The sequence below is a fragment of the Kushneria sinocarnis genome, from assembly GCF_003633775.1.
GTDB lineage: Bacteria > Pseudomonadota > Gammaproteobacteria > Pseudomonadales > Halomonadaceae > Kushneria > Kushneria sinocarnis.
The window spans coordinates 1-114256 of the sequence record NZ_RBIN01000006.1 but is presented as its reverse complement, the minus strand read 5'-3'; the positions used below and the strand labels follow the sequence as shown (position 1 = coordinate 114256).

102 protein-coding genes and 4 tRNA genes (1 of these 106 cut by a window edge) are annotated in these 114256 nt (G+C 63.7%); 51 read left to right on the top strand and 55 right to left on the bottom strand.

The window, feature by feature from the left end; translation table 11 throughout:
* Both C7446_RS10865 and pilB read right to left on the bottom strand, forming a co-directional pair.
* Positions 1–1223, bottom strand: the 5' portion of a protein-coding gene (locus C7446_RS10865; protein WP_121173137.1) for a type II secretion system F family protein. It extends 22 nt beyond the left edge of the window; the window shows 1223 of its 1245 coding nt (coding positions 1–1223); the start codon lies at positions 1221–1223; its stop codon lies beyond the left edge, outside the window.
* A gap of 14 nt (positions 1224–1237) precedes the next feature.
* Entirely contained in the window at positions 1238–2965 is a 1728-nt protein-coding gene (gene pilB, locus C7446_RS10860) for a type IV-A pilus assembly ATPase PilB (protein WP_245977818.1), read from the bottom strand.
* Positions 2966–3167: 202 nt separating this feature from the next.
* On the opposite strand from pilB, the gene C7446_RS10855 reads away from it, so the two are divergent.
* Positions 3168–3626, top strand: a complete 459-nt coding sequence (locus tag C7446_RS10855) for a pilin (RefSeq protein WP_121173135.1) — start codon at positions 3168–3170, stop codon at positions 3624–3626.
* Positions 3627–3664: 38 nt separating this feature from the next.
* Here the strand turns inward: C7446_RS10855 and C7446_RS10850 are convergent, their stop codons facing one another.
* A complete protein-coding gene (locus C7446_RS10850) occupies positions 3665–3934 on the bottom strand; it encodes a hypothetical protein (protein WP_121173134.1) in 270 nt (89 codons plus the stop codon).
* Positions 3935–4204: 270 nt separating this feature from the next.
* On the opposite strand from C7446_RS10850, the gene C7446_RS10845 reads away from it, so the two are divergent.
* Both C7446_RS10845 and C7446_RS10840 read left to right on the top strand, forming a co-directional pair.
* Complete coding sequence (locus C7446_RS10845) at positions 4205–5602, top strand: uracil-xanthine permease family protein (RefSeq protein ID WP_121173133.1); 1398 nt, start codon at positions 4205–4207, stop codon at positions 5600–5602.
* Positions 5603–5754: 152 nt separating this feature from the next.
* The gene (locus C7446_RS10840; RefSeq protein WP_121173132.1) at positions 5755–7230 is read left to right on the top strand and encodes a TrkH family potassium uptake protein; all 1476 of its coding nucleotides are present in this window, start codon (positions 5755–5757) and stop codon (positions 7228–7230) included.
* Between the two features lie 77 nt (positions 7231–7307).
* Here C7446_RS10840 and C7446_RS10835 read toward each other — a convergent pair whose 3' ends face one another.
* Together C7446_RS10835 and C7446_RS10830 are read right to left on the bottom strand one after the other, a co-directional pair.
* Positions 7308–8483: a 1-acyl-sn-glycerol-3-phosphate acyltransferase gene (locus C7446_RS10835; RefSeq protein ID WP_121173314.1), complete on the bottom strand. Its 1176-nt coding sequence runs from the start codon at positions 8481–8483 to the stop codon at positions 7308–7310.
* Positions 8480–9409, bottom strand: coding sequence for a recombination-associated protein RdgC (locus C7446_RS10830; RefSeq protein ID WP_121173131.1), 930 nt, complete (start codon positions 9407–9409; stop codon positions 8480–8482). Before C7446_RS10830 ends, C7446_RS10835 begins: the two co-directional genes overlap by 4 nt.
* Positions 9410–9718: 309 nt before the next feature.
* Here C7446_RS10830 and gyrA point away from each other — a divergent pair, with 309 nt between their 5' ends.
* From gyrA to rpsA, 6 genes are all read left to right on the top strand, one after another.
* Positions 9719–12415, top strand: a complete 2697-nt coding sequence (gene gyrA, locus C7446_RS10825; RefSeq protein ID WP_121173130.1) for a DNA gyrase subunit A — start codon at positions 9719–9721, stop codon at positions 12413–12415.
* A gap of 93 nt (positions 12416–12508) precedes the next feature.
* On the top strand, positions 12509–13588 hold the full coding sequence (serC, locus tag C7446_RS10820; RefSeq protein ID WP_121173129.1) for a 3-phosphoserine/phosphohydroxythreonine transaminase: 1080 nt from the start codon (positions 12509–12511) through the stop codon (positions 13586–13588).
* 16 nt (positions 13589–13604) lie between these two features.
* Complete coding sequence (gene pheA, locus C7446_RS10815) at positions 13605–14717, top strand: prephenate dehydratase (protein WP_121173128.1); 1113 nt, start codon at positions 13605–13607, stop codon at positions 14715–14717.
* 11 nt (positions 14718–14728) lie between these two features.
* The gene (locus C7446_RS10810; RefSeq protein WP_121173127.1) at positions 14729–16954 is read left to right on the top strand and encodes a bifunctional prephenate dehydrogenase/3-phosphoshikimate 1-carboxyvinyltransferase; all 2226 of its coding nucleotides are present in this window, start codon (positions 14729–14731) and stop codon (positions 16952–16954) included.
* A complete protein-coding gene (cmk, locus tag C7446_RS10805; RefSeq protein WP_121173126.1) occupies positions 16951–17631 on the top strand; it encodes a (d)CMP kinase in 681 nt (226 codons plus the stop codon). The genes C7446_RS10810 and cmk overlap by 4 nt, the downstream gene beginning before the upstream one ends.
* 184 nt (positions 17632–17815) lie before the next feature.
* The gene (rpsA, locus tag C7446_RS10800; RefSeq protein ID WP_121173125.1) at positions 17816–19492 is read left to right on the top strand and encodes a 30S ribosomal protein S1; all 1677 of its coding nucleotides are present in this window, start codon (positions 17816–17818) and stop codon (positions 19490–19492) included.
* A 61-nt stretch (positions 19493–19553) separates the two neighbouring features.
* Here the strand turns inward: rpsA and C7446_RS10795 are convergent, their stop codons facing one another.
* From C7446_RS10795 to C7446_RS10775, 5 genes are all read right to left on the bottom strand, one after another.
* Complete coding sequence (locus tag C7446_RS10795; protein ID WP_121173124.1) at positions 19554–20333, bottom strand: RNA methyltransferase; 780 nt, start codon at positions 20331–20333, stop codon at positions 19554–19556.
* Between the two features lie 156 nt (positions 20334–20489).
* Entirely contained in the window at positions 20490–22133 is a 1644-nt protein-coding gene (gene groL, locus C7446_RS10790; RefSeq protein WP_121173123.1) for a chaperonin GroEL, read from the bottom strand.
* Positions 22134–22207: 74 nt separating this feature from the next.
* Positions 22208–22501, bottom strand: coding sequence for a co-chaperone GroES (locus C7446_RS10785; protein ID WP_070977742.1), 294 nt, complete (start codon positions 22499–22501; stop codon positions 22208–22210).
* Between the two features lie 159 nt (positions 22502–22660).
* Positions 22661–23176: an FxsA family protein gene (locus tag C7446_RS10780; protein WP_170150063.1), complete on the bottom strand. Its 516-nt coding sequence runs from the start codon at positions 23174–23176 to the stop codon at positions 22661–22663.
* A gap of 137 nt (positions 23177–23313) precedes the next feature.
* Positions 23314–23697, bottom strand: a complete 384-nt coding sequence (locus C7446_RS10775; protein WP_245977816.1) for a ComEA family DNA-binding protein — start codon at positions 23695–23697, stop codon at positions 23314–23316.
* A gap of 63 nt (positions 23698–23760) precedes the next feature.
* Here C7446_RS10775 and pyrF point away from each other — a divergent pair, with 63 nt between their 5' ends.
* Positions 23761–24480 (top strand): orotidine-5'-phosphate decarboxylase, encoded by a 720-nt coding sequence (gene pyrF, locus C7446_RS10770; protein WP_121173120.1) that lies wholly within the window; start codon positions 23761–23763, stop codon positions 24478–24480.
* A gap of 18 nt (positions 24481–24498) precedes the next feature.
* Here the strand turns inward: pyrF and lapB are convergent, their stop codons facing one another.
* From lapB to ihfB, 3 genes are all read right to left on the bottom strand, one after another.
* Complete coding sequence (gene lapB / locus C7446_RS10765) at positions 24499–25686, bottom strand: lipopolysaccharide assembly protein LapB (RefSeq protein ID WP_121173119.1); 1188 nt, start codon at positions 25684–25686, stop codon at positions 24499–24501.
* Positions 25687–25992: a lipopolysaccharide assembly protein LapA domain-containing protein gene (locus C7446_RS10760; protein ID WP_121173118.1), complete on the bottom strand. Its 306-nt coding sequence runs from the start codon at positions 25990–25992 to the stop codon at positions 25687–25689.
* A 67-nt stretch (positions 25993–26059) separates the two neighbouring features.
* Entirely contained in the window at positions 26060–26356 is a 297-nt protein-coding gene (gene ihfB, locus C7446_RS10755) for an integration host factor subunit beta (RefSeq protein WP_121173117.1), read from the bottom strand.
* A gap of 151 nt (positions 26357–26507) precedes the next feature.
* On the opposite strand from ihfB, the gene C7446_RS10750 reads away from it, so the two are divergent.
* A complete protein-coding gene (locus C7446_RS10750; protein WP_121173116.1) occupies positions 26508–26783 on the top strand; it encodes an FAD assembly factor SdhE in 276 nt (91 codons plus the stop codon).
* Between the two features lie 2 nt (positions 26784–26785).
* Positions 26786–27277: a hypothetical protein gene (locus tag C7446_RS10745; protein ID WP_147408753.1), complete on the top strand. Its 492-nt coding sequence runs from the start codon at positions 26786–26788 to the stop codon at positions 27275–27277.
* A 1-nt stretch (position 27278) separates the two neighbouring features.
* Here the strand turns inward: C7446_RS10745 and C7446_RS10740 are convergent, their stop codons facing one another.
* From C7446_RS10740 to C7446_RS10710, 7 genes are all read right to left on the bottom strand, one after another.
* Complete coding sequence (locus C7446_RS10740; RefSeq protein WP_121173114.1) at positions 27279–28448, bottom strand: FUSC family protein; 1170 nt, start codon at positions 28446–28448, stop codon at positions 27279–27281.
* 101 nt (positions 28449–28549) lie between these two features.
* Positions 28550–29542 carry a dipeptide ABC transporter ATP-binding protein gene (locus C7446_RS10735; RefSeq protein WP_121173113.1) on the bottom strand — a complete coding sequence of 331 codons (993 nt, stop codon included), beginning with the start codon at positions 29540–29542 and terminating at the stop codon, positions 28550–28552.
* Positions 29539–30630: an ABC transporter ATP-binding protein gene (locus C7446_RS10730; protein ID WP_121173112.1), complete on the bottom strand. Its 1092-nt coding sequence runs from the start codon at positions 30628–30630 to the stop codon at positions 29539–29541. The genes C7446_RS10735 and C7446_RS10730 overlap by 4 nt, the downstream gene beginning before the upstream one ends.
* A gap of 5 nt (positions 30631–30635) precedes the next feature.
* Positions 30636–31556 carry an ABC transporter permease subunit gene (locus C7446_RS10725; protein WP_121173111.1) on the bottom strand — a complete coding sequence of 307 codons (921 nt, stop codon included), beginning with the start codon at positions 31554–31556 and terminating at the stop codon, positions 30636–30638.
* Between the two features lie 10 nt (positions 31557–31566).
* Positions 31567–32580, bottom strand: a complete 1014-nt coding sequence (locus tag C7446_RS10720) for an ABC transporter permease subunit (protein ID WP_121173110.1) — start codon at positions 32578–32580, stop codon at positions 31567–31569.
* A 60-nt stretch (positions 32581–32640) separates the two neighbouring features.
* Complete coding sequence (locus tag C7446_RS10715; protein WP_211327938.1) at positions 32641–33588, bottom strand: S66 peptidase family protein; 948 nt, start codon at positions 33586–33588, stop codon at positions 32641–32643.
* 69 nt (positions 33589–33657) lie between these two features.
* A complete protein-coding gene (locus C7446_RS10710; RefSeq protein WP_121173108.1) occupies positions 33658–35253 on the bottom strand; it encodes an ABC transporter substrate-binding protein in 1596 nt (531 codons plus the stop codon).
* 378 nt (positions 35254–35631) lie between these two features.
* On the opposite strand from C7446_RS10710, the gene C7446_RS10705 reads away from it, so the two are divergent.
* Positions 35632–35901, top strand: coding sequence for a hypothetical protein (locus C7446_RS10705; protein ID WP_121173107.1), 270 nt, complete (start codon positions 35632–35634; stop codon positions 35899–35901).
* Positions 35902–35912: 11 nt separating this feature from the next.
* Here C7446_RS10705 and C7446_RS10700 read toward each other — a convergent pair whose 3' ends face one another.
* Both C7446_RS10700 and C7446_RS10695 read right to left on the bottom strand, forming a co-directional pair.
* Positions 35913–39206: an AAA family ATPase gene (locus C7446_RS10700; protein WP_121173106.1), complete on the bottom strand. Its 3294-nt coding sequence runs from the start codon at positions 39204–39206 to the stop codon at positions 35913–35915.
* A complete protein-coding gene (locus C7446_RS10695; RefSeq protein WP_121173105.1) occupies positions 39203–40471 on the bottom strand; it encodes an exonuclease SbcCD subunit D in 1269 nt (422 codons plus the stop codon). Before C7446_RS10695 ends, C7446_RS10700 begins: the two co-directional genes overlap by 4 nt.
* Positions 40472–40754: 283 nt before the next feature.
* Here C7446_RS10695 and C7446_RS10690 point away from each other — a divergent pair, with 283 nt between their 5' ends.
* The 6 genes from C7446_RS10690 (at position 40755) to C7446_RS10670 (ending at position 45264) form a co-directional block, all read left to right on the top strand.
* On the top strand, positions 40755–42416 hold the full coding sequence (locus tag C7446_RS10690; RefSeq protein ID WP_121173104.1) for an OpgD/OpgG family glucan biosynthesis protein: 1662 nt from the start codon (positions 40755–40757) through the stop codon (positions 42414–42416).
* An 83-nt stretch (positions 42417–42499) separates the two neighbouring features.
* Positions 42500–42631, top strand: coding sequence for a hypothetical protein (locus tag C7446_RS16785; RefSeq protein WP_281272350.1), 132 nt, complete (start codon positions 42500–42502; stop codon positions 42629–42631).
* Between the two features lie 216 nt (positions 42632–42847).
* On the top strand, positions 42848–43438 hold the full coding sequence (locus C7446_RS10685; RefSeq protein WP_121173103.1) for a histidine phosphatase family protein: 591 nt from the start codon (positions 42848–42850) through the stop codon (positions 43436–43438).
* A gap of 130 nt (positions 43439–43568) precedes the next feature.
* On the top strand, positions 43569–44069 hold the full coding sequence (gene tpx / locus C7446_RS10680) for a thiol peroxidase (RefSeq protein ID WP_121173102.1): 501 nt from the start codon (positions 43569–43571) through the stop codon (positions 44067–44069).
* A gap of 83 nt (positions 44070–44152) precedes the next feature.
* Positions 44153–44584, top strand: a complete 432-nt coding sequence (locus C7446_RS10675; protein WP_121173101.1) for an OsmC family protein — start codon at positions 44153–44155, stop codon at positions 44582–44584.
* Positions 44585–44688: 104 nt separating this feature from the next.
* Positions 44689–45264, top strand: coding sequence for a DUF1415 domain-containing protein (locus C7446_RS10670; protein ID WP_121173100.1), 576 nt, complete (start codon positions 44689–44691; stop codon positions 45262–45264).
* A gap of 28 nt (positions 45265–45292) precedes the next feature.
* Here the strand turns inward: C7446_RS10670 and C7446_RS10665 are convergent, their stop codons facing one another.
* The 3 genes from C7446_RS10665 to C7446_RS10655 form a co-directional block, all read right to left on the bottom strand.
* Complete coding sequence (locus tag C7446_RS10665; RefSeq protein ID WP_121173099.1) at positions 45293–45505, bottom strand: hypothetical protein; 213 nt, start codon at positions 45503–45505, stop codon at positions 45293–45295.
* A 111-nt stretch (positions 45506–45616) separates the two neighbouring features.
* A complete protein-coding gene (gene argE / locus C7446_RS10660) occupies positions 45617–46771 on the bottom strand; it encodes an acetylornithine deacetylase (RefSeq protein ID WP_121173098.1) in 1155 nt (384 codons plus the stop codon).
* 50 nt (positions 46772–46821) lie between these two features.
* The gene (locus C7446_RS10655) at positions 46822–48231 is read right to left on the bottom strand and encodes a YfcC family protein (protein ID WP_121173097.1); all 1410 of its coding nucleotides are present in this window, start codon (positions 48229–48231) and stop codon (positions 46822–46824) included.
* Positions 48232–48558: 327 nt separating this feature from the next.
* On the opposite strand from C7446_RS10655, the gene C7446_RS10650 reads away from it, so the two are divergent.
* From C7446_RS10650 to C7446_RS10620, 7 genes are all read left to right on the top strand, one after another.
* Positions 48559–49887 carry an MFS transporter gene (locus tag C7446_RS10650; protein ID WP_121173096.1) on the top strand — a complete coding sequence of 443 codons (1329 nt, stop codon included), beginning with the start codon at positions 48559–48561 and terminating at the stop codon, positions 49885–49887.
* Between the two features lie 125 nt (positions 49888–50012).
* A complete protein-coding gene (locus C7446_RS10645; RefSeq protein WP_170150062.1) occupies positions 50013–50819 on the top strand; it encodes an SDR family NAD(P)-dependent oxidoreductase in 807 nt (268 codons plus the stop codon).
* A gap of 153 nt (positions 50820–50972) precedes the next feature.
* Complete coding sequence (gene recC, locus C7446_RS10640) at positions 50973–54443, top strand: exodeoxyribonuclease V subunit gamma (protein ID WP_121173094.1); 3471 nt, start codon at positions 50973–50975, stop codon at positions 54441–54443.
* 65 nt (positions 54444–54508) lie between these two features.
* Positions 54509–55702, top strand: coding sequence for an MFS transporter (locus tag C7446_RS10635; RefSeq protein WP_121173093.1), 1194 nt, complete (start codon positions 54509–54511; stop codon positions 55700–55702).
* A gap of 137 nt (positions 55703–55839) precedes the next feature.
* Entirely contained in the window at positions 55840–56865 is a 1026-nt protein-coding gene (locus C7446_RS10630) for an XdhC family protein (RefSeq protein WP_121173092.1), read from the top strand.
* The gene (locus C7446_RS10625; RefSeq protein WP_121173091.1) at positions 56855–57466 is read left to right on the top strand and encodes a nucleotidyltransferase family protein; all 612 of its coding nucleotides are present in this window, start codon (positions 56855–56857) and stop codon (positions 57464–57466) included. Before C7446_RS10630 ends, C7446_RS10625 begins: the two co-directional genes overlap by 11 nt.
* A gap of 38 nt (positions 57467–57504) precedes the next feature.
* The gene (locus C7446_RS10620; RefSeq protein WP_121173090.1) at positions 57505–58005 is read left to right on the top strand and encodes a LabA-like NYN domain-containing protein; all 501 of its coding nucleotides are present in this window, start codon (positions 57505–57507) and stop codon (positions 58003–58005) included.
* Between the two features lie 10 nt (positions 58006–58015).
* Here the strand turns inward: C7446_RS10620 and C7446_RS10615 are convergent, their stop codons facing one another.
* A complete protein-coding gene (locus C7446_RS10615) occupies positions 58016–58543 on the bottom strand; it encodes a hypothetical protein (protein WP_121173089.1) in 528 nt (175 codons plus the stop codon).
* A 176-nt stretch (positions 58544–58719) separates the two neighbouring features.
* On the opposite strand from C7446_RS10615, the gene C7446_RS10610 reads away from it, so the two are divergent.
* The 4 genes from C7446_RS10610 (at position 58720) to C7446_RS10595 (ending at position 63021) form a co-directional block, all read left to right on the top strand.
* Positions 58720–59949: a winged helix-turn-helix domain-containing protein gene (locus C7446_RS10610; protein ID WP_121173088.1), complete on the top strand. Its 1230-nt coding sequence runs from the start codon at positions 58720–58722 to the stop codon at positions 59947–59949.
* A gap of 72 nt (positions 59950–60021) precedes the next feature.
* Positions 60022–61263, top strand: a complete 1242-nt coding sequence (locus tag C7446_RS10605) for an MFS transporter (RefSeq protein ID WP_121173087.1) — start codon at positions 60022–60024, stop codon at positions 61261–61263.
* 210 nt (positions 61264–61473) lie between these two features.
* Positions 61474–61800, top strand: coding sequence for a hypothetical protein (locus tag C7446_RS10600; RefSeq protein ID WP_170150061.1), 327 nt, complete (start codon positions 61474–61476; stop codon positions 61798–61800).
* Positions 61801–61899: 99 nt separating this feature from the next.
* Positions 61900–63021 (top strand): cobalamin-independent methionine synthase II family protein, encoded by a 1122-nt coding sequence (locus C7446_RS10595; protein ID WP_121173085.1) that lies wholly within the window; start codon positions 61900–61902, stop codon positions 63019–63021.
* Positions 63022–63173: 152 nt separating this feature from the next.
* On the opposite strand, the gene C7446_RS10590 is transcribed toward C7446_RS10595, so the two are convergent.
* Positions 63174–64754 carry an FMN-binding glutamate synthase family protein gene (locus C7446_RS10590; protein ID WP_121173084.1) on the bottom strand — a complete coding sequence of 527 codons (1581 nt, stop codon included), beginning with the start codon at positions 64752–64754 and terminating at the stop codon, positions 63174–63176.
* Between the two features lie 179 nt (positions 64755–64933).
* Between C7446_RS10590 and C7446_RS10585 the strand changes: the two genes are divergently transcribed.
* Together C7446_RS10585 and C7446_RS10580 are read left to right on the top strand one after the other, a co-directional pair.
* Positions 64934–65539 (top strand): DUF4202 domain-containing protein, encoded by a 606-nt coding sequence (locus C7446_RS10585; protein ID WP_121173083.1) that lies wholly within the window; start codon positions 64934–64936, stop codon positions 65537–65539.
* A gap of 353 nt (positions 65540–65892) precedes the next feature.
* Complete coding sequence (locus C7446_RS10580; RefSeq protein WP_170150060.1) at positions 65893–66939, top strand: acyltransferase family protein; 1047 nt, start codon at positions 65893–65895, stop codon at positions 66937–66939.
* Positions 66940–67059: 120 nt separating this feature from the next.
* Here the strand turns inward: C7446_RS10580 and C7446_RS10575 are convergent, their stop codons facing one another.
* Positions 67060–68127: a C45 family autoproteolytic acyltransferase/hydrolase gene (locus tag C7446_RS10575; protein WP_121173081.1), complete on the bottom strand. Its 1068-nt coding sequence runs from the start codon at positions 68125–68127 to the stop codon at positions 67060–67062.
* Positions 68128–68257: 130 nt separating this feature from the next.
* Here C7446_RS10575 and recB point away from each other — a divergent pair, with 130 nt between their 5' ends.
* Together recB and recD are read left to right on the top strand one after the other, a co-directional pair.
* Positions 68258–72028, top strand: a complete 3771-nt coding sequence (gene recB / locus C7446_RS10570) for an exodeoxyribonuclease V subunit beta (RefSeq protein ID WP_121173080.1) — start codon at positions 68258–68260, stop codon at positions 72026–72028.
* Entirely contained in the window at positions 72025–74091 is a 2067-nt protein-coding gene (recD, locus tag C7446_RS10565) for an exodeoxyribonuclease V subunit alpha (protein ID WP_121173079.1), read from the top strand. Before recB ends, recD begins: the two co-directional genes overlap by 4 nt.
* A 25-nt stretch (positions 74092–74116) precedes the next feature.
* Here the strand turns inward: recD and C7446_RS16320 are convergent, their stop codons facing one another.
* A complete protein-coding gene (locus C7446_RS16320) occupies positions 74117–74356 on the bottom strand; it encodes a hypothetical protein (protein ID WP_147408751.1) in 240 nt (79 codons plus the stop codon).
* Positions 74357–74414: 58 nt separating this feature from the next.
* Here C7446_RS16320 and C7446_RS10560 point away from each other — a divergent pair, with 58 nt between their 5' ends.
* The gene (locus C7446_RS10560) at positions 74415–75227 is read left to right on the top strand and encodes a creatininase family protein (RefSeq protein ID WP_121173078.1); all 813 of its coding nucleotides are present in this window, start codon (positions 74415–74417) and stop codon (positions 75225–75227) included.
* A 37-nt stretch (positions 75228–75264) separates the two neighbouring features.
* Here C7446_RS10560 and ribA read toward each other — a convergent pair whose 3' ends face one another.
* Positions 75265–76416, bottom strand: a complete 1152-nt coding sequence (gene ribA, locus C7446_RS10555) for a GTP cyclohydrolase II RibA (protein ID WP_121173077.1) — start codon at positions 76414–76416, stop codon at positions 75265–75267.
* A gap of 319 nt (positions 76417–76735) precedes the next feature.
* Between ribA and C7446_RS10550 the strand changes: the two genes are divergently transcribed.
* On the top strand, positions 76736–77584 hold the full coding sequence (locus C7446_RS10550; protein ID WP_211327937.1) for a RibD family protein: 849 nt from the start codon (positions 76736–76738) through the stop codon (positions 77582–77584).
* Position 77585: 1 nt separating this feature from the next.
* On the opposite strand, the gene C7446_RS10545 is transcribed toward C7446_RS10550, so the two are convergent.
* Genes C7446_RS10545 through C7446_RS10525 form a run of 5 tightly spaced genes read right to left on the bottom strand, consistent with a single transcriptional unit; the run spans position 77586 to position 82088 of the window.
* Positions 77586–78629 carry a lysylphosphatidylglycerol synthase transmembrane domain-containing protein gene (locus C7446_RS10545; RefSeq protein ID WP_121173076.1) on the bottom strand — a complete coding sequence of 348 codons (1044 nt, stop codon included), beginning with the start codon at positions 78627–78629 and terminating at the stop codon, positions 77586–77588.
* A complete protein-coding gene (locus C7446_RS10540) occupies positions 78626–79570 on the bottom strand; it encodes a class I SAM-dependent methyltransferase (protein WP_170150059.1) in 945 nt (314 codons plus the stop codon). Before C7446_RS10540 ends, C7446_RS10545 begins: the two co-directional genes overlap by 4 nt.
* A 26-nt stretch (positions 79571–79596) precedes the next feature.
* Positions 79597–80682 carry a glycosyltransferase family 4 protein gene (locus tag C7446_RS10535; protein ID WP_245977814.1) on the bottom strand — a complete coding sequence of 362 codons (1086 nt, stop codon included), beginning with the start codon at positions 80680–80682 and terminating at the stop codon, positions 79597–79599.
* Complete coding sequence (locus C7446_RS10530; RefSeq protein ID WP_121173074.1) at positions 80679–81077, bottom strand: 6-pyruvoyl trahydropterin synthase family protein; 399 nt, start codon at positions 81075–81077, stop codon at positions 80679–80681. The genes C7446_RS10535 and C7446_RS10530 overlap by 4 nt, the downstream gene beginning before the upstream one ends.
* Before the next feature lie 36 nt (positions 81078–81113).
* Complete coding sequence (locus C7446_RS10525; protein WP_121173311.1) at positions 81114–82088, bottom strand: zinc-dependent alcohol dehydrogenase; 975 nt, start codon at positions 82086–82088, stop codon at positions 81114–81116.
* 261 nt (positions 82089–82349) lie between these two features.
* Between C7446_RS10525 and C7446_RS10520 the strand changes: the two genes are divergently transcribed.
* Entirely contained in the window at positions 82350–83093 is a 744-nt protein-coding gene (locus C7446_RS10520) for a CDP-alcohol phosphatidyltransferase family protein (RefSeq protein WP_170150058.1), read from the top strand.
* A 36-nt stretch (positions 83094–83129) separates the two neighbouring features.
* Here the strand turns inward: C7446_RS10520 and C7446_RS10515 are convergent, their stop codons facing one another.
* The 8 genes from C7446_RS10515 to uvrC form a co-directional block, all read right to left on the bottom strand.
* Positions 83130–84125: an aldo/keto reductase gene (locus C7446_RS10515; RefSeq protein WP_121173072.1), complete on the bottom strand. Its 996-nt coding sequence runs from the start codon at positions 84123–84125 to the stop codon at positions 83130–83132.
* A gap of 175 nt (positions 84126–84300) precedes the next feature.
* Entirely contained in the window at positions 84301–85314 is a 1014-nt protein-coding gene (gene dusA, locus C7446_RS10510) for a tRNA dihydrouridine(20/20a) synthase DusA (RefSeq protein WP_121173071.1), read from the bottom strand.
* Positions 85315–85437: 123 nt separating this feature from the next.
* Entirely contained in the window at positions 85438–85857 is a 420-nt protein-coding gene (locus C7446_RS10505) for a hypothetical protein (protein ID WP_121173070.1), read from the bottom strand.
* 162 nt (positions 85858–86019) lie between these two features.
* A tRNA-Leu gene (locus C7446_RS10500) sits at positions 86020–86106 on the bottom strand.
* A 62-nt stretch (positions 86107–86168) separates the two neighbouring features.
* A tRNA-Cys gene (locus C7446_RS10495) sits at positions 86169–86242 on the bottom strand.
* An 8-nt stretch (positions 86243–86250) separates the two neighbouring features.
* Positions 86251–86325: transfer RNA gene (locus tag C7446_RS10490), tRNA-Gly, on the bottom strand.
* Positions 86326–86411: 86 nt separating this feature from the next.
* Positions 86412–86960: a CDP-diacylglycerol--glycerol-3-phosphate 3-phosphatidyltransferase gene (gene pgsA, locus C7446_RS10485; RefSeq protein ID WP_121173069.1), complete on the bottom strand. Its 549-nt coding sequence runs from the start codon at positions 86958–86960 to the stop codon at positions 86412–86414.
* A gap of 60 nt (positions 86961–87020) precedes the next feature.
* Positions 87021–88838, bottom strand: coding sequence for an excinuclease ABC subunit UvrC (uvrC, locus tag C7446_RS10480; RefSeq protein ID WP_245977811.1), 1818 nt, complete (start codon positions 88836–88838; stop codon positions 87021–87023).
* Positions 88839–88985: 147 nt separating this feature from the next.
* On the opposite strand from uvrC, the gene C7446_RS10475 reads away from it, so the two are divergent.
* A tRNA-Ala gene (locus C7446_RS10475) sits at positions 88986–89061 on the top strand.
* A 177-nt stretch (positions 89062–89238) separates the two neighbouring features.
* Positions 89239–89562, top strand: a complete 324-nt coding sequence (locus C7446_RS10470; protein WP_121173067.1) for a hypothetical protein — start codon at positions 89239–89241, stop codon at positions 89560–89562.
* 85 nt (positions 89563–89647) lie between these two features.
* Here C7446_RS10470 and argF read toward each other — a convergent pair whose 3' ends face one another.
* Positions 89648–90568 (bottom strand): ornithine carbamoyltransferase, encoded by a 921-nt coding sequence (argF, locus tag C7446_RS10465; RefSeq protein ID WP_121173066.1) that lies wholly within the window; start codon positions 90566–90568, stop codon positions 89648–89650.
* 329 nt (positions 90569–90897) lie between these two features.
* Here argF and grxD point away from each other — a divergent pair, with 329 nt between their 5' ends.
* Positions 90898–91248 carry a Grx4 family monothiol glutaredoxin gene (grxD, locus tag C7446_RS10460; protein ID WP_121173065.1) on the top strand — a complete coding sequence of 117 codons (351 nt, stop codon included), beginning with the start codon at positions 90898–90900 and terminating at the stop codon, positions 91246–91248.
* A gap of 92 nt (positions 91249–91340) precedes the next feature.
* On the opposite strand, the gene rnt is transcribed toward grxD, so the two are convergent.
* Complete coding sequence (gene rnt, locus C7446_RS10455) at positions 91341–92000, bottom strand: ribonuclease T (protein ID WP_121173064.1); 660 nt, start codon at positions 91998–92000, stop codon at positions 91341–91343.
* 283 nt (positions 92001–92283) lie between these two features.
* Here rnt and C7446_RS10450 point away from each other — a divergent pair, with 283 nt between their 5' ends.
* From C7446_RS10450 to C7446_RS10440, 3 genes are all read left to right on the top strand, one after another.
* A complete protein-coding gene (locus C7446_RS10450; protein ID WP_121173063.1) occupies positions 92284–93504 on the top strand; it encodes an argininosuccinate synthase in 1221 nt (406 codons plus the stop codon).
* 81 nt (positions 93505–93585) lie between these two features.
* Complete coding sequence (locus C7446_RS10445; RefSeq protein ID WP_121173062.1) at positions 93586–93894, top strand: HlyU family transcriptional regulator; 309 nt, start codon at positions 93586–93588, stop codon at positions 93892–93894.
* Positions 93895–93992: 98 nt separating this feature from the next.
* Positions 93993–95042, top strand: coding sequence for a tRNA-queuosine alpha-mannosyltransferase domain-containing protein (locus tag C7446_RS10440; protein WP_121173061.1), 1050 nt, complete (start codon positions 93993–93995; stop codon positions 95040–95042).
* 15 nt (positions 95043–95057) lie between these two features.
* On the opposite strand, the gene C7446_RS10435 is transcribed toward C7446_RS10440, so the two are convergent.
* From C7446_RS10435 to metG, 5 genes are all read right to left on the bottom strand, one after another.
* Positions 95058–96458, bottom strand: a complete 1401-nt coding sequence (locus tag C7446_RS10435; RefSeq protein ID WP_170150057.1) for an N-acetylmuramoyl-L-alanine amidase — start codon at positions 96456–96458, stop codon at positions 95058–95060.
* 164 nt (positions 96459–96622) lie between these two features.
* Positions 96623–97267: an endonuclease III gene (nth, locus tag C7446_RS10430; RefSeq protein ID WP_121173059.1), complete on the bottom strand. Its 645-nt coding sequence runs from the start codon at positions 97265–97267 to the stop codon at positions 96623–96625.
* A 32-nt stretch (positions 97268–97299) separates the two neighbouring features.
* Positions 97300–98364 (bottom strand): RnfABCDGE type electron transport complex subunit B, encoded by a 1065-nt coding sequence (locus C7446_RS10425; RefSeq protein ID WP_121173310.1) that lies wholly within the window; start codon positions 98362–98364, stop codon positions 97300–97302.
* Positions 98365–98483: 119 nt separating this feature from the next.
* Positions 98484–100067, bottom strand: coding sequence for a diguanylate cyclase domain-containing protein (locus C7446_RS10420; protein WP_121173058.1), 1584 nt, complete (start codon positions 100065–100067; stop codon positions 98484–98486).
* A 151-nt stretch (positions 100068–100218) separates the two neighbouring features.
* Complete coding sequence (metG, locus tag C7446_RS10415) at positions 100219–102297, bottom strand: methionine--tRNA ligase (RefSeq protein WP_121173057.1); 2079 nt, start codon at positions 102295–102297, stop codon at positions 100219–100221.
* Between the two features lie 235 nt (positions 102298–102532).
* Here metG and C7446_RS10410 point away from each other — a divergent pair, with 235 nt between their 5' ends.
* The 4 genes from C7446_RS10410 to dcd all read left to right on the top strand — a co-directional run bounded on the left by C7446_RS10410 (position 102533) and on the right by dcd (position 105076).
* Positions 102533–102994 carry a tellurite resistance TerB family protein gene (locus C7446_RS10410; RefSeq protein WP_121173056.1) on the top strand — a complete coding sequence of 154 codons (462 nt, stop codon included), beginning with the start codon at positions 102533–102535 and terminating at the stop codon, positions 102992–102994.
* 68 nt (positions 102995–103062) lie between these two features.
* Positions 103063–103479, top strand: a complete 417-nt coding sequence (gene arfB / locus C7446_RS10405; protein ID WP_121173055.1) for an alternative ribosome rescue aminoacyl-tRNA hydrolase ArfB — start codon at positions 103063–103065, stop codon at positions 103477–103479.
* Between the two features lie 73 nt (positions 103480–103552).
* Positions 103553–104371, top strand: coding sequence for an iron-sulfur cluster carrier protein ApbC (gene apbC, locus C7446_RS10400; protein WP_121173054.1), 819 nt, complete (start codon positions 103553–103555; stop codon positions 104369–104371).
* Between the two features lie 138 nt (positions 104372–104509).
* Positions 104510–105076 (top strand): dCTP deaminase, encoded by a 567-nt coding sequence (dcd, locus tag C7446_RS10395; protein ID WP_070977626.1) that lies wholly within the window; start codon positions 104510–104512, stop codon positions 105074–105076.
* Positions 105077–105153: 77 nt separating this feature from the next.
* Here the strand turns inward: dcd and C7446_RS10390 are convergent, their stop codons facing one another.
* From C7446_RS10390 to purM, 3 genes are all read right to left on the bottom strand, one after another.
* Positions 105154–106233 carry an aldo/keto reductase gene (locus C7446_RS10390; protein ID WP_121173053.1) on the bottom strand — a complete coding sequence of 360 codons (1080 nt, stop codon included), beginning with the start codon at positions 106231–106233 and terminating at the stop codon, positions 105154–105156.
* A gap of 171 nt (positions 106234–106404) precedes the next feature.
* Positions 106405–107130, bottom strand: a complete 726-nt coding sequence (purN, locus tag C7446_RS10385; RefSeq protein ID WP_121173052.1) for a phosphoribosylglycinamide formyltransferase — start codon at positions 107128–107130, stop codon at positions 106405–106407.
* A complete protein-coding gene (purM, locus tag C7446_RS10380; RefSeq protein WP_121173051.1) occupies positions 107127–108200 on the bottom strand; it encodes a phosphoribosylformylglycinamidine cyclo-ligase in 1074 nt (357 codons plus the stop codon). The genes purN and purM overlap by 4 nt, the downstream gene beginning before the upstream one ends.
* Positions 108201–108398: 198 nt before the next feature.
* Here purM and C7446_RS10375 point away from each other — a divergent pair, with 198 nt between their 5' ends.
* Together C7446_RS10375 and hda are read left to right on the top strand one after the other, a co-directional pair.
* On the top strand, positions 108399–109466 hold the full coding sequence (locus tag C7446_RS10375) for an AI-2E family transporter (RefSeq protein ID WP_121173050.1): 1068 nt from the start codon (positions 108399–108401) through the stop codon (positions 109464–109466).
* Positions 109463–110164, top strand: a complete 702-nt coding sequence (hda, locus tag C7446_RS10370) for a DnaA regulatory inactivator Hda (RefSeq protein ID WP_121173049.1) — start codon at positions 109463–109465, stop codon at positions 110162–110164. The genes C7446_RS10375 and hda overlap by 4 nt, the downstream gene beginning before the upstream one ends.
* 16 nt (positions 110165–110180) lie before the next feature.
* Here the strand turns inward: hda and C7446_RS10365 are convergent, their stop codons facing one another.
* Complete coding sequence (locus tag C7446_RS10365; RefSeq protein WP_121173048.1) at positions 110181–110600, bottom strand: secondary thiamine-phosphate synthase enzyme YjbQ; 420 nt, start codon at positions 110598–110600, stop codon at positions 110181–110183.
* Between the two features lie 226 nt (positions 110601–110826).
* Between C7446_RS10365 and C7446_RS10360 the strand changes: the two genes are divergently transcribed.
* Positions 110827–112206: a class II fumarate hydratase gene (locus C7446_RS10360; protein WP_121173047.1), complete on the top strand. Its 1380-nt coding sequence runs from the start codon at positions 110827–110829 to the stop codon at positions 112204–112206.
* Positions 112207–112316: 110 nt separating this feature from the next.
* Here the strand turns inward: C7446_RS10360 and glpD are convergent, their stop codons facing one another.
* On the bottom strand, positions 112317–113846 hold the full coding sequence (glpD, locus tag C7446_RS10355) for a glycerol-3-phosphate dehydrogenase (protein WP_121173046.1): 1530 nt from the start codon (positions 113844–113846) through the stop codon (positions 112317–112319).
* A 28-nt stretch (positions 113847–113874) separates the two neighbouring features.
* On the opposite strand from glpD, the gene C7446_RS16315 reads away from it, so the two are divergent.
* The gene (locus C7446_RS16315; RefSeq protein ID WP_147408750.1) at positions 113875–114240 is read left to right on the top strand and encodes a hypothetical protein; all 366 of its coding nucleotides are present in this window, start codon (positions 113875–113877) and stop codon (positions 114238–114240) included.
* The last annotated feature ends 16 nt before the right edge of the window (positions 114241–114256 follow it).

The following is a 114256-nucleotide window of genomic DNA, read 5'->3' as shown; positions in this document are numbered from 1 at the left end:
AATACCGGCAGATACATCGACAACACCAGACCGCCTACCAGCAGGCCCAGCACCACGATGATGAAGGGCTCCAGCAGGGAGGTGAGGGTGTCCACGCGATTTTCCACTTCGGTTTCGTGGAATTCGGCGACCCGGTCGAGCATATCATCCAGCGAGCCCGCCTCTTCACCGATGGCCACCATTTGAAGCGACATCGATGAAAAAAGGCTGGTGTTGCGCATGGCGATGTGCAGCTGCTGCCCGTTATTGACGTCGGCTCGGATGTCATTGACAGCCCGGGCAAAGACCTGATTGCCGCAGGCTCCGGAAGCAGTCTCGAGCGCCTCCAGCAATGGTACGCCGGCAGCGAAACTGGTGGAAAGGGTACGGGTAAAACGGGCGATGGCCGATTTTTCCAGAATGCCGCCAATGACCGGCAGCCTGAGAGAGAGGCGACTCAGCTGCAGGTTCAGCACGGGTGAACGCCGCAGGATGAAGCGCAGCAGCACACCCGCCCCCAGCAGGACAACAAGACTCTGGAACCACCACGCCTGTACCGTTTCCGAGAGCCGAATGGTGAGTTGGGTGGGCATGGGCAGCTCGGCACCGAAGCCCGAGAACATGGTCTCGAACTGAGGCACCACCTCGACCAGCAACAGAACGGTAATACCGATCCCCACGCCGATCACCGAAACGGGGTAGTACATCGCCTTCAGGACTCGCGCGCGCAGTACTTCCAGCCGTTCCTTGTAGAGGGCGATCCGCTCCAGCATCCGGTCCAGGGCACCAGCCTGCTCACCCGCGGCTACCAGGTGGACGAACAGCTCATCGACGTGTCCGGGGTGCCTGGCCAGAGCGCCGGAGAAGCTCATGCCACCGGAAACATCCTGATACAGGGTTTCGATGAGATGGCGCAGTGCCGGCTGGGTGGTGCTGTTGGCGACCGCCGTAAAGGCCTGCAGCAGGGGAATACCGGCATGGATCATGGTGGCCATCTGGCGGGCAAAGAGGGTGATGTCACGGCTGCGAATGCGATTGCCGAAAACGGGGAGTGAACGCCTGCGGCTCAACCTGCGTACGCTGATGCCCTGCTGGGCGAGATGGCGCCGGACCTCGCTCTGGTCGCTCGCGACCATCTCGCCCTGGAGGCGTTTGCCACGGGCATTGCGTCCCTGCCATTTCCAGACCGTAATGCGGGGGTGTTCCTTCGCTCGTGTGCGGGCGAACCCCGTACGCGATGTCATGGCACTGTTTTCCTTTAGTGGCTGGTGACCCGGTTGATCTCTTCAAGCGTTGTTTCACCCGCCATGACCCTGCGCAACCCGCTGCGACGCAGACTGTCATGGCCCTCCCGACGGGCCTGGTCGGACAGCTCCAGGGCACTGACTTCCTGCATGATCAGCCGGCTCATGACCGTGGACACCGGCATGACCTCATAGATACCCAGACGGCCATGATAGCCATTGGTACAGCGGTCACAGCCCTGCGCCCGGTAGAGGGTGGCCTGTTCGATCTCTGCGTCGCTGGCGCCGGCCTCGCGCAATACCTGGTCGGGCACGGTGATCGGTTCGCGGCAGTGCTCGCACAGTCGGCGGGCAAGACGCTGGGCGATGATCAGGGAGACCGAGCTGGCGATGTTGAAGGCGGCCACCCCCATGTTGCGCAACCGCGTCAGGGTTTCGGCGGCGGAGTTGGTATGCAGCGTGGAGAGCACCAGGTGACCGGTCTGGGCCGCCTTGACCGCGATCTCGGCGGTTTCCAGATCGCGGATCTCCCCCACCATGACGACATCCGGATCCTGACGCAGAAAGGCGCGCAGGGCACTGGCGAAGTCGAGGCCGATGCGTGGCTGGACATTGACCTGATTGATGCCTTCAAGACGCAGCTCGACCGGGTCCTCGGCCGTGGCAATGTTGCGCTCTTCGGTATTGAGAATATTGAGGCCGGTGTAGAGCGTGACCGTCTTGCCGCTGCCGGTCGGACCGGTTACCAGAATCATTCCCTGCGGGCGGGCGAGCGCGGTCTCGTAACAGGTCTGCTGCTCGGGGTGAAAGCCCAGTGCCTCGATGCCCAGCCGGGCTTCGGCAGCATCGAGCAGGCGTAGCACGACCTTCTCTCCTGCAAGCGTGGGCAGCGTGTTGACACGAAAATCGACGCTGCGTCTTGTCGAAAGGCGCATCCGGATATTGCCGTCCTGGGGCAGGCGCCGCTCGGAGATATCGAGGCGTGCCAGCACCTTGAGGCGAGCGGTAATCCGGCTGCGCAGGCCCGTGGGCGGGCGGGCCGCTTCGATCAGCAGCCCATCGATGCGAAAGCGGACCCGGAAGCTGGTCTCATAGGGTTCGAAATGAATATCCGAGGCGCCGCGTCGGATGGCATCGAGCATCAGCTGCTTGACGAAGCGCACCACCGGCGCATCGTCGTTGTCGCTGATGGCGGCATCCACGCTTACGCTCTCCTGGTCCTCTTCCAGGTTCAGCTCATCCAGCGAATCACCGTTGCCCAGCAGCGCCATGGCACCATCGTCGTGCAGTTCCAGGTACTGCTCCAGCGCGCGGGCGAGCTGATCCACCGGGGCCAGCACGGCTTCCACCGAGAGCCCGGTGCTGAACTGCAGCTCATCCAGCCCGGGCAGCGCGGAGGGGGCGTCCACGGCCATGACCAGCCGATGCGGATGGCGGGCCAGCGGCAGGGCGCCGAGACGGCGCAGCAGACCTTCGCTCATGCCGGTCATGTCCGGCAGATGGGTGACCGGAATCGCTTCCAGATCGACACAGGCCAGGCCGTACTCCCACGCCGTGGCCAGGGTGGCATCACGCGCCGAGACCAGCGCCTCACGGGTGACGTAATGCAGCAGCGGGCACTCCTCGGCATCGGCTGCCTCCTGCGCTTCGCGGGCAGCGGCTTCATCCAGCAGACCATCCTCGACGAGGCGGCGCGCCAGTCCGCGCAGCGATGATGGCGAGGTAACGAAAGTCTCGGGCATGGGGATATCCGACCGGTTCGGCGAATGGTTCCCCATGGTTATCGGCCGGCTGCCGGTATCGCTAAAGCTCGGGCCCGCATGGCCGTTACCTGAGGATGGACGCCGGTGGCAGCGCAGCATATTGCCCTCGGTATTATACCGTTATCCTGCTGTCACTCATTGTTGAGTGGCGGTGATATGCCGAGCACAGGGGAAGGGATTGATGAAACGCAGTCAGGGTGGTTTTACGCTGATCGAACTGATGATCGTGGTAGCGATCATCGGCGTGCTCGCGGCGATCGCGATTCCGCGCTATCAGGATTATGTGGCGAGATCGGAAGTGGCTTCCGGTCTTGCCACTATACGTGGGACTCAAACGGCAGCGGAAGAAAGAATTCTGAATGGTCAGGAAATCAGTATTACTGAAAATGATGCTGGATTCATCGGCCTGACAAGTGAAGAGGTGAATCTGGGGACACTCACGGCATCTTCAGATAAAGAAACAGGAACAGGTACCATTTCGCTGGCCTTTGATAATGCCAGTGCTCAGGTGAATGGCAACAGCATCTCGCTGGAACGCTCAGACAACGGAGTATGGACGTGTTCGACGGATGTCCAGGCCTCCTTCATTCCCAAAGGCTGTAACGGGCCAGATGGTGGGGACGAGCAGCCCGATAGCTGAATTCGAAAGCCGGCTGGTGCCGGCTTTTTCATTATCTCTCAATACAGCGCCTTTTCCTCTTCCACCACTTCCTTGAGTACTTCCAGGAAGAGCTTGTCCGCCGGTGTATGCTCCCTGGCATCCTGGGGAATCTTGACGCTGGTGGCCCGGGAGATTTCATCGGCGATTCTGGCATCGGCGTCGCGTTCGCCAAAGTGGGCGCGCGCCACTTCCATCGAGCGGTTGAGAATGTCGAGGTCCTGCAGCAATTTCTTGATGAAGCCGCGCAGCTCCTGAATCTCGCGGTTGAGCTGGATCTCGCTGCTCATGTCCGGGCTCCTCTGTTTGTTCGGGATGATGATGCCGACGATAGCACAGCGCCGATGGCAAGCAGGAGCCCCGGTGGCCCTTGCCTGGTATGGCGCATCATCCGGCATGAAAACCGGTTGCCGGCAGTGGGCGAAATATGCCGCTCTGACCCCCGGCTGACCATCCGATAATGCCTTCACCATTCAGCTGGTCGTGATGTAACGCTAGAATGCCGCGCTTGCAACGGGCGCTGCCTGCCCGTTATCGACAGCCAATGGATTGAAGGTCCCATGCCCCGCGACAGTGATCCCCAGCCTGCCTCGCACGCTACTCCCGATGAATCGCCGCAGCCGACACCGCTGCTGTATGGTCTCGAGGATCGGCCCCGCCCACTGCCGCTGCTGCTGGTGGCGGCCCAGCATCTGATGGCGATCATCGTACCGATCATTACCCCGGCCCTGCTGATCTGTCAGGCCCTGCAGGTGCCGGCACGCGATACCGGCATGATCATCTCGATGTCGCTGCTGGTCTCGGGGCTGGCGACCTTCGTGCAGTGCTGGCGGCCCGGGCCGCTGGGTTCGGGGCTGCTGACCATTCAGGGCACCAGTTTCAATTTTCTGGGGCCGATCATCGGAACCGGTACGGCAATGCTGCAGGGCGGCGCTTCGGTGCCGGGTGTGCTGGGGGCGATCTTCGGCACCCTGATGGTGGGCTCCTTCGTGGAGATGGGGCTGTCGCGCATCCTGCCGCTGCTGAGGCGGGTCATCACGCCGCTGGTGACCGGCATCGTGGTACTGCTGATCGGGCTGACCCTGATTCGGGTAGGGCTGGTCAGCATGGGCGGGGGGCAGGCCGCGTTGAACAGCGATACCTTCGCCACCGCGGACAACCTGCTGCTATCGGGGAGCGTGCTGGCGGTGATCGTGCTGCTCAATCGCTCGCGATCGGCCTGGGTGCGAACCGGCGCGATCATTATCGCACTGCTGGTCGGCTATGCGCTGGCGGCCTGGCAGGGTCGGCTGTCGTTCGGGGAGCTGACGGATCAGCCACTGTTTCAGTGGCCGCTGCCGCTGCACTATGGACTGGATTTCTCGTGGAGCCTGTTCATCCCGCTGCTGGTGATCTATGTGGTGACTTCGCTGGAAGCCATCGGGGATATTACCGCCACCAGTTCGATCTCCCGCGAGCCGGTCGAGGGAGAGCGCTGGATGCGACGCATTCGCGGCGGGGTGCTGGCCAACGGGTTCGGCTCGCTGGTGGCCGGTGCGCTCAACAGCTTTCCCAGTTCGACCTTTGCCCAGAACAACGGGGTCATCCAGCTGACCGGGGTGGCGAGCCGTTATGTCGGCATGATGGTGGCGGTCATGCTGGTGATTCTGGGGCTGCTGCCTCCCGTCTCCGGGGTGATCCGTCAGATGCCCGAACCGGTGCTGGGCGGGGCCACCATCGTGATGTTCGGTTCGGTGGCGGCGGCCGGAATCAATATTCTTGCCGGGGTGCGGCTGGATCGCCGGGCACTGCTGATTCTGGCCATTTCGCTGGCGATGGGGCTGGGCGTCGCACAGGTGCCCCAGTTTCTTCAGCACCTGCCGGATGTCGTGGCCAATGTGTTCTCTTCAGGGGTGGCCACCGGGGGTTTGACCGCCATGATACTCAACCTGGTACTGCCGGAAGAGCCATCATCCTGAATGAGCGGGCAGCCCCGGTTGCACGCCCCGGGATTACCGACACGTGTGTCATCACTCGGGGCTGCGTCGGGCGGTGCGAGGGCGTATAGTGACTCGGCCCGATCGCCGTGGCGCGGCCGATGGGGCACGATACCGACTGTCAGGGGAAAATCATGTCGCGCCTGCTTTCGCTGCGCCGCCCCACCGGCATCGGGCCGGTATTGCGCATTCTGGCCGTGCTGTTGCTGGTGCTGGCAGCGATCATGCTGCTGCCGCTGGTATTGCTGATTCTGGAGCACAGCGCCGATGTCATGGCCTTTGTGGTGGCCTTCGGCATTACGGTCGGCGCTGCCGGGTTGCTGCTGTTCATGACCCGGCATGTTCCGGTCGAGCTGCGTCCGCGGCAGATGTTCATTCTGACCACCTCCAGCTGGGTGGTGCTGTCTGCCTTTGCCAGCCTGCCGCTGATGCTGGGGGCGACGCATCTGTCGCCCACGGATGCCGTCTTCGAGACCGTGTCGGCCATTACCACGACCGGCAGTACGGTACTGGTGGGGATCGATCATCTCTCCGATGGTATCAAGCTCTGGCGCGGCCTCATGCAGTGGCTGGGCGGGATCGGCATCATCGTGATGGCGATTGCCATCCTGCCGTTTCTGCAGGTCGGGGGGATGCGCCTGTTCCAGACCGAGTCCTCGGACTGGTCGGACAAGATCCTGCCGCGTGCCAATACCGTGGCCAAGGCGATCGGACTGGTCTATCTGGGCTTTTCGCTGGTGGCGGTCATCAGTTATCTGCTGGCCGGGATGTTACCGCTGGATGCCGTCGTGCATGCCATGAGCTCGGTCGCCACCGGCGGCTTCGCCAACTACGATGTGTCCTTCGGCCGCTACGCCGATCAGCCCCTGATCCTGTGGCTCGGCATCCTGTTCATGCTGTGCGGCGCACTGCCATTCGTGCTCTATATCCAGATGCTGCGTCAGCGTTCACTGGCGATCTGGCAGGATCAGCAGGTGCGCGGATTGCTGCTGCTGCTGGCCGTCTCCATCGTGCTGCTGAGTCTTTATCGCATGCTGCGGGGCGTGCCTCCCTTCGAAGCCGTGACGTCGGTCGCCTTCAACGTGGTCTCCATCGTGACCACCACCGGCTACGCCTCCGATGACTACACCCTGTGGGGGCCGTTTGCGGTCGCCGTCTTCTTCTATCTGACCTTCATCGGCGGCTGTTCGGGATCGACCAGTGGTGGCATGAAGGTCTTCCGCTTTCAGATCGGGCTGATCATGCTGATCAATCAGCTGCGTCATCTGGTGCATGCCAGCGGGGTCTTTGCGCAGCGCTACAATGGCCGCATGCTGACCGATGAAGTGGTACGGGCGGTCATTGCCTTCTCGTTCTTCTTCTTCTTTACCGTGGGCACACTGACGCTGGGGCTGGCACTGATGGGGCTGGATCTGGTGACGGCGCTGTCGGGAGCTGCGACCTCGGTGGCCAATGTGGGACCCGGACTGGGCAGTACCATCGGCCCCGCCGGCAACTTCTCCTCGCTGCCGGATGCGGCCAAGTGGATGCTCTGTGTGGGCATGCTGATGGGGCGTCTGGAGATCCTGACCGTGCTGGTACTGCTGACCCCGACCTTCTGGCGCAAGTAACGGCCGGGGCCGACCGGCGCAGCTGCGGGCGATCCCGCCGTCAGGAGATGGCCTGGCAGCGGGCGCGCCCCGCGTGATCAGAGTGGCGTATAGCCGGCGCGGTTGAGAACCGGGTTGGCGTACTGGCACAGCCAGTAATCGCGCAGTTCCTCGGGGATTTCGGCCAGCCGTTGCCGGAAGCGCTGCCGGTCGGCCTCGGTGATGGCCTGATGCTCGACCAGCTCGGGTGCATGTCCGGTTGCCTCCAGTGCCAGATAATGGCTGGGGAAGAGGGTATAGCCGGCCAGCACCTGACGGTCGATTTCCGTCGTCAGTGACTCCAGACTGTCTTCGGTGCTGCCCACCGGAGTGCCGAAGACCAGCCGGACCCGGCCCTTGTTGCCGGTGATGCCGGCGGCAATCGCGAGAATATCCTCGTAGGCGGTCTTTTCGTAACGTCCCCCCTCGCTGATCGCCTTGAGTTCACGTGCCTTCTGCAGATCGCAGGGATCATACTCGTAGCTGATCGAGACGGGCACGACCCGCAGTTCACGGATCGATTCCCCGATCAGGGCTTCGCGATTGCGCTGGCGCCGGGCCATGCCCAGCATCTTGATGATGGCGGCATCGGTCCGGTCAACGCCGTTCTTGGCCCGACCCTCGCGCTGGGCCATCCAGACCGAATGGTTTTCCGCGATCAGCGAATGCCGGATATAGCAGGAGAGCTGCTGATAGGCGGCAATCATGGCGCGCTTGCCCCGCGACGAGCGTGGCACGATGAAACTCTTGTTGAGTCGCATCAGGTCCGTCACGAAGGGCTTCTGCAACAGGTTGTCGCCGATGGCGATACGCACCGTATCGCGCCCGGCCTGGTAGAGCGCGTAGTTGACGAACGCGGGATCAAGCGCGATGTCGCGATGATTGCCGATGAAGAGATAGGCCGTATCGTCCGACAGCTGCTCCAGCCCCGCCACCTCGAAGGTGGCGGTGGTCTGTTCGATCATGCGATTCATGTAGACCGCAATGTGATGCTGGAAATCCCGGATGGAGTCGACGCCGCGTATGGCACGCCGCAGCCCCTGGCGTGCCAGGAAACGCGCCAGTGGGCGAAAGCGCCGGAACAGCCGGGGCAGCCGGTAGCGGGCGACGGTGTCCACGAATTCGTCGTTGCGCGTCAGTCGTGCCAGCACGGCCGGCACTTCATCGTCGTAGAAGGGACGAATGGCGTCGAAATTCCCGGCCGCGTCGGCCTCGAGGTCGAACTGATCGGTCATGGTGTCGCGGGCACCGCCTCGGCTTCGCCGCCCAGCCATCGGATCAGCTGCTCGACGGCATTGGAAAGTACCTGAGCCATGAGCACGAACTCGGTTTCCATGCTCATGACCGGATTATCACTGTCGCTGCTGTCGTTGGCTTCGTCGATGACGGCATCATCGAAACGCAGGGATTTCAGGGCGAGATCTTCCTGCAGGGTCAGGCTCAGCTGGCCCTCCAGCGCAAGTGACAGACGACTGACCTGACGACCGACCTCGAGTGCGGTGCGAATCTCCTCGCCATCGGGGTCGATGCTGCGTGCCCGCAGCACCCCGTCATCATCGGCACGCGACCGTAGTTCGATCTGATCGCCGAGCAGCAGCCCTTCCGGGCGGGCAGCAGGGTCCGACAGCCAGCCGGTCATGGTGCGCCCGGGGGGCGTGGCCACGGCCAGCGGTGCCACCTTCAGGCTGCCCAGCGACTGACGCAGGGCATCCAGCGTCTGTTCGGCACGCCTGGCGCTGGAGGCATTGATGCCGATCAGGCCGCGTCGGGTATCCCACCAGAGGTCGGTCCGGCTGCTGCGGGTGAACGCCTGCGGCAGCAGCTCCTCGATGATGCGCTCCTTGAGCGCCTGCTTTTCCCGCCGTCCCGGGGGATAGCCCTGGGCGGCTTCCTGTTCGGCCACTCGCTCTTCGAGTGTCTCGCGAATCACGGCCGGAGGCAGCAGACGCTCCTGACGCATCAGCGTCAGCAGGCGATGCCCGCTGACCTCATGCAGCAGCTGTTCACTTTGGCGTCCGGCCGGAGTCGTCCAGCCGTGGGCGCGCGCCTGATGCGACGTGACCGGCGCAAAGGCGTGAGCGGCCAGTGCGTCCTGCAGGGCATCGAATGACCACGTGCTGTCTTCATGCAGGCGGTAGAGATGTAAATGCTTGAACCACATGGTGTCCTTCCATCGAGAGCGCCCATTATGAGCCAACGGGGGTGGTCGGGGCCAGCGTGACGATACACAACACATCGCTTCGGGGCGAGCCTCGTGAGCTGCACCGATGGTCCATGTCGTTGTCCATGAGCCTGCCCGATCAGGGGGTGTTGTGTGTTACCATCGCCATGCTGTAAGCGACGCTTCCTGCCCGCAACGCCGGCAGGCTATCGCGCGCCGTCAGCGCCTTCGGACGGCATCCGCCGCCCGCGCACTCTGTGCTTCAGGCAGCCGGATTACTTGGATCACCGAACCAGGATTTGACGACCCATGGGTGAGATCGCCAGAGAGATTCTGCCAGTCAATATCGAGGACGAGCTCAAGCAGTCGTATCTCGATTACGCCATGAGCGTCATCATCGGGCGGGCACTGCCTGATGTCCGTGATGGGCTCAAGCCGGTGCATCGGCGCGTACTCTATGCCATGCACGAGCTCGGCAACGACTGGAACAAGGCCTACAAGAAGTCGGCCCGTGTCGTCGGCGATGTCATCGGTAAGTACCATCCCCATGGCGACAGCGCGGTTTACGACACCATCGTGCGCATGGCGCAGGATTTCTCGATGCGCTACGTGCTGGTGGACGGGCAGGGCAACTTCGGCTCGATCGATGGCGACAGCGCTGCAGCCATGCGTTACACCGAGGTGCGCATGGCGCGGCTGTCGCACGAGCTGCTGTCCGATCTGGAAAAGGATACCGTCGACTGGGTCGACAACTACGACGGTACCGAACGCATCCCCGAGGTGCTGCCGACCCGCGTTCCCAATCTGCTGGTCAACGGCGCTTCCGGGATCGCAGTGGGTATGGCAACCAATGTGCCGCCGCACAACATGCGCGAGACCATCGATGCCTGCCTTGCGCTGATCGACGATCATACCCTCTCCATCGATGACCTGATGGAGTACATTCCGGGGCCGGACTTTCCGACCGGCGGCATCATCAATGGCCGCGCCGGCATCCTCGATGCCTACCGTACCGGTCGTGGCCGGGTCTACGTGCGGGCACGTCACTCCATCGAGCACGATGATCGTACCGGTCGCGATCATATCGTGATTACCGAGCTGCCCTATCAGGTCAACAAGGCCCGGCTGATCGAGAAGATCGCCGAGCTGGTCAAGGACAAGCGCATCGACGGCATCGCCGAGCTGCGTGACGAATCCGACAAGGAAGGGCTGCGGGTGGTGATCGAAACCCGCCGCGGTGAATCCGGCGATGTGGTGGTCAACAACCTGTTCGCGCAGACCCAGCTGGAAACCGTGTTCGGCATCAACATCGTGGCGCTGGAGGGCGGTCAGCCCCGCACCCACAACCTCAAGGGGCTGCTGGAGGCCTTCATCCGCCACCGGCGCGAGGTGGTTACCCGGCGTACGCTCTACGAACTCAAGAAGGCGCGTGAACGTGGCCATATCCTCGAAGGCCTGACCGTGGCGCTCTCCAGCATCGATGAGGTCATCGAGCTGATCAAGGCCTCGCCCAGCGCGGCCGAGGCCCGAGAGCAGCTGATTGACCGTCAGTGGGCGCCGGGTCAGGTGACCGAGATGCTCGATCGGGCCGGGGCCGAATCCTGCCGTCCCGAGGATCTCGAGGCGCAGTACGGACTCTCCGAGGATCGTGCGCGCTATCAGCTTTCGCCTGCTCAGGCACAGGCGATCCTGGACCTCCGCCTGCACCGGCTGACCGGGCTGGAAACCGAGAAGCTGCTCGACGAGTACAAGGGCATTCTCGATACCATTGCCGAGCTGACGCATATCCTGGCCTCCGCCGATCGGCTGATGGAGGTGATTCGCGAGGAGCTGGAGGCGATCCGCAACCAGTTCGGCGACGAGCGCCTCACCGAGATTCAGGCCAGCCGGCGTGATCTGACCATCGAGGATCTGATCAACGAAGAGGACATGGTGGTCACGATCTCGCGCTCGGGCTATGCCAAGAGCCAGCCGCTGTCGGACTACCAGGCGCAGAAGCGCGGCGGACGCGGCAAGTCCGCTACCAGCATGAAGGATGAGGACGTCATCGAGCATCTGCTGGTGGCCTCGACCCACGATACCGTGCTGCTGTTCTCCGATCGCGGCAAGGTGTACTGGCTCAAGGTCTACGAGATGCCCCAGGCCAGTCGTGGCTCGCGTGGCCGGCCGCTGGTCAATCTGCTGTCGCTCGATGAGGGCGAGTGGATTACCGCGGTGCTGCCGGTACGCGACTATCGTGCCGACAGCTTCATCTTCTTCGCCACGGCCCACGGTACCGTCAAGCGGACCTCGCTGGATCAGTTCTCGCGTCCGCGCAGTGCCGGACTGATCGCCCTCGATCTGGAAGAGGGGGATCGCCTGGTGGGGGCGGCCGTGACCAGCGGTTCCGATCACGCCATGCTGCTCTCTTCCAATGGCAAGGCGATCCGCTTCAGCGAAAACGATGTGCGCGCCATGGGCCGTACCGCCCGCGGGGTGCGTGGCATGCGCCTGAGTGACGGTGCCCGGATCATCAGCCTGATCATTCCGCGGACCACCATCATTGATGAAGCCGCCGATGATGACAGCGAAGCCGTCGGCAACGGCCATCAGGAAGGGGAGTGCTATATCCTTACTGCCTCCGAGCACGGCTACGGCAAGCGTACCCGGCTCGAGGAGTTTCCGCTGCGCGGTCGTGGCGGCCAGGGCGTGATTGCCATGCAGACCACGCCGCGCAACGGTGAGCTGGTGGCGGCCATCCAGGTCGGCGAACACGACGATATGATGCTGATCAGTGATCGGGGCACCCTGGTGCGCACCCGGGTGGGCGAAGTGTCGCGCAGTTCACGCAACACCCAGGGGGTCACCCTGATTCGCATGGGTGATGCCGAGCGGCTGGTATCGACGGTACGGCTGGATGAACCGACCGAGGAAGAAGTGAGCGAACCGGAAGAGGCTGCGGTCGGCGAAGAGCCGCTGCAGGCCGGGGAGAGCGATGCCGCCGGCGCCGGTGGCACCGAGGAGTAATGACACGGCCGGGACCCGCCTCCCGGCCGTGTTGCCTGTGACGGGCCTGCTCGCGCCGAGCGGGCGAGTGTTTTTTTCGTGGATCGAGCGCACATGACACGCCATTTCAACTTCTGCTCCGGCCCGGCGATGCTGCCCACGGCTGTTCTCGAACGCGCACAGCAGGAAATGCTCGACTATCAGGGCAAGGGGCTGTCGGTCATGGAGATGAGTCACCGCAGCAGTGACTTCATGGCCATTGCCGAACGCGCTGAAGCCGACCTGCGCGAGCTGCTGGCCGTGCCCGACAACTACAGCGTGCTGTTCATGCAGGGGGGTGCGACGATGCAGTTCGCCGGGGTGCCGCTCAACCTGCTGGGTAACGGCGGTACCGGCAACTACCTGGATACCGGCATCTGGTCACAGAAGGCCATCCGCGAGGCCGAGCATCTCGACAGCGCCCATGTCGTCGCCTCCGCGAGCGACAATCGCTATACCGCAGCGCCGGCGCCCGCCGACCTGTCGCTCTCCGATGATGCGGCCTATCTGCACTACTGCGAGAACGAAACCATCGGCGGGCTACAGATGGATTACGTACCCGATACCGGGGTGCCGCTGGTCTGTGACATGTCCTCCTCGATCCTGTCGAAGCCGATCGATATCACGCGCTATGGTGTGATCTATGCCGGTGCACAGAAAAATATCGGGCCGGCCGGGATCGTGATTGTCATCGTGCGCAACGACCTGCTCGAGCGGGCGCGCCGGGAGACGCCGACGCTGCTCAAGTGGAAGGCCTTCGCTGACAATGGCTCGATGCTCAATACGCCGGCGACCTATGCCTGGTATCTCTCCGGACTGGTCTTTGACTGGCTGAAGGGTCAGGGCGGGGTCGAGGCCATGGCCCGGATCAATGCGCGCAAGGCGGCGAAGCTCTACGAGGCCATTGATGCCAGCGGTTTCTATGGCAATCCGATCGCCCCCGCCAATCGTTCGCAGATGAACATTCCGTTCATGCTGGCCGATGAAGCACTCAATCCGGTCTTCCTGAACGAGGCGGAAGAGGCCGGCCTGCTCAACCTCAAGGGGCACCGCAGCGTGGGCGGCATGCGGGCCAGTATCTATAACGCCATGCCGGAAGCCGGAGTCGATCGGCTGATCGAGTTCATGCGCGATTTCGAGCAGCGTCACGGTTAGACGGCGGAGGCCGACCATGAACGATCATTCCCGCGATGAGCAGCATGACGAGTCGGACCTGGAGCAGCTGCGCCAGCGCATCGACCACATCGACAGCGAGCTGATCCGGCTGATCAGCGAGCGTGCCCAGTGCGCTCAGGTGGTGGCCCGGGTCAAGCTGGCAGAAGATCCTCAGGCGCTGTTCTACCGCCCGGAACGTGAAGCGCAGGTACTCAAGCGTGTCATGGCCCTCAATCCCGGTCCGCTACCGGGCGAGGAGCTGGCACGCCTTTTCCGGGAGATGATGTCGGCCTGCCTGGCTCTGGAACAGCCGATCCGGGTGGCCTACCTCGGCCCCGAGGGCACCTTTACCCAGCAGGCGGCGCTCAAGCACTTCGGGGACAGTGCGGTGGACGTGCCGCTGCCGGCCATTGACGAGGTCTTCCGCGAGGTCGAGGCCGGCTCCGCCCACTACGGCGTAGTGCCGGTCGAGAACTCCACCGAGGGGGTGGTCAACAACACCCTCGACTCCTTCATGGATACGTCGCTGCGCATCTGTGGTGAAGTGGTGCTGCGCATTCATCACCATCTGCTGGTGGGTGAGAATACCCGTCGTGACCGGGTTTCGCGTATCTACTCGCATGCCCAGTCGCTGGCCCAGTGCCGCAAGTGGCTGGATGCCCACTATCCACACGCCGAGCGCGTGGCGGTTTCCTCGAATGCCGAAGCGGCGCGGCTGGTGCGCAGCGAGTGGCACAGTGCCGCCATTGCCGGCGACATGGCCGCGCGCCGCTATGAGCTCGAGCATCTGGCCGAAAAGATCGAGGATCTGCCGGACAATTCGACCCGCTTTCTGATCATCGGCAATCATGATGTCCCGCCGAGCGGCGAGGACAAGACCTCGCTGGTGGCGGCGATGCGCAATCAGCCCGGGGCGCTGCATGACCTGCTGGAACCGTTCCACCGTCACCGCATCGACATGACCCGTCTGGAGAGTCGTCCCTCCCGGCACGGGGTGTGGAACTACGTCTTCTTCATCGATTTCAAGGGCCATCAGGACGACCCGCTGGTGCGGGCCGCTCTCGAGGAAGTGCGTCTGCGGGCCGCTGAAATACGGGTGCTGGGCTCCTATCCGGTGGGGGTGCTTTGAACAGCGCTGACATGACGGGAGAGCCGGCCGGTGAACGGGGAGTTCTGGTCGTCGGCCTGGGGCTGATCGGAGCTTCGCTGCTGGCCGCGCTGCGGGAGGGTGGCTACCGGGGCCGGCTGCTCGGTTGCGATCAGGACAGTGCCAGTGTGGCGACGGCACTCGACATGCAGTTGATCGATGCCGGCAGTACCGAGCCACAGGGACTGCTGCCGGAAGCGTCACTGATCGTGCTGGCCGTGCCGGTCATGGTCCTGCCCGAGCTGGTGGCCCGGCTGGCGCCGGCCATCGCCGCGGATCAGGTGGTCACGGATGTCGGCAGTACCAAGGCTGCCCTGTGCGAGGCAGTAACCCGCAGGCTGGGCCGGATGCCCGCCTGGCTGGTGCCGGGGCACCCCATCGCCGGCTCGGAGCGCAGCGGGGTCACCGCTGCCAATGCCGGCCTCTACCGCCGTCACCGGGTGATCCTGACGCCGGTCGCGCAGACCGCAACCGATGCCGTGCGGCGTATCGAGCAGCTGTGGCGGGCCTGTGGTGCCGAGGTGGAGTGCCTGACGGTCGAACGGCATGACGCGGTGCTGGCGCGTACCAGCCACCTGCCGCATCTGCTGGCCTTCTCGCTGGTCGATGGGCTGGCGCGCCGTGACGAGCGCCTCGATATCTTCCGCTATGCCGCCGGAGGATTTCGTGACTTTACCCGGATTGCCGGCAGTGACCCTGTCATGTGGCGGGACATCTATCTTGCCAATCGTGAAGCCGTACTTGCTGCGCTGGATGAATTCGAAACGGGTGTGGCGCGGTTGCGCCGGGCCGTCGAGTCGGGTGATGGCGACACCATGCTGGCAGTCCTGTCGCGTGCCAGCCACGCGCGACACTATTTCGACACGCTACTGAATCAGAAGAGCTATCAGGCCATGGAACAACGCAACATTCGCTATCAGGCGGTCCACGGGGGCAGCATCCAGGGGCGTATCCGAGTGCCCGGCGACAAGTCGATGTCGCACCGCGCGATCATGCTGGGCGCGCTGGCTGAAGGCGTGACCGAAGTCGAGGGCTTTCTGGAGGGTGAGGACAGTCTGGCGACCCTGCAGGCCTTCCGCGAGATGGGGGTGGCCATCGAGGGGCCGCATCAGGGGCGGGTAATCATTCACGGCGTCGGCCTGCACGGTCTTCAGCAACCGGCCGGGGCGCTCTATCTCGGCAATTCCGGCACGGCCATGCGGCTGTTCACCGGCTTGCTGGCGGGACAGTCCTTCACCACGACCCTGACCGGTGATGCCTCCCTGACCCGCAGGCCGATGGATCGGGTGGCCCAGCCGCTGCGACTGATGGGCGCGAGGGTGGATACGGCCGAAGGGGGCCGCCCGCCGCTGACCATCCAGGGTGGGCAGGCGCTGCAGGGCATCGACTATGACATGCCGATGGCCAGTGCCCAGGTGAAATCCTGTTTGCTGCTGGCCGGCATGTACGCCGAGGGCTCGACCCGGGTACGTGAGCCGGCCACCACCCGGGATCATACCGAGCGCATGCTGACCGGCTTCGGCTATCCGGTACGCCGCGAGGGCAATCAGGCCATCATCGAGGGGGGCGGCCGACTGACCGCGGGGCCGATCGACGTGCCGGCGGATATCTCCTCGGCGGCCTTCTTCCTGGTGGCGGCGGCGATCACCCCGGGTGCCGATCTGGTGCTCGAACATGTCGGTATCAATCCCACCCGGATCGGGGTGATCAATATCCTTCAGCAGATGGGAGCCGAACTGGAGCTGCTCGATCAGCGCGAGGTCGGGGGAGAGCCGGTGGCCGATATCCGGGTCCGTTACTCCAGTCTGAAGGGCATCGACATACCGGTCGATCAGGTGCCGCTGGCGATCGACGAACTGCCGGTACTGTTCATTGCCGCCGCCAATGCCGAAGGTGTCACTCGCCTGCGTGAGGCTGCCGAACTGCGGGTCAAGGAGTCCGATCGCCTGCAGGCCATGGCGGATGGCCTGGCGGTGCTGGGGGTCGACTGTACCCTGTATGAGGACGGTATCGATATTACCGGTGGCGCCTATGGCGGCGGATGGGTTGACAGTCTCGGCGATCATCGCATCGCCATGGCCTTCACCGTGGCGGCGCTGCGGGCCGGGGAGGATATCCTGATCGAGGACTGCGCCAATGTGGCCACCTCGTTCCCGGACTTCCTGCCGCTGGTCAACCGCATCGGCATGACGGTGACCGAGCAGACGGGGGACGCATGAGCGATATACCGGTACTGACGCTCGATGGCCCCGGTGGCGCCGGCAAGGGCACCATCAGCCGACTGCTTGCCGATGAGCTGGGCTGGCACCTGCTCGATTCCGGTGCGCTCTATCGACTGACTGCGCTGGCGGCCGAGCGTCAGGGAGTGGATTTCGACGATGAGCCGGCTCTGGTGCAGGTGGCTCGTCAGCTGGACATTGCCTTTCTGCCGGACGAGCAGGGGGCTCGGGTGCTGCTCGGCGAGGATGATGTCTCCCGCGAGATCCGTCAGGAGCACATCGGCGGACGAGCCTCGGAAGTGGCCTCGATGCCTGCGGTACGCGATGCACTGCTCGCACGTCAGCAGGACTTCGCGCAGCTGCCCGGGCTGGTGGCCGATGGCCGGGACATGGGGACCGTGGTCTTTCCGCAGGCTTCACTGAAGATATTCCTGACCGCCAGCGCCGAGGAGCGCGCGCGCCGCCGGCAGGCACAATTGCAATCGACTGGCAGTCATGCTAGCCTGCCAGACCTTCTGAAGGAAATACAGGCGCGTGACGAACGCGACATGCAGCGCTCCGTCGCGCCTCTGGTTGCAGCTCGGGATGCCATTACCCTGGATACCACCGAGCTGAGCATACCGGACGTTGTTGCTCGCATCGGAGCGCTTCTGGCCGAGCGTGGCCTGAAGCCCTGATATTCGACATCACTGCTCCGGAGGCCCTGGCAAGGCGTCATGGGGTATCAGGATGACAAACGGCAAATCCTGATACGTCTAACCAGCGTTAACGTCCCCGGGGATCTGACATTGGCCCGTACTTGCTGGTGGTACGGAGAGTGCGGTCATCCGGCCGTCTACTGTTGATCACGATAGGAATCTCATGAGCGAAAGCTTTGCAGAACTGTTCGAGCAGTCCCTCCAGGACATCAATATGGAACCCGGTGCCATTGTCATGGCGACCGTGGTCGATATTGAAGGTGACTGGATTACCGTCAATGCTGGGCTGAAGTCGGAAGGGCAGATTCCGGCGTCCCAGTTCAAGGACGAGAACGGTGAGCTTACCCTTGGCGTAGGTGATGAGGTCAAGGTGGCCCTCGAAGCCGTCGAAGACGGCTTTGGCGAAACCCGGCTGTCGCGCGAAAAGGCTAAGCGCGCCGAAGCCTGGAAGGAGCTGGAAGCGGCCTTCGAGGAAGACGAAATCGTCAAGGGCGTGATCAACGGCAAGGTCAAGGGTGGCTTTACCGTCGATGTCAATTCCATCCGGGCGTTCCTGCCGGGTTCGCTGGTGGACGTGCGCCCCGTACGCGACACGACCCATCTCGAGAACAAGGAACTCGATTTCAAGGTCATCAAGCTCGATCCCAAGCGCAACAACGTGGTTGTTTCGCGCCGGGCGGTGCTTGAAGCCGAAAACAGCGCCGAGCGTGAAGCGCTGCTGGCGACGCTGCAGGAAGGCCAGCAGATCAAGGGTATCGTCAAGAACCTGACCGATTACGGCGCATTCGTCGATCTCGGTGGCGTTGACGGCCTGCTTCACATTACCGACATGGCCTGGAAGCGCATCAAGCACCCCAGCGAAATCGTGTCCGTGGGTGACGAGATCAACGTCAAGGTGCTCAAGTTCGACCGCGAGCGCAATCGCGTTTCGCTGGGGCTCAAGCAGCTGGGCGAGGATCCGTGGATCAACATCAAGGATCGCTATCCGGAAGGCATGAAGGTCGATGCCCGCGTCACCAACCTGACCGACTACGGCTGCTTCGCCGAGCTGGAAGAGGGTGTCGAGGGTCTGGTCCACGTCTCCGAAATGGACTGGACCAACAAGAACATCCACCCCTCCAAGGTGGTGCAGGTCGGTGATGACGTGCAGGTCATGGTGCTCGATATCGACGAGGAGCGTCGTCGTATTTCGCTGGGCATCAAGCAGTGCACGCCCAATCCGTGGGAAGAGTTCAGCGCGCGCTATAACAAGGGCGATCGCGTTGCCGGTACCATCAAGTCGATTACCGACTTCGGAATCTTCATCGGTCTGGAAGGCGGTATCGACGGGCTGGTGCACCTGTCCGACATCTCCTGGTCGGAAAGTGGCGAGGAAGCCGTGCGCCGCTACCGCAAGGGTGAAGAGGCCGAAGCCATCATCCTGTCGATCGATCCCGAGCGCGAGCGCATTTCGCTGGGCATCAAGCAGCTCGAAAGCGACCCGGTTTCCGAGTTCCTGGCGGTCAACGACAAGGGTTCGGTAGTGACCGGTCGGGTGACCGAAGTGGACGCTCGTGAAGCCTACGTCGAACTGGCCACCGAGGTGATCGCGGTACTGAAGGCTTCCGAAATCAGTGCTGATCGGGTCGAGGACGCGCGTGATGTGCTGAACGAAGGCGACAGTGTTGAAGCCCGCATCGTGGGCGTTGATCGCAAGAACCGCGTGATCAACCTGTCCATCAAGGCCAAGGATCAGAACGAGACTCGCCAGACCATGCGCAACATGCGCGAAGAGGAGAGCGATACCTCCGGTCCGACGACCGTGGGCGATCTGATCAAGCAGAAGCTCGGTCAGGAATAAATCCCCTTCTGCATCGAGCTGATGGCATGAAAGGCCGCTGCCCGGAGGGCAGCGGCCTTTTTCATGTCTCTTCCCGCGACTCGCCGCTCGACTCCTGTTGGCCGGTCGGGCGCTTGCCCGAGCTGCCGTTCAGGGCATTGATCACCCCACGAAGCAGTGAGAGCTCCTTGCGGCTGGGACGGGCACGCTGAAAGAAGGCCCGCAGACGATCACGGGTTTGTGCGTGCGGCTGATTGAAGAAGCCGGCGCGGGTCAGGGCTAATTCCAGGTGCTCCTGAAAGTACTGCATCTGCTGTTGGGTGGGCAGCGTGGCGTGGCGCGGGCGTGCCCGCCGAAAGCCGCTGTCGGGCTGCCGTCGCCAGGCTGTAAACAGCTCATGTGTACAGACCTGCACCGCCTGTGAGAGGTTGAGTACCGGATAGTCGGGATTGGCCGGCAGCGTGAGCTGATGCGTGCAATGGCGCAGCTCGTCGTTGGTCAGGCCGAAGCGCTCACGACCGAAGACCAGTGCCACAGGCCCCTGGTGCGCGGTTTCGACCAGCTCGCGGGCCATGACATCCGCCTCATCGAAGTGCGTCAGGGGCAGGCCACGCACCCGCGCGCTGGCGCCGATCACCTGAACGCAGTCACCTACGGCATCGCCGATGTCGTTCACTACCCTGGCAGAGTCCAGGATGTCGGTGGCACCGGCGGCCAGGCGCGTGGCCTCGTCATCCGGAAAGGCACGCGGATTGATCAGAATCAGTTCGCTCAGGCCCATGGTCTTCATGGCGCGGGCGACCGAGCCGATGTTGCCGGGATGAAAGGTCTGGATCAGAACGATGCGTATATTCTCGAGCATGGTTTTACTCGTTACGGGCTCGGTTGACGAAACGATCTCAGCGCAAGCAGTGCGGATGCCGCTGACCGACGCTGTCACTGATCAATAAAAAAGCCCCGCCGGAGCGGGGCCTTTCAGCATACCTGACGAATGGGTCAGGCGGGCAGACGGGTCGGCTTACATCATGCCACCCATGCCGCCCATGCCACCCATGTCACCGCCGCCACCGGAGGCTTCCTTCTCGTCCGGATCCTCGGCGATCATGGCTTCGGTGGTAATCATCAGGCCGCCCACGGAGCCTGCGGACTGCAGGGCACTGCGTGCTACCTTGGCCGGATCCAGTACACCCATGTCGAACAGGTCACCGAATTCACCGGTCTGGGCGTTGTAGCCGAAGTTGCCTTCGCCGTCACGCACGCGGTTGAGGATGACGGAAGCATCTTCACCGGCGTTGGTGACGATCTGACGCATCGGCGTTTCCAGAGCGCGAATGGTCAGCTGGATGCCATGAGTCTGGTCTTCGTTGTCACCCTTGAGGCCGACCAGTTTCACTGCGGCGCGTACCAGGGCAGTACCCCCACCGGGCACCACGCCTTCCTCGACGGCTGCGCGAGTGGAGTGCAGAGCGTCTTCGACGCGTGCCTTTTTCTCCTTCATCTCCACTTCGGTGGCAGCACCGACGCGGATTACGGCAACACCGCCGGCCAGCTTGGCCACACGCTCCTGGAGCTTCTCGCGATCGTAATCGGAGGAAGTGTCTTCGATCTGGGTACGGATCTGGCTGACGCGCGATTCAATGTCCGATTCCACACCGTTGCCGTCGATGACGGTAGTGTTTTCCTTGGACATGGTGATACGACGAGCGCTACCCAGATGATCCAGCGTGGTCTGCTCGAGGGTCAGGCCGACTTCTTCGGAGATTACGGTGCCACCGGTCAGGATAGCGATATCCTGCAGCATGGCCTTGCGACGATCACCGAAGCCGGGCGCCTTGGCTGCAGCAACCTTGACGATGCCGCGCATGTTGTTGACGACCAGTGTGGCCAGTGCTTCGCCTTCGATGTCCTCGGCGATGATGACCAGCGGCTTGCCTGCCTTGGCAACATTCTCCAGTACCGGGAGCAGTTCACGGATGTTGGAGATCTTCTTGTCGACCAGCAGGATGTAGGGGTCCTCGAGCTCGACCGACATGGTTTCGTTGTTGGTCACGAAATAGGGCGACAGATAGCCACGATCGAACTGCATGCCCTCGACCACTTCGAGCTCGTCCTCGAAACCGCGACCTTCGTCAACGGTGATGACGCCTTCCTTGCCGACCTTGGCCATGGCATCGGCGATGATCTGACCGATGGTGGCATCGCCATTGGCCGAGATGGTGCCGACCTGGGCAATGGCCTTGGAATCGGTGCACGGTACCGACATCTTGCGGATTTCTTCGACCGCCGCATTGATGGCGTAATCGATGCCGCGCTTGAGATCCATCGGATTCATGCCGGCGGTAACGCCCTTGAGGCCTTCATTGACAATGGACTGTGCCAGCACGGTAGCGGTGGTGGTACCGTCGCCGGCCACATCGGAAGTCTTGGAAGCGACTTCCTTGACCATCTGGGCGCCCATGTTCTCGAACTTGTCCTTCAGTTCGATTTCCTTGGCGACGGAAACACCATCCTTGGTGACGGTCGGGGCACCGAAGGACTTTTCCAGAACAACGTTGCGGCCTTTCGGGCCCAGAGTTGTCTTGACGGCATCAGCGAGCGTGTTGACACCGCGCGCCATGCGCTTGCGTGCGTCGTCGGAGAACCGGATGTTTTTAGCTGCCATTGCAGTGATTCCTTCGAAAACTGTGAACGTTTAACCCGATGGCTGAAGCACCGTTTGCAGAGTGAAACGGTCGTTCAGCCTTCCAGTACGCCGAGAATGTCGGTTTCGCTCATGATCAGGACTTCTTCGCCATCGATCTTCTGCTTTTCGACGCCGAAGCCTTCCTTGAAAATCACCTTGTCGCCGACCTGAACGTCCAGCGGGCGGACATCGCCGTTTTCCAGAATTCGACCCTTGCCAATGGCAATGACCTCGCCACGGGTCGGCTTCTCCTGGGCGTTACCCGGCAGCACGATTCCGCCTGCGGTTTTTTGCTCTTCTTCGACGCGACGAACGACAACGCGATCGTGCAAAGGACGGATTTTCATCACTCACGTTCTCCTGATGGTCCATGAAACCTGTGAGCCTCGCTCACCAGTGCTGAGAAGCCGTGCCCTCAGGCCTCAAGTACTGAAAGGCACAAGTTCAGCGTGCGAAACTTAATGCGGGCAAGTGCTTCTGTTTCAAGGGGGCAGGCGCAAATTTTTTCACTGATCGCGGTGACGTTCATGCTCTATGTAGTCACCTTCAAGCGGCTGTCCGTGAGGATCCCGAGAGGCCTGCTCATGATGGCTCTTTCCTTCATCAAAGCCCCTGTCACGGGGTTCACCGGGGCCTGCGCCGATATCCTGAAAGCGCCCGCTGAAGATACCGCTGCGCGCGGTGCGACCCAGCATGCGCCGAGTCAGCAGCCGGTTGGTCACCGGTAGCAGACAGCCCATGGCAAGCAGGTCGGTCAGGGTGCCGGGCAGCATCAGCAGCATGCCGGCAAAGATCATCGACACGCCGCGCATGACCTCGTCCGAGGAGTTCTCGCCGGCCAGAAAGCGGGCCTGTGCCTGGCGCAGGGTAGTCAGGCCCTGATGACGGATCAGCTGTACTCCGATGACAGCAGTGGCGATCATGATCAGAAAGGCGTACAGGCCGCCGATCCAGTGTCCGAGCATGAACAGGGTACTGAAATCGAACAGCAGGAATATCAGCAGCAGCAGTAGAAAAGGCATGAGAGTCGGGACTCCACTCCGAGCGATGGTCATTGCCTCATCATGGTACCGATTGTCGTGGTTCACCACCATGCCGGCATGGGCGGAATCCGATCGCAGAGGGAGGGTTCGGCCCGCCGTTCGCGGGCCGAGCAGGATCAGATGGCGGCCCTGTCGCGCAGGCCATCGACGGTAGACTCGCCGATCCCCTTGACCCGGGTCAGGCTGTCCACGCTGTCATAATTACCATGCGCCTTGCGTTCCTCGATGATATCGGCCGCCTTCTTTTCGCCGATACCGGGCAGGGCCGAAAGTTCTTCGGCACTGGCGGTATTGATGTTGATCGCTGTCGGGGCGGACTCAGCGGTGTCATCGGCTGCGGCGGGCATTGCAGGGATCAAAGCCAGAGCCATGAGAGTCATCAGGGTCGCTGCAAGCTTTTTCATACCGGTTTCCTTGTAAGGTTGGGAAGGACGACCAAGCATCGTCGATGAATGTATCGGCCAATCGATCCAATGGTTTAAATATTTCTGAATAAGCATGGTTGCATTAATGCCGGCGCCCTTCCGAGCGTATAATGCCGCCGTCTTGCTACCGGAGTGCCTATGTCTTCCCCGCTGATCGTTGCCCTGGATCACGCCCGTCTCGAAACCGTGCTGCCCCTGGTGGACGCACTCGACCCACGTCGCTGTCGACTCAAGGTGGGCAAGGAGCTGTTCACCCGCGAAGGGCCGGCTGTACTGAAGAGCCTGCATGCGCGGGGCTTCGAGGTATTTCTGGATCTCAAGTTCCACGACATCCCCAATACCGTGGCCGCTGCCGTACATGCAGCTGCCGATCAGGGCGTATGGATGGTCAATGTCCATGCCGGCGGAGGCAGGGCGATGATGAGTGCCGCCCGGGAGGTGCTCAAACGCCACGGGCTGCTGACACGTCTGATTGCCGTCACGGTGCTGACCAGCATGGATGATGCCGGGCTGGTGGAGGTGGGCGTCGATACCCCGGCCGCCGATCAGGTAATGCGTCTGGCACAGCTGACACAGGATGCCGGCCTGGCCGGGGTGGTGTGTTCGGCGCGCGAGGCTGCAGCACTGCGCGAACGCTTTGGCAGCGATTTCCTGAAGGTCACGCCCGGTATCCGTCCGGCCTTCGCCCAAACGGATGACCAGCGGCGGGTAATGACGCCTGCAGAGGCCATTCGGGCGGGCAGTACGCACCTAGTGATCGGCCGGCCGGTTACCCGCGCCAATGATCCCATGGCAGCACTGAGCGCGATCGAGACGGAACTGGCCGAAGTGGAACGGACAGGGCCCGGCGAAGGGTGAGTCGATTGCCGCGTCTGACTATTCGCCCTCGAGCCCGGTAATCGGTTTGAGTGTGCTCCAGTGGCGACAGCGCGGACACTGCCAGTAGAGCGTATCGCCTGCCAGTCCGCAGTGATGACAGCGGAATCGCGGGCGCTGTTCGAGCAGCTGCCCGGTATGCCGCTTGAGCAGGGTCAGATGATCCCGGCTGTCGTCCTCTGCCTGATCGGTATAGAGCGATGTCAGGTAGTCGATGCCGCGCAGGCTGGAGTGCTGTTCGAGCTGCTTGCCAACCAGTGCCGCGGCTGCCTCGACCCCCTGCTGGTGACGCAGCTGTTCGGCCAGCATGATCATGGCCGTAACGAAGGGCGTGCGTTCGACCTGTTCTTCCAGAAAGCTCTTCAGTCCGGGCTGATCATCGAGCAGCTCGAAAGCCTGACGGATGGGTTCGAAGATCAGGGGCGTGAAAGCGCTGTCCTGATCGCGAATGCGCTTGAGGGTGCGGATCTCATCCCGATAGCGTCCGGCGCGGTGTTCGATATCTGCCATCAGCCAGGTAGCGCGCACACACTGCTCATCGATCGACAGCGCCTGCTTGAGGCGTCGCCGGGCAGGGCCCGGGCTGCCCTGGTTGATATCGATGATGGCCAGCTCACAGAGCCAGTGCGCGGCTGCATGCTGGACCCGTTCGTCCTGCCGGATCAGCTGTGGTTGAGCGATATCGAGCGCCTGCTGCCACTCCTGCTCGCGTTCGAACAGATCGACCAGCAGGTGGCGCGCCGCCAGACGCATTTCCTGATCACCGGTACCGTCGACGACCGCCCGGGCCAGACGTTCGGCGCGGTCAAGCACGCCGAGATGAAAGAAATCGCGGGCCAGCTCGAGCTGTACCTGATCACTCTGCAGGGTGGAGAGGGCGGGGCGGGCCAGCAGGTTCTGATGGATGCGCACGGCACGATCGGCCTCGCCGCGCAGACGAAACAGATTACCCAGGGCAATATGGGTATCAATGGTTTCGCTGTTGACCTCGAGGGCCTGGGTAAAGGTCTCGATCGCCTGGTCGGGCTGCTCGTTGAGCAGGAAGTTGAGGCCGACGAAATAGTCACGTGACAGGGTGCGAGTGCCCCGGGCGTGATCGTGGCGATGACGGCGGCGCTCGCGACGGCCGAGCAGCCAGCCGATGGCGATGGCCGCCGTCAGCAGCGCCAGCAGCAGGGGATCGAACATTCAGGGCACTTCCCGAATCTCCTGAACACGCAGGCTATCGAGCTCACGCTGTTGCTGCTGATGATCACGGCGTGCGCGCATCAGTGCGGTGCGAAGTCGCAGATAGAGGCCGGACATGGCCAGCATGCCGAGCAGTACACCGGCGACCAGGGCCAGCAGCAACCAGAGGGCCAGCGATGCAGGGGGCAGCTGGGCCCAGACGACGTCGAGCGGGACCGTCTGCTGGTTGCGTACGGCAAACAGCATTCCCATGATCAGCAGAATCAGGGTGACCACGGCCAGTACAATGCCCTTGAGCCAGCGCATGGCAGGTTCCTTGTTGGTTCATGGCAGGAGCGGCAGTGTATCATTCGCCCGGCGCCGGGCGCGATGTTCAATAGCCGAGCGCGCGGCTGGCATTGACCTGCTCGCGCAGCTCCTTGCCGGGTTTGAAATGCGGCACATGCTTGCCGTCGAGTGATACCGGATCGCCGGTCTTGGGGTTGCGGCCTACCCGGGGAGCCCGGTAGTGCAGCGAGAAGCTGCCGAAACCGCGAATTTCAACCCGACCGCCGGCGGCGAGCGCGTCGGTGATATCATCGAGGATCAGCTTGACGGCGGCCTCGACCTCCCTGAGGGAGTGCGAGGATTGTGACATGGTGATCTGTTCGATCAGTTCGGATTTGGTCATCGGGTTTTCTCCATGCTGCTGCGGGCATCCCGATCGGGATTGTTATTTGATTCCAGCATAGCGATCAAGTATCGGAAAAACAACGCTCTACATTACAATGATGGGATCGTTGTCATGATCGGATCGATGAATTCAGACAGAGGTGGCTGCAATGGATGACACTGCAAGAAAGCGGCTCTACTGGCACTCCCGGCGGGGGATGTGGGAGCTGGATCTCATGCTGCTGCCGTTTTTCGAGAACTGCTTCGCGCAGCTTGATGACGCCCGCCAGCAGGCGTATGCCGACCTGCTGGCAGAGCAGGACCAGGATCTCTTCAGCTGGCTGATGCGCCGGGGACGGCCCATGGATGATGCGCTGGCTGCCATGGTGGACGAGATCATCGCGTACGCCGAGCGGACCCGGACCGCTGAAGTGCGTCCGGTATAGAGGTGGCGACTTCGTCTGAAGCGGCCGTGCCGCTGGCGCAGGCGGCGCTTCACGTGCCGCTTGAGCCCTCACGGCTGGCACTGGGGGTGCGGGCGGGATTTGGCCTGGGGTTCGGCGCCCTGCTGCTGTACCGATGGGGGCTCCCATGGAGTCTCATGGCGCTGCCGCCTCTGTTGATGGCAGTCTGGCTTTACCGTTTCTGCCCCCCGCCGGAACTGCGCTGCGTGGATGGCGAGCAGTGGGAGGCGCGCCAGCCCGACGATGGCAGCGGGGCATGGCAACCGGTCACGCTGAGCGTGCAGCGCCTGGGCGTGGGTATCATCGAGCTGGCCATCAACGGCCGGGTGCATGCGCTCTGGCCGGATAGCACCGATGCTGAAACCCGCCGTCGACTGCGACGGCTGCTGTTGCGCCAGTCGGGACATCACGCGCCGACGCCCACCCCCTGGTGGCGCCGACTGATGCAGCAGTGGCAGCGCCGTCACAACGCCTGATTCACTCCGGGGATGAGGTATCCCTGCGCTCCCGGCGTGCATGGGGATCGCCCCGGACCGCCAGCCGGCGGGCGTCGCTGACCAGATGATGCCGTCTGGCCCGTTTGCGCAGGCGCTGGCTGGGGAGGCGCTGCAGATTGGCGAGGTAGCCGACCAGCGCGCTGGCCTGGCGGGCCAGCTCGCGATTGAGCCAGAGATAGCCGCCGGGACTGAACAGGGCGCGCCCCTGTTGGCTGCGGGCGTTGAAGGCCGCCTGTGCGTGTGCATCCAGATCGAACTGGGCAATCCCGACTTCAATGGTCTGGCCGGTGCGCACCTGATAGGCCAGTGTACCCAAGTCGTGGGCAAGCTGGTGCTGGGCCTCGCGCAGGCCCGTCAGGGATTCGATGATGTCGTGCCCGTCCCGGGTCGCCCAGTGGGTTTCCAGCAGCAGCTCGACGGTCGAGATCATCCGCCTCTCCAGTGAAATCAGGCTGCCGAGTTCCCCGCGTCGCAGCCGCCCTTCACGATGGACCGCGTCAATCAGGTTGCGCTGCTGCACCAGCTGGCTGGTCACGGTCTTCATCAGCTCGCCCTGATCGCCGGCTTCCAGTCCGGGGGCACTGGTGTGGGCATGATAGAGACGGGCCAGCTTGTCGAGATTGTCCGCCAGCAGGAACCGGAACAGATCGGTGGCCTTCTGCGGCAGGATGATCATGGTCGCCAGAATCCCCACCACGGTCCCGATCAGCACATTGAAGGCGCGCCACAGCGCCACCGCGAGATCATGGTTGCCGTTGCCTACCACCATCAGCAGGGTAATGCCGAACATCAGTGCGCTATAACCGAACCGGCCGGTAAAGGTGGTGTGCAGCGCGACGGCGATGCCGGCCAGCGTCAGGGTGAGCACGGCTCCCGGTGGCGGCGCCGGAATCAGCAGGATCATGATGCCCCAGAGGCCACCGAGCAGCGTACCCAGCAGCCGCTGGCTGCCCTTGTCGATAACCCCCCCGACATGGGGCAGGTTGCCCATCACCATGAGGGTACTGACCGGCGCCCAGGTACTGTGGGGAATATCGCAGCTCAGGACGATGGCGAAGGTGACCGCCAGCGCCAGGGTGGCCCGCAGGGTGTGCAGATAGTGCCGATAGCGGTAGTTGAAAAACGGATCACGCAGACGAAACCTTGCCATGAACGGGTGCCGATTCTCCCGGTGAATGATGACGCCGCCCCGCCATCGGGCGACGTCACCATTCTAGGGGAAAACAGTGTTTTCTACCGCATCGGCGGTGGTCAGGCCGGCGTTGCAGCAGTGCTCATGATCCGCTCGGCGTGATGGCAGGCAACATCAACGCCTTCGACATCACGCAGCGGCGGCTCCTGCTGGCGGCACTGTTCGGTCGCCCACGGACAGCGGCGGTGGAAGGCGCAGCCCGGCGGCGGATCCAGTGGCGAAGGCAGTTCACCACTCAGCGCGACCCGCTGGTGCCGGGCATCCGGATCGACCGAAGGCGTGGCGGAGAGCAGGGCCCGGGTGTAGGGATGGCGCGGTGCCTCGAAGACCGCGTCGCGGCTGCCGATCTCGACCGGTCGACCGAGGTACATCACCATGATGCGGTCGGCCACATGGCGGACCACGCTCAGATCGTGCGAGATGAACAGATAGGCGAGGCCGAACTCGTCCTGCAGATCATTGAGCAGATTGAGCACCTGGGCCTGGACCGACACATCCAGTGCCGAGACGGGCTCATCCAGCACCATTACGCGCGGTTGCAGCATCAGCGCGCGCGCCACGGCAATACGCTGTCGCTGGCCGCCGGAGAACATGTGCGGATAGCGGTCGGCGGCATCCGGACGCAGCCCGACCCGTTCCATCATGTCGCGGGCCTGACGGCGGCGCTCCGCACGGGAAAGATCGGTATTGATGACCAGCGGTTCTTCCAGGATGGTACTGATGGTCTTGCGGGGATTGAGCGAGCCATAGGGGTTCTGAAAGACCATCTGCACCTCGCGGCGCAGCGCGCGCAGCTGAGTCCGGTCGGGGTGAGTGGCATCGCGCCCGCACAGGGTCAGACGACCGCTGGCGGGCTGTTCGATCAGGGTCAGCATGCGTGCCAGGGTCGACTTGCCACAGCCCGATTCGCCGACCACCGCCAGCGTCTGTCCGGCCTCCAGCGTGAAGCTGACACCCTGCACGGCACGCAGATGGGCGGTATGAAACGGACCCTGGCGTACCGTGTAGGTCTGTACCAGCTGCTCGGCCTGCATCAGTTGTTCAACACTCATGAGCGGGCTCCCGTGTCACGGTCGGCAGACACATCAGTCTCCAGTGGATGAAAGCAGCGTGCCTGATGCTGATCGGCATGGCCGGTAGTTGCCCGAGGGTCGTCGGCCTCTCCCATGGTCAAGAGTTCGGGACGCTGCTGGCGGCAGTCCTCCCGGGCGAAGCGGCAGCGCGGGTTGAACAGGCAGCCGGTCGGGCGGTCCCCGATGCCGGGCACCACACCGGGGATGGTAGGCAGGCGCGCCTGACCGGGATGGCGCTCGGGCAGGGCATCGAGCAGGGCGCCGGTATAGGGGTGGCGTGGGCGGTGAAAGACCTCGCCGGCACGACCGGTCTCGACCAGCTGGCCGGCGTACATCACCGAGATCCGCTCGGCGGCTTCGGCGACCACCCCCATGTCATGGGTGATCAGGATCATGGCCATGCCCCGTTCCTGCTGCAGCTGCAGCAGCAGCTCGAGAATCTGCGCCTGGATGGTGACATCCAGCGCCGTGGTGGGTTCGTCGGCAATCAGCAGCCGGGGGTTGCAGGCGATCGCGATGGCGATCATGACGCGCTGGTTCATGCCGCCCGAGAGCTGGTGGGGATAATCGCCCAGCCGTTTTCGCGGTGCGGGGATACCCACCCGGTCGAGCAGCTCGACGGCGCGCTCGCGCCGCTGTCGCCGACGTCCCCCTTCGTGCACCTTCAGGGTTTCATCGATCTGATAGCCGATGGTAAAGCTCGGGTTGAGGCTGGTGGCCGGCTCCTGAAAGATCATGGCGATATCGTTGCCGGTCAGCCTGCGTCGCGCCCGATCGGGAAGGGTCAGCATGTCGTGGTCGGCAAAGGCGAAACGCTCCGCCTCGATGGTGGCATTGAAGGGCAGCAGCCCCATCATCGCCAGCATGGTGACACTCTTGCCCGAGCCCGATTCACCGACCACGCCGAGTACCTCGCCCTCGTTGAGCGTCATGTCGATATCACTGACCGCCGGAAAGATGCCGTTGCGGGTCTGAAAGGAGACGCTCAGACGGCGGATATCCAGCAGTGCCCGGCTGCTCCGAAGCGGATCGGTGCCGGCTGTCGAGGTGGTAATGGTAGACGTCATCGGGTTCACCGCTTGAGTCGGGGATCGAGGGCATCACGCAGCCCGTCGCCCATGATGTTGAAAGCCAGCACCGTGATCAGGATGGCAAGCCCCGGGAAGGTCACGACCCACCAGGCATCGAGGACATACTGCCGGGCGTTGGCCAGCATGCTGCCCCATTCGGGCGTGGGGGGCTGCGCGCCCAGACCCAGAAAGCCCAGCGCCGCGGCATCGAGCACGGCGTTGGAGAAACTCAGGGTGGCCTGCACGATCAGGGGAGCCAGACAGTTGGGCAGGATGACCACGAACATCAGCCGCAGCGGCCCGGCGCCTGCCAGCCGGGAAGCAACCACGTAGTCGCGATTGCGTTCGGTAATGACCGACCCGCGGGTCAGGCGCACATAGTGCGGCAGGTAGACAATGGCGATGGCCAGCATCGCATTGAACAGCCCCGGCCCCAGCACGGCCACGACCACCACGGCCAGCAGCAGACTGGGAATCGACAGCATGATGTCCATCAGGCGCATGATGGTGGTATCCACCCAGCCGCGGACATAGCCGGCAATCAGCCCCAGCAGCACGCCGATGACCAGCGACAGGGTGACCACGATGACGCCGATCATCATGGAGAGCCGGGCGCCATACAGGATGCGGGACAGCACGTCACGGCCGACATCATCGGTGCCCAGCGGAAAGCTCAGCGAGCCGCCTGCCTGCCAGAAGGGAGGCTGCAGGACATGCTCGCGGAACTGCTCGACCGGTGTATGAGGGGCGATGACCCCGGCCAGCAGCGCCAGCACAATGATGAGTGCGATGATGATCAGGCCCGCCAGCGCGGCCCGGTTTTCGCAGAAATCGTTCCACACCTCGCGCAGCGGGTGCGGCGCGGGCGGGATCTCCGAGGTGGTCGGGTTATCCGGCGAGGTCTGTGCATTTGCCTGGGTCATGGGAGTTGCCTCACTCGGCCTGATGACGGATACGAGGGTTGATCAGGCCATAGAGCAGATCAACGACGAGATTGACGATCATCACCATGGTGGCGATCAGCAGAATGCCGCCCTGCAGGGCCGGATAATCCCGGCGGCTGACGGAGTCGATCAGCCACTTGCCGATGCCCGGCCAGGAGAAGATGGTTTCGGTGAGGATGGCCCCGGCAAACAGCAGCCCGATCTGCAGACCGATGACCGTGGTCACCGGAATCATGGCATTGCGCAGGGCGTGAACGGCAATGATGCGCCAGGGGGCCAGCCCCTTGGCCCGGGCGGTGCGGATGTAATCCTCGCCCAGCACTTCGAGAATCGAGGAGCGGGTCATGCGGGCAATCACCGCCAGCGGGATGGTGCCCAGACAGACCGCCGGCAGGATCAGGTGTCGAACAGCATCCATGAAGGCACCCGGCGCATCGGAGAGCAGAGTATCGATCAGCATGAAATGGGTCGGGGTGTCGATCCAGAACGAGGAGGAAAGACGCCCTGAAACCGGTGTCCAGCCGAGGATGCCGGAGAACAGGATGATCAGCAGCAGCCCCCACCAGAAGATCGGCATCGAATAGCCGGTCAGGGCCGTGCCCATCACCCCGTGGTCGATGATCGAACCACGCTTGATGCCGGCGATGACGCCCAGTGGAATCCCCAGCCCGATGGCGAAGATCAGGGCGCAGACCGACAGCTCCAGGGTGGCCGGAAAGCGTGACATGAATTCGCTCAGAATGGCGTTGTGGGTGACCAGTGACTGGCCCAGGTCGCCGTGCATCAGGCGCCACAGGAAATCCAGGTACTGCTGCCAGAGCGGTCGGTCCAGCCCCAGCTGGGCCATCATCTGGGCATGACGTTCGGGAGAGAGCCCCCGTTCACCGGCCATGATGGCGACCGGATCGCCGGGAATCATGTGGACCAGGGCGAAGGTGATGATCGTGACCCCGAGAAAGGTCGGCACGATCATCAGCAGTTTGCGAAACAGGAAATTCAGCATGCCGGAATCCGCCGCATGAAAATGAACAGGAAAGGCCGATGGCCTCGGGCCGGGTGGGCATCACTCATGAGCAGTCCCATTGTCGGCCGACCAGCACAGACCCTCGGCCGAGAGCGTGGCCGGGCGGCCATAGGGCCAGGCGTGATTGTCGGCGCCATGACCGATGGGGGCATCGGCATACAGGGCGATTCCCAGTGGCTCCAGCCACTCGCGGAAGATGGCCTCGAGCGATGATGGCCCGTTAGCCAGCTGGCAGCGCTCGAAGCTGCCCAGACAGACCGCCTGCAGCTGCTCGGTATCGAGACTGTTCAGCAACTGGTAGAAGCTGCGCTCGAGGCGGTATTCCGCCTCACCGACATCCTCCAGCAGCAGGATGCCCGGCCGCTCGAGTGTCAGCGCCGCCGGCGTACCGGCAATGCTGGCCAGGGTGGTCAGGTTGCCGCCGACCAGCATCCCTTCGAGCGGGGTCTTCGGCCCGGCTACATGTCGCAGCGCCCAGCCGCCGGGCTCGCCGGCCAGTACCGGTGCCAGCGAAGCGAGCGAGCGTGCACGCTGCCGGTTGGCATCGGGGCTGTTGCAGTCGAGTACCGCTTCGGTAGCCACCGGAGCGTGGATGGCGGGTCGGCCATGTCGGCGAAAGGCTTCCAGCAGCACGGTGATGTCCGAATAGCCGATCAGCGGGGCCTGGCCAATGCGCGACCAGTCGATGCCCCGGAGCAGCTGGGCACTGCCATAACCGCCCCGCAGACACCATACGGCCTGCACTCCGGGATGTTGCCAGGCGGCATGCAGATCCTCGAGTCGAGCGCTGGCGGTACCGGCCAGATAGCGGTGACGCGCCAGTGCCCGTGGCATCAGTTCACAGGAGAGGCCGGCCTGGTGCAGGGCCTCTACGGTGGCCTGTGCCCTGTCCGTATCCACGGCGCCTGCCGGGGCGAGCAGTGACAGGGTGCCGTCGGGCAGACTGGTCAGGGCGGTAATGAAAAGCTGGGTCATTCGGGTGCTCATGATGGGCTGTCCGGTGTGACGCCCGTTCGTCATGCCGGCTTGTGGCCGGCATGACGGGATCGACGCGTATCAGTCCTTCAGGTCGACGCCATAGAAATCATGGCTGCCCGTGGGCTGGATGGTATAGCCCGTGACACTGCTGCTCATGGGCATGTAGACCACCGAGTGCGCGATGGGCATCCAGGGCAGTTGGTCGCGGAAGATCGACTGGGCCTTCTCGTACAGCTGGATGCGCTGATCGCGATCATTGATGCTCTGTGCCTCGGTGACCACCTTGTCGTAGGGCTCGTAGCACCATTTGGCGTAGTTGGAGCCGTCCTTGGCCGCGTCACAGGAGAGCAGGGTGGCGAGGAAGTTATCGGGATCGCCGTTATCCCCGGTCCAGCCCATGAGGCCGGTCTGCGCCTCGCCCTCCTTGAGTCGGCGCAGGTATTCACCCCACTCGTAGGAGACGATCTTCGCGTCCACCCCGATCTTCTGCCAGTCGGCCTGGATCATTTCTGCCATGCGGCGGGCGTTGGGATTGTAGGGGCGCTGCACCGGCATGGCCCAGATATCGGTGCTCAGGTCGCTGACCCCGGCCTCCTCGAGCAGCGCCCTTGCCTTTTCCGGGTCATAAGGGATCGGCTGGGTCGACTCGTCATAGCTCCAGATGGTTGGGGGGATCGGATTGTTGGCGACCGTACCGGCCCCCTTGTAGATGGAGTCGATGATCGCCTGGCGATTGACCGCCATGGAGAGCGCCTGGCGAACTTCCGGCTTGTCGAACGGAGCCTCGGTAGTGTTGAAGAACAGGTAGCCGGTGTTGAGCCCCGGCGCGGACTTCATGGTGATGTCCTGATTGTTCTTCAGCTCACCGAGATCGGCCGGATTGGGATAGGCCATGATCTGACACTCATTGGCCTTGAGCTTCTGCAGTCGCACCGAAGCGTCCGGAGTGATCGAGAATACCAGCCGGTCCAGAGGCGCCTTGCCGCGCCAGTAATCGGGGTTGGCGCGATAACGGATATAGGCATCCTGCTGATAGCCGGCGAATTCGAACGGGCCGGTACCGATCGGCTGCTGATTCATCTGCTCGGGATTGCCGGCTTCCATCAGCTGATCGGCGTACTCCTTCGACAGGATCGAGGCGAAATCCATCGCCATGTCGGCCAGAAACGGTGCCGAAGAGCGGGTCAGGTGAAACTTCACCGTGTAGTCATCGACCTTTTCGATGTGGTCGATCAGGTCGGGGAGCCCCATGCCGGCGAAGTACTCGTAACTGCCGTTGATATCATGCCAGGGGTGATCCGCATCGAGCTGTCGATTGAAGGAGTAGAGCACGTCATCGGCATTGAACTCGCGCGATGGCGTGAAGTAGTCGGTACTCTGGAACTTCACGCCGTGACGCAGATGAAAGGTGACCGTCCTGCCGTCGTTGGAGACCTCCCAGGATTCGGCCAGGCTGGGCTGCAGTTCGGTGGTGCCGGGCTTGAAGTCGACCAGTCGGTTGTAGATGGTCTGGGAGGAGGCGTCGAAGGTGGTGCCGGTGGTGTAGTGCTGCGGATTGAAGCCTTCCGGGCTGCCTTCCGAGCAGTAGGTCAGCATCTTGGCCTGGGCAGTGCCGGCAGTGGCCAGCATCACGGCGCCGGCCAGCGCCAGGCGGGAAAATCCTGTATTGGTCATTAACGATACCCTGTTGTTGTCGGGTGTTGTCATTATGTACTGGCCGCTCAGGGATCAGGCCTGTGCAGTGCAGCGGTCGGTCAAAGCTATGGTGTCGGTTGCTGGCTTGTCAATGTCGACGCCGGACAAGCCACGGGGAGCTGTACGAAAGTAGTGTCACAAAAGGGCCGGGCGATCAGCCCGGTGTATCACTGCCACACCTTCGGATAACTGCGTTTCAGAGGGTTTTACCGCCCGGAATGCAAACAATGTCTAATAAATGCTGCCCGCCGGGATCGTGCTGTACAAGTATTGTAAGGGCGACGGCGGCGCTCTAGACTCGTGATGAACGATGGAAAAAGACAATAACCGGTCAAGGCCGTTCAGGAGATTCCTGTCATGAGCATATCCCCCATCGAGGCCTCGATCCGCGAGGATGGCCTGATCGAACTCTGCTGTACCCGATGTCAGCCGGTGCGCAGCGAGCGTTACTTCAACTGGCACCATTTTTTCAGTTTCACTGTTGCTCGCCTGCCGGATGACGGGCACTACGTCTGCTGCCGACGCTGTGGTGCCGGTAATGCCGTTCATGCCCGCATGCCCGTGATCGATCCAGCCGTGCTGACGCCGATCGCGCACGAAACTGTTTCCCCGGGGCGCCCCGTCTAGCGACGCCCCGCTCAGAAGCGGCCGCAGGTGACCGTGCTGGTGCCATTGCCGCGTGGCGTCACGCGCACCTGGACCGGAATGCGCTCATGCATCTCGTGGACATGAGAGATGACGCCGACCTGGCGCCCCTGGGCCTGGAGTCCATCCAGCGTATCCATGGCCTGTGCCAGTGACGCGGCATCAAGACTGCCGAATCCTTCATCGATGAACAGGGTGCCGATGGCCAGGCGGTCCGAGGCCATCGAGGCCAGCCCAAGCGCCAGCGCCAGCGACACCAGAAAGGTCTCGCCGCCCGAGAGCGAGTGCACCGAGCGCTGTTCGTCACCCATGTCAGTATCGATCACCAGCAGTCCCAGCAGACTGCCTCCCCGTCGCAGCCGGTAGCGGCGCGCTAGGCTCGCCAGATGCCGATTGGCGTGTTCCAGCAGGCGCTCGAGATTCCATCCCTGGGCGATCCGGCGGAAGGCCCTGCCGTCGGCGGAGCCGATCAGCGCCGAGATGCGTCCATGGCGCTGGTAGCGTGCACGTGCTTCATGAAGTTCGGCGGCGAGGGCGGCGGCTTCCCGGCGACGCCGATCATCCTCCCCCAGTGCCTGCAGATCGCCGTCACGCTGCTGCTGGAGCGCTGTCAGCCGGGTCTGCAGCGCGTCGATGAGCTCATCCAGCCGCTGTCTTTCGCCATCGAGCATGCCGCGCCAGGCGGTGGGGTCCGGATGGTCCGGATCATCCACCAGTTCCCGGCCGATGGGATCGCGTCGATGGTGGGCCAGGATCCCGAAGCGTTCACGGCGCAGAACATCACTGTCATTGCGCTGCTGCTCGATGGTGGATAGCTGCTCCTGCCAGTGCGCCACGGTGGCAGCCGGCAGCTGCAGCAGTTCCTCGAGTAGCGGCTCGTCGATGTCCGGATGGTGTTCGCGCCAGTCCGCGACGTGCTGACGGTGCAAGGCCAGCGACTGCTGCAGTGCCTCGATGCGGGTGTTCAGGCGATCGAGCTGCTGCTCCAGTTCGGTGACCGTCCGGCGGTGACGATCCCGCTGGTCGCGCGCCGTTTCAACGGCCTGCTGCTGGCGGGTCAGGGCCTCGTCCAGGCGCTGACGGCGGGCCGCCGCGCTGGCATCCTGGGCAAGTGCCTCGACCAGACTTGCGCGCAGCTGATCGGCTTCCTGCTGGCGGGGGGCGAGTTGCCTGCTCAGCTCGTCGCGCTGTTCGCGAAGCTGAGCAAGTGCGCTCTCACGTCGTTCGATCTCCACGCCCAGCCGGGTCACCGACTGCTCAAGCGGCAGGCGTTCACGGCGATCCCGTTCAAACGCCTCCAGCGTCTGCTGATGTGCCTGCTCCTGCGCACGGGCCTTCTCCAGCCACCGGATGAGCTGGTGTTGCGCCTGTTCGGTGTCCTGTTCGAGCAGGCGGGCACCATCCTGTCGCGATGCCAGCGGCGCCCGGCAGGCTTCGTTTTCCCGCTCCACGGCGTCCAGTGTTTCCTGCATGCCCGTCAGTCGTGAGGCCAGGGCATGAGCGGCCTCGCTGCAGTCGCGCTCGCCGGTTTCGGCCTCTGTCAGGGCGCGCGCCGCTTCCTCGAGCTGACGGTCTTCCTCCGCCCGGGTGCGTTCGAGCTGTGCCTCGGCAGAGTGGGCGGGTGGCTGATCACGCCAGGGGTGCTGGTAGCTGCCGCATACCGGGCAGGGCGTCTCGGGGGTCAGCTGATCACGCAGCCGCTCGACCACCGCCGAGCGTGCATCGCGCAGCCGGGTAATGCTGGTCTCGAGCATGCGATAGCGTTCTGCCTGCTGCTCGCGCTGCTGGCGTGCCTCCCGGGTCTGCGCCTGCAACCGCTCAAGACGGGTCTCGGCCTCGCCAATCGCCTCCCGGGTACGCTGATGACGGGCATGGCAGTCCGCCCACTGCTGCCACTGTCGTTCCAGCTGTTCCAGCGACAGCACCCGCTCCCGGGCCTCATGGGCTGCCCCCTGCAGCTGCCGGCGATGCTCGCCGTCATCGAGCGTGCCGGGCAGGCGCTGGCGCAGGGCATCAAGCTGTTGCTGTTGCGTGGTGCGCTGCTGAGACAGCTCTTCGAGCTCATGATCCAGTGTGCCAATGCGCTCTTCGAGGGTGGTGTGCTGCTGCTGCTCGTGCCGGATCGTGTCCTGCAGATGATCGAGCCGCTGCTCCTGCTCGAACAGCCGGTCCAGTGCCGGTTGCGCGCTCTGTCGCGCTTCCCGGGCTGCCTGAAGGGCCTGCTCCTGCTGCTGCAGGGCCGATTCCGTCTGTTGCTGATGCTCGAGTGCCCGGCTCAGCCGTTCGCGACTGTCACCGTGCTGATGCTCGAGTTCGTCGAGCTGGCGTGACTGCCGGGCAATGCTCTCGAAGTCATGGCGGACCTGGCTCAGCAGTTGCCACTGGGCAACCCGCTGACGGGTTTCGGTCATGGCCTGCCAGCGCTGGTCGGCGTCGTCGTAATGGCGCTGGGCCTCCTGCCAGCGCTGCTCGAGACGCTTGTCCTCGACGAGCCACTGGCGGCGCTGTTGCCGGCTCTCGAGCTGTTGCTGATGTTCGTCGAGCAGCGCGCTGCTGCGCTCGACGGCCGCCTCGAGCGCCCGGCGCTGCTCGGCATCGGCCGGTGGCGCGCTGTCGAGCCGGGCTTCCAGACGCTCGACTTCACCGCGCGCCGTTGCGGTGCGCTGGTGGGCGGCGATCGAGAGTCGGGAGTAGAGGGCGGTATCGGTGAGACGCTCGAGCAGTTCGCTGCGGGTATTGTCATCCGCCTTGAGAAAGGCGCTGAACTCGCTCTGGGCCAGCAGTACGGCGCGGGTGAACTGGGTAAAGCTCAGTCCCAGACGCTCGCTGATCTGTTGTTCGAATTCGCGCTTGTTGTCTGCCAGCACCCTGCCATCGGCGATCCGGCTGAGCTGCTGGTCGGCGGACTGCAGCCGGCCATCCGCGCGCTGACGGGCACGACGCACCGACCAGCGGGCACGGTAGTGCTCACCATCGCAGCCCTCGAAATCGACTTCGGCAAAGCCGCTGCTCTCACCGCGGCGCAGCAGGGTGCGTGGATCAGCCGTGGTGAGCTGATCACTGCCGACATCCGGCGTGGTGGAGGCCTTCGAAGGGGCCTGACGCAGTCTGGGGGTATTGCCGTAGAGTGCCAGGCAGAGCGCATCGAGCAGGGTGCTCTTGCCGGCGCCGGTCGGCCCGGTGATGGCAAACAGGTTGTGGCCGGCCAGTGCTCCCTCGGTCAGTTCAACACAGTGGTGCCCCTGCAGGGAGGCAATGTTCTCGAGCCGAATGGTCAGGATTCTCATGGCGACTCGCTGCCTTCGGGATGGTCGAGCACGGCCTGATACAGCGCATCGAAATCCGCCAGCGTACGCTCATCCGGGGGCGCGTCGTGCTGCTGCTGCCAGGTCTCGCAAAACAGGGTGCGCGGATCGGGCGCACCGTGTGCCAGGTAGCGGGTGTCCGGCTGATCGGCCGCCGTCCGTTCGATATGGATGCACATCAGTCGCGCTGCACGAGTGCTCAGGGCCCGTTCGATGCGGGCACGCAGATCGACGCAGGGGGCCTCGAGGCGCACCCGCACCTCCAGCCAGGGCCACTGTTCACGGTGTGCGGCATGCTCGGCTGCGGGTTCCATGGCCTCAAGCGCCGTCAGTACTTCTTCCAGCGGTGCCGGGCCGACGCGTCTGAGCTCGACGAAGTGAGGGATCGGCAGACTCCGGCGTTCGACCAGCCGAGGACCGCTCAGGGTGATTTCGACCACCTGATGCGGATAGTGCCGTTCACTGAAATCGAGCGGGATCGGTGAGCCGGCATAACGAATGTGCTCACCGCCGATCTGCTGAGGGCGATGCAGATGGCCCAGGGCGACGTAGCTCGGCGTCTCCCCGAACAGGCTGATCGGCAGTGACTCCTCGCCGCCGATTACGATCGGTCGCTCGGAGTGCTCCGAGACGGTGGCGCCGTGCATGTGGGCATGGCTCATGACCACCAGCGCCTGGTTCGGCTGAAGCTCGTTTTCGGCCGTGGCGATCAGTTCGCGGTGAATGCGGCTGATGCCGTCGATATAGGCGTGTCCCGACTCGGTCACTGCGCTGTCGTCGGTGACCGGCGCGCGGGCGCTGATTTCCGAAGGGCGCAGGAAGGGAATGGCCAGACAGTGGGCCGCCGTGTGCCCCTCGGCGTCTTCCAGCGGGATCAGCAACCGGTCACTGTCCGGCGTATTGTCATCGAACCAGTGCAGGCGGCCGATGGCATGGGTGCGCAGTCGTGTCAGCAGCGGTGCCGGCAGTTCGATGCGGGCGCCGCTGTCGTGGTTGCCGGCGATCATCACGATGGTCAGGCGCGGCAGGGCCTCGTGCGCGCGCACGAGGAAGTCGTACAACAGTGACTGGGCAGTCAGCGACGGGTTGACCACATCAAAGATATCGCCCGCAATCAGCAGGGCATCGGGGCGGCGTTCGCTCAGCGTCTCGAGCAGCCAGTCGAGGAAACGACGATGTTCGTACTCGCGGGACTGATTGTGCAACTGCTGGCCGAGATGCCAGTCGGCGGTATGAATCAGTTTCATTTCGGGTCAGTCAGGGGGCCGGAGCGCTATGGTACAGGGATGAATCGATACCGGCATCGGCAGTCGGTCATCGCCGATACGCCAGTGTTGGCTATCATGGCATGGATGACAAAAAGACCACGAAGTGTAACTGCCGCTGTTGCCGAGGGCTGCGATGATCGGCTTGATTCGACGAAAGTGGCGTATCGTGACGCTGGCGTCCGATGCGATCGGTGACTTCACCAACGGCCCGTGGCCATGTCCGCCCGGGTAATGGTCTGCAATCAGAAGGATTGGCCCACCCATGGATCGAAGAACTCTGTTGAAGGCGTCGATGGCTCTTTCGGCGCTGGGTATGACACCGGCGGCCTTCACGGCGCGAGCCGATTCACAGGCGCCGGGCGAGGGCGTGGACATCGCTCTCGATGATCAGGCGCAGTCGTTCAGTCATGACTGGCTGAAACAGCACGCCCGCGAAATGGCCCGTTCGGCCTATCAGGATCGCACCGAAAAACTGCCCGAGACGCTGGCCAGTCTTGATCCGCATCACTATTCCAACATCAGCTACGATCGCAATCATGCGCTCTGGTCGGATGATGCCGATGCCGATGTGCAGGTGCAATTCTTCCATGTCGGCATGCATTTCAACCAGCCGGTGCGCATGTACAGCGTCAATGACGGCAGGGCCCGCGAGATCCATTTCAACCCCGAACTATTCAAGTACAACGGCAGCGGGGTGGATACCGGCCAGCTTGAAGGGCAGGATCTCGGCTTTGCCGGGTTCAGGGTGTCGCGCAGCCCCGACTTTTCTGCCCTGGCCAACGTGGTGGCCTTTCTGGGGGCCAGCTATTTCCGGGCGATCGACAAGAACGATCAGTTCGGCCTCTCGGCCCGGGGGCTGGCCATCGATACGGCCATGCCGCCGGATGAAGGTTCGGAAGAGTTCCCCGCCTTTACCCACTTCTGGTTCGAACATCCCGATCCCAACCGGGCGCAGCTGACCGTGTATGCGCTGCTCGACTCGCCAAGCACCACTGGCGCCTACCGTTTCGACATCGACTGCCAGGCAGAGCGTGTAGTGATGTCGGTGGATGCCCATGTCTATCCGCGCAAGCCGATCAGACGACTGGGTATCTCGCCGATGACCAGCATGTTCCTGACCGGACCCAGCCAGCAGTCCTCTCGCAATACCGTGGTTGAGCAGGTACATGACTCCGATCGGCTGTCGATGTGGCTCGATGACGGCGAGTGGATCTGTCGGCCGCTCTATAACCCCAAACATCTGCAGTACAACGCCTTCAGTGCCGGTAGCCCGCGCGGATTCGGGCTGGTGCAGGATGATCACGAGTTCGAGCATTACCGTGACACCGTCAACTGGTACAGCAACCGTCCGAGCCTGTGGTGCGAACCCACCAGTGACTGGGGCGATGGCAGTATCGTGCTGGTCGAGCTGCCGACCATGGGCGAAACCGTGGACAATATCGTGGCCTTCTGGCAGCCGCAGCAACCGGTGCAGGCGGGTGATGACCTGCACTACGCCTATCGGCTCTACTGGAGCCCGCGGCCGCCGTATCAGCCTTCGCTGAGTCAGGTCGACAAGACCTTCAGTGGCATCGGCGGATCCAAACCCGGCTGGATTCCGGGCGAGCATCCGCCGGAGACCTGGGCCAGGCGCTTTGCGGTCGATTTTCGCGGCGAGCCGCTGGCCTCGATGCCGCCCGATGCCACGGTCAAGGCCGAGATCTTGGCCTCGCACGGTCGCACCGAAGTGGTTTCGATCGGCAAGCTGGGGCCGCTGGATCAGTGGCGAGTCCAGTTCGACTGGTATCCCGACAGCGAGTCGACCGAACCGGTGACCCTGAGACTCTATCTGCATCAGCAGGAGCAGACGCTGAGCGAGACCTGGCTTTATCAGTGGGTGCCGCCGCAGCCGTCGGATCGCAACTGGGAACGCAACGATCGCTAGCGTGCCGGCATGATCGGCGGGTTTCCGGTCTCCGGAGCGGGAACCCGGGAATCCGTCGTTTCGTTCAGCCGCCACGAGCGGCGATGAAACCGCTGAAGAAGCGCTCGGCAAGCTCTTCCAGCCCGCTCGATGGCATGGTTACCCTCCTGCACGATCAGGGCGGGGCGATCGATGGCCGCCAGGCGCTGACCCAGGCGATGAAAGCCCTGCGATGAGACATTGATCCCCGCCTGCCGATCGCCCTCGAACAGATCGAAGCCCGGGGCAGTCACGATGCCCCCGGAATCAAACAGGGCCAGTGCCTCGAGTGCCCGGGCGGTGTCAGATTGCGGCCATTCATTCAGTCACGGGCCGGATGGCCGATAGAGCCCATGATGCCGTGTTCCCCGGAACGCTAAACTTCAATCGAAACCCGAAATCCCGGACATCCCATGGACGGACTGCCTCCCAGACCCTTTGTCTTTCTTCGCCACGGCGAGACCTTTCACAATCGCGTGCGGCTGATTGCCGGCTGCCTTGATGTGCCGCTTACCCCGCGCGGCGAGGAGCAGGCGCGTGCCGCCCGCCCCCTGCTGGATCGCGTGACGTGGTCGTGCGTGGCCGTCAGTCCGATGTTTCGTGCCCGCAAGACGGCTCGGCTGGCCGTCTCGACAGGCCCCCTTTACTGTTATGCCGATCTGCGCGAGCGCCACTGGGGCTGCTGGGAGAATCAGCCGATTCGCGAGCCGATGCCCTATTTCGAGCATCCCCGGTCGGGCGAATCCTGGGAGGCTTTCCGTGATCGGGTCGGCGGGGCGCTCACCTGCGTGCTGAACGAGTTCGAATGTCCGCTGGTGGTGGCGCACTCGGGCGTCTTCCGGGTGATCCGGGCGCTGACCCAGGGCAGCCCCCTCGGCCCGCGGGTCGGCAACGTCGAGCCGATCCTCTGCCGACCGCCGGATGAGGAAAGCGCCCGCTGGCGCCTCGAGCCGCTGACAGCGGCGCTGCTCGGCGAACTGCCCTGTCCCCGGGCGGTAGTATGAGCCCTGGCGGACTTCACCGACTGCGCTCGTCACATTGCATTCCGCGGCCATGACCTCGATATTTGAGTGATGAATCCAGCGATGTCCGGTGACTTGTACCGGCATCCATCATGGCAAGGGAGGCCATACGATGAATCAGGTGAAATTCGGGGATACCCAGGTGGATGTGAAGGGGACCTTTCCCCAGCCGGGCGATACGGCCAAGCCCTTCACCCTGACCGGTCAGGATCTGGAAGAGGTGCAGCTTGGCGATTTCTCCGGGCAGCGCAAGGTGCTCTCCATCATCCCCAGCGTGGATACCGGGACCTGCGCCATGTCGACGCGCAAGTTCAATGAGCGTGCGACGGCGCTCGACAATACCGTAGTACTGGTCATTTCCGCTGATCTGCCCTTCGCGGCTGCCCGTTTCTGTGGTGCGGAAGGGCTTGAAGGGGTCCGGATGCTCTCCACCTTTCGCCATCATGACGAGTTCACCAACGGTTACGGGGTGGGCGTGACCAGCGGACCGATCCGCGGACTGTGCGCACGCGCCGTGATCGTGCTTGACGAAAACGATCGGGTGCTGCACTCCCAGCTGGTGGAGCAGATTCGCGATGAGCCCGATTATGATGCCGCACTGGCGGTACTCTGATCGGCAAGTCGGCATGAATCATCTATGCTGAACGTGTCGGGTGCCAGGGGGCACCGCCACGTGAACCCGGAAAAGGAGGAAGCATGGCGATCAAAAAGAAAGGCTCCGCTGAGTGGCAGGGCAGCCTGAAGGAGGGGACGGGCACCGTCTCCACCGAAAGCGGGGCGCTCAAGCAGAATCCCTATGGTTTCAAGACCCGCTTCGAAGGGCAGTCGGGGACCAACCCGGAGGAGCTTGTCGGTGCCGCCCATGCCAGCTGCTACTCGATGGCGCTGTCGATGATGCTGGGCGCGGGTGGCATGGAACCCGAAAGCATCAGAACCGAGGCGACCGTCACCCTGGAACAGGATGACAGCGGGTTTACCGTGACCGCCGTACACTTGGAAACGGTGGCCCGGGTCCCCGGCGCCAATCAGGGCGATTTCGAAAAGGCGGCCAATGATGCCAAGGCAGGCTGCCCGATCTCCAAGCTGCTCAATGCCGAGATTACCCTCGATGCCCGGCTGGAAGGCTGAGCTTCAAACGAGGGCATGAGATCGGGCAACCCCCCTGCGGCGCAGGGGGGTTGCCTGTTTGCCAGCACGCCATACTCCGTTTTCCCACCGGTCCTGCATGCCTGATGACTTCCCACCACGATGTGCAACCCGATCCCGAGACCGCTACTCGCCGCTGGTTATACAATTTTGTCATTGCTCACGACATCTGTCCCTTCGCTCGCCGCGAGTTCGACGCCGATCGGGTACGTTATTGTCGGGTGAGCGGACACGATACCGAAGCGCTGCTCCAGCGGCTGATCGAGGAGTGTCGACACCTGGATGCCGACGCGCATACGGCGACCACGCTGCTGATCGTGACGCCGGGGCTGGAGGTCTTCGAGGACTATCTTGACGCTCTGGCACTGGCCGAACGCCTGATGCAGCTGGAAGGCTATGAAGGCGTCTATCAGCTGGCAAGCTTTCATCCCGACTACCGCTTCGGCGATGCGCCGGCGGACGACCCGGCCAATCTCACCAACTGTTCCCCCTTCCCGGTGCTGCATCTGCTGCGTGAAGCCCAGGTGGAGGCGGCGCTTCAGCGCTTCGCCAATCCCGAGCGTATCCCCGAACGCAATATCAGCCTGCTGCGTGATCGGGGACACGAATGGTGGCGTAACATCATGCAGACGTGTTGCGACATCCCGCCGGACAGGGCATAGGCCGCCAGCCACCGTCCGGCGAAAGCCATCAGTTCAGATTACGGATGATGGTAGGCCCGGGTGCCACGCCGTAGCGCTTGAAGTGTTCCTGACGCATGCGCCATTCGATGCGCTGCTGGCGGCGCTTGAGATCGTTCAGGGTGATCAGGTTGGGCACATCCTCGAAATGCTCGCCGGGAAGGATCGATTCCGTTTCGACCCCTGCCCGGGGCTGACGCGAACGACGCCTGAATGGGTTCATGAGCTACCTCCCTGTGATTCGGATGTCACCGCCCGGTAACGGTCTGCCGGGCGGCTTTACACTTTGTCACAGCTTGGAAGATATTCCCGCTCTTCGCTGTGCCGAAGTGGATCAATCGGCGCACGCCAGATGCCGGCCGAGCCGGGTCATGAAATTCGTGCACTGCTCAAGCTGTTCGCGTTCGATGTACTCATCGGGCTGATGGGCCTGACTGATGCTGCCCGGCCCGCAGATCACCACCTGCAGGCCGGCGTTCTGGAACCGCCCGCCTTCGGTGGCAAAGGCGACCGCTTCCCGCTCCCGGGCGCCAAGCAGGGTATCGCAGAGGGCCAGGGCCTGGTCGTTATCCCGGTCGGCAAGCGCCGGTACCGTGGGTGTCAGACGCTCGGTCTCGATGGCAAAGGCGGGGTTGCGGTTTTTCAGCGCCTCTTCCAGTTCGGCGCTGGCGACCCGAAAGCGTTCGAATACTTCATCGAAACCATCGCCGGGCAGATGGCGAATCTCCCAGTCGAAACGGCACTGACGGGCCATGATGTTGATGGCGGTGCCGCCCTGTACCCGGCCGACATGAAGGCTGGAGTAGGGGACGTTGAAGGCCTGATTGAGCCGGTTCTCGGCGGCCAGATCGCCCATGATCGTTTCGATGCGTTCAATCAGGCGGGCGGCGGCATGGATGGCTGAAATGCCCTGGGGGATCTGGCTGGAGTGCGCTTCGATGCCATGCACCGTAGTACGCAGGCTGGTGATGCCCTTCTGCTGGATGACCGGCGCCATCAGGGTCGGTTCACCGATGATCACGCTCTCCGGGCGAGGGTGGTGCTGCATCAGGTGTTCGATCATGCGCGGTGCCCCCAGGCAGCCGACCTCCTCGTCATAGGAGAGGGCCAGCCAGATCGGCCGCTCGAGCTCAAGCTGCTGCCACTGCGGCACTTGGGCCAGCGCACAGGCCAGAAACCCCTTCATGTCGCAGCTGCCGCGGCCGTAGAGACGATCGTCGTGCTCGCTCAGGACAAAGGGATCGGTCTGCCAGGGCTGACCCTCGACCGGTACCACATCGGTATGACCGGACAGCACCACACCGCCGGCCGTTTCGGGACCGATCCGGGCCAGCAGATTGCTCTTGCGGCCATCGTCACTGGCAATCCTCTCGGTGGGGACATCATGACGGTGCAGAAATGCTTCGACCCATTCGATCAGTGCCAGGTTGGAGGCGCTGGAAATGGTGTCGAAGCCGACCAGTTCACTCAGGATGTCATGTGCTTTCATGCAGATCTCGCCTGTCTCGGGAGGTGAATGAGATAAGTGTCCTGCCGGATTCATGCCGGCCCCCACTGAATGGCGACCGCCACGGAGAGGGCGAGCCAGCTCAGCAGAAACAGTTTCATCAGCAGGGGAAAGAAGAAGCGGACCCAGCGGTCGAAGGGCACGCCGGCGATGGCCAGCATGGCCAGGGTCCCGCCCGAAGTCGGCACGATCAGGTTGGTCAGGCCGTCGCCGACCTGAAAGGCCAGAATCGCTGTCTGGCGGGTCATGCCCAGCAGATCGGAGAGCGGAATCATGATCGGCATGGTGACAATGGCCTGGCCGCTGCCCGAGGGGATGAAGAAGTTGATGAGGGCATGTACCACTGTCATGGCCAGCGCCGAACCCAGTACCGGCAGGGCGGAAAGCGGGGCGGAGAGTGCGTGCACGATGGTATCGGCGATATGGCCCTGATCGAGCAGTACCTCGATCCCCCGTGCCAGGCCGACCAGCAGTGCGCCGGTGGTCACGGAGGCCGCGCCTTCGAAGAAGCGGGCGTTGAGCGTACCGGGGCGCATGCCGCCGGTCAGTCCGGCCACGATCGCGATGGCCAGGAAGGTGGCGGCGATCTCGTTGATGTACCAGCCCAGGGCGAAGACGCCGTAGAGCATGATGGCCAGTCCGAGCACGAACACACCCAGTACCGCCCAGTCCCGCTTGACGAGACGATGACCCCGGGGCGGGGCGGATTCGCCGCCTTCATCCGTCAGCTCGTCTGCCGGCGGCATCAGGCTGCGTTCGGGGGCATGGCGAATGCGGGCAAGATAACGCGTGATGTGATGGGCGGCGATCGCCAGGGCCCCGAGGCAGAGTACGCTGCGCAGCAGGGCTCCGGAAAAGAGCGGCAGCTGGGCGATCCGGTCGGCCACACCCACCGTATAGACATTGATCGGCGAAGTGGCGAATCCGATACCGACGCCGCAGATGGCGATACCGGCCCCCGTCAGCCGGTCGCCTCCAAGAGCGGTTCCCAGCAGCACCGCAATCGGCACCAGCGCAATATTGTTTTCGTAACCGACCGCCACGCCCAGGGCACCGAAAACGAATGTCATCAGCCAGATCAGCAGGGCCGGGCGGTCGCTGCCCAGCCGATCCACCAGGGTGCCGATCAGACGCTCCAGCGCGCCGGTAGCCTCCAGCACCCGGAAGAGCCCACCGCCGATGAAAACGGCAAAGATGATGCTCGAGGCTGCCACCATGCCCAGCGGCACGGCATGGAAGATGGCCAGCGGGGAAGGGGGTGTGGTGTCGGTCAGGGTGAAGGTGCCGGGGATGACCGCTTCGCGTCCGGCCACTGCGTGACGTTCATACTCGCCGGAGGGCACCAGCCAGGTCAGCCCCCAGACCAGGATCAGCATCATCACGATCAGTACGGCCGGATGCGGGACCCGTTCATACCAGCGCTGCGAGGAAGTATCGGACATGACGGCAGATTCCTTGTTGCAGGTTCTGCAGGTTGTTGTGCTTTCTGCAAGCGGGAGCGGTTTGATGTTGTTGGCCTGTTCCCCTGTTCGTTGTAGCAGCTTCATCGACCCGCTGCCCACCCGGCGGTCCAGCACGCAGCGGCGAGTTCCCCGTCGGGTCGTTTTCTGTCAGTATGGCGGTTCGCCCGGGAGACCCCTTTTGCATGTGATCCATGCCCCGTCCTCCGGCCGATCGCGTGATCCGCGACCTGCGAGCTTATCTCATCCCGAATGAATCATTGCGCCGTCTGTCCCGGACAAGGCGTGCTTACTGCGATCGATAGCCACATGGAAACACTCGACGGCGCCGATCACGGGACGCAGGGAGCCTCGCGTCCCCTGAACGGCCGTGATATCCGGATTCTGGGCCTTTCCGCTCTGGGCGGGGCGCTGGAATTCTACGATTTTGTCATCTTTGTCTATTTCGCCACCGTGGTCGGGCAGCTCTTCTTCCCCGTCGAGATGCCCGACTGGCTGCGTCTGGTACAGACCTTCGGCATCTTTGCGGCCGGTTACCTGGCGCGCCCGCTGGGTGGCATCATCATGGCGCATTTCGGCGATCTGCTGGGTCGCAAGAAGATGTTCATGCTGAGTATCTTCCTGATGGCGGTGCCTACCCTGGTCATGGGCTCGCTGCCCACCTACGACACCATTGGCGTGATGGCCCCCATCCTGCTGCTGCTGATGCGCGTGCTGCAGGGGGCTGCCATCGGGGGCGAGGCGCCGGGGGCCTGGGTGTTCGTCACCGAACACGTGCCGGCGCGCCATACGGCCTTTGCCACCAGCACCCTGTCCGCCGGGCTGGTGGGCGGCATTCTGCTCGGCTCGCTGGTGGCCACGGCCATCAACGCGCTCTTTGACGATGCCACGATCACGGCCTGGGCGTGGCGTCTGCCGTTCCTGCTCGGGGGCGTGCTCGGTTTCGTGACGCTCTATCTGCGTCGCTGGCTGCACGAAACGCCGGTCTTTACCGAGATGCAGCAGCGCCAGTCGCTCTCCACCGAGCTGCCGGTCAAGCTGATCCTGCGTGATCACCTGCGCGGGGTGATGCTGGCCATGGGAGTCACCTGGCTGCTGACGGCCGCCGTGGTGGTGACCATCCTGATGACCCCGACCCTGTTGCAGAACTTCGCCGGTATCGATCGCGGCCTGACGCTGGAGGCCAATATCGTGGCGATCGTCTGCGTGATGATCGGCTGTCTGGTCGCCGGTCGGCTGGCCGATCGATTCGGTGACGGCCTGATGCTGCTGATCTGGAGCGTCGGGCTGGGAGTGAGCTTCTGGGTCTTTTTCGGCCGCATGCAGATCAGCACGGTCGGGCTTTTTCCCCTGTACGCCGTGGTCGGCTTCTTTGTCGGCCTGACCGGGCTGGTGCCGGCGATTGCCGTCAAGGCCTTTCCGGCGGCGATCCGCTTCACCGGGCTGTCGTTCTCCTACAACGTGGCCTACGCCATCTTCGGCGGCTTGACGCCCATGGTGGTCACGCTGTCGATCAAGGTGATGCCGATGTCACCGGCGCTCTACGTGGCGATCGTCTGCACGATCGGTGCGCTGATCGGGCTGGGACTGATGCGTGTCCATCATCGCTATCGCCGGGTCGCGGCCTCCGCCGGCTGAACATCCGTACCGGCATTGCCGGCCGGCTGCGCCGTCAGGCGGGGTGTGGCATGGCCCGGTGCTGGCCGTGTGCGCGTGAAACAGCCAGGCTCTGATGACATACAGGGATGTCCAAAGGAGATGTCATGGAGATTTCACTGGCCAACAGGGTGGCGCTGGTTACCGGCGCCAATCGCGGCATCGGGGCTGCAGTCGCCGAAAGCCTGGCCGAGGCGGGCGCGGATGTGGCGCTGCATTCGCGCAAGGCGCGCGATGAGGTCAATATCCTGGCCGAATCGCTGGCCGAGCGCCACGGGGTCAGGACCCGGGTGATCGTGGGCGATCTGAGTGACGAGCAGACGATCGACTCGATCTTCTCCCAGTTCGATGCCCATTTCGATCGGCTCGATATTCTGGTCAACAATGCCGGCTTCGAGAATTCGCACGCGCTGGAAGAGATGCCGCTCGAGGTCTGGCGCGGCGTGATGCAGGTCAATCTCGAAGCTCCCTTTTTGTGCAGTCAGCGTGCCTTCAGGCGCATGCAGGCCGGTGAGCACCGTGGTGGCACCATCATCAACATCCAGTCCATTCATGATGAGGTCGTACGCAAGGGTGTGGCGCACTATGGCGTGGCCAAGTCCGGCCTGAAGATGCTGACCCGCAGTGCGGCGCTGGAGTGGGCGGAATACGGCATTCGGGTGGTCGGCATCGCGCCGGGCGCGATCGAAACCGATATCAACCATGATGACATCGAATCGCTGGGTCGCGACCGCATGAACAGCTGGATTCCGCTGGGCTTTGTCGGCGATACCGCGGATGTGGCGGGTACGGTGGTGTTTGCCTGCTCCGATCAGGCGCGCTATATCACCGGCACCACGCTCTATGTCGATGGTGGCTACATGCACAACACCCTGCGCTATGACGAGCGTCCGGGGCACGACGAGATCACCTGAGTCGACTGCCGGCGCTTACCGGTACTTGCAGTGTCCGGGGCAGCCCCGGACAATCGCGGCTCCTGCCACGGGCCGGACCCGGGGCGGGCGTGCTGCTCGCCCCGCTGCTCCGGGAGAGCTGTCATCTGTCCCTGAAGCGCGCCGGAGAAGCGATTGTTTACCGTTCTGCATGCCAACCATCTCGAGGATCTGCGTGATCTGGCGGTGTCGCTGTCGACCCGGCAGCCACTGGCAGCGCTGGATAATGAAACCTTCCTGGTGCAATCCAACGGCATGGCCCAGTGGCTGCAGCTCTCGCTGGCCGAGCAGCTGGGCGTCGCGGCCGCCAACGATTTTCCGCTGCCCTCGAGTTTCGTGTGGCGGGCCTATCGTGCCGTGCTCGGCAGCGAGATTCCCGAGCAGTCCCCCTTCGACAAGCGACCGCTGACCTGGCGTCTGATGCGCCTGCTGCCGCAGCTGCTCGATGAGCCCGAGTTTGCGCCACTGGCGCACTACCTGGCCGATGAGCTGCCGCGCGACACGACGCCTGCGCAGGCGGATGGTGTTGCCTGTGGTGATCGCAAGTGCTATCAGCTTGCGGGACGACTGGCCGATCTGTTCGACCAGTATCTGGTCTATCGGCCCGACTGGATCACCGCCTGGGGGCGGGGAGAAACGGCCCCGGCCGATCTGCCGGAGGAGGAGGCCTGGCAGCCGCGACTGTGGCAGGCGCTGCTCGAGGATGCCGCGCCGGCGGAGCGCTCTTGTCATCGTGCGGCACTGCATGACCGCTTTCTGCAGGCCAGCCGGGAACTGACCGAGCGGCCGTCGCTGCTGCCACCGCGGCTGGTGGTGTTTGGGGTCTCGGCACTGCCGCATCAGCTGCTGGAAGCCTTGCATGCCCTTTCCGGGGTGATGGATGTGGTGCTGATGATCGCCAACCCCTGCCGGTATTACTGGGGTGACATCGTGGCCGACCGGGAAGTACTGCGGGCCCGGATGCGCGCCGAAACCCATCGCCAGCGTCACGCCGAGCATCCCCGGCTGACCGGCCTTGATGAGCAGACCCTGCATCTGCGTGCCAATCCGCTGCTGGCCAGCTGGGGCGCGCACGGTCGTGATTTCATCGAGGCGCTCTACGAGTTCGAGGCGGATAATGCCTTCGATCTGGAGCACGATGTATTTCGTGACCGGGTCGAGCAGGGAGAGCACGCACCGCTGCTCCATCAGCTGCAGCAGGATATCCTCGATCTCGAACATCCCGCCGAGCGCACCGAGCAGGCGGGGCGGCGTAGCCTGGCGGCCGATGACGAGTCACTCACGCTGACCTCGGCGCACTCGCCGATGCGCGAAGTCGAGATCCTGCATGATCAGCTGCTCGATGCCTTCGAACGCGATGCCACCCTCAAGCCGCGTGACATCGTGGTGATGGTGCCGGATATTGACCGTTACGCGCCCTTCATCGAAGCGGTCTTCGGGCAGGTGCCGAGCGATGATCCGCGCTACATCCCGTTTACCGTGGCCGATCGGCTGACCTCCGAAGCCGATCCGCTGATGCAGTGTCTGCTGGCACTGCTGGAGCTGCCGGAGCGACGGCTGGGGGTCACCGAGCTGCTGGACTGGCTGGATGTGCCGGCCTTCCGGCGCCGGTTTGATATTCGCACCCGTGAACTGGAAACGCTGCAGCGCTGGCTGCAGGGCAGCGGTGTGCGCTGGGGGCTGGACGGCGAGCACCGCGCGGCGCTGGGGCTGCCCGGGCTGCATGGCAATACCTGGCGCTTCGGGCTGGAGCGTATGCTGCTGGGCTATGCCATGGGCGAGGCGGATTTCGATGGGATTGCCGCCTATGACGAGATCGGTGGGCTCGAGGCGGATCTGGCCGGGCGGCTGGCCTCGCTGGTCAGGACCCTGGAAGGGTTGCGCCGGGAGATGGCAACGCCGACCGATCCGGTTACCTGGGGGGAGCGGCTTACCACGCTGCTCGATAGTCTGATCGCGCCCGAGGAGCAGCACGAGTTCGACATTCGCGAGCGCTTCGAGCGGGCAATCGAGAGCTGGCTCGAGGCCTGCCGTCATGCCTGTTTCGACGCCATGCTGCCGCTGTCGGTGGTGCGCGATGCGCTGACCGGTGAACTCGACGATGGCGGGCTGTCACAGCGCTTTCTGGCCGGGCGGGTCAACTTCGCCACGCTGATGCCGATGCGGGCGATTCCGTTTCGCAAGACCTGGCTGCTGGGCATGAACGATGGCGATTATCCCAGGGTACGGCTGCCACAGGATTTCGATCTGATGGTTCAGCGTCATCGCAGCGGCGATCGCTCGCGGCGCGACGATGACCGCTATCTGTTTCTCGAAGCGCTGCTGGCGACCCGCGAGCAGCTGACGATCTCCTGGGTGGGGCGTGATCAGCGCGACAACACGCCCCGGCCGCCGTCGATTCTGGTCAGCGAGCTGCTCGATACCCTCTCGCTGGGCTGGCAGGTCGATCCTGCGGAGAACGATCATGATCAGGCACTGCGGCGGCGGCTGATCACGGAACATCCGCTGCAGCCGTTTGCCGAACGCTATTTCGAGCCCGGCGCGGATCTTTTTACCTACGAGCATGCCTGGGAGAGGGTACATGCCGGTGTGGCACCACCGGCCGCCGACAGGATCGAAGACACCTTCGAACTGCCGGCCGAGCCGCTCGATCTCGATGCCCTGACACGACTGCTGCGCCAGCCTGCGGCGCTCGCGCTGGGCGATCGGCTGGGGATCCACTTTCAGCTGCCGAAGGCACCGGTGGATGATGCCGAGCCCTTTGCCCTGGAGGGCCTGGATCGCTTCGAGCTCAAGCGCTCACTGCTCGATTCGGTCCGCCAGGGAGCGCCCTCACTGGAGCGTGCTGCCGAGTCGTTCCGGATGGCAGGCCGCTTGCCGGCACTGGGGTTCGGCAGCCAGCTGATGGCCTCGCTGCTGCCGCCGCTCAACGCCCAGCTGGCGTGCTGGCAGGAGGGTATGAACGGGCTGACGCCTGCCGAGCCCGTGGGAGTGCAGTGGCGCGCGCAGGAGCCCAATGGGCTGTATCTCGAGGAGCGCATTGACGATCTGCATCATGACGGCGAGGGGCGGCTGTGGTGGTGGGCGCTGGCGCCGGCCCATTTCGGTCATCTGCGCTGCGACCGGGCCGGCAGGCTGATCCAGTACGGCAAGCCGGCTCGACTGTTGCGCGCCTGGCTGATGCAGCAGGCCGTGACCGCCCGGGGCCGGCCCCTGCACATCGGGCTGGTCTTCGAGGATCGGGTGCTGCGTCTGTCCCCGCCCGAACCGGCCCAGGCGCAGCAGTGCCTGTCCCGCCTGCTGACCCGGTGGTGGCAGGCCTACTGTCACCCGATGCCGGCCCATCCCGAGCTGGCCTTCGTCTATCTTGCGAATATCGCGCCCGGTGCCGCGGGAGAGGGGCAGGACGAGGCGCTGGAGCGCGCTCGCCGGCACTATGAAGAGGATGACTTCAACGGACGTGCCGCACTGCGTAGCCGTGAACCTGTACTGGGCGAGCTGTGGCCGACCTTCGAGCAGCTTTATCAGGCCGGTTTCGAAACCCATCTTCAGGCGCTCTACGGCGATTTTCATGCTGCGGTGCGCCTGCTGGCCGGTGGCGACTGACACTTTCGTCCGGGGTAGCCGGGTCACTCCGGCAGTCCCGGCCCGGCGAACACGGGAAGGACTTCATGACCGACAGGACCTCCGCGATGTCACGGGGCTGGCTGGCCATCACCCTGGCCTTTCTGGTCACCATGGTAGGCACCACCCTGCCGACACCGCTTTATCCGATCTATCAGCAGCGCTACGGCTTCTCCGAGGTGATGATCACGGTGATCTTTGCCACCTATGCGCTGGGCGTGATGGCGGCACTGATCGTGACCGGGCGCTGGTCGGATCGGCTGGGACGTCGACCGGTACTGCTGGCCGGACTGGGGGTGGCCCTGCTCAGCAGCCTCTGCTTTCTGGTGGCGCAGGGGCTCGGGCTGTTGCTGGTCGGTCGTCTGCTCTCGGGGATCTCGGCAGGCATCTTTACCGGTACGGCGACGGTGGCGGTGATCGAGGCGATTCCCGAACGCTGGCAGCGTCACGCCACGCTGATTGCCACCGCCGCCAACATGGGCGGGCTTGGTCTGGGACCGTTGCTGGCCGGAGTGGTGGGCGAGTATCTGCCCTGGTCACTGCGCCTGTGTTACGGCCTCCACCTGGTGCTGACAGGGCTGGCGATGGTGGCGGTCATGCGGGCTCCGGAAACCGTGACCCGGCCGGCCGATATCAGTCTGAGACCCCAGCGGCTGGCGCTGCCGGAGGAAGTGCGCAGCGTCTTCGTGCCGGCGGCCATTGCCGGTTTTGCCGGTTTCAACGTGCTCGGGCTGTTCACGGCCAGTGCCCCGGCCTTTGTCGGCGGGGTGCTCGACATTCATAACGGGGCGGTCATCGGCGGCGTCGTACTGCTGCTGTTCATTGGCTCGATCGCAGGCCAGGCGCTGCAGACCCGTTATCCCCGGCGCATCGAGCTGGCATCGGGATGTCGGGTGCTGGCCGTGGGCGCGGCGCTGGTCGGTGCCAGTATCATGCTGGCGAGCATGGCGCTACTGGTGATCGGTGCCCTGGTGGCCGGTGCCGGCCAGGGTATCGTGTTCCGGGCCGGCATGGGCAGCGTCTCTGCCGCCAGTCCTGCGGCACAGCGTGCCAGCGTCGCCTCGACCCTGTTCGTGGTGTTCTATGTCGCCATTTCGCTGCCGATCGTCGGTATCGGGCTGGTTACCATGCTGGCCGGGATCCGGATCGCGGCCACGCTCTTTGCGGCCATTGTGGTGCTGCTGACGCTGGTCGCCCTGGCGATGCTGAAGCGTCATCGGGGGCGCGAAGCGGCTTCATGACGGGCTGATGCCGAAAAACCGGCAGCCCGCGTCGCCGGCAGATGACGCCCGTCTCGGCGCACGACTACACTGAAGGAATTCGAACGGGGAAGCAGGGTCCGCAACTGTGGACCGGCAGATTTTGGAGACAACAGGGTATGCGTCATCTTGATCTTCAGGTGATTTCCCGGGCGCTGGCCTGGGCGCGCGCGGGAGAGACCATCTGGCTGTGTACGGTGCTTTCGACCTATGGCTCCTCGCCGCGCGCGCCCGGATCGATGCTGGTCGCGCAGGGAAGCGGGGAGTACGTGGGCTCGCTCTCGGGCGGGTGTGTCGAGGATGCCTTTATCGAAAGCCTGCAGGACGGCGCCTTTCAGCAGCCGGTGTCGATCGTGCGCTATGGCGAGAGTCAGGAGGAGAGCCAGCGGCTGCAGCTGCCCTGCGGCGGTATTCTCGAAGTGCTGGTCGAGCGGCGTGAGGTGAGTGATGAGCTGATCACCCATCTGGAAGTGCTGGAGGCCACCCTGCTGGGGCAGAAACGGCTGATCCGGCGGGTCGAGCCGATCAGCGGACGTTATCGCGTGGTGCTGGACGAGAGCACCGGTGGGCCGGCGGTCGAGCGCGAGGGCGAGCAGGGGACGATCATGATCCGGATCGGCCCGGCACTGCGCATGATTCTGGCAGGCATCTCGCCCGTGGCCGGCTATTGTGCGCAGTTTGCCCGGGCGCTGGGCTATGAGGTGATTGTCTGTGATGCGCGTGATGAGGTGCGCCGTGACTTTCTCGCCAGCGAGCAGGCCGAGGGCATCGAGGTGCAGGCGGTACTGCCCTCGCTGTTCATTGCCTCCGGTGGCTGTCACGAGGCCACCGCAGTGGTGGCGCTGACCCACGACCCGCGGATCGATGATCTGGCCATGATCGAGGCCGTGCGCACGCCGGCCTTTTATATCGGCGTGATGGGCTCGCAGCGTACCTCGCAGCGCCGGGCCGAACGGCTGGCACGATCCGGCGGCCTGAGCGAGGCCGACATCGAGCGTATTCATATGCCGATCGGCCTGGATCTGGGCAGCAAGGCACCCGCCGAGATTGCGCTGTCGGTGGTGGCCGATGTCATGCGCATCTTCAATGGCCGTGGCGCGCCGCTCACGGAGCATGCCACCACAGGCGAGACTGATGTCGCCTGAGGCCTCGCGCCACCGGGCGGTGGCGCTGGTACTGGCAGCCGGGCGCGGCCGCCGGTTCGGCAGTGACAAGCGTCTGGCGCGCCTCGCCGATGGTCGACCGCTGCTGGTCGCCACGCTGGAGTCGCTGACCCCGGTGTTCGACGAGATCCTGCTGGTGGTGCGCCGGGAAGAAGCGTTCAATACCCTGGCGCTGCCGCCCCGGGTCAGCCTGGTGCACGCCGAACGGGCCGATGAGGGCATGGGGGCCAGTCTGGCGACCGGTGTGACGGCACTGCTGTCAAGAGCGGCCACACCCTCCGCGCAGGCGCTGGCGGTACTGCTGGGCGACATGCCATGGCTTGCCCGCGACACACTGGAGACCCTGGTGGCGCGAACCGAGGCACGAACAATCACGCGTCCCGCGCATGACGGGCGCCCCGGTCATCCGGTCCTGTTCGGTCGCGATTTCTGGCCGCTGCTGGCGGAGCAGGGCGGGGACACCGGCGGCCGCGAGGTGATCCGACGCTATCGCGAGCGGGTGGTTGATGTCCCGGTGTCTGATCCCGGTATCCACCGTGACGTGGATTATCCGGCGGATCTGGGTCTATCATCTCCCGACTGATTTTTTATACCGTTATCTTTCTTCAAATCGAGAGTTGCATGAGCCGTGTTGCACTGCTGGTGGATATTCAGAATCTATATTACACGGCGCGTCAGGCCTTCGGCTGTCATGTCAGTTATCCGAACCTGTGGCGTGCCATGGCGGGGAATGATGACGTCGTCATGGCGCGGGCCTATGCCATTGATCGGGGAGATGAACGCCAGCGCCGCTTTCAGGATATCCTGCGCGAAACCGGTTTCGAAGTCTGTCTCAAGCCCTACATTCAGCGCCGTGACGGTTCCAGCAAGGGAGACTGGGATGTCGGCATTGCACTGGATGCGGTCGAGGCCGCGGCGCAGGTCGACCGCGTGGTGCTCGCCTCCGGCGATGGCGATTTCGACCTTCTGGTGAAGCGACTGCGCGAACGGCATGCCTGCCGGGTCGATGTCTTTGGTGTTCGCGCGCTGAGTGCCGATACGCTGATTCGTGCTGCCGATCGGTTTACCGCCATCGAGGGCGAACTGCTGCTGCGCCCCGCATCGCAGCAGGGAACGCCCTGAAGGTATCCGTTTACCGAGCGGTATAGCCGTGCCCCTCGAGGCAGGCTGCCAGCGCCCGACGATAGGTGCTGGACTGGGTGAGGGTCGGAGCCTGCAGGGTGGTGGCCGGATCGAAGCCGCTCTGGCCGACGGACCAGCGGTGACACGCGTAGCGATCCCGGGCCTGTTGTGCCTCGCTCTGGCCCCGGGCCGGATAGGCAATTACATCGTAGGTCTCCGGCCCGGTGTTCTGTACCGCCCTGGGGGGGACAACCGGAGCGTAACGCCGGGTTTCGGCATGCCACAGGAACCAGCTGCCGCCGGCCAGAAAATAGAGGGCGCTGCCGATCCAGATGGCGCGTGCGTCATCCGGCAGGCCATGGCCGTCTCCCGGCCTGCCATGCCCCTGATGGCCGGGCTCGCTGAAGCCGGAGCCGGTGGGGCTGCGATGATGCCCGGGCGGCTCGCCTATGGCAGTAGCGGCGCTGAGCAGCGTGGTCAGCGCCAGTATCAGCGCACTGAAGGTGGGGCGTGGCCGGGCGGTGAGTATCGAAAGCATGGGCAATCTCCATGGCGATGCGGTCATCGGGGCCGGTTGGCGGTCCGTCAATGTCATTCAGGCCGGGTCACGCCACGCAGGCTTCAGCCCGGGCGGCGGGCACGGGGCAATCACATGCATTTCGATGACCGCGGTGGAGTGCGCTCCGGATGCGGTGATCCGACAATGAGGTGTTCATGACGCTCTCCCTTTCAGCGCACCAGGCCATTCGGCTGGCACTCGGGGGCCAGGGATTTCGCAGTGCCGGTTCAGGGCAGGCTGATGGCCGTAAGCTGCTTGGTACGGTGCGCCGCCTGGGCGCGCTACAGATCGATAGTGTCAATGTAGTGTGTCGGGCGCACTATATGCCGCTTTTCTCCCGCCTGGGGGATTATGATCGCAGCCGGCTCGACGGTTTCAATCAGGGGCCGCCGTCACGACGTCGACTGTTCGAATACTGGGGACACGAAGCTTCACTGCTGCCGGTCGAGGATTACCCGCTCTATCGCTGGCGCATGCAGCGTGCCGAAGCGGGCGGTGGCGGCCTGTGGGGGCGCCTGAAGCGGTTTTCGCGCGAGCATCCCGACTTCATCGAGGCCATGCTGGCGCAGATCGAGCGCGCCGGGCCGCTGGCGGCGTCCGAACTGGCTGGAGGCGGGCGCTCGCAAGGGAGCTGGTGGGGCTGGAGCGAAGGCAAGACGGCGCTTGAGTATCTGTTCTGGAGTGGTCGTATCCTGGTCGCGCATCGCAGGAACAGCTTCGAACGGGTCTATGATCTGCCGGAACGGGTGGTGGGGCGTGCGCTGGTCGAGCAGGCGCCGCCCGCCGTGGATGATGCCCAGCGCGCGCTGGTCGAGCGCGCAGCCGGAGCGATGGGGGTGGCGACCCGCCGGGATCTGCAGCGCTATTTCCGGCTGGGGGCTGGCGAAACCCGGGCCCGCATCGATGAACTGGTGGAGCAGCGTCTGCTGGAGCCGGTCAGCGTCGAGGGCTGGTCCAGCGAGGCCTGGTGTCATGTCCGGGCGCGGCCTGCGCCGATGAACGGGCTGCAGACGCTGCTGGCCCCCTTTGATCCCATGATGTGGGATCGTGACCGGGCGGCCCGGCTGTTCGGCTTTCACTATCGCATCGAAATCTATACGCCCGCCGCCCGGCGCCGTCACGGCTACTATGTGCTGCCGTTCATGCACGATGGCCGCCTGGTCGCGCGTCTCGACCTGCGCGCCGATCGGGCGCAAGGGCTGCTGGAGGTGATCGCCTCTCATCCGGAAGCCGGGGTGAACATCGAAGCCGTGGGGGCGGCGCTGAGTGTCGAGCTCGAACGTCTGGCGCGCTTTCTGGGGCTTTCAGGCATTGCGCTGCGCGGACAATCGCCGCTCGATCTGGCCATACGGGCCGGCAACGGCCACCGGCCGGTCTGCGGCTGAAGGGCGCGGCACCCGGGGCACTCTGTTACAGTTGTATGATGTATATGCTCACTTCCTTCAGTCGTGGTTGCCATGTCCACTGAGTCCGACGCTTCCCGGGCCTCGCTGAGGCTCAAGCTGCAGATTGTCGCCATCGTCAGTTCCACCTTTGTCAGCATGCTCTGTATCGGCATGACACTGACGGTGCTGCCGCCCTGGCTGGCCGGGGAGCAGGGCTTCAGCGCGGTGACGGTGGGCGTGGTGATCAGTTCCCAGTTCGTGGCGACGCTGCTGTCGCGGCCGTTTGCCGGCCAGCTGGCCGATCGACTGGGCGCCAAGCGGATCGTGATGGCCGGCATGGCCGGCTGTGCCGGCAACGGGTTGCTGGTACTGCTGGCCGTGCTGCTGCAGGCGCAGCCACTGCTCAGCCTGCTGATCCTGATGCTCAGTCGCCTGATTCTGGGTGTCGCTCAGGGCATGATCGGCACCGGCTCGCTGAGCTGGGGGATCGGGCTGGTCGGGCCGACCCACATGAGCCGGGTGATCTCGTGGAACGGCATTGCCGGTTTCGGGGCACTGGCGATCGGTGCCCCGCTGGGCGCCCTGATAGTCGAACTGGGCGGCGTCGGCAGTGTCGGCGTCGCCATCGCCCTGCTGGCACTGACCTCGCTGGCGATGGCTTGGCGGCGTCCGGCATCGCCGGTGATTGCCGGCAAGCGCATGCCGTTTTCCCGGGTCTTCGGTCGGGTGGCTCCGTTCGGCATGGGACTGGCGCTGAGTTCGATCGGCTACGGCGTGATCGCCACCTTCATTACGCTCTATTTTGCCGCCGAGCAGTGGGCTCATGCGGCCTGGGGGCTGGCGATCTTCGGGGCGGCCTTCATCATTGCCCGATTGCTCTTTGCCGGGAGCATTGGCCGCTTCGGCGGTTATCCCGTGGCACTGGCATGTTTCTGCGTCGAGTCGCTGGGCCTGCTGCTGCTGTGGCTGGCTGCCTCGCCGGTGATGGCAATGGGGGGCGCGGCCCTGACCGGACTGGGCGTCTCGCTGATCTTTCCGGCGCTCGGCGTGGTAGCGGTCAATCGCATCGATGCGGCCAGCCGCAGTGCGGCACTGGGAGCCTATTCGGTCTTTCTCGATGCGGCCGTGGGGGCGACCGGACCGCTGGCCGGCGTCATTGCCGGTCATTTCGGCTATCCGGCGATCTTTCTCTTTGCTGCGCTGGCGGCGATGGCGGGCGGGACGCTCTGTCTCGTACTCTATCAGCGCAGTCGTCGCCCGAGAGCTGCCGAGGCGGAGTCCACGGGTAGCGAACGTACCGCTGCCGAGCACTGAGGGGTGCCATCATGGCCGGCACGTGGTCCCCGTTCGCAGGCGTACCGAGCGCTTGCCCGAGCGATGTCCCGGTCGGGGAAGTTGATCGCGTCAATCAGCAGAAACCAGTAGGCGTGGCCCATCCGAATGGCCACAATGCGGGCGAAAGTGATCGGACTGGAGGCGTGATGATCGAACGACGGGCAGGCGGGCTGAAGGGAAGCATTCGCATTGGGCACTGATCGACGGCAGGCATCCGGTCACGGTGACCGGCGAGCAAGCAGGAAGGGGTGCCTGGGGCTGATGCTGGGCGCGGTGCTGTTCATTGCAGTGGTCTACGGCATCATCATTGCCTACATGACCACCCATCGCACGGATGAGCAGAAGGCCAACGAGCTGCAGTCGATCCGCCAGTGTCAGCAGCAGACCGGAGAGGAGGCTGCGACAGCAGTGGAGCACCATCGCCGCGACAGCTGTCAGGAGATGATCGAACAGTTCGAGGCCAAGTACGGTCATCCGCCGGGTGCCGAGGCGGACAGTGAGGCGCCATCTTCATGAATCATGTGCATGTTGATGTTGAGTGTGAATCGATGGCACTCAACAAAAGGTCGCTTCAGAATATGCACCAATTGCGATGAACGCTAATGGAGCAGAGAGATGAGTCGATCCGAACAGCCGCGTCCCCCGTTTCGCGCCGACATGGTCGGCAGCCTGCTGCGCAGCGAGGCCATCAAGTCCGCTCGGCAGCAGCACCATGTACACGAGATCAGTGCCGAGCAGCTGCGTCAGGTGGAGAACGACGAGATTCGCCGTGTGGTGGCGCGTCAGGAGTCCCTCGGGCTGAAAGCGGTAACCGATGGTGAGTTCCGGCGTGCCTGGTGGCACTTCGATTTCCTTGAACAGCTCCACGGTGTGGAAGGCTATACCCCCGAACAGGGCATCCAGTTTCAGGGGCGTCAGACCCCCTCCCGGGGGATCCGGGTGGTCGATCGGGTGCGTTTCAATCCCGAGCATACGATGCTGAACGACTTCCGCTTTCTGGATGAGGTGGCGCAGCAGTCGGTCGCCAAGATGACCATCCCCAGCCCCAGTGTGCTGCACTTCAGGGTCGGGCGGGAGCAGATCAGTCGCGACGTCTATCCGGACATGGATGCCTTCTTCGAGGATCTGGCCGAGGCCTGGCGACAGGCCATTCACGCCTTTCATGCGGCCGGCTGTCGCTATCTTCAGCTGGATGACACGGTGTGGGCCTATCTCTGCTCCGAAAAGGAGCTGGAGGCGGCACGCCAGCGTGGCGAAGAGCAGCCAGAGCAGCTGCAGTATCGCTATGCGGCGGTGCTCAACCGGGCGCTGCGTGATCGCCCCGAGGATCTGCATGTCAGTCTGCATGTCTGCCGGGGCAATTTCCGCTCCACCTGGATCAGCGAGGGGGGCTACGAGCCGGTCGCCGAAACCCTGCTGGGCGGTGTCAATGTCGATGCCTTCTTTCTCGAATATGACAGTGATCGGGCGGGGGGCTTCGAGCCGCTGCGTTTCCTGCCACGGGGCCATCAGCAGGTCGTGCTGGGTCTGGTGACCACCAAGACCGGGGAGCTGGAGTCGAAGGCCGATATCCGGCATCGCTTTGAGGAAGCCGCTCACCATGTGCCGATGGAGCAGCTCTGTCTGAGCCCGCAGTGCGGTTTTGCCTCCACCGAGGAGGGCAATCTGCTGACCGAAGAGCAGCAGTGGGCCAAGCTTGCCATGATCGTCGAGCTGGCCGACGAGATCTGGGGCTGAGCAACCGGACAACAGGGCCTGGCTCGGTAGGGGGCTGTCTTTCGCGAGGGCGCAGCAAGGTGCGCTTGCGTGGGCTTTCCTGCGCTGCAATCGCCCCGTCGGTCATGCCGGCGGGGCGATCCGTTTGCCGACGAGGGCGAGCGGGCCGCTTTTCAGAATCGATCCACGTGTGCGTGCTGCCAGGTGGCCTGCCACGGTTCGGGGAGTGTGTCGTCGTCGAGCAGCTGGCGCCTGCCCAGCTCGGGCCAGCTGAAATGACTGGCCGGCTGGGAGGGCGCGTACGCGCTGCGGTGCTGAATGTGATCGGCGCTCAGCTCGTCGAAGCGGGAGAGCCCCATGGCACCGGTCAGGGCCGCGAAGGAGTCGAGCGTGGCGTTGTGATACTGCCTGACGCGTTCGGCCTTGGTCGGGACATGAATGGCCCGGGCGCGTTTGGGGTCCTGGGTGGTAACGCCGGTGGGGCAGCGGTTGGTATGACAGCGCCGCGCCTGAATGCAGCCGACCGCGAACATGAAGGCCCGCGCTGCATTGCACATGTCGGCGCCCAGCGCAGTCTTGACCACCATGTCGTAGCCGAGCGCGACCTTGCCGCTGGCAATGATGCGGATATGCTCGCGCAGACCCACGCCGCGCAGAGCGTTGTCCACGAACGGCAGGGCTTCATCGATGTAGGCGCCGAGGCTGTCGGAGAACTCCTCCGGGGCTGCACCGGTGCCGCCTTCGGCGCCGTCAACGGTAATGAAATCGACCCAGATGCCGGTTTCCGCCATGGCGCGGCAGATACTCAGAAATTCGCTGCGCTTGCCGATGCAGAGCTTGATGCCGACCGGCTTGCCATCGGAGAGCTCGCGCAGGCGGGCGACGAAATCAAGCAGCTCCCGCGGAGTGGAGAACTCGGGGTGCGAGGCCGGTGAGGGGCAGGACTGACCGGCCTCGATCTGTCGGGTTTCGGCAATCTCCTTGTTGACCTTCGCCGCCGGCAACAGGCCACCATGACTGGGTTTGGCCCCCTGGGAGATCTTGATCTCGATCATCCTGACCTGAGCGCCGCGGGCCTTGTCGCGAAAGGTCTCCGGGTCGAAGCGTCCCTCCCTGGTGCGACAGCCGAAATAGGCGGTACCCAGCTCCCAGATCAGATCGCCGCCATGCTTTTCGTGGTAGGGGCTGATCGCGCCTTCGCCGGTATCGTGCGCAAAACCGCCCATCCGGGCGCCCTGATTCATTGCTTCAACGGCAGTGCCGGAAAGGGAGCCGAAGCTCATGGCCGAGATGTTGAGCCTTGAAGCATGGTAGGGGCGACGGCACTGGGGCCCGCCGACCAGGATACGGCGATCCTCATCGGGGACCTCGCCGGGCTGGATGGCGTGGCCCGAAAAGTTGTAACCGGGCGCCTCGACATCGCGGATGGTGCCGAAGGGCGAGGTGTCCGAGCCGCCGTCGGCGCGAGCATTGATCAGATTGCGCTTTTCGCGCGAGAAGGGCCGACCGCTGGTTTCGGATTCGAAGAAGTACTGGCGCAGTTCGGGACGCACGAACTCCAGCATGTAGCGTAGATGGCCAAGCACCGGGTAGTTGTTGAGCACGTTGGTCTGACAGCGCAGATCATGCAGTCCGACCATGGCCAGCGGGAACCAGATGATCAGCAGCCAGAGCGCCGGTAGCCAGAATATGGCCAGCACTGCAATCAGTGCCAGTGTCGCGGGGGTCAGGAAATAGAAGAGTTGGCGGTACATGTCACCTCGTTGCCATGATGATACGAATGCCGATGCATGAATCAGGCAGCTCTGCAGTTGTAACCGGCAGCACATGTGCTGCAAGCGTGCGTACTGTCCCGAGGGCGATTGGCGCCTGGTAGCAGGCATGAGAACATGCCGCCTGACGAGGAACGATAACAAAGGGAAATCATGCAGCCATGATCGATAATGATGACCGTTTTCGCACTGCAATGGATCGGCTGGATCGCGAGCATGCTGATGATCCCCGAACCGTCGAGGACGAACAGGGGGAGCCGGTCCCCCATGAACTGCTCTATGCCCGCCGCATGAGTGCCTGGCTGGAGCGGGTACGGCCTGATGCCCCGGACTACCTGCGCCTGGCAATCCGTGCCCAGCATCTGCGGCGCTGGGAAATCCCGCGTAATGGCTATCCCATGGATCGTCCCGGTTATCATGCCTGGCGTACCGAACTCAAGCAGCGTCAGGCCGGTCTGGCACGTGACGTGCTGCTGGAGTGCGGCTACGAACGCGACACTGCCGAGCGGGTGGCGGCACTGGTACGCAAGGAGGATCTGCGTCATGATGCCGATACTCGGGCGCTGGAGGATACGGCCTGTCTCGTTTTCCTGCAGTATGAATTCGAGGCCTTTGCCGCCAAGCACGAGGATGAACGGGTAGTGACCATACTCAGGCGGACCTGGCGCAAGATGTCCGAGCAGGGCCACCAGCTGGCTGCCGAAATTGCAATGACCGGGCGACCCCGGGCACTGGTGGAGCAGGCACTGGCAGCCGAGTCGCGTTGAGGGCTACCACCCGCATGGCAGTTGGGAGGAGACGGGATTCATTACGCAGTACTCAGGCGTTTGTATGAGCAGGGTAATGGGTCACCATCCGATCATGGTGACCTTTCGGGTTAAATTACGCGCTGCAGGTATTAATTGATATTGTTATTTGGCTGGTTTCTTTCCTGATTCTTTCCTCCTGTTAATGATCTTTTTCATGGTCCTTTGCTCTTAAGGAGTAATGAAAAACAATGAATATTTTCTTCGGGAATACAAAATAATACAGTTCGGGGCATATCGGCACAGCATGGCGGGTGTAATAATCAATAGGGTCTGCGGTTCGTTTATCCCCAAGCCCAAAATGGATAATGCCCATGTCCAGCAATGCCACGCGCGTCAGCAGCGGTCGCTTTGAGTGGATGGATGCGCTCCGCGGTATCGCGATCGTCATGGTGGTGTATCTGCACAGTGCAGACTCCATGTCCATCAAGTTTCCCGAGCTTTCCCCGGCGTTCCTGCAGTTCAACGCCATAATGACGCCTTTCAGGATGCCGGCGCTGATGTTTCTCTCCGGTCTGCTGGTGGCCAGTTCAATGGCCAAGGGAGGTCAGCGCTATTTTCGCGGCAAGGCGATCAATGTCCTTTATCCCTATGTGATCTGGTCATTGATCGGCTACGTGCTCTATCTGCTCCGGGCGTATTATCTGGATAAACCGCCCGTGGAATTCTGGTCATCGCTGTTGCTGCATCCCATGATGCATCTCTGGTTCATTTATTACATCCTGGTTTATTACGTGATGGCGTTTTTCCTGCTTAAAACGCATCGCCTGCTGTGCCTTGCGCTGGTCATGGGCGGATATACGGCGATGTACTATTTCGGCTTTGCGAAATTCGGCTATTACATGGTCTTTTTCATGGTCGGCGGGCTGCTGGGGGCCCGGCTGGATGCGTTCAGGCGATTTATCGAGCGTGCCGGATGGAGCCTGGTGCTGCCCGTGGCAGTAATGTGTCTCTGGACCTGGCTGGTCCATGAAGGCGTGATCGAAACCGTATACGGTTATGATCTGCTGCAGATGGCGATGGCCTTTATCGTGATCACGCTGCTGCTCAAGATCACCATGTTGGCTCGTATCATTCCACTGCTCAGACCCTTTCAGTGGTTCGGTCGCAATTCGCTGGCGATGTTTCTGGTGCACTTTCCCTTTACCTGGGCGGCGCCGGTCATCATGACCCATTTTGTCGACAGCAACCCGGATCTGGTATTTCCCTTCTACTTCGCTACGGTGCTGGGTGTCAGTGCAGTACTGGCCTGGCTCAACAATCGCAGTCGGCTGGTGTCGCTGCTGTTTACTGCCAATGCCCTGATGCCTGCCGGGGCGCGTTCGAAGGACTCGAAAGCCCCGGCTCGGGCGACCGGCTAGCCCGGTCATGGCCCCTGCTGCTCTCTGATCACGTTCGATCGGAGAGCAGTGACGTTGGCTGCGTCATCGAGCCCGGCAAGCCGCCGCCGGCCTGCATGGCGTCATGGAAACTGCACCTGCTCAGAAGCGCATGTCGAGGATTTCGGGATGCTCCGAAGGCTTGCCGAAGCTCACCTGCGCCTGCTGATGGCTCAGGTTCATGATGATGGTAAACAGCGTCTCCATGCGTTCACCCTCGGGCTGATCGGGATCCTCGTGGCGGTTGATGGCCGAGGGGGCACCCTGTTCGTCGCCGAGATGCGAGCGCAGGGTGTCGAACGAGGGCTCGGTGTCGGCCACCAGCTCACGCAGTCGGGTCAGGCGGGTCCTTGAATCCTCGCGCGGGAAGTCCTCCAGTCCGGGTGGCAGGTGTTTGGCAATCAGGTGATTGGTGTGACACAACCGGCCATGACGCGGCGTCATGGCACTGTCGCCCATTGGCGAAACCTCGACACCGGCAGCGTGGCCCAGGCCATCGGCGATCAGAAAGTGCGCCGGTGAGGCTACGCCCACCTCGTCGATCATGTCCAGCGCGTGTTCGACGCCATCACTTTCCAGTACCCGGCGCAGCATGACGTGAATCGGCAGCTTGGGCCGGCAGATGGCAGTGCGCAGGGCATTGAAACAGACCCCCACACCATTGTCGTTGAAGCCGATCTTGCCGATGATGCCGACTTCGGTGATCATCTGGATCGCGGGTTTGTCGGGGGCGCGCACGGTCATGCGCACAAGTGCATCGCGCTGTTCGGCCTTCCAGTCCCAGTTCTGCGCCAGCCACTGTTCCCCGGTCTGTGAATGGCGCTGGGAGAGCGCCGAACAGCCATCACTCTGCGTGGCTGCATGCTGTTCTGCCGAGGCATGGGTGAGGGCGATTTCGCTGCGGGCATTGAGCACCAGCACATCAAGCGGATCAATGCCGGCGCCATGGGCGATGCCGGCCATCTCTTCGAGCAGTTCGGGACAGACATGTTCGATGGCCGCCTTGAAGCGCTCGGCTTCATGGCGGGCATCTCCCCATTCGATACCGGCAAGATCGCGGAAGAGGCGCTCATAGGTCGCGAGACTGCGCTCGATTTCCGTGGCCGCCTGTTGACCGTGCGCTTCGCCGATCTCATGGTGCGTCCCCTGGATATCGATGTGCTTGACCATGCCGCTCTCCTCGATTGTCGATGTTCGTGCATATTGTTCACAGCATGGCGGGCGTTTGCTTCGGCGTCGAGCCCCGCGCCGTGATCGGCAGGTTTTGCCGCTTACCTGACAACAGTGATCTAATGCGCCGATGAGCGAACATCTCGATATCGCCACGCTGCCCCTGACCGGTCGTCGTCTGATCGAGGCCAGTGCCGGCACCGGCAAGACCTTTACCCTGGCGGCACTTTATGTGCGTCTGATTCTCGGCCATGGCGGTGAAGGCTGCGCCTTTCCACGTCCGCTGATGCCCCCCGAAATTCTGGTGGTCACCTTTACCGAGGCGGCCACCGAGGAGTTGCGTGAGCGCATCCGGCTGCGCTTGCGACAGGCGCGTGATGCACTGCTCGGCCGCGAGGCAGCCGATGCGGTACTGGCGCGGCTGCTCGATGAGGTCGACCCGGCCGTGCGGGCGGTTCAGGCCAGCCGTCTGGATGGTGCCGCACGGACCATGGATGATGCGGCCATCTTTACCATCCACGGCTTCTGTCAGCGCATGCTCAAGCGTCACGCCTTCGATAGCGGGACCCTGTTTGCGGCCGAGCTGACCAATGACACCGAGCGACTGTTCGAGACGCTGGTCGAGGACTACTGGCGCTGTCATTTCTATCCGCTGGACCCCGGCCAGCAGGCGCTGCTGCTCGACTACTGGGCGTCTCCCGCGGCACTGGGGCAGGCCCTGCGAACACTGCTGCACGGGGGGCGCCCCCAGCCGCTGATCTGGAATGGCACTCCGATCGAGGCGCCGGAAACGCTGGAGGCGGCCCTGGCACCGCTCGATCAGGCTCATCAGACCGTGGCGGCCCGGGCCGCACGCGTGCGCGAGTTATGGCAGTCATGCTGGGAAGAGGTCGGGATGCTGCTGCGTGAGGCCATCGAGCAGGGGCGGCTGGCGGCCAATCGCTTCAAAAGCGCTGAACTCTCCGAGCGCCTCGCTCGGCTGGCGCAGTGGTGTGAGCGGGGAGAGCACGCGCTGGAGAGCGGGCTGCTGACTTCCGGGCAGCCATGGTGTGGTCAGCAGCGACTGAGTGCGGCAACGAAGAAGAACGCCGAGACACCCGAGCATGCCTTCTTTGTTGCGCTGGATGAATTGGCCGAAGCGCAGCAGGCGCTGCCGGAGGTTCAGCCGTATATTCTGGCGCATGCGCGCGATGCGGTAGCAGCCAGCATGGCGAACGAAAAGCGCCGTCGCGGACTGTGGGATTTCGATGACCTGCTCAACGGGCTGGATTCCGCTCTGGCGGGTCCGGCCGGCTCACGCCTGGCCGGCAGGATCCGGCGTGAGCTGCCGGTGGCGATGATCGACGAGTTTCAGGATACCGATCCGGTCCAGTACCGGATCTTTTCCTCGATCTATCCTGCCGGTTCGGGAGAGGACGCGGATGAGACAACGCTATTGATGATCGGCGACCCCAAGCAGGCGATCTACGGCTTTCGCGGGGCCGATATTCATACCTATCTCGAAGCGCGCCGCGAGGTGACGGCCCACTATACCCTGGCGACCAACTTCCGTTCGACGCAGGCGATGGTCGGTGCGGTCAACCGTATCTTCGGTCAGTGCACGGCGCCGTTTCTGCTCGATGATATTCCCTTCGAGTCGGTAGCGGCGCAGGGTCGTTCGCAGCGGCTGGTCAGCGAGTCGGGCGAGGAGCCGGCCCTGACCTGCTGGCTGATGCCGGACGAGGCGTCGGTAGGGCGCGAGGCCTATGCCCGCTGCATGGCCGAGGCGACGCGTGCCGACATCCAGCGGCTGCTGGCCGGCGGTCACGCCGGTACCACCGGGTTCAGCGATGACGAGGATGGTTTCGAGCCGCTGCGTCCATCGGACCTGGCGGTGCTGGTGCGCACCGGCCGCGAGGCGGAACTGGTGCGCGCGGCGCTGGCGCAGGGGGGAATCCGCAGCGTCTATCTCAGTCAGAAGACTTCGGTATTTCAGTCGCCGGAAGCCTTTCATCTGCTGCAACTGCTCGAGGCAGTGGCTCAGCCCGACAGCGATCGGCGGCTGCGAGCCGCGCTCGCCACGCGCCTGCTGTCCGATTCGCTGGACAGCGTGGCGCAGCTCAAGGTGGATGAGCTTGCCTGGGAGGCGATGGTCGAGCGCTTCGGCGAGTACCATCGGCTGTGGCAGCGCGATGGTGTACTGCCGATGCTGCGTGCGGTGATGCGCCATTTCGCCATCGGTGAGCGTCTGATCGCTCGCGATGACGGTGAGCGGGCACTGACCGACCTGCTGCATCTGGGCGAACTGGCCCAGGCGGCCAGCGTGCATCTCGATGGTGAGCAGGCATTGCTGCGCTGGCTGCATCAGGCGCTGGCCGGCCGCTTTGAAGCCGGGCTCGATCCGGAGTCGCTGGTTCAGCGCCTGGAGAGCGATGAGACCCTTGTACGGGTGATTACCATTCATAAATCCAAGGGGCTCGAGTATGCGGTGGTCTATCTGCCCTTTACCTGCGATTACCGGGAGATCGATGCTCGTGTCACGCACTTTCGGCTGCATGAGGAAGAGCGCGGTCGGGCGACGATCATGGCGCCAACCGCACTGCAGCGTCAGCAGGCCGATCATGAACGGCTGGCAGAGGATCTGCGGCTGCTCTATGTCGCCATGACCCGGGCCCGTTACGCCTGTCGGCTGGGGATCGCGCCGCTTTACAAGGGGCAGCGCAAAAAGGGCACCGCGGAGACGGCCACCACGCTGGCGCGCTCGGCGCTGGGCAGCCTGCTGACCGGACACACCGGGGATTCTCCCGAGGTGGGCCAGCTGCGTGCGCTGCTCGGTGGGCTCTGCGATGGCCGGGAAGTGGCGTTTGCGGCGCCGCCGCAGCCTCGGCCGCAGCCACTTTCCCCGCCGGACACCCGGTCGGCATCGGGCGCGGCGCGACGCTTCAGCGGACGCATCGATCGCAACTGGTGGATCGCCTCCTATACCGCGCTGGTGAGTGGTGCGCAACTCGCCACGGGTGAGATGTCCGATGACACCGCTTTCGTGGATGAGAGCCCCGGAGTTGATCTGGAAGTGCTGACCGAACGCAATCCGGTGCCCCTGCCACCGGCCCAGCGGCTCATCGACTTTCCACGCGGGCCCCGGGCCGGTACCTTTCTGCATGGCCTGTTCGAGCGGGTCGATTTCGATCGGCTGGCATCGCTCGATGATCCCGCCAGCGCCCACCGGCGTGAACTTGCAGCGCTGATCCCGGCGCGTCTGGCACGACGCGGTTTCGAGGCGTACTGGGCCGATATCCTGCTGGAATGGATGGCGCGGGTACTGCCGGCCCCCCTGCATCCTGCCGTGCCGGGGCTGTCGCTGGCGCGGCTCGATCACTGGCGCATCGAGCTGGAGTTCTGGCTGCCGACCCGGTACGCCGACAGCCATCGTCTCGATGACCTGGTACGCCGGCACGAGCCCTTGCAGGTGGAGCGACCGGCTCTGGCCGAGCGCGAGCTGACCGGCATGCTCAAGGGGTATATCGACCTGCTGTTCGAGTTCGAGGGGCGCTACTATCTGCTGGACTGGAAGTCCAATCATCTCGGTGATCGCCCCGAGCACTATGACGAGCCGGCCATGCTGGCAGCCGTGGGTGAGCATCGTTACGATCTGCAGTATGTCCTTTATACCCTGGCACTGCATCGGCTGTTGCGCACCCGCCTGGCGGATTATGACTACGAGCGTCACTGTGGTGGTGTTTTCTACGCCTTCCTGAGAGGCATGAATGGTGAGGGCGATGGGCGGGGGGTACTCCATCGTCGACCGTCGCGGACCCTGATCGAAATGCTTGATGGCTGGCTTGACGGCGAGTCGGTAGAGATCGAGCCGGCAGGCCATGCAGTGGTATCCGAGTCGGACCGGCAGGGGGAGCAGCCATGACGCGTCAGGAACGTCCCGGCCAGCTGTCGTTCGATGCCCTGCTCGAAAGTGAGGCTTCCGTGTCCGCCGGGGTTGCCGGCGGGGCCCCCGCCGGGCAGGCGCCGGCGGTCGACGAGCTGCTCGAGCAATGGGTCATGATGGGCTGGCTGCGGTCGCTTGATGCCCACCTGGCGCATTTTATGGCCGAGCGTGAGCCCGCCATGGCGCCACTGGTACAGCTGTCGATTGCACTGGTCAGCCATCAGCTGGGTCGCGGTCACGTCTGTCTTGACCTCGAACAGGCGCTGACGGATGCCGATGCCGTGCTGTCGCTGCCACCCCAGGAGGGTAGTGCGACCACGTCGGAGGAAGCCGCCGCCATCGAAACACCGGCACATGTGCTGGCGCGGCTGGACGTACGCAGTGCCGGGCGGTGGGCGGAGCAGCTGGCCGCTTCGGCCCTGATCGGTGATGGCCGTTCGCCGACCCCCCTGGTGCTCAAGGAGCAGCGTCTCTATCTCTACCGTTTCTGGCGCTGTGAGTGCGATGTCGCCCGAGAGCTCGGCCGGCGCATGGCAGCACCCCGGCCGGTGGATCCGGCCGTGCTGAAACCCCATCTGGGTCGGCTGTTCCAGCGCCCGGAAACGACCGAGGGGAGTGCAGCGCCCGACTGGCAGCAGCTGGCCTGCGTAATGGCGCTGCGACAGCAGCTGATGGTGATTTCCGGCGGGCCGGGCACCGGCAAGACCACCACCGTGACCCGGCTGCTGGCGCTGTTGCAGGAGAGCGCGCTGGGCAGCAGTGAGCAGCCGCTGGCCATTCGGCTGGTGGCGCCTACCGGCAAGGCGGCAGCGCGTCTGACCGAATCCATCGGCCGGGCGATCGACCGGCTCGAGCTGGGGCCCGATATTCGCCGTGCCCTGCCACGTGAAGCCACCACCCTGCATCGGCTTTTGGGCGCCCGGCCCGACAGCCGGCATTTTCGCCACGACCGTCAGCAGCCGCTGAGTCTGGATCTGCTGGTGGTCGATGAAGCCTCGATGGTCGATCTCGAGCTGATGACCGCACTGCTGGCGGCCCTGCCCGAGCAGGCGCAGCTGATTCTGCTCGGGGACAAGGATCAGCTGGCGTCGGTTGAGGCGGGTGCGGTGCTGGGTGATCTCTGTCAGGGGGCCGAACAGATCGGCTACAGCGATGCACTGATCGAATATCTGCAGGCCATGACGGATACCCGGGTGGAGCGGGAAGTGTCGCCGCCACGCCATGATCCGATGCGCGATCATGTCGTGGTGCTGCGCCAAAGCTATCGTTTCGATGCCGGCAGTGGCATCGGTCAGCTGGCCGGGCGTATCAATGCCGGTGACACCGCCGGGGTGCGCCGGCTCTGGTCGGCAGGGTTTGACGATATCGACTGGCAGCGTCTCTCGGGCGTCGAGGATCGACAGCTGATCGGGATGATGCTGAGCGGCTATCGCGACTACCTGAAACGGATGTGGCAGGGTGCCGAGCCGCTGGAAGTGCTGGATGCCTTTGCCCGCTTCCAGGTACTGTGTGCGCTGCGACGGGGGCCCTGGGGCATCGAGGGACTCAACGAGCGGATTGCCGCGGCATTGCAGCGTGAAGGCCTGATTGCAGCTACATCCGGCTGGTATGCCGGCCTGCCGGTAATGATCACCCGCAATGACCCGCAGCTTGCCCTGTACAACGGGGATATCGGCATCACGCTGCCGGACCCGGAAGCCGGCGGCCGGCTGCGGGTGTTCTTCGAAATAGCCGATGAACAGGCCGGGCGCCGGGCAAGGGCCGTCCTGCCCGGGCGGCTGGACAGCGTGGAGACGGCATGGGCGATGACCGTGCACAAGTCCCAGGGGTCCGAATTCGAACGCATCCTGTTCGTGCTGCCTGATCGTCCCAACCCCATTCTGACACGCGAGCTGGTCTACACGGCGGTCACTCGGGCGCGTGATTACTGCTGTGTGGTCAGCGCCTTCGATGAAGCACTGGTATACGCCACGGCGCGTCGGGTGCATCGGGCATCGCATATTCGGGAGCGGTTGCAGACCATTGCCGGCGTAGTGCAGTAGTGCCGCGATTCGCTCAGCGGCATGATCAGGGCATGACGAGCCGGCGCAGCGGTTCACGCACTACCGGCGCACAGAGCGCCGGATAGCGGTCGAGCAGTTCATCGGGCAGATGATGAATGCCGGTCAGCGCATATTGCGGACACGATTGATATCGTTGCTGGACATGACGATCTCTCCTCCATGAGCGATGCGTGATGCACTCCTTCAACAGACCGGGCGTCAGGCTGACGACCGACCATGTACAACCATGGTACAGGATCAGCAAGGGCAGGGTCCGGGATTCGATTCGGGGCGCTGTCAGACCTGCAAGGAGCAAAGTGTCGATGAGCGAGCACTGGCGGAGCTGGTCGTCACTGACCAGCGTTGAACTGGAGCAGTTGGTGGATGACAGTAGCGTGGCGATACTGCCGCTGGCGGCCATCGAGCAGCATGGCGCCCATCTGCCACTCTCCACCGATGTTGATATTGCCGAGGGTGTGCTGCAGGCAGCACTGAACCGGCTTTCGGCGGGGCATGCGCCGATGCTGCAACTGCCCACCATGACGGTCGCCCTGAGCACCGAGCATACCCGGTTTCCGGGGACCCTGAGCCTGCCTCCGGAAGTGGCGCTGGGGTGGCTCGAGGCACTGGGGGAGAGCGTGGCACGTGCCGGCATTCGCCGACTGGTGCTGTTCAACAGCCACGGTGGCAATCGGGCGCTGATGGATATGGCGGCACTGCGCCTGCGCGAGGCGCACGACCTGCTGGTGGTCAAGGTAACCTATCCGCGTTTTACGCCCCCCGAAGGCTGGCTGCCGGACGAGGAGCTGCGTTTCGGACTGCATGGTGGGGCGCTGGAAACAGCCATGATGCTTCATCTGGCGCCCGAGCGGGTGCGTCGTGCCGAGCTGGGCGACGCGCCGTCACTCGGCCTCGAGCGCTACCGGGCCGGCCAGACGCTGGGACCGGAAGGTGCCGCCGGATTTGCCTGGCTGGCGGAGGACCTGCATCCCGCAGGGGTTACCGGTGATGCCACGCTGGCGACAGCCGAACTCGGTGAACGGCTGGTCGCCCACTTTGCCGACCGGAGTGCCGAGATACTGCACCAGACCCGTGACTTCGATCTGACAAGCCTGGCCCTGCGCCTGCAACAGTAACAATGCGGAAAGCGCCTTGAACGCTGCCGAAGCAGGGCTATTTCGAGGCCGCCGGGGAGAACACGGTGGTGGCATCACGCTCGTGTTCATCGAGGATGTCGTCGAGCAGATGCCCGGCTCGACTCGCCTTGGCGTTCAGGTAGCGACGGTTCTGATCGGTCAGGCTGCCATAGATGCCATGTCGATTGGCGACCTCGATGCCGCTCTGATTCATGGCGGCCAGCTTGGCGGGGTTATTGGTCAGCAGCTGAATGCGCCGAATGCCGAGTTCAATGAGGATGTCCAGCGCCATGGTGTAGTGGCGTTCATCCTCGCCAAACCCCAGTACCTGATCGGCATCGATGGTATCCAGTCCCTCGTCCTGCATGGCATAGGCGCGCAGCTTGTTGGCCAGACCGATGCCGCGACCCTCCTGGGCAAGATAGAGCAATACGCCACCGCCCATGGCCTGAATCGAGGCGACGCCGTTGCGCAGCTGCTCGCCACAGTCACAGCGCAGGCTGCCGAACAGGTCGCCGGTGAGGCAGGCCGAGTGCAGGCGCACCGGAACGGCCTCATGCCACTGTTCGGGTTCGCCGATCAGCACGGCAACATGCTCGCGCAGTCCGTCGGGTTCGCGAAACAGGATAAAGCGGGTGTGCCCGGCTCCCGCCAGCGGGATCTCGGCCTCACTGATACGGCCGAGCAGACCTGCCGTGCTGTCTTGGCAGGCGCGCGCATTCGCTGCCGTGACCGCCAGCAGCTCACCCTCGGTTACCAGTTGCTCGATGCGCTCGTGCTGGGCGGGATCCACCCGGGCCGTGAGGGCCGCGGGAATCAGCAGGGCGCGGCGCATCATGGCCAGGGCTGCCTCGTCTGCCATGGTCAGCGACTGCCAGGCCTCATGATCGGCGTCTCGCGCGTGACGTGAGGCGGCCAGCAGGGTCAGGGTGTCACTGTTCTTCAGGTGGTCGATGGCGACACGTCCTCCGCGCTGTCCCCGATCATCGTCGAAATGGTGCCCCAGCGCTGCCAGCCGATGGGCGGTCAGTACCAGTGCCGGCGCACTGCCCGCCGTACGGGTCAGCTGTTGCAGCTGTTCATCCCCGACGCCCTCGATGGGATGCACCAGGGTATCCCCGGAGTCGTCACGCAGCAGTACCGGTAACCCCCGACGGATATCGAATATGGCTCTCTCTACCTGACGCATGGCGCTCTCCTTGATCCTTTCGGCGCTGGGGTTCGCTCGAGCGTGGCTGGGCTCGATCCTTTAGCGTTACCGTTGGGCCGAGCCGGCAGGCAGCAGCGCTGTGCTCGCCCGGTCCATGACCTCCTGTCCTGTCTGCACTGCCGCTGGCAGCGCTGCCGGCAGTCCTCCCCACCATGCAGTGGCGGACTGTTCCGGATCCTTCGACGCTCGTTGACCTTTCCCCTGTCATGCCCCGGACTTGCTCCCGGATGGCAACCGGCGGCATGCTTTCCGGGCAAGTGATAGGTGACGACACTGGCCTGGCTGCACGAGGAGCTTCATGTCATTTTTCCCGCTGTCCGAGGACCGGGCCTGGCAGACACTGCGCGAAGCCGCGATGGCAGACTGGGCGGGCACCTCCTGCTGGACATCCGCCGAATCCGGCATAACGCTGCATGCCGGCGGCGCATGGCACTACGCCGGACAGACCGACGAGCCGGCGCGAAGGTTGCTGGACTGTCTGGCGCCCTGCGTCTGTGCCCCATCCCCCTTCACCCTGGCGCAGCTCGGGCAGAGCATCGACGGACGGATTGCCACCGTCTCCGGCGCTTCCCACTATGTCACCGGCCAGCAGGGGCTGATCCACCTGCACAGGTTGCGGGCGCTGGTGGATGCCGTGGTTGTCGGTGCCGGCACCGTGGCTGCGGATGACCCCCGGCTGACGGTGCGCCATGTGGCCGGCCGCAACCCGTTGCGGGTGGTACTTGATCCGCGGGCCCGCCTCTCGGCGCGGCACCGGCTGTTTCGCGATGGTGATGCGCCGGTACTTTATCTGACCGGACAACGCCCGCCGGCCGGGCTGGGCAGTCATGTCGAAGTGGCAACGGTGCAGCTCGATTCCGAAGGTGTGGCACCGGCCGAGGTGCTGGCCCGACTGCATGAGCGGCACTGTCAGCGGGTGCTGGTCGAAGGTGGCGGCATTACCATTTCGCGCTTTCTGGCCGCGGGCCTGCTTGACCGGCTGCATGCGGTGGTGGCGCCGATGTTGATCGGCTCCGGCCGCCCCTCGCTGACGCTGCCCGAAATCGACACGCTGGATGAAGCCCATCGCCCTCCCTGCAGGGTGCACCAGCTGGATGAGGATGTGCTGTTCGACCTTGTGCTCAAGGCGCAGGACGGCAGGCAGTAGCTCAGCCATGGAAGTCTCTCCGAGCCAGCGTGTGCGACACGGCCGGCGGGCTGGTCGTGGCAGCCTTCGCACGAAAACCGGTCAGCAGCACCAAAGCGCCCGGCAGGGCGCTCAGCAGCGTGACCACGCCATAGGTCATTGAAAGGGTCATGCCCTGTTCGGCCGGCAGGCCGGCCAGCGACCACACCAGCGCGGCGGCGCCTTCGCGAATGCCCCATCCGGCGATTGACAGCGGAATGGCCATCGCCATCAGCACCAGCGCGGCCAGCGGAATCAGTGTGGCGAGGGGCAGCGGCAGTTGCAGTGCCCGGGCCGTGCAGCAGAACACGCCGATATAGGTCGCAACGACCAGCAGTGAACTGCTCAGCTGTCCCAGCCAGAGTTGCGGGGCGCCCCAGCTCGAGCGGATGTCGCACAGCAGCTGACGCAGCCAGTGCGGAGGAAAGCGCCGCAGCAGCCTGGCGGCGATGACCGGCAGGCCCAGGAGGACCAGGGTCAGTGCCAGGCGCAGTGACAGCGGCTGATCATCGAGTGCCAGCAGGCCATTAATTATCCGTGCCAGCAGGGGCTGCAGGGAAGTGGACAGGGCCATGGCGGTCACGGCGACCAGCAGCAGGGCGAGCTGTCCCGAGGCCCGCTCGATGATTACCGCACGCAGTGCCCGACCGCGCTGTGTCGAAATCTCGTGGGCAGCTTCTGCAGGCAGGGCACCCCGCTTGCCGTGCCGCCAGGCACGGGCGGCATCGCCGGCGACCCCGCCGGGCAGCAGTTGATTGAGAAAGCCGGCCAGCCAGTATTCACTGACTGCGCGCGGCATGGAGAGCGACAATCCCAGGTAGCGCGCCGTCAGCCGCCAGCGCCAGGCGGAAATCACTACCTGCGGTATCACCAGCAGCAGCGCCGGAATCAGCCAGCCGGCGGATAGCTGGTTCAGGGGCGGCAGTGTGCGGGTGGGCTCGAGCCAGAGTACCAGCCCGAGTACCAGGCCCACGCTGACCAGCCAGCGCAGCAGCAGTCCGGTCGGGAATGAGCCGGGACGGTTCATTTGGCACCGTCCGGGGGCAGGGCAAGCAGGTCGAGATGGCCGATCCGGGCGCCGAGCCGGCCGGCATCGAGCTGCCGGAGATGGCGGTGATACCACTCCGTGATGACAGCCTGTTGGGTGGGCAACTGCTCCATCAGGGCCTGCTGCCAGCCCTTGAAGAGCTGACGCAGCAGGGTGCAATCGTCGTCGCGAGCGGCGGCAAGGTGCCAGTCGCTGCGGGCCGTGGTTACCCGATGTCCGCTGGCCTCGAAGATGGCCCGGGCCGCAGCCGGCGCATCGCTGCCCAGCGCCGTCCCGAACCCCTTGTCGCGCTGCTGGTGGTGGGCCAGAGCCTCGAACAGCTGCCGGTCGCGCTCATCCTCGCAGCGCTGACCGCTGGCGTCGCACAGTTCGATCACCCCGTCGATGCTCAGTGTCAGCAGGGCCGCAGCGGCATGGCGATGACAGCACTCGGCCAGTTGTTCCAGCCATTGGTGCGACACCAGATCCAGCAGCGCCGAGGCGCTGATCAGATCGGCATGTTCGAAATCGAGCGCCAGCGGTTGCTGCAGGTCGGCCTGACGCCGGGCAACATGGATGGGCTGTGCCCGGTCGTCGGTGAGCCGGGCACAGCGTTGGCTGGTACGTTCGAGCAGTGCGGCATCATGATCCACCAGCAGCCACTGTTGGGGACCGGTCAGGCGAGGCGCCAGATAGCGCAGGTTACTGCCGTGACCGCATCCCAGATCGACCAGTTGCAGGGGCTGGCGTGACTGCCCGGCGCGCTGCTGCAGCCAGTCGTTCAGGGGGGGATGCAGAAGGCCGGCGCGGGCCGCGTGATCGGCACGTTCACGCAGATCCAGCCACGTTTCGGCGAAGACACTGCCTGCTGCCGGGCTGCCTGCAGCAGGGGCTTCGGTCTCGGAACAGCGGTATTGGCGGGATTCAGCGGGCAACACCATGGCAGTCTCCCGGGATTCAACGGGCATCAGCTACCGGCGGGGCCGGCCGGAGTGATCAGCGTTTCAAGGGCGGCATGAAATTGATCGGCGGTGTCATGCCAGTCCGGCAGTCCGGCACGTGCCTGACGAGCGCCTTCCGCCAGCCGCTGACGTTGCTCGCTGTCATCGATAACGCGGGCAAGTGCTTCGGTCAGGGCGGCCGGATCGTCGGGAGGTACCGCCAGGCCAGCCTCGGCCGGCAGGGTATCCGCAAGCGCGCCGCCGGTCGTTGTGACGATCGGTACACCGCGCGCCAGCGCTTCATCAATGACCATGCCGTAGCCCTCATAGCAGGAGGGCAGCACGAACAGGTCGGCGGTTTCCCAGAAGGCGCCCAGCTGCCGGGGAGACATGGCGCCGTGCAGGGTGATCCGATCCGACAGTCCGTGTGTCCTGATGGTATCGCGTATCCGCTGATGGCATTCGTCATCACGCTCGGTATCGCCGACTAGATGGCAGTGCCAGGAGCGGTCGCTCAGTTCTGCCAGCGCCTCGACCAGCAAGAGATGTCGCTTGCGCGGGATCAGGGTAGCCACGCACAGCAGATTGAGCGGTTCGCCCGGAACGCTGCCACGGGTCAGCGGAGCGGGGTCCACGCCCGGACGCACCACCCGGATCGGAATATCGGCCATGTCGAGTGCTGTCAGCCGACGGGCGGTAAAGTCACTGGTGACGATCACGCCGCGGCTGGCGGCCAGCGCCCGGCGTTCGCTTTCCAGCAGGGCCTGCTGCTGTTCGGGGGAGAGGCCGCTTTCGTCCGTCAGCGGGTGATGCAGTAATGCGACCAGGGTGAGTCGCTGGCGATGACGCTCGACCACCTCGGGGAGGGCACCCATGGCCAGGCCATCGATCACGACCGGGGTGGCGGGGTCCTGCGCTGCCAGGGCCCGGTCGAGTGCTGAAGCAGCAGTGTCGTCGGTTTCCGGAAAGCGGCCCTCGAGCCCGATCACCTCGACCCGGCTGCCCCGGGCGCGCAGGCCTTCGACGATCCGGGCATCATAGATATAGCCACCGGTCAGCTGCTCGAGTGAGCCGGCCACGATCAGGGTCAGGTCAGGGTGGTCGGGATTCACAGTGCCCCCTCATAGCTGGCCCAGGCGAGATGGGATTCGTGGAGGGTGACACTCAGGGTCGTCAGGCCGCGACCGGTTTCGCCCAGTCGGCCGTCCCCGATGGCCTGCGACATCCGCTTGAAGACCACGCTGGCCATGAATTCGGTGGTGGTGTTGCGCCCCCGGAAGGCATCGATCTCGTCGAGATTGCGCATGTTGAACTCCGCCAGTACTTCACCGAGTACCTGACCGGCGAGGGCGATGTCGACGATCAGGTCATCCTGATCGAGCTCGGGACGCTTGAAGGTGACATCCACCACGTAGGTGGCGCCATGCAGCCGCTGTGCCGGGCCGAAGATCTCGCCGTGAAAGCTGTGAGCGATCATCATGTGATCGCGGATGGTCAGACTGAACATAAGGGCTCCGCTTGCCAGAGGATCATGTCGATCCGATCAATAGCGAATGCGATGACAAAGGGCACCGGGTGCGGCAGCAAGCTGCCTCATGGTATCCGGCAGTCGGGTAAAGGGTGATTCGCCATCAATCAGGGTCTCCAGCGCAGGATCGTCTCTCAGCAGCGTCAGCGCCAGTGTCAGGCGGCGCCGGAAATCCCAGCGGGCGGCCTGGGCTGGCGGTATCGTGCCGACCTGACTGGCGCGCAGTGTCAGGCGACGCGAATGAAAGGCCTCGCCGAGCGGCAGGGTGACCGGCTTTTGACCATACCAGCTCATTTCGATGAGGCGGGCTTCCATGCCGGCGGCCCGGAGTGCCGTGGTCAGGCCTTCATCGCTGCCGCTGGCGTGGATCAGCAGGTCCTGATCCGGAGCGAGCTCATCCGGGACGGCGAAAGCGAGATCGAGCTGTTCGGCCAGCACTGCCCGTTGCGGATCGATATCCACCAGGGTAACCCGGGCGCCGGGAATCTGCTGACAGAGCCTTGCCATCAGCGTCCCCACCACACCGGCTCCGATCACGGCGATCCGCTCGCCTGCCTGGGGTCCGGCATCCCAGACGCCATTGATGGCCGTTTCCATGTTGGATGCCAGGATCGCGCGTTCGGCCGGCAGTCCCTCGGGCAGCGGTGTCACGGCCGCTGCCGGTACCACATAGCCATCCTGATGCGGATACAGACAGAATACGTCGCGATCGCGCAGAGTGTCAGGGCCCTCGATGACGCGTCCCACGCTGGTATAACCGTACTTGACCGGCCAGGGAAACTCACCGGCCTGAAAGGGCGCCTTCATGCGCTGATGTTCGCTTGCGGGCACCCGACCATTGAATACCAGCGTTTCAGTGCCCCGACTGATACCACTGTAGAGGGTGACAATGCGAACCTCATCCGGACCCGGCGGGGTGAGGGTCTCCTGCTGCAGCTCTCCCTGACCGGCTGCCGTGATCCAGAATGCCGTGGCGGTAGATGACGTCATGGTATGGTCGTTGCGATTGGCAATCATGTTGTACAAGAGTGATACTGATATTGTATATGACAGTTGGGCAACAGTGACAAGTCCGCTGCACGAGGCAGCCCTGTTGCCTCTACACGGTGCGCGCTATTTCCGGCTGTCATGGCTACGGTCGTGACTCTTCGAACGAGGAGGAATCACCATGCATATGCCCGGGAACACAGCCGAATGCCGCTCGGCAGGGCGCCGGCTGCTGTGGCAGGAGCTGCTGCCGGTCTGGGGGGCATGGCGCTCATCGTCACTGCCATGGTGCTGTGGCTGGAACTGCCGCATGAGCTGCTGCTGACCGCCTCGCTGGGTTATACGGCAATGATGCTGCTGATCCTGCGGTACTGGCCCCGCGAGTATCGTCGTTTCGGCTGGGCCAATCGGCTGACCCTGTTGCGCGGCAGCCTGATCATGGTGGTAACCGGGTCGCTCCTCTTCGAGGAACTGGTGACACACCATCCGTTGCTTGTCACTGCGCTGGTCATGGCAGCGCTGGTGATGGACGGGCTGGACGGCTGGGTGGCGCGCCATCTGAAGCTGGCAACAGCCTTCGGGGCCCGTTTCGACATGGAACTGGATGCCTTTCTTATCCTGATGCTGTGCGTGCTGCTGGTGGTTCAGGAGATGGCGGGGCCCTGGGTCATCATGATCGGCGCGCTGCGCTATCTGTTTCTGCTGGCCATGCATTATCTGCCATTGATGGCGCGCCCGCTGCCGCTCAGCCATCTGCGCAAGACCATCTGTGTCTGGCAGGTCATGACACTGATGACCTGTCTGCTGCCCTGGGTGACGCCCCCTGTCAGCCAGGTGCTGCTGGGGCTGGCCCTGCTGCTGCTGCTGGGGTCCTTCAGCCGTGATATCCGCTGGCTCTATCGCCGGCGCAAGGCCATGACCGGCAAGGCGGTTGCAGCACTGCCTGCCGGAAGGGGCGCCAGGGCTGTTGGGTCGTGGCCGTCCTCGCAGCACGGCAGTCACCGCTGAGCGAACGCTCCAGCGAGCGTTCGCGGTCGCCGATGGTCAGGCCAGGCGGCTGGCAGCCCTGGGGATGGGAGCATGGGCCGGAATCAGCTGCTCCTCCTTCAGGGCGACCCAGAACTCGTCCGGAATCGGCATGTTGAACAGGCGCAGGTTCTCGGCAATCCGCTCCGGACGTGTTGCCCCCGGAATCTGTGCCTGGACCGCTTCGGGTTCGCCGGAAAACTGCAGCGCAGCAGCCTTGAGATCGACCCCGAAGCGATCACAGACCGCTTGCAAACGGCGGGTCTGTTCGATCTTCTCCTGCGGTGCCGGAGCATATTCGTAGAGTTCGCCACCGGCCAGAATGCCGGAATTGAAGGTGCCTCCCATGACGACCTTGATGTCGCGCTCTTCACAACGCGGGAAGAGCTGATCAAGCGCTTCATGGTGATCAAGCAGGCTGTAGCGACCGGCCTGCAGAAAGGCATCGGGGTCTGCCCGGTCCAGTGCCCGCAGACAGGGTTCCACCAGATTGACGCCCAGCCCCCAGCCGCGGATGACGCCTTCCTCGCGCAGCCGGGTGAGCGCCTGGGCCGCCCCGTTCATCGCCTCGTCGAAGCGCTCCTCCCAGGCAGGACCGTGCATGTCCTCGGAGACATCATGAATCCAGACCACATCCAGCTGATCGGTCTTCAGTCGCTCCAGACTCTGTTCGATCGAGCGCAGGGTACCGTCTGCGCTGTAATCGAAGTATTTCTTCAGGGCACGACCGTTACCGAACTGATCGCCGGGGTCGAGTTCGATGCGCTCGTCGGTAATCAGGCGACCTACCTTGGTGCACAGGAAATACTCATCGCGTGGCTGCTGGCTCAGAAAGTCGCCCAGGCGGATTTCTGCCAGCCCGGTACCATAGTGCGGCGCGGTATCGAACATCCGGATGCCGTTGTCCCAGGTGGCCTGCAGGGTGGCCTGCGCCTGCTCTTCGGGCACTGCCCGATTCATGTTGCCCAGCGGGGCCGTACCGAAACCGATGGGTTGGGGGAAGTCATCGCGCATATTGAACCTCCATGGCTGTTGGAATGGCAACCGAATGGCCCGCGCGATGCCGGGGCCGAAACGGGCCGCCGGCTGGAATCAGCGCCCCGTACCCGAAGGGGCATGATCCGCCGATCAGCATCATGTGACCCAGTATGGTTTATATGCATGGATCAACAAGGCGCCCGGCCGGCTGTCATGACGCCAGGGCGGAGGAAGGGGCTTCGACCAGGGCCAGGGCATCGTCGACCACTTCGATCCCGGCCCCATCGCGGTGCGCGTTTTCCGAGAGGTGACGACGAAAGGCGCGCCCGCCGCGGCAGCCGCTGTAGAGTCCGAGTACATGACGGGTGATGTGATTGAGCCGTACGCCGGCCGCCAGCCGCTCTTCGAGATAGGGGCGAAAGGCCCGCATGACGTCATGACGGGTGCGCCCCTCGTCGGCTTCGCCAAAGAGGGCATGATCCACGCCGGCGAGCAGCCAGGGATTCTGATAGGCCTCGCGACCGACCATGACGCTGTCGACATGGGCCAGCTGCTCCCGGCATTCGTCCAGCGTCTTCAGGCCACCATTGCTGCCGATATGCAATTGCGGAAACATCTGCTTGAGGTGGTGGATGCGTGGATGGTTCAGCGGTGGCACATCCCGGTTCTGCTTCGGCGACAATCCCTGCAGCCAGGCCTTGCGAGCATGCACGATAAAGGTGCGGCAGCCGGCGGCGGCAACGGTTTCGACAAAGTGTGTCAGATCGCGATCCTCATCCTGATCGTCAATGCCGATACGGCACTTGACGGTCACGGGAATCGAGACCGCTGCCTGCATGGCCGCCACGCAGCGCGCTACCAGCTCGGGCTGCCCCATCAGGCAGGCGCCGATCAGGTTGTTCTGTACCCGATCGCTGGGGCAACCGACATTGAGGTTGACCTCGTCATATCCCCAGGCTTCGGCAATCGCGGCACATTCGGCAAGTTCATCCGGCTCGCTGCCACCGAGCTGAAGCGCCAGCGGATGCTCGCTGTCGTGATAGCCGAGAAAACGCTCGCGAGGCGAGCCGTGCAGGATCGCCCCGGTGGTCACCATTTCGGTATACAGTAGTGCGCGCCGCGTCAGACAGCGGGCAAAGGCGCGCTGATCACGGGTTGTCCAGTCCATCATGGGGGCCACGGCAAAACGCCGGGCACGATCGGCGATTGGCTGATCACTCTGCATGAAGGGCAAACTCCGAAGCGTAGCGAAATCTGGCAGAAGGCGGTGCAGCGGCCGGGTCCGAAGGGTATGCGACCGGCAATGCTCCGGTCCTGACCGGTTCGCTACCCTCGCGGCCGGGTCGGACTAGCTGTAATGGTGGCGCTGACGACGTCGCTCCCGGCTTTTTGCAGTGCGACGCGAAAGCAGGACCAGCAGCAGACACTGCAGGGGAATCAGGATCAGCGTGAAGAGCGAGGCATAGCTCATCACGAAAATAGCGCGCCGTGAGCGTGCCATGCCCTCGACATACTCCAGCAGATAGCCTTCCGAGAGGATGTTGATGACCACGATCACCAGAATGGAAATGGCCACATTGATTGCGCTGGCCCGTGCCCAGCGTTTCAGCCGGCGTTCCTGTCTGGTGGAGCGTACCAGCGTCATCGCGATTGTCAGCACCAGTGTGGTAAGGCTCCAGATGGCCAGCAGAGCGGCATTGCCGAAGAAGGTGATCATCCACTCGGTCAATTCACTGTGGCCGCTCAGGAAGTTCAGATAGTCGGACACGGCATTCGGCTTCCATCCCGGGTTGAGGCGCCCATTTTACGCATATTAACCGAATTCGGGCCATGGGCATCAGTGGAAAGACTGGGAAAGTATGATTCGGCACAGAAATCCGACGGCACGGTAGACGAGGGCGGCAAGGCCGGCCGAAGTGCGCTCAAGCGATGGTGCCCGGAGCCGGGATCGAACCGGCACGACCTTGCGGTCGAGGGATTTTAAGTCCCTTGCGTCTACCTGTTCCGCCATCCGGGCGATGGTGCGGTCAACTGCTGCCGAAAGGTAGTAATCGAAGCGGGTAATGAGGCAAGCGAAAATGGAGGCTGGAGCCGGAATCGAACCGACGTTCGCGGAGTTGCAGTCCGCTGCATAACCACTCTGCCATCCAGCCTTTTTCGATGGAGCGGGAAACGAGATTCGAACTCGCGACCCTCGCCTTGGCAAGGCGATGCTCTACCACTGAGCTATTCCCGCTGAACACGGATGCGCATTATACCGGGCGCGCTTCATGTGTCAACGCGGTCACCGAAAACGCCCCGGCGGGGCGCCTCCGGGCGGGACTACAGCGAACGGGTCAGTTCCGACCAGGCAGCCCGCAGATACTGGATCATCGACCACAGGGTCAGGGTGGCCGCAATGTAGAGCACCGCCACGCCCAGCCAGGCGAGCAGGCTGCCGGGGGTGAAGCACAGCAGCAGCAGGATCGCGATCATCTGCATCGCCGTCTTGTACTTGCCGACCCTCGAGACAGCCACATTGGCCCGCTTGCCCAGCTCCGCCATCCATTCACGCAGTGCGGAAATGACGATTTCCCGGCCGATGATGACCAGCGCCGGCAGCGTCATCAGCGCGTCATCGTAGCGTTCGATCAGCAGCCCCAGGGCGATGGCCACCATCAGCTTGTCTGCCACCGGGTCGAGAAAGGCGCCAAAGGAGGTGCTCTGGTTCCAGAGACGGGCCAGATAGCCATCAAACCAGTCGGTAATCGCCGCCAGCCCGAACAGCAGGGCGGCCAGCGGGAAGCTCCACCACCAGGGGAGATAGAAGGCCACTACCAGCAGGGGAATCAGGATGATCCGCATCAGGGTGAGGAGGTTGGGAATGCTCATGTTGCGTATCGTGTCCTGGCCGGTGATGTGACTGTAGGATTCTAACGTTGCGTATGCGGCTCAGCCATGCAGGGCCTGATGAATCTGACCGGCCAGCTGGCTGCTGATGCCGGGCACACGCGCCAGATCATCGCGTGAGGCGTTGCGAACGCCCTGCAGGCCGCCGAAGAAGCGCAGCAGTTCCCGGCGCCGTTTGGGCCCGACCCCGGCAATATCCTGCAGGGTCGAGGTGCGGCGCTGCTTGTCACGTCGCTGGCGGTGTCCGGTGATCGCGAAACGGTGTGCCTCGTCGCGGATGTGCTGAATCAGGTGCAGTGCCGGAGAGCTGCCCTCCAGGGACAGGCTGCGGTCGATGGTGTCGACGTAGAGGGTTTCCAGACCCGGTTTGCGGGTGGTGCCCTTGGCGACTCCCAGCAGCATGATGTCGTGTATGCCCTGGGCCTCGAATACCTCGCGTGCCATGTTGAGCTGGCCCTTGCCGCCATCGATGACCAGCACATCGGGGCGTTTGGCCTCGCCGTTGCGTATGCGCCGGTAGCGTCGCGTCAGGGCCTGCTGCATGGCGGCATAGTCGTCGCCGGCGGTAATGTTCTCGATGTTGAAGCGGCGATAGTCGGACTTGACCGGACCATCCTGATCAAAGACCACGCAGGAGGCGACCGTGGCCTCGCCCTGACTGTGACTGATATCAAAACACTCCAGTCGCGAGGGTGTCTCGTCAAGTCCGAGTGCGTCGCGCAGCTGACTGAAGCGGTTGCTCAACTGCTGCCGTCCGGCAAGCTGGGTGGCCAGCTGCTGCTCGGCATTGGTGCGGGCCAGTTCCAGCCACTGGGCGCGGTGACCGCGTACCTGATGGGCAAGACGGATGCGGCGGCCGGCCTTCTCCGAGAGTGCGGCCCGCAGCAGTTCCGAATCGTCGAGGGCGTGTGAGGTCAGGATTTCCTCGGGAATTTCACGCTCCTGACCAAGATAGTACTGGCTGACGAATTCGCCGAGTACGGCAGCGGCGGGCAGGTCGAGTTCATTATCGGGCGCGTGATGGCGGGAGCCCAGTACCCGGCCCTGGCGGATCGACAGCAGGCTGATGCAGAGCCCGCCGGGGCGTTCGGCGAGGGCGAAGACGTCGGCGTCGCCGCCCCGGGTGTCGACTGACTGACTGGTCTGCAGGCGTCTGAGCTGCTGAATGCGATCGCGGAGAAAGGCAGCCTGCTCGAAATCGAGGGCCTGGCTGGCCTCTTCCATTTCCTGGTTGAGCTGCTCGGTGACCTGATCGCTCTTGCCTTCCAGACACATCACCGCATGTTCGAGATCCCGTCGATAGGCCTCCTGGCCGATATAGTCGACGCAGGGCGCCGAACAGCGGTTGATCTGATACTGCAGGCAGGGCCGGGTGCGATGGGCAAAGACGGTATCCTCGCAGTTGCGGATGCGAAAGATCTTCTGCATCAGCGCCAGGCTCTCCCGCACCGCACCCGAACTGGTGAAGGGACCGAAGTAGCGGCCGTCCTCGCGCTTCTGGCGCGACCGGCGAAATTCCAGCGCCGGGTAGGGATGGCGGTCACTGAGAAAGACGTAGGGGTAGGACTTGTCGTCCCGCAACAGGATGTTGTAGGGCGGCCTGAGCGACTTGATCAGCGTCTGCTCGAGCAGCAGTGCTTCGGTTTCGCTGCGTGTGACCGTGACCTGGATGTCGGCAATGCGACCCACCAGGGCCTGGGTCCTGGCATTGAGACCACTGTTGCGGAAATAGCTCGACAGCCGCTGACGCAGCCGGCGTGCCTTGCCGACATAAAGCACGTTACCGCTCTCGTCGAACATGCGATAGACGCCCGGGGATTCGGTAACCGTCTTGAGAAATTCACGTGCATCGAAGCTCACGGCAGTGTCGGTGCTCCGCATCGGATGACTGTTGATGCCGCCATTTTATCAGACCATCCGGACCCGCGTGACTGACATTGCAGCATCAGGGGTGTGTCATGGCATTGACAGTGCCGGAATGGCGGCGTAATATTCGCAACCGTCAACGGGGCCTTAGCTCAGCTGGGAGAGCGCAACACTGGCAGTGTTGAGGTCAGCGGTTCGATCCCGCTAGGCTCCACCAGATTGTAATAAAAAGCCGCCCGGCGCATCTGCGCCGGGCGGCTTTTTTGTGTGCCTGACGGACATGACCCTCATGCCCCGCACGGACGATTGTGGCAAGGGGGCGGGGTATCGCTTTCAGCCGCACGCTCTGATAGCTTCAGCGGTAGACACGGGGCTGCCTTGACAGGAGAGGCCCATGGTCAGATATCCCGTCCATGTCCCGAGGCCGAACTACAGCGGCCGGGACAAGCGAAAGCTGCGTCAGATCAGCCACGATAATGCCGTGGCCACCCGTCTCGAGAATCACCTCAATCGGCTGCTGGGCAGTCAGATCGAGCCCCTGCAGGTTTATGAATATCGTCGACTCGCCATGGATACCGGCATTCCGGAAGACCGGGTGCGCCAGCTGTGTCAGGGGTTGGGAGGTGACCGGGACAGTCTTGCGGCCCTGCGCGCCGACCTTGAGCCGACAGGGGCTGGGTCGTTGCCCGGCGAGGATGGCAGCAGACCCTGGCAGTGAGGCCTGAGTGACGGCTGCCGGAGGCGGGGCGCGGATGCGCTGCGGCCCGTTGCCGCCGGTGCCCGGGTGTCGGCGGCAACGGGGGTCAGTCGTCGATACGGCCCAGCAGCAGGAATTCGATCAGCGCCTTCTGTGCGTGAAGGCGGTTGCCCGCTTCCTGCCAGACCACGGCGCGCGGGTCATCGAGCAGGGTTTCGCTGATCTCTTCACCCCGGTGCGCCGGCAGACAGTGCAGGAAGATGACCTCGCTGCTGGCGGCATCAAGCATGGCCTCGGTCACGCGGAAGCCGCGGAAGGCCGCTTCGCGAGCGGCCTGTTCGCTCTCCTGACCCATCGAGGCCCAGACATCGGTGGTGATGAGATCGGCCCCGGCAGCGGCGGCCATCGGGTCGCGTACGATCGCAACGCTTTCCCCGGCGGCTTCCAGCAGGGCCGGATCGGGATCATAGCCCTCGGGGCAGGCGATGCGCAGGTTGAAGCCGAAGCGCCGGGCTGCATTGATCCAGGAGTTGCACATGTTGTTGCCGTCGCCGACCCAGACTGCGGTCTTGCCGGCCACCGGACCGCGACACTCCGTCCAGGTCTGGATATCGGCCAGCAGCTGGCAGGGGTGATAGTCATCGCTCAGGGCATTGATGACCGGGATGCTGCTGGCCGCGGCGAAGGTTTCCAGCCCCTCGTGAGCAAAGGTGCGGATCATGACCAGATCCACCATCTCCGAGAGTACCCGGGCAGTGTCACCGATCGGCTCGCCACGGCCGAGCTGGGTGTCCCGCGGAGACAGGAACAGGGCGTGGCCGCCCAGCTGGGCCATGCCGGTTTCGAACGAGACCCGGGTGCGGGTGGAGGACTTCTCGAAGATCATCGCCATGGTGCGACGCGCCAGCGGGGCGTACTCCGGCCCATTGAGCTTCAGGCGCTGCTTCATGGTGATGGACCGGGCCATCAGGTATTCCAGCTCTTCGGTGCTCAGATCCAGCAGTGTCAGAAAATGGCGTGGCGCCATGGGCCTGCTCCTGTCCCGTACGTCGGATTATGATTGGCGTATTCGACCGTCTGGCCGGCAATGAAAAGAGCGCCACGGCTGAAGAAAAGCAGCGGCGCTCGGTAGTCGTGTCCGGATATTGCTCCGTCTGCGGACCGGGCCATGATGCAGGCGCGGCATCTACTGACAGAGCAGGTAGAAATAACAGCCATCATCGTATCCGCCGCCCGTGCGCGGCGCAACGCCCGGGGCTGTATAGCGGCTGCGCTGAGGCGTACAATCATCACCATGTGACGAACCCATGTACCCGGCTACACTGAAGCCGGGCCAGACGTTTGAGGACCGTATTCATGAGCGAGACCATCGATACCATCAAGCAGCAGATCGCGGACAACTCCATTCTGCTTTACATGAAGGGCACGCCCCAGCTGCCCCAGTGCGGTTTTTCCGCTCAGGCGGTGCAGGCGCTGATGGGCTGCGGCGAGCGTTTTGCCTTTGTCAATATTCTGGACAATCCGGACATTCGCGCCGAACTGCCCAAGCATGCCAACTGGCCGACCTTTCCGCAGCTGTGGCTCAACGGTGAACTGGTCGGTGGCTGTGACATCATCGTCGAGATGTATCAGAACGGTGAGCTGCAGCCGATGGTGAAAAACGCGGCCGCCAGCGCCGAATCGGAATCCGAGGAAGGCGGTGCCTGAGCGGGGTACCCCCGTTCGTTTTCCGGATGACCTGCAAAAGCGCCCCGCCATATGGCGGGGCGCTTTTGTGTGCGGCGAGCGGCCAGCCGGTGCTACTCATCCATCCCCTGTTCACGCAGCGCCAGATCCCAGCCGCCCAGGTCACGAAAGCGATTGACGATGGCGCAGAACAGGTCAGCGGTCCGTTCGGTATCGTAACGCGCCGAATGGGCCGCCTGATTGTCAAACTCGATGCCGGCCGCCCGACAGGCGCGTGCCAGTACCGTCTGGCCGTAGACCAGACCTGACAGGGTCGCGGTATCGAAGCTCGAGAAGGGGTGGAAGGGATTGCGGCGAATGCTGTTGCGTCGCACGGCCGCATTGAGAAAACCGTGGTCGAAGGCGGCATTGTGGCCGACCAGGATGGCCCGGTTGCACTGGGTGGATTTGACCGCCTTGCGGATCGGCTTGAAGATTTCGCCCAGTGCACTGGCCTCATCCAGCGCCGCCTGCTCGCGCAGGGCGCTGTCGAGCCGGATACCGGTGAACTCCAGTGCCGAGGGCTCGATGTTGGCTCCCTCGAAGGGCCGGACATGAAAGGCATGGGTCTCATGCGGCAGCATCTGCCCCTGCTCATCCATGGTCAGGGTCACGGCGGCGATTTCCAGCAGGGCATCGGTTTCGGCGTTGAAGCCGCCGGTTTCGATGTCGATCACCACGGGCAGGAAGCCGCGAAAGCGGCGCGACATCATCTGGGCAGCAGGATCGCTCATGTGCGCTGCCTCCTGCCGCTGAGTAACGGTCCGGCAGTGGTCGATCGCATGACACCGCGGTGAACGCGCTGACAATGAGTGCACACGGAATCGATGGTACGGGTAGCCGTCACGTTGCGCCTTACCGGTCGTGAAATGGTGCCTGGACGGCAGAATGATGCCATTGTAGCAGGTGAAAAAGGCCGGCGTCCCGGCAAGCGGTGTTCGAGCCGGGGGTGCGGCGATATAATCGGCCGCAGGGCATTTTCGTGCGCCATTTATCACTGTCAGCAAGGAGCCAGGCATGTCGGATGTCAGGAAGGTCGTGCTCGCCTACTCGGGTGGGCTGGACACCTCGGTAATCGTCAAGTGGTTGCAGGAAACCTACGGCTGCGAGGTGGTGACCTTCACGGCCGACCTCGGTCAGGGGGAAGAAGTCGAACCGGCTCGCGCCAAGGCGCAGGCGCTGGGAGTGAAGGAAATCTACATCGAGGATCTGCGCGAAACCTTCGTTCGCGACTATGTGTTCCCGATGTTTCGTGCCAATACCGTCTACGAGGGCGAGTACCTGCTGGGGACCTCGATTGCCCGCCCGCTGATCGCGCGCCGGCTGGTCGAGATCGCCAACGAGACCGGCGCCGATGCCATCGCGCACGGGGCCACCGGCAAGGGCAATGATCAGGTGCGTTTCGAGCTTGGGGCCTATGCGCTCAAGCCGGGCGTCCGGGTGATCGCGCCGTGGCGGGAGTGGGATCTGACTTCGCGCGAGAAGCTGATGGCCTACTGCGAACAGCACGAGATCCCGGTTGATTTCGCCCAGAACAAGAAGAAGTCGCCGTACTCGATGGACGCCAACCTGCTGCACATTTCCTATGAAGGCGGCGTGCTGGAGGATCCGTGGACGGAAGCCGAGGAGGAGATGTGGCGCTGGAGTGTCAGCCCCGAGGCAGCCCCGGATCAGGCCACCTATATCGATCTGACCTTCGAGAAGGGCGATGTGGTCGCCATTGACGGTCGGTCGATGCCGGCGCATGAAATCCTGTCGTACCTCAACCGGATCGGCGGCGAGAACGGCATCGGCCGGCTCGATATTGTCGAAAACCGCTATGTCGGCATGAAGTCGCGGGGCTGCTACGAAACCCCCGGCGGCACCATCCTGCTGCGTGCGCACCGGGCAATCGAGTCGATCACGCTGGATCGCGAGTCCGCTCACCTCAAGGATGAGCTGATGCCGCGCTATGCCGAGCTGGTCTACAACGGCTACTGGTGGAGCCCCGAGCGGCACATGCTGCAGGCGGCGATCGATCAGTCGCAGACCACGGCCAACGGGGTAGTGCGCCTCAAGCTCTACAAGGGCAACGTGATCGTGGTGGGACGCCAGTCCGAGGACTCCCTGTTCGATGCCTCGATTGCGACCTTCGAGGACGATGCCGGCGCCTACGATCAGAAGGATGCCGAGGGCTTCATCCGCCTCAATGCCCTGCGCCTGCGGATCGGCGCCAGCCGGGGCCGCGCGAACGACTGAGCTCGAATCATGTGGTTCGGCGCATTGTCCGACGGCTCATCCGCGGGTGAGCCGTCGGCTGTATTCGTGAGGAGATCGATCATGCTGAAACGTCTGCTGGCGGGACTGATGTCCGGCGGTCGCACTGCGCAGGAAGGCGAGGTCGGCACGCAGCCGGCCGACAGCGTCGAATATCGCGGCTACGAGATCATTCCGGAGCCGCAGAAGGCGAGCGGTCAGTACCGGGTCAGTGGCCGTATCCGGCGCACCGATGAGCAGGGGCAGGTACAGGAGCAGCGTTTCGAGCGTGCGGATACGGTGCCGGATCGCGATGGCTGTATCGAGCTCATCCGGCTCAAGGCCGAACGCTATATCGACGACCATGGCGACCGGGTCTTCGAGCAGCGCTGAACCGGCTGCACGAGCCCGGGCATTCGGGGCATCGTGCCCGCGTGGCGAGCCGCTGGCCTGCCGCTGAACTGCCAACGAACCTGTTGAAGCCAACGCACATGAGGGCACTGCTGCTGTCGGGCTACGCGGCGGCCAGTCATCGCTACTGGGCGCGTGGCATTATCGAACACCTGCCGGAGATCGACTGGACCCTGCTGGAGCTGTCGCCGCGTCATTTTCAGTGGCGCATGCGCGCCAATCCGCTGCTCTGGTCGACCCACTCCCACGAGACCCTGAACGGTCATTACGATCTGGTAGTTGCGACCTCCATGGTGGATCTGGCCACCCTGATCGGGCTGTATCCCCATCTCGGCCGGGCGCGCCGGGTGGTTTATTTCCATGAAAACCAGTTTGCCTACCCCTCTGGCCCCGGGCAGAGCTTTCGGCCCGAGCCGCTGATGGTCAATCTCTACAGTGCGCTGGCGGCCGATCGGGTGCTGTTCAACAGCAGCTGGAATCGTCACAGCCTGCTTGCCGGCGCCAGGCGTTTCCTGGCCCGCATGCCCGATCGGCTGTCGCATGAGGCAGTTGACCGGATCGAGCGTCACAGCAGTCTGTTGCCGGTACCATTGGAGTGTGTTTCGGCCGGCGGGGCAGATTCCCGACCGGCTCGGCTGATCTGGAATCACCGCTGGGAGTATGACAAGAACCCGGAGGATTTCTTTGCCGCCTGCCGGGCACTGGAAGCGCGCAACATCGAGTTCGAGATTGCCGTGATGGGGCAGCAGTTTCGTCGCTCGCCACCGGTTTTCGACCAGGCACGCGAGGAGTTCGCGGCCCGGCTTGTCTGCTGGGGCGGTCAGCCCCGCCCGGAGTACCAGCGTCGGCTGGCGGAAGGGGGGATCGTGGTCTCGACTGCCGAACACGAGTTTCAGGGACTGGCCGTCATGGAGGCCGTACAGCACGGCTGTCTGCCCCTGGTGCCGGAGCGGCTCTGCTTTCCGGAGTACTACGCCCCGGCCTATCGCTATGACGGTTCGCTGGAGTCCTTGACCACCAGACTGGCTCACTGGCTGAGCGAGCCGCACGCCCGCCCCGTACCGCCGGATGTATCGCCATGGACCTGGCCCGAACTGCTGCCGGCGTACCGTCGCGAGCTGCTCCAGTAATGCCGTGACGCCGACTCAGGCGCTGGGTATGGTCAGCGACTCCCCGACATTGAGCACGCTGTCCCTGCTCAGGTGGTTGGCCCGTCGCAGGGCCTGCAGGCTGACATCATGGCGATTGGCAATGCCCGACAGGGTATCGCCGCTCTTGACCCGGTAGTGGCCATCACCGTTCCGGGCGGCAGCTTCGGCAATCGGATCGGGATGCTCCCGGCGCCAGGCGAGCAGCGTGCCCATGGGCGGCGTCTTGCGAAAGTGGGCCTCGATGCCGTTGCTGATGGCATCCGCCAGCTGGTGGCGGAACTGCGTTGACTCGAGGCGGGCCAGCCCGTGCGGGTTGGACAGGAAGTCGGTCTCCACCAGCAGTGATGGAATATCGGGTGAGCGCAGTACGGCAAAGTTGGCCTGCTCGACATCCGACTTGTAGACCGGATTGACCTCGCTGACGGCATCAAGCATGTCCTGTCCGGCCTCCAGTGAATCGTTGACCTTGGCTTCGAGGCTGAGGTCGATCAGGGTACGTCGCATCAGCGCGCTGCGGCCCTCGAGATCAAGCGAGCCACCGTTTCCGAGCATGGAGGCATGGTTCTCCTTGCGGGCCATCCAGCTGGCCATGGTCGAGGTGGCACCATGGCGGGAGAGGGCGAAGACCATGGTGCCGCGCGGCTTCGAGGAATCGACCGTGTTGGCGTGAACGGACACGAAGAAATCGGCGTTGTGCTCGCGCGCCTTGCGTACCCGGCCCCGCAGACTGATGAAGCTGTCGTCACTGCGGGTCAGAAATGCCCGAAAGCCGGGCTGGCTGTTGAGATCGCGGGCGATGAAGCGGGCGATCGGCAGCACGATGTTCTTTTCCCGGGTGCCATCGGCGGCCACCGCCCCGGCATCCTTGCCGCCATGACCCGGGTCGATGGCAATGACGATATCGCGCAGATCATCGGGCGGTGCAGTAGCTGCCGTGGATGATGTGCTGTCGTCCTGCGCGCCCAGTGTCAGGATGACGCGCTGCCCCTCGTGAGCACTTTTCAGTTCGACCTCGTCCCCGGAAAGGGCGCGCTTCATGTCCAGCACCAGACGCAGGTCATCGCCATTGCGGATACCGTGGCGAATATCCCGGATGGCGTCGGATCGGATCGAATCGAGCGATGCCGTGTTACCGGGACGGGTATTCGGCAGATCGATGACGATACGTGCGGGATTGTCGAGCATGAAGGTCTCGGGCTCAACCGGAGTTGACGTATCGATGATCAGCCGATCCTGCCCCTGGCTGGTAGCGAGCCTGGCGCTTTTGAGCTCTCCGGCCCGGGCGGTCAGGGAAAAGAGCAGGCACAGCGACAGGGTCGCCGCAATGGCTGTACGGACGGAACCGACTCGACGCATGGCGCTGCGCCAGTCATGACGGATGCTTGTCTTGAACACGGAATTGCTCTTGTGAAACCGGTCTTTGCTTTCGTGCCGACATGCCGGGTCAGCACGGTATTCGGCAGTTTGAGTTGCAGGTCGTTCCATCGGTTCCTGCCCGGAAACGACAGCTTCCGAAGGTGCGTCGCATCAGGGGTGGGGATCGGTGGCGGGCACCCCGGTCACGCCTGGTCGATTTCGAGCTTGTCAGGGTATTCGCACAGATCCTCGATGATACAGCTGCCGCAGCGGGGCTTGCGCGCCAGACAGGTATAGCGCCCATGCAGGATCAGCCAGTGATGGGCATCCCGCCGAAACTCCTTCGGCACCACTTTCAGCAGCTTCTGCTCGACCTCGTTGACGTTTTTGCCGCTCGCCAGCCGGGTGCGATTGGCGACCCGGAAGATGTGCGTGTCCACGGCGATGGTGGGCTCACCGAAGGCCGTGTTGAGAATCACGTTGGCCGTCTTGCGACCCACGCCGGGCAGCGCCTCGAGCGCCCGGCGATCACGTGGTACTTCGCCGTCATGCTGTGCCACCAGCTGCTCGCACATGGCGATCAGGTGTCTGGCCTTGTTGTTGTAAAGGCCCAGCGTCTTGATGTGCTCTTTCACACCCTCCAGCTCCAGCGCCAGCACGGCCTCGGGGGTATTGGCATCGGCAAACAGCCGCGCCGTGGCCTTGTTGACGCCCACATCCGTGGACTGGGCGGAAAGCGCGACGGCGACCAGCAGTTCGAACGGGGTGGTCCAGTTCAGTTCGGTGGTCGGTTCAGGATTGGCTTCGCGCAGGCGTTCGAAAATGCGGCGGCGCTTGTCGTTGTTCATTGGTGCTCGGTCTGTCTCTGCATGGGAACGGATCAGCTGCCGGAGGGCAGGGCCTGTTCGAGGGAAGCAACTGCCCGCTGATGCATGGCCTCGGCGTCATCGAGCGTGGCCCGGGCTTCCTCACGATCGGCGTCGCTGCCACGCCTTTCGGCATGACTCAGCTGACGACGGGCACGCTGGCGGGCCTGATCGGCTGCGGCCACGGCCATGCGCAGACGGTTGAGCGTTGCGGAATCGGTATCGGGAGCGGCTTCGGCCTCCGGCGGGCGGTCGTGCTCCGGTGCGGTATCGCGCTGTGCATCGATATCCGCCAGCCGCTGGCGGGCGCGCTCCAGCTCGGCCTCGTCCTGGGTGGCATCCTCATTGCGGGCGCGAGTCTGCTCAAGGCGCTGTTCGAGACGGCGCACCGCCGTTCGGGCGGCTGCCCGTGCGGCGCGCGAGCTGCGCTGATCGCGCAGGGGGCGGCCGGACGAGCCGGTCGTGACCGGTCGCGCCTCGCGGCTCTCGGCCGGCTCGGGGGCGGCATCCCGGGTGCCGAGGCGACGTTTCAGGCGCTCCCGTCGGCGCGTCTCGCGCTCGGCCCGACGGTGTTCCAGCCGTTCATTGCGGGCATGAAAGCGTTGCCGCCCGAGCTCGGCGCGGCGCGCCAGCCAGGCCTGCTGTTCCTGCGCGTCTGCGGCCCTTTCCCAGCCGGGATGCGGCACGATATCGATGCAGTCCACCGGGCAGGGTTCGACGCAGAGCTCGCAGCCGGTGCACTCCTGTTCGATGACGGTGTGCATCCGTTTGGCGGCACCGACAATGGCATCCACCGGGCAGGCGCGCAGACACTTCACACAGCCGATGCACTCATCCTCGCGGATGACGGCCAGCTTGGGCTGTTCGGCGCTCTGCTCAAGCGGGATTTCCGGACGATCCAGCAGTTCGGCCAGCGCCCTTACCGTGGACTCACCACCGGGCGGGCAGCGATTGATGGCCTCGCCGGCCGCGATGGCCTCGGCATATGGTCGGCAGCCGGGATGGCCGCACTTGCCACACTGGGTCTGGGGCAGCTGACGATCGATCTCGTCGACGGTGATGATGGCGGATTCGCTCATGGGCATGCGACACAGGGTCAGTGGCGGAACGGTTCCCAGCCTGCATGAAGCGGGAACGGTCAGCGATTATACGTGCAATGCCGGAACGGATCGAATGCCCGATGCAGTACGCCTGGCGGTCAGGCTTCGGGGCCGGTGGCCCTGACCTGCTCGTCGTCACCCATCCGGTTACGACCAGCCAGCTTGGCCCTGTAGAGCATCCTGTCCGCGCGCTGCACGAGTTCCTCGGCAGAGCAGGGGTGGCAGGGGTCGAATACTGCAATGCCCGAGCTGATGGTGACATGATCGGCCGTCGGGGAGTATTCGTGGCCCAGGGCCAGGTTGTCGATGGCCGCCCTGAGCCGTTCGGCATGCATCCGGATTCGTTTCGGGGCGCAGTTGGTCAGCAGTACGGTAAACTCTTCGCCGCCACTGCGGGCAATGATGCCTTCGTTGCCGAGACAGTGCTTCATGGTTCGGGCCACCTGCTGCAGGCAGTAGTCGCCCGCTGGATGCCCGTAATGATCGTTATAGGCCTTGAAATGGTCGATATCGAGGGTGATCACGCCCAGCGAGACATGATCCCGCTGGGCCCGGGTGATGAGATGATGAAGCTGCTCATCCAGGTAGCGCCGGTTATATGGCCCGGTCAGATGGTCATGCCGGGAAAGCCGTTTCAGTGATTCGGTCTGCGCCTGCTGCTGGCGCAACAGCTGCTGGAACTGCCGTGCTAGGCTGCCGATTTCATCACGCCGGGCGATCAGTGAGACCGGCAGCTCAACCGGCCCCGTCTGCTGACACTGCTCACGGGTGAACAGGGCCAGCCGTCGGGTGGGTGAAAGAACAATCCGCTCGAGCAGCAGCAGTACCACGGTGAGTACAACCACCAGCAGGGCGGCCGTCCAGAACATGGCGAAATGGAAGGTCTGCCAGTTGGCCGCAAAATCTCGGCGAGGCAGCATGGCGCGAAGCTCGAGCAGGGTGTTGTCGGGAACGGCTGTTAGCTGTCGACTGATCATCAGCCGGTCACGATCCACGCGCATCAGTGCCGGCAGCTGCAGATTCGGCGCCGGATGCAGTCGGGGCTCTACCGCGATGTCGATGCCGGTCTGGGCCCGGACCGATGCAAGCCAGTCGGCATCCATGTCGCGCACGATGGTCAGCCAGCCCACCGTCGGGCCGGCCTGGGGATCGGTCGGCAGGATCGAGCTGGTGGCCGCCATCATGGGGGAGGGTGTGCTCAGCAGCCACCGATCGAGCCCCTCGTGCTGCCCGCGGACATGCGCCTGTATGACGCTGACGGTCGCGGCAGTCCAGCCACAGTCACCTGCCGGTGTACTGCAGGTGCTGTATTGATTCGTCTGCGGATTATGGCCGGCTATCCAGACCGGATTCCCCTGCAGATCGAGATACACCATCATCAGGTGACGGGTGTCCTCGAACATCTCCTGGCTGAAGTTTTCGACGGTGTAATCCGGTCGCCGCCCCAGCATGAAGTCGTAACTGGCATCCCAGTTGGCCCAGTCCCGGGTGACCCCACCGAGGCTGTCGAGATGACCCTGAAGGGTACTCTGAACCCGGTCGAGCTCCTGATTGGCATAGACATTTTCTTGGCTGATCAGATTGGGATAGATCAGCAGCCGGGCAATCAGCAGCAGCGCCAGTAGTGCCAGCACGGCCACCAGGCTGATCGATACCAGAAAGCGAACGCGCAGTGAGTGCATGCCGATATGCTCCTGAACCCGGACACTATTGCTCAACACCACCGGGGTGTTCGGATGCAGTGTTATCGGCAGGCAGGGAGCTGAATTCAGCAGCAGCAAGGGCCGGTGTCAGGGGCGCCGGTGCTGCCCGGCGCCCCTGTCGGGGGATGGTTCAGGTAACCCGCATGCCGGGGGTGGCACCGGCATCCGGGGTCAGCAGGTAGATGCCGTCATCGTCTCCGGCCGCCAGCACCATGCCCTCGGAGGTACCAAAGCGCATCTTGCGCGGCGCCAGGTTGGCAATCATCACCGTCAGCCGCTCTTCCAGTGCCTCGGGCGCGTACTGGCTGCGAATGCCGGAAAAGACGGTGCGCGTCTCGTTGCCGAGATCCAGCGTCAGTCTGAGCAGCTTGTCGGCGCCCTCGACATATTCCGCCCGGGCGATACGGGCGATGCGCAGATCGAGTATGCTGAAATCCTCGAACCCGATCTCGGGGGCGAGAGGGGGCACCGGGGTATCGGTCGAATCCCCGGCACTCTCTTCGGCCGGCTCCCCGGTTGTCTGATCGTTCCCATCCCTGAGCTTCTGTTCGGCCACCAGGTCCTCCTTCGAGGCGGCCATCATCTGCTCGATCCGCTCGGAGTCGATCCGGGTCATCAGCGGCTTGAACTTCTCGATCGGGTGATCGAGCAGCAGGGCGCGCCGACTCTCCCAGTCGAGGGTGTCAACGTTCAGGAACTGCCGGGCGGCCTCGGCCATCTGCGGCAGGATGGGGGCCAGATAGACCATCAGCTGGCGGAACATGTTGATGCCCACCGAGCAGATCTCCAGCACCTCCCGGTCGCGGCCTTCCTGTTTGGCCAGTACCCAGGGCTCGGCTTCGGCGATGTAGGTGTTGGCTTCATCGGCCAGCGCCATGATGCGCCGTACGGCGTGATTGAACTCGCGCGCCTCGAAATCCCCGGCGATGATCTCGCCCTCGTCGATGAAGCGCTGCAATCGCTCGGGCTGGGCGCACTGCGTCGAGAGGGTGCCGCCCTGTTTCTTCACGAACCCGGCGCAGCGGCTGGCGATGTTGACCACCTTGCCGACCAGATCGGCATTCACCCGGTTGGTGAAGTCCTCGAGATTGAGGTCCAGGTCGTCCACGCCCGGCGTCAGCTTGGCGGCAAAGTAGTAGCGCAGATACTCCGGGTTGAGATATTCGGCGAAGGTCTCGGCCTTGATGAAGGTGCCGCGGGATTTCGACATCTTGGCGCCGTTGACCGTCACGAAGCCGTGGCAGTTGATGCCGCTGGGGGTGCGCAGGCCTGCTCCCTCGAGCATGGCCGGCCAGAACAGGGCGTGGAAGTAGACGATATCCTTGCCGATGAAGTGATAGACCTCGGCGTCGCTGTCCTGCCGCCAGTATTCGTCGAAGCTGATGCCTTCACGATCACAGAGGTTCTGGAAGCTGGCCAGATAGCCGATCGGCGCATCCAGCCAGACATAGAAGTACTTGCCCGGCGCATCGGGGATCTCGAAGCCGAAGTAGGGCGCATCGCGGGAGATGTCCCACTCGTTCAGGCCGGCCTCGAACCACTCCTGCAGCTTGTTGGCTATCTGCGGCTGGACATGATCATCCCGAATCCACTGCTTGAGGAAATCGGCAAAGGCCGGCAGCCGGAAGAAGTAGTGAGTGGAGCTGCGCACCTCCGGGGTGGCGCCGGAGATCGCCGAAACCGGCCTGATCAGTTCCGCCGGCGTATAGGTGGCACCGCACGCTTCGCAGTTGTCACCGTACTGATCCTCGGTACCACACTTCGGACAGGTGCCCTTGACGAAGCGATCGGCAAGAAACATGCCCCTGGCCGGATCGTACATCTGCTCGATATCGCGGGTGGCAATGTGACCGGCTTCACGCAGTGCCTTGTAGATGCGCTCGCTGTGCTCGCGATTCTCCGGCGAGTGGGTGGAATAGTAGTTATCGAAGCCGATGCCGAACCGGGCAAAATCCGTCTGGTGTTCCTGTGATACGCGCTCGATCAGCTGCTCCGGGGTCAGCCCTTCCTGCTCGGCACGCAGCATGACCGGGGTACCGTGGGTGTCGTCGGCACACACGTAGTAGCACTCATTGCCACGGCTTTTCTGGAAGCGCACCCAGATGTCGGTCTGGATATACTCCAGCAGATGGCCCAGATGGATCGAGCCGTTGGCATAGGGCAGGGCACTGGTGACCAGGATCTTGCGCTTGGCGTTGGTAGTGGGCATGGCGGCTCGGTTACTGAATCGAAAACGAATGAACGGGTGTCATCGGGTGAAGGGCCCGATTGTAGCCCGCATGGCGCATGGCTGCATCCATGCAGGCGCCCGGGACGGCCAACAAGGATCGACTGCCGGCCGCTGGGGCCGTGGGCGCACGGTCGTGCAGGGAACCCGGCGCCTGAAACGGGTCGAATGATCCTGTAACGTGAGGTGTTTATCCCGCCGGATGCAGGAGAGAGCGATGCTCGATGCCATACAGAACTTCTTCGATCGCATGGTGGCCCGGCCCGATGCTGCCAACGATGCCGAACTGACCCTGGAGCTGGCCACGGCCGCCCTGATGTGCGAGATCATCCGGGCTGATGGCAAGGTGGATGACGAAGAGCGCATGGCGCTGACACGGATGCTGCAGCGGCGCTTTTCGCTCGATGAGCAGGCAGTCGATGAGCTGGTACGGCTGGCCCTGCAGGAAGCCGAAGAGAGCGTTGACCACTACCAGTTCGTACGGCTGATCAACGACCGCTACGACTATCAGCGCAAGACCGCGCTGGTGCAGCGCATGTGGCAGCTGGCCTACGCCGATGGCGAACTGGATCCGCAGGAAGAGGCGCGGGTACGCAAGCTGGCGGAGCTTTTGCATGTCGAGCACCACGATTTCATCAACGCCAAGCTGCGCGCCTGGCAGGTGCTGGGACTCGACTGAGTGCCGCTCGACCGTACGGCTGTCATCCGGCGTTGATTGTCAGCGCCGCCATTCAGCAGGAGAGAACGATGTCGCTGCAGGTTTCCCGAAACCTCACCCTCGCTGAGCACGAGATCACCATGCACGCGATGCGGGCCCGGGGTGCAGGGGGGCAGAACGTCAACAAGGTGGCGACGGCCATTCATCTGCGTTTCGACATTCATGCCTCCAGCCTGCCCGAGGGCATCAGGGAGAAACTGCTGGCACTCAATGATGACCGTATCAGCCGCGAAGGTGTGGTGGTCATTCGGGCGCAGCAGTATCGTACCCAGCAGCAGAACCGTGATGACGCGCGCCAGCGGCTGAAACAGCTGATCGCCGGCGTGATGCAGCCCGTCCGGCCGCGCAAGCCGACCCGGCCCAGCCGATCGGCAAAGCGCCGGCGACTCGAGCACAAGAAACAGCGTGGTCAGCGCAAGGCGCTCCGGGGCCGGGTTGATCCCTGACCGGGAACGGCCGCGATCCGTTTGGTGAGAGCCGGTGCCGACGGTTTATACTGATGAAAATGCATTTCGTTCAGTGGAGAGTCCCGTGCTCGAGAGTGTGAAGCATGTGGTGGCCGTCGCTTCCGGGAAGGGAGGCGTCGGCAAGTCGACCGTCACGGTCAATCTGGCGCTGGCCATGGCCGCCGAGGGGCATCGGGTCGGCCTGCTGGATGCCGATATCTATGGTCCCAGCCAGGCGCAGATGCTGGGCATCGCACCGGGTACCCGGCCGAGCATGGTGGACGATCAGACCATGCGCCCGGTCGAGGCGCACGGTCTGAAGGCGATGTCGATGGCGATGCTGGTGGATATCGAAACCGCCATGGTCTGGCGCGGGCCGATGGTCTCCGGTGCGTTCCAGCAGCTGCTCACCCAGACCGAGTGGGGCGAGCTGGATTACCTGTTCATCGACATGCCGCCGGGCACCGGTGACATTCAGCTGACACTGTCGCAGAAGGTGCCGGTGACCGGCTCGGTGATCGTGACCACGCCGCAGGACATTGCGCTGCTGGATGCGCGCAAGGGCATCGAGATGTTCCGCAAGGTCAACGTCCCGGTGCTGGGGGTGGTCGAGAACATGAGCCTGCATACCTGCTCGAACTGTGGTCATACCGAGCACATCTTCGGTGAAGGCGGCGGCGAGAAGATCGCGGCCCAGTACGAGACCGAGATGCTGGGTCAGCTGCCGCTGGCGCTGTCGATTCGCGAACAGGTCGATGGCGGGCGGCCGACCGTGGTCGCCGAGCCGGAAGGCGAGGTGGCCATGACCTTCCGTCGGATGGCCTCGCGCATCGATGAACAGCTGACCACGAAGGGCACCCCGGACGGGCCTTCGATCAGCTTCGGCGAGTAGGCGCCGCCGCCGCTGACAGGCTTTGGAAAACGCGCCCCGGGCCGGTATCATACCGGCCCGCCGGCATGTCATGCCCTGTCTGGCAGACGCCATGGCATGCCCCTGTTCATTTCCGCTCGATGTCGAGGGAGCGCACCCGTGAGTATCAAGGCTGACAAATGGATCCGCCGCATGGCGCAGGAGCATGGCATGATCGAACCGTTCGAATTCGATCAGGTCCGTCATGTGGGGGATCAGCGGGTGATCTCCTATGGGACCTCGAGCTACGGCTATGACGTGCGCTGTTCGGATGAATTCAAGGTGTTCACCAACATTCATTCGGCGACCGTTGACCCCAAGCACTTCGATGACAAGAGCTTCGTCGATGTGAAGGGCGAGGCCTGCGTGATTCCGCCGAACTCCTTTGCCCTGGCGCGCACCGTGGAGTACTTCCGCATTCCGCGCAATGTGCTGACCATCTGTCTGGGCAAGTCTACCTATGCGCGCTGCGGCATCATCGTCAATGTCACGCCGCTGGAGCCCGAGTGGGAAGGGCATGTAACGCTGGAGTTTTCCAATACCACCAACCTGCCGGCCCGCATCTACGCCAACGAGGGCGTGGCCCAGATGCTGTTTCTGGAGTCCGACGAGGATTGCGATGTCTCCTACAAGGACCGTGGCGGCAAGTACATGGGCCAGCGCGGGGTGACCCTGCCGCGTACCTGAGCCGGCTGCAGTGTGACCATGACATGTGGTAATGAAAAAGCCCCGGAAGGGGCTTTTTCATGGACAGGTCCGACCGTTCAGCGCTCGTCGTTGCGGTTGGCGATGGTGCTGCGGAAGTTATCGAGAAAGGGTTTCTCGGCCTTGTCGATGCGATCCATGCCGGCGACGATCCGGTGCCAGTAGGGATAGAGCGGCGCCGGGCGGGTGGCGCTTTCGATGCGATCGATTTCCTGCTGGCTCAGGGTCAGTTCGGCGGCTGCCAGATCGTCCTGCAGATGCGCCTCGCTGCGGGCACCGATGATCAGTGACGTCACGCCGGGGCGATCCTTCAGCCAGGCGAGGCAGGTGCGCGGAATCGAGCTGTTGTGCGCTTCGGCAATTTCGGCGAACAGTTCGATGATGTCATAGGCGCGCGCCATGTCATGGACATAGGGTTCCGGCCAGTTGTTGCCCTGACGCGTCCCTTCCGGCGCCTGCTGCCCACGACGCACCTTGCCGTTGAAGAGCCCTTCACCCATCGGTCCCCAGACCAGGGTGGCGATGTTCTGGTCGATGGCCAGTGGCATCAGTTCGTATTCGGCCTCGCGGGATTCCGGGGTGTAGTAGATCTGCTGACTGATCGGTTGCGCGAGGTTGTGCAGTTCGGCCCGCCCGATGGTTTTCATCATCTGCCAGCCGGTGAAGTTGGAGGTGCCGTAGTAGCGGATCTTGCCGCTCTGAATCAGGTGATCCAGGGCATGAAGCATCTCCTCGATGGGGGTGATGCCATCCCAGTTGTGCATCTGATAGAGATCGATGTGATCGGTGCCCAGTCGTCTGAGGCTGGCTTCACAGGCTTCGATCAGATGGTAGCGCGAGAAACCGCTGTGGTTGGGGTTATCCCCCAGGGGGCTGCGCGCCTTGCTGGCCAGAATGATGTCCTGGCGCTTGCTCCCGAGCGCCTTGCCGGTAATCTCTTCGGCCTCGCCCATGGAGTAGAGGTTGGCGGTATCGATCAGGTTGACGCCGGCATCGAGCGCGATGTCGATCTGTCGGCGTGCGCCCTCGACATCGACGCTGGCGGCCTTTTCGAATCCGCCGCTGCCCCCGAAGGGCACCGTGCCCAGTACGATTTCCGATACCAGCAGTCCCGAATTACCCAGCGGACGGTATTGCATATCGACAGCATCCCTGTTGGTCGATGTTCCGAACGAGTTAGACGAAAGTCTAACTGTCATCAGCCTGGCAGAGCTCGGTGGGGGTGCAAGTACCGCGCCGGCAGCGCGTGCACATGAAACGGGCGCTCGCATGGAGCGCCCGGATCGGCAGGGGATACCGCCGGGGGGAGGCTACAGATCTTCCTCGCTGACATCCTCGGCGGCCAGGCGCAGGCCGTGCTCGGGCAGCGGCTGGCCATCGAGTCGCGGGCGATCCCCTGCCAGCTGCAGCCGACCGTCCAGGAACCAGCGGATCACCATGGGGTAAAGGAGGTGTTCCCGGGTCTGAACACGTTCGGCCAGCGTTTCGGCCGTGTCGTCACTCATGACCGGTACGGCTGCCTGGACGACGAGCGGGCCGCCATCGAGCTCTTCGGTCACGAAGTGCACGCTGGCCCCGTGCTCGCCGATCCCGTCATCCAGGGCGCGCTGATGGGTATGAAGACCGCGATAGGCCGGCAGCAGCGAGGGGTGGATGTTCATCATCCGGCCATGATAGCGCTGCACCAGCGCCGGGGTCAGAATGCGCATGAAGCCGGCAAGCACGATTAGATCCGGCGCGTGACGGTCGATGACCTTGATCAGGGCGCCATCATAGCGCTCGCGCGAATCGTACTCGTGATGCGGGAGCACCACGGCGGGGATTTCGGCTTCCCGGGCGCGCACCAGACCATAGGCATCGCCGCGGTTGGAAATCACTGCCGCGATTTCACCCCCGAGCTCCTCGGTCTGCTGGGCATCGATCAGTGCCTGCAGGTTGCTGCCGTTACCGGAGATCAGTACCACGATGCGTCGTGGTTCGGCCTGCTCGGCGGCATATTCCGGAGTATGGTCGCCGTTTTCGGAAGTCTCGCTCATGCCGGCAGATTCTCCAGCTGTACCTGTTCGGATTGATCACCGCGTGGACGCACCTGACCCAGTCGATGCACCGTTTCGCCCTGTTCGGCGAGATGCGCTGCCGCACGCTCGGCCTCGGCCGCAGGAACGACCACGATCATGCCGATACCGCAGTTGAAGACACGGTGCATCTCGTGTTCCTCGACATTGCCTTCGCGCTGCAGCCAGTCGAAGACCGCCGGCCGCTGCCAGCCCCGGATATCGAGATGAACACAGGCGTGTTCGGGCAGCACGCGGGGGATGTTCTCCAGCAGCCCGCCACCGGTGATGTGGGAGAGCGCATGCACCGGGATGTCGCTGTCATGCAGCAGCGAGAGCAGGGCGCGCACATAGATGCGGGTGGGTGCCATCAGCGCGTCGCCCAGTGTCGAGCCGCTGCCGTCATCAAGCGGGGCAGCAAGATCAGCCTGACTGCGTTCGATGATGCGACGGATCAGCGAGTAGCCGTTGGAGTGCGGCCCGCTGGATGCCAGTCCCAGCACCACGTCGCCCTCTGCGACCCGGCTGCCATCGAGAATGTCGCTCTTCTCCACCACACCCACGCAGAAACCGGCCAGATCATAATCCGACCCTTCGTACATGCCGGGCATTTCGGCGGTTTCACCACCCACCAGGGCGCAGCCGGCCTGCTCGCAGCCGGTGCCGATGCCGGTCACGACACTGGCGGCGATCTCGACATCGAGCTGGCCGGTCGCATAATAGTCCAGGAACATCAGCGGTTCGGCACCACAGACGATCAGATCGTTGACGCACATCGCCACCAGGTCGATGCCGATGGTGTCATGACGGCCGAGATCCATGGCCAGGCGCAGCTTGGTACCGACACCATCGGTGCCGGAGACCAGTACCGGCTCGCGGTAACCGGCCGGCAGCTGACAGAGTGCGCCGAAACCGCCCAGCCCCCCCATCACTTCCGGTCGGGCGGTCCGTCGGGCAACCCCCTTGATGCGATCGACGAGGGCATTGCCGGCATCGATATCGACACCGGCGTCCTTGTAGGACAGCGATTCACGGGATGGGGAAGCGGTCATGTCGGGCTCCTGTGACGGGCGCTCGGCCGGGGGTCGGGGTCTCTGGAGAGGGCGCGATTGTAACATCGCCCCCTGGGGTTTTCACTGGCATCATCCCGGTGTCGAGGGCGGATGCGGCCTGTCCCGGCCTCGGGTCAAAAGCGCCGGATCATGGCCGGTGCAGCGTTGTTTTTTCGGATAGCAGAAACAGGAGAGGCCATGCCTCGGCAATGGTGGGCAATACTGATCGGTGCAGCGCTGCTCTGGCTGCTGAGCGCCCTGCAACCGATCCTGATGCCGTTCTTTATCAGTCTGGTGCTGGCTTATCTGGGAGATCCGGTAGCCGACTGGCTGCAGAAGCTCGGGTTGTCGCGTCGACTGGCGGTCGGTGTGGTGTTCATCTGTATGCTGATGCTGGTGGTCATGACGGCGCTGGTGGTCGTACCCATGGTATGGCGTCAGATCCTGCAGCTGATCGACATCATCCCGATAGCCGTGAACTGGCTGCAGACGCACGCAATTCCGCGTCTCGAGCAGTGGACCGACTACGATATCGCGACCGATTTCGAACAGCTGCGGGCGGTGATCTTCGGCCACTGGCGTGAGGCCAGTACGGTCGCGGCCCAGGTGCTGGGTCAGCTGTCACGCTCGGGCATGGCGCTGGCGGTGTGGATTGCCAATCTGCTGCTGATTCCGGTGGTGTCGTTTTACATGCTGCTGGACTGGGACCGAATGAAGCGGGCGCTGCGTGAACTGCTGCCGCGCGCCTTCGAACCCACCGTAACCCGACTGGCCCGCGAGTGTGATGAGGTACTGGGGGCCTTTCTGCGCGGACAGCTGATCGTGATGCTGGTCCTCGGTGGGATATACGCCATCGGCCTGTCGCTGCTGGGCGTGCGCTTCGGCTTGCTGATCGGTCTGATGGCCGGGCTGATCAGTATCGTGCCCTATCTGGGAGCGATTACCGGCATTCTGACCGCCGAGCTGGTGACCTTCTTCCAGTTTCAGGCGATGTGGCCGATGATCGGCGTGGCCGGGGTCTTTCTGGTCGGCCATTTGCTGGAAGGCATGCTGCTGCAGCCCCTGCTGCTGGGAGACAAGATCGGCCTGCATCCGGTGGCGGTGATCTTTGCCGTCATGGCCGGTGGTCAGCTGTTCGGATTCGTGGGCATCCTGCTGGCGTTGCCGGTTGCCGCCATCATCATGGTAGTGTTACGACACCTGCTGGCGCGCTATCTGGATAGTGCGCTCTATGACAACCCGAATTCCGACGACGCTTCCCGCTGATGCCAGGTCCCGCTCAATTACCACTCGGCGTGGGGTTGCGAGATGATGCAACCCTGGCCGGTTTCCTTCCCGGCGCCAATCCGGCGCTGGTCGAGCGGTTGCGCCATCAGCTCGAACCCTCGGGCGAACCGTTGCTCTATCTCTGGGGGGCACCGCAGTCGGGGCGCACGCATCTGCTGCAGGCCGCCTGTCATCGCGCCGATGATCTCGGCCGGCGAGCGCTTTATCTGCCACTGGAGGATCTGGGGCACTTTCCGCCGCACATGCTCGAGGATCTGGAAACCCTCGATCTGGTGGCCATTGATGATCTGCAGAGCGTGATGGGCCGCAAGCGCTGGGAAGAGGGGCTGTTTCACTGCTTCAATCGACTGAGGGATCATGATACCCGCCTCATCGTCGCGGCCGACTGTGCCCCGCGCCAGCTGCCCGTGGGCCTGCCCGATCTGGCGTCGCGCCTGGCATGGGGCGAGACCTTTCATCTGCGCCCGCTGGATGATGACGGCCGGCTGGAAGCACTGAAGCTGCGGGCGCGCATTCGCGGCATGGAGCTGCCCGACGAAGTGGCCCGCTATATCCTGCATCGCTCACCCCGCCAGCTCACCAGTCTCTTCGATGCCCTGGCGCGTCTGGACAGCGCCTCGCTATCGGCCCAGCGCAAGCTGACCATCCCCTTCGTCAAGCAGGCGCTGGGCTGGTAGCACGCAAGGCAGCGGGTCATTCGCCCTGCAGGGTCGCCAGTACCCGGCGTGAACCGCCCTGTTCCCGGTGTTCGCCCAGCCAGATACCCTGCCAGGTCCCGGTGGCCAGCCGGCCGCGCTCGACTGCGAGGGTCAGCTGGGTACCCAGCAGGCTGGCCTTGATATGCGCCGGCATGTCGTCCGGTCCTTCCATGGTATGGCGGAAATAGGGCAGATCACCCGGAATGCGGTCACGCAGGAAGGCTTCCATGTCATGACGCACATCGGGGTCGGCATTCTCGTTGAGCGTCAGTGACGCTGACGTGTGCAACAGCTGCAGATGCAGCAGACCGGTAGTGATCTCCTGCATCGGCGCCAGGCCGCTGACGATCTCGTCGGTGATCAGATGGAAGCCGCGCGAGCGGGCCTTGAGGCTCAGTGTTTCGCGATGCCACATGTCAAAGGTTCCTTGTTCGGCCGGGGCTTTCGGTTCGGTCGGCCGGTTGGCATGGATGAAAGTGTTGAGTGCGCAATCCGAAGGTGACAACAATGACGGGCGTTACGCGGCGTGTCATCAGCTACGCTGGAAGCACCCTGAAACGGACACGGTCATCGGGGCACGGTGCGTATCGGAGAAGCAGCTCGACGTACCGGCGTCCTTCATTATCGACAAGGAGCGAGCCATGAGCCAAACCCGCATCGAACGCGACAGCATGGGTGAACTGGAAGTGCCGCAGGATGCGCTCTATGGCGCCCAGACACAGCGGGCCATCGACAACTTTCCGGTCAGTGGACAACCGCTGCCGCCCCAGTTCATCCGCGCGGTGGCGCGGGTCAAGCGAGCAGCGGCCGAGGTCAATCTGGAGCTCGAGCTGCTCGACGAAGCGCGGGCGAAGGCAATCATTGCAGCAGCCGATGCGCTGATTGCCGGGGAGCATGCCGATCAGTTCCCGGTGGATGTCTTCCAGACCGGTTCGGGCACGTCCACCAACATGAATGTCAACGAGGTCATCTCTCATCTGGCTTCCGGAGATGGGCTGGAAGTCGGCCCCAATGACCATGTCAACATGGGGCAGAGCAGTAACGACACCATTCCCACCGCCCTGCACATTGCCTGCAGTCTGGAACTGCACGAGCGGCTGCTGCCCACCCTGCGTCATCTGCAGCAGATGATCGAAGAGAAGGGCAAGGCGCTCGATGATGTGGTCAAGACCGGCCGGACCCATCTGATGGATGCCATGCCGGTGCGCATGAGCCAGGAGCTGGGCGGCTGGGCCGATCAGGTCGGCCAGTCAATCGAGCGGCTGGAGGGCGTGATGTCGCGGCTGGCGCGACTCGCCCAGGGCGGTACGGCCGTGGGCACCGGCATCAACGCGCATCCCGAGTTTGCCGAGCGCTTCGCCCGCAGGCTCTCCGAGCATACCGGGCTGGCATTCCGTCCCAGCGACAGCTTCTTTGCCAGCCTCGGCTCCCAGGATGCCACCGTCGAGCTTTCCGGGCATCTCAAGGCGTATGCCTGCGCGCTGATGAAGATCAGCAACGATCTGCGCTGGATGAACTCGGGACCGCTGGCCGGGCTCGGTGAAATCGAACTCGAGGCGCTCCAGCCGGGCAGTTCGATCATGCCGGGCAAGGTCAATCCGGTCATTCCCGAATCGGCCGCCCAGGTGGCGGCTCAGGTCATCGGCAACGATGCGGCGATTACCGTGGGCGGCCAATCGGGCAACTTCCAGCTCAACGTGATGCTGCCGCTGATGGCGCACAACGTGCTGGGCTCGATCAACCTGCTCGACAACGTCTCGCGTCTGCTGGCGGACAAGGCGATCAATAGCTTCAACGTGCGGCGTGACAGCATCGAGCAGCCGCTGGCGAAGAACCCGGTGCTGGTGACCGCCCTCAATCCGGTGCTCGGCTACAATGCAGCGGCCAGGGTGGCCAAGAAGGCCTATCAGGAGGGTCGGCCGATCATTGATGTGGCCGAGGAGGAAACCGAGCTCTCCCGCGAGGAGCTCGAGCGCCATCTGGATCCCGCGCAGCTGACGCACGGGGGCATCCAGGGCTGAGCCGTCGACGGCTGACGCCCTGCCTGTTTCGACGGTTCCGATGACAGACGCCCCGGCAGTGCCTGCCGGGGCGTACTCGATCAGGGCTTCGAGGAGCTACCGCTTCCGGCTCAGGCCGGTTCGGGATGCTCGACCTGCCGATGCACCTGCTCTTCGACATAGTCGTTCAGCCGCTGACGCTGGGTGCCATCGAGATGCATGTCCATCTTGGTGCGGCGCCAGAGGATGTCCTCCACGCTCATGGCCCACTCGTGAGCAATGAGGTAATCGACCTCGGCGCGGGTCATGCCGCCACCGAAATCCTCGCCCAGCTCTTCGAGCGAGGTAATGCCGCGCAGGAAACGCTCGCACAGGGCGCCGTAGCTGGACGCGAAACGCCGCGCCCGGGCCTCGCCCAGGAAGGGATAATCCTGCTCCAGACGACTGGCGTACTCCAGTCGGCCGGGTATGGCGCCACCCGGCATGGTGGAGTGTGCCGTCCAGGCTTCTCCCATGTTCGGAAACCAGGGCGCCAGCTCGGTCATGGCGGCTTCCGCCAGCTTGCGGAAGGTGGTGATCTTGCCGCCGAAGACCGACAGCATGGGCGCACCCTGGCTGTCGAGATCGAGGGTGTAATCACGGCTCATCGCTGACGGATCATCGGATTCGTCATCACACAGGGGGCGTACCCCGGAGTAGCTGGTCACGATGTCGTCGCGGCTGAGCGGTGTTTCGAAGTGGTCGTTGATCACCTTGAGCAGGTAATCCGTTTCCTCGTCGCTGATGGTGATGCCGGCCGGATCGCCCTCGTAGTTGACATCCGTGGTGCCGATCAGGCTGTACTCGTCCTGCCAGGGCAGCACGAAGACGATACGCTTGTCCTCGTTCTGCAGGATATAGGCCCGCTCATCCCGGTTGATGCGGCGCGTCACGATGTGACTGCCCTTGATCATGTTGATGCCGTAGCGGGAGTTGCGCCGGGTATTGCCCTTGATGAAGGCTTCCACCCACGGGCCGGCGGCATTGACCAGCGCCCGGGCCCGGCGGGTTACCTGACGGCCAGTGACGAGATTCTCGAGCGTGAGCACCCATTCGCCGTTCTCCTCCACGGCCGAAACACAGCGTGTCCGGGTCAGGATTTCAGCGCCCTGCTGGCTGGCCTGCAGGGCATTGAGCACGACCATGCGGGAATCATCGACCCAGCAGTCGGAGTATTCGAAGCCGCGCCTGATATCGCTCTTGAGCGGGCTTTCGCTACCGAAACGCAGGCTGCGTGCCCCGGGGAGCGTGTCCCGGGAGCTGAGATGGTCATACAGGAACAGGCCGGCACGCAGCATCCAGGCCGGACGCAGGTGGGACTGATGGGGCAGGATGAACCGCATCGGCCAGACGATGTGAGGCGCCTTGTTCAGCAGTACCTCGCGCTCGTGCAGGGCCTCGCGTACCAGCCGAAACTCGTAGTGCTCCAGATAGCGCAGGCCGCCGTGAATCAGCTTGCTGGAAGCCGAGGAGGTGGCGCTGGCCAGGTCATCCTGCTCGCACAGTCCGACGCTCAGGCCGCGGCCTGCAGCGTCGTTGGCAATGCCGGTGCCATTGATGCCACCGCCAATGACATACAGATCCAGCGTTGGCGTGGTAGTAGTGGTGTGTTCGGTAGTCATGCGCCCGCCTTGCGCGTGATCGCGCCACGTGAGTCAGGGAAGATTTGAAGCCGAAGCCGGCTTCGTTTCTGTCACCAGACTTTCGCAAATGAAAATGAAATATTCAACTGCGAAAACGGGCGCGCTCGATCGCAGGACGAAGCCGTGGCGCTGCATTCCGGCAAGGGCTGCGGACTTGCGACAGTCACGAGTCGGCCGCCGGCCCCCCGGACGATGGGGCGGGGGTGATGTGCAGGGCAATGCCTTCCTCCCGCATCAGGCGGCGAATGGCAGCGGGAGGATCGCGGTCGGTAAACAGGGCATTCACCTGGTTAAGGAAACGCTGCATAAATCCCGCCGCAGCTGCCTGATCGCCATCGGCGGGGTAGAATCTGGCTACCCTGTCACCACCTGACCGAGCTACCCGATGA

Excerpts from the sequence above, each read along its gene's own strand:
- pilB (WP_245977818.1), bottom strand. The coding sequence starts at position 2,965 with ATGCCCGAGACTTTCGTTACCTCGCCATCATCGCTGCGCGGACTGGCG.
- C7446_RS10855 (WP_121173135.1), top strand. The coding sequence starts at position 3,168 with ATGAAACGCAGTCAGGGTGGTTTTACGCTGATCGAACTGATGATCGTG.
- C7446_RS10850 (WP_121173134.1), bottom strand. The coding sequence starts at position 3,934 with ATGAGCAGCGAGATCCAGCTCAACCGCGAGATTCAGGAGCTGCGCGGC.
- C7446_RS10845 (WP_121173133.1), top strand. The coding sequence starts at position 4,205 with ATGCCCCGCGACAGTGATCCCCAGCCTGCCTCGCACGCTACTCCCGAT.
- C7446_RS10840 (WP_121173132.1), top strand. The coding sequence starts at position 5,755 with ATGTCGCGCCTGCTTTCGCTGCGCCGCCCCACCGGCATCGGGCCGGTA.
- C7446_RS10835 (WP_121173314.1), bottom strand. The coding sequence starts at position 8,483 with ATGACCGATCAGTTCGACCTCGAGGCCGACGCGGCCGGGAATTTCGAC.
- C7446_RS10830 (WP_121173131.1), bottom strand. The coding sequence starts at position 9,409 with ATGTGGTTCAAGCATTTACATCTCTACCGCCTGCATGAAGACAGCACG.
- gyrA (WP_121173130.1), top strand. The coding sequence starts at position 9,719 with ATGGGTGAGATCGCCAGAGAGATTCTGCCAGTCAATATCGAGGACGAG.
- serC (WP_121173129.1), top strand. The coding sequence starts at position 12,509 with ATGACACGCCATTTCAACTTCTGCTCCGGCCCGGCGATGCTGCCCACG.
- pheA (WP_121173128.1), top strand. The coding sequence starts at position 13,605 with ATGAACGATCATTCCCGCGATGAGCAGCATGACGAGTCGGACCTGGAG.
- C7446_RS10810 (WP_121173127.1), top strand. The coding sequence starts at position 14,729 with ATGACGGGAGAGCCGGCCGGTGAACGGGGAGTTCTGGTCGTCGGCCTG.
- cmk (WP_121173126.1), top strand. The coding sequence starts at position 16,951 with ATGAGCGATATACCGGTACTGACGCTCGATGGCCCCGGTGGCGCCGGC.
- rpsA (WP_121173125.1), top strand. The coding sequence starts at position 17,816 with ATGAGCGAAAGCTTTGCAGAACTGTTCGAGCAGTCCCTCCAGGACATC.
- C7446_RS10795 (WP_121173124.1), bottom strand. The coding sequence starts at position 20,333 with ATGCTCGAGAATATACGCATCGTTCTGATCCAGACCTTTCATCCCGGC.
- groL (WP_121173123.1), bottom strand. The coding sequence starts at position 22,133 with ATGGCAGCTAAAAACATCCGGTTCTCCGACGACGCACGCAAGCGCATG.
- C7446_RS10785 (WP_070977742.1), bottom strand. The coding sequence starts at position 22,501 with ATGAAAATCCGTCCTTTGCACGATCGCGTTGTCGTTCGTCGCGTCGAA.
- C7446_RS10780 (WP_170150063.1), bottom strand. The coding sequence starts at position 23,176 with ATGCCTTTTCTACTGCTGCTGCTGATATTCCTGCTGTTCGATTTCAGT.
- C7446_RS10775 (WP_245977816.1), bottom strand. The coding sequence starts at position 23,697 with ATGCTTATTCAGAAATATTTAAACCATTGGATCGATTGGCCGATACAT.
- pyrF (WP_121173120.1), top strand. The coding sequence starts at position 23,761 with ATGTCTTCCCCGCTGATCGTTGCCCTGGATCACGCCCGTCTCGAAACC.
- lapB (WP_121173119.1), bottom strand. The coding sequence starts at position 25,686 with ATGTTCGATCCCCTGCTGCTGGCGCTGCTGACGGCGGCCATCGCCATC.
- C7446_RS10760 (WP_121173118.1), bottom strand. The coding sequence starts at position 25,992 with ATGCGCTGGCTCAAGGGCATTGTACTGGCCGTGGTCACCCTGATTCTG.
- ihfB (WP_121173117.1), bottom strand. The coding sequence starts at position 26,356 with ATGACCAAATCCGAACTGATCGAACAGATCACCATGTCACAATCCTCG.
- C7446_RS10750 (WP_121173116.1), top strand. The coding sequence starts at position 26,508 with ATGGATGACACTGCAAGAAAGCGGCTCTACTGGCACTCCCGGCGGGGG.
- C7446_RS10740 (WP_121173114.1), bottom strand. The coding sequence starts at position 28,448 with ATGGCAAGGTTTCGTCTGCGTGATCCGTTTTTCAACTACCGCTATCGG.
- C7446_RS10735 (WP_121173113.1), bottom strand. The coding sequence starts at position 29,542 with ATGAGTGTTGAACAACTGATGCAGGCCGAGCAGCTGGTACAGACCTAC.
- C7446_RS10730 (WP_121173112.1), bottom strand. The coding sequence starts at position 30,630 with ATGACGTCTACCATTACCACCTCGACAGCCGGCACCGATCCGCTTCGG.
- C7446_RS10725 (WP_121173111.1), bottom strand. The coding sequence starts at position 31,556 with ATGACCCAGGCAAATGCACAGACCTCGCCGGATAACCCGACCACCTCG.
- C7446_RS10720 (WP_121173110.1), bottom strand. The coding sequence starts at position 32,580 with ATGCTGAATTTCCTGTTTCGCAAACTGCTGATGATCGTGCCGACCTTT.
- C7446_RS10715 (WP_211327938.1), bottom strand. The coding sequence starts at position 33,588 with ATGAGCACCCGAATGACCCAGCTTTTCATTACCGCCCTGACCAGTCTG.
- C7446_RS10710 (WP_121173108.1), bottom strand. The coding sequence starts at position 35,253 with ATGACCAATACAGGATTTTCCCGCCTGGCGCTGGCCGGCGCCGTGATG.
- C7446_RS10705 (WP_121173107.1), top strand. The coding sequence starts at position 35,632 with ATGAGCATATCCCCCATCGAGGCCTCGATCCGCGAGGATGGCCTGATC.
- C7446_RS10700 (WP_121173106.1), bottom strand. The coding sequence starts at position 39,206 with ATGAGAATCCTGACCATTCGGCTCGAGAACATTGCCTCCCTGCAGGGG.
- C7446_RS10695 (WP_121173105.1), bottom strand. The coding sequence starts at position 40,471 with ATGAAACTGATTCATACCGCCGACTGGCATCTCGGCCAGCAGTTGCAC.
- C7446_RS10690 (WP_121173104.1), top strand. The coding sequence starts at position 40,755 with ATGGATCGAAGAACTCTGTTGAAGGCGTCGATGGCTCTTTCGGCGCTG.
- C7446_RS16785 (WP_281272350.1), top strand. The coding sequence starts at position 42,500 with ATGAAACCGCTGAAGAAGCGCTCGGCAAGCTCTTCCAGCCCGCTCGAT.
- C7446_RS10685 (WP_121173103.1), top strand. The coding sequence starts at position 42,848 with ATGGACGGACTGCCTCCCAGACCCTTTGTCTTTCTTCGCCACGGCGAG.
- tpx (WP_121173102.1), top strand. The coding sequence starts at position 43,569 with ATGAATCAGGTGAAATTCGGGGATACCCAGGTGGATGTGAAGGGGACC.
- C7446_RS10675 (WP_121173101.1), top strand. The coding sequence starts at position 44,153 with ATGGCGATCAAAAAGAAAGGCTCCGCTGAGTGGCAGGGCAGCCTGAAG.
- C7446_RS10670 (WP_121173100.1), top strand. The coding sequence starts at position 44,689 with ATGACTTCCCACCACGATGTGCAACCCGATCCCGAGACCGCTACTCGC.
- C7446_RS10665 (WP_121173099.1), bottom strand. The coding sequence starts at position 45,505 with ATGAACCCATTCAGGCGTCGTTCGCGTCAGCCCCGGGCAGGGGTCGAA.
- argE (WP_121173098.1), bottom strand. The coding sequence starts at position 46,771 with ATGAAAGCACATGACATCCTGAGTGAACTGGTCGGCTTCGACACCATT.
- C7446_RS10655 (WP_121173097.1), bottom strand. The coding sequence starts at position 48,231 with ATGTCCGATACTTCCTCGCAGCGCTGGTATGAACGGGTCCCGCATCCG.
- C7446_RS10650 (WP_121173096.1), top strand. The coding sequence starts at position 48,559 with ATGGAAACACTCGACGGCGCCGATCACGGGACGCAGGGAGCCTCGCGT.
- C7446_RS10645 (WP_170150062.1), top strand. The coding sequence starts at position 50,013 with ATGGAGATTTCACTGGCCAACAGGGTGGCGCTGGTTACCGGCGCCAAT.
- C7446_RS10635 (WP_121173093.1), top strand. The coding sequence starts at position 54,509 with ATGACCGACAGGACCTCCGCGATGTCACGGGGCTGGCTGGCCATCACC.
- C7446_RS10630 (WP_121173092.1), top strand. The coding sequence starts at position 55,840 with ATGCGTCATCTTGATCTTCAGGTGATTTCCCGGGCGCTGGCCTGGGCG.
- C7446_RS10625 (WP_121173091.1), top strand. The coding sequence starts at position 56,855 with ATGTCGCCTGAGGCCTCGCGCCACCGGGCGGTGGCGCTGGTACTGGCA.
- C7446_RS10620 (WP_121173090.1), top strand. The coding sequence starts at position 57,505 with ATGAGCCGTGTTGCACTGCTGGTGGATATTCAGAATCTATATTACACG.
- C7446_RS10615 (WP_121173089.1), bottom strand. The coding sequence starts at position 58,543 with ATGCTTTCGATACTCACCGCCCGGCCACGCCCCACCTTCAGTGCGCTG.
- C7446_RS10610 (WP_121173088.1), top strand. The coding sequence starts at position 58,720 with ATGACGCTCTCCCTTTCAGCGCACCAGGCCATTCGGCTGGCACTCGGG.
- C7446_RS10605 (WP_121173087.1), top strand. The coding sequence starts at position 60,022 with ATGTCCACTGAGTCCGACGCTTCCCGGGCCTCGCTGAGGCTCAAGCTG.
- C7446_RS10595 (WP_121173085.1), top strand. The coding sequence starts at position 61,900 with ATGAGTCGATCCGAACAGCCGCGTCCCCCGTTTCGCGCCGACATGGTC.
- C7446_RS10590 (WP_121173084.1), bottom strand. The coding sequence starts at position 64,754 with ATGTACCGCCAACTCTTCTATTTCCTGACCCCCGCGACACTGGCACTG.
- C7446_RS10585 (WP_121173083.1), top strand. The coding sequence starts at position 64,934 with ATGATCGATAATGATGACCGTTTTCGCACTGCAATGGATCGGCTGGAT.
- C7446_RS10580 (WP_170150060.1), top strand. The coding sequence starts at position 65,893 with ATGTCCAGCAATGCCACGCGCGTCAGCAGCGGTCGCTTTGAGTGGATG.
- C7446_RS10575 (WP_121173081.1), bottom strand. The coding sequence starts at position 68,127 with ATGGTCAAGCACATCGATATCCAGGGGACGCACCATGAGATCGGCGAA.
- recB (WP_121173080.1), top strand. The coding sequence starts at position 68,258 with ATGAGCGAACATCTCGATATCGCCACGCTGCCCCTGACCGGTCGTCGT.
- recD (WP_121173079.1), top strand. The coding sequence starts at position 72,025 with ATGACGCGTCAGGAACGTCCCGGCCAGCTGTCGTTCGATGCCCTGCTC.
- C7446_RS10560 (WP_121173078.1), top strand. The coding sequence starts at position 74,415 with ATGAGCGAGCACTGGCGGAGCTGGTCGTCACTGACCAGCGTTGAACTG.
- ribA (WP_121173077.1), bottom strand. The coding sequence starts at position 76,416 with ATGCGTCAGGTAGAGAGAGCCATATTCGATATCCGTCGGGGGTTACCG.
- C7446_RS10550 (WP_211327937.1), top strand. The coding sequence starts at position 76,736 with ATGTCATTTTTCCCGCTGTCCGAGGACCGGGCCTGGCAGACACTGCGC.
- C7446_RS10545 (WP_121173076.1), bottom strand. The coding sequence starts at position 78,629 with ATGAACCGTCCCGGCTCATTCCCGACCGGACTGCTGCTGCGCTGGCTG.
- C7446_RS10540 (WP_170150059.1), bottom strand. The coding sequence starts at position 79,570 with ATGGTGTTGCCCGCTGAATCCCGCCAATACCGCTGTTCCGAGACCGAA.
- C7446_RS10530 (WP_121173074.1), bottom strand. The coding sequence starts at position 81,077 with ATGTTCAGTCTGACCATCCGCGATCACATGATGATCGCTCACAGCTTT.
- C7446_RS10525 (WP_121173311.1), bottom strand. The coding sequence starts at position 82,088 with ATGACGTCATCTACCGCCACGGCATTCTGGATCACGGCAGCCGGTCAG.
- C7446_RS10520 (WP_170150058.1), top strand. The coding sequence starts at position 82,350 with ATGGCGCTCATCGTCACTGCCATGGTGCTGTGGCTGGAACTGCCGCAT.
- C7446_RS10515 (WP_121173072.1), bottom strand. The coding sequence starts at position 84,125 with ATGCGCGATGACTTCCCCCAACCCATCGGTTTCGGTACGGCCCCGCTG.
- dusA (WP_121173071.1), bottom strand. The coding sequence starts at position 85,314 with ATGCAGAGTGATCAGCCAATCGCCGATCGTGCCCGGCGTTTTGCCGTG.
- pgsA (WP_121173069.1), bottom strand. The coding sequence starts at position 86,960 with ATGAGCATTCCCAACCTCCTCACCCTGATGCGGATCATCCTGATTCCC.
- C7446_RS10470 (WP_121173067.1), top strand. The coding sequence starts at position 89,239 with ATGGTCAGATATCCCGTCCATGTCCCGAGGCCGAACTACAGCGGCCGG.
- argF (WP_121173066.1), bottom strand. The coding sequence starts at position 90,568 with ATGGCGCCACGCCATTTTCTGACACTGCTGGATCTGAGCACCGAAGAG.
- grxD (WP_121173065.1), top strand. The coding sequence starts at position 90,898 with ATGAGCGAGACCATCGATACCATCAAGCAGCAGATCGCGGACAACTCC.
- rnt (WP_121173064.1), bottom strand. The coding sequence starts at position 92,000 with ATGAGCGATCCTGCTGCCCAGATGATGTCGCGCCGCTTTCGCGGCTTC.
- C7446_RS10450 (WP_121173063.1), top strand. The coding sequence starts at position 92,284 with ATGTCGGATGTCAGGAAGGTCGTGCTCGCCTACTCGGGTGGGCTGGAC.
- C7446_RS10445 (WP_121173062.1), top strand. The coding sequence starts at position 93,586 with ATGCTGAAACGTCTGCTGGCGGGACTGATGTCCGGCGGTCGCACTGCG.
- C7446_RS10440 (WP_121173061.1), top strand. The coding sequence starts at position 93,993 with ATGAGGGCACTGCTGCTGTCGGGCTACGCGGCGGCCAGTCATCGCTAC.
- nth (WP_121173059.1), bottom strand. The coding sequence starts at position 97,267 with ATGAACAACGACAAGCGCCGCCGCATTTTCGAACGCCTGCGCGAAGCC.
- C7446_RS10425 (WP_121173310.1), bottom strand. The coding sequence starts at position 98,364 with ATGAGCGAATCCGCCATCATCACCGTCGACGAGATCGATCGTCAGCTG.
- C7446_RS10420 (WP_121173058.1), bottom strand. The coding sequence starts at position 100,067 with ATGCACTCACTGCGCGTTCGCTTTCTGGTATCGATCAGCCTGGTGGCC.
- metG (WP_121173057.1), bottom strand. The coding sequence starts at position 102,297 with ATGCCCACTACCAACGCCAAGCGCAAGATCCTGGTCACCAGTGCCCTG.
- C7446_RS10410 (WP_121173056.1), top strand. The coding sequence starts at position 102,533 with ATGCTCGATGCCATACAGAACTTCTTCGATCGCATGGTGGCCCGGCCC.
- arfB (WP_121173055.1), top strand. The coding sequence starts at position 103,063 with ATGTCGCTGCAGGTTTCCCGAAACCTCACCCTCGCTGAGCACGAGATC.
- C7446_RS10390 (WP_121173053.1), bottom strand. The coding sequence starts at position 106,233 with ATGCAATACCGTCCGCTGGGTAATTCGGGACTGCTGGTATCGGAAATC.
- purN (WP_121173052.1), bottom strand. The coding sequence starts at position 107,130 with ATGAGCGAGACTTCCGAAAACGGCGACCATACTCCGGAATATGCCGCC.
- purM (WP_121173051.1), bottom strand. The coding sequence starts at position 108,200 with ATGACCGCTTCCCCATCCCGTGAATCGCTGTCCTACAAGGACGCCGGT.
- C7446_RS10375 (WP_121173050.1), top strand. The coding sequence starts at position 108,399 with ATGCCTCGGCAATGGTGGGCAATACTGATCGGTGCAGCGCTGCTCTGG.
- C7446_RS10365 (WP_121173048.1), bottom strand. The coding sequence starts at position 110,600 with ATGTGGCATCGCGAAACACTGAGCCTCAAGGCCCGCTCGCGCGGCTTC.
- C7446_RS10360 (WP_121173047.1), top strand. The coding sequence starts at position 110,827 with ATGAGCCAAACCCGCATCGAACGCGACAGCATGGGTGAACTGGAAGTG.
- glpD (WP_121173046.1), bottom strand. The coding sequence starts at position 113,846 with ATGACTACCGAACACACCACTACTACCACGCCAACGCTGGATCTGTAT.